This is a genomic window from Devosia oryziradicis, assembly GCF_016698645.1.
In the GTDB taxonomy this organism is placed as follows: domain Bacteria; phylum Pseudomonadota; class Alphaproteobacteria; order Rhizobiales; family Devosiaceae; genus Devosia; species Devosia oryziradicis.
Genome location: NZ_CP068047.1, coordinates 1 through 115,343, shown reverse-complemented (window position 1 = coordinate 115,343; position 115,343 = coordinate 1). Strand labels below are relative to the sequence as shown.

At 63.3% G+C, this 115,343-nt stretch carries 100 protein-coding genes, 1 tRNA gene and 1 pseudogene; 67 read left to right on the top strand and 35 right to left on the bottom strand.

The window, feature by feature from the left end; genetic code table 11:
- Positions 1-29: 29 nt before the first annotated feature.
- From JI749_RS00500 to JI749_RS00475, 6 genes are all read left to right on the top strand, one after another.
- Positions 30-581, top strand: coding sequence for a sigma-70 family RNA polymerase sigma factor (locus JI749_RS00500; protein WP_201657188.1), 552 nt, complete (start codon positions 30-32; stop codon positions 579-581).
- Positions 578-1,294, top strand: a complete 717-nt coding sequence (locus JI749_RS00495; protein ID WP_201657185.1) for an anti-sigma factor — start codon at positions 578-580, stop codon at positions 1,292-1,294. The genes JI749_RS00500 and JI749_RS00495 overlap by 4 nt, the downstream gene beginning before the upstream one ends.
- A gap of 258 nt (positions 1,295-1,552) precedes the next feature.
- The gene (locus tag JI749_RS00490) at positions 1,553-2,116 is read left to right on the top strand and encodes a fasciclin domain-containing protein (RefSeq protein ID WP_233280811.1); all 564 of its coding nucleotides are present in this window, start codon (positions 1,553-1,555) and stop codon (positions 2,114-2,116) included.
- Between the two features lie 252 nt (positions 2,117-2,368).
- Positions 2,369-2,863, top strand: coding sequence for a peptide-methionine (R)-S-oxide reductase MsrB (gene msrB / locus JI749_RS00485; protein WP_201657182.1), 495 nt, complete (start codon positions 2,369-2,371; stop codon positions 2,861-2,863).
- A gap of 131 nt (positions 2,864-2,994) precedes the next feature.
- Positions 2,995-3,702 (top strand): glutamine amidotransferase-related protein, encoded by a 708-nt coding sequence (locus tag JI749_RS00480; protein WP_201657179.1) that lies wholly within the window; start codon positions 2,995-2,997, stop codon positions 3,700-3,702.
- A 1-nt stretch (position 3,703) separates the two neighbouring features.
- Positions 3,704-4,099, top strand: a complete 396-nt coding sequence (locus JI749_RS00475) for a DUF1801 domain-containing protein (RefSeq protein ID WP_201657176.1) — start codon at positions 3,704-3,706, stop codon at positions 4,097-4,099.
- Between the two features lie 2 nt (positions 4,100-4,101).
- On the opposite strand, the gene yihA is transcribed toward JI749_RS00475, so the two are convergent.
- From yihA to rpmH, 4 genes are all read right to left on the bottom strand, one after another.
- Entirely contained in the window at positions 4,102-4,746 is a 645-nt protein-coding gene (gene yihA, locus JI749_RS00470; RefSeq protein ID WP_201657173.1) for a ribosome biogenesis GTP-binding protein YihA/YsxC, read from the bottom strand.
- Positions 4,747-4,819: 73 nt separating this feature from the next.
- Positions 4,820-6,661 (bottom strand): membrane protein insertase YidC, encoded by a 1,842-nt coding sequence (gene yidC / locus JI749_RS00465; RefSeq protein WP_201657170.1) that lies wholly within the window; start codon positions 6,659-6,661, stop codon positions 4,820-4,822.
- The gene (gene rnpA, locus JI749_RS00460) at positions 6,661-7,062 is read right to left on the bottom strand and encodes a ribonuclease P protein component (RefSeq protein ID WP_201657167.1); all 402 of its coding nucleotides are present in this window, start codon (positions 7,060-7,062) and stop codon (positions 6,661-6,663) included. The genes yidC and rnpA overlap by 1 nt, the downstream gene beginning before the upstream one ends.
- 14 nt (positions 7,063-7,076) lie before the next feature.
- The gene (gene rpmH / locus JI749_RS00455) at positions 7,077-7,211 is read right to left on the bottom strand and encodes a 50S ribosomal protein L34 (protein WP_035077916.1); all 135 of its coding nucleotides are present in this window, start codon (positions 7,209-7,211) and stop codon (positions 7,077-7,079) included.
- Positions 7,212-7,441: 230 nt separating this feature from the next.
- Between rpmH and JI749_RS00450 the strand changes: the two genes are divergently transcribed.
- The 3 genes from JI749_RS00450 (at position 7,442) to JI749_RS00440 (ending at position 10,551) form a co-directional block, all read left to right on the top strand.
- Entirely contained in the window at positions 7,442-8,863 is a 1,422-nt protein-coding gene (locus tag JI749_RS00450) for an FAD-dependent oxidoreductase (protein ID WP_201657164.1), read from the top strand.
- A 50-nt stretch (positions 8,864-8,913) separates the two neighbouring features.
- Positions 8,914-10,344, top strand: coding sequence for a sensor histidine kinase (locus tag JI749_RS00445; protein ID WP_201657161.1), 1,431 nt, complete (start codon positions 8,914-8,916; stop codon positions 10,342-10,344).
- A 130-nt stretch (positions 10,345-10,474) separates the two neighbouring features.
- A tRNA-Arg gene (locus JI749_RS00440) sits at positions 10,475-10,551 on the top strand.
- Here JI749_RS00440 and JI749_RS17595 read toward each other — a convergent pair.
- Both JI749_RS17595 and JI749_RS17590 read right to left on the bottom strand, forming a co-directional pair.
- The gene (locus JI749_RS17595) at positions 10,522-11,256 is read right to left on the bottom strand and encodes a zinc ribbon domain-containing protein (protein WP_407644915.1); all 735 of its coding nucleotides are present in this window, start codon (positions 11,254-11,256) and stop codon (positions 10,522-10,524) included. The two genes, JI749_RS00440 and JI749_RS17595, sit on opposite strands and share 30 nt — an antisense overlap.
- A gap of 33 nt (positions 11,257-11,289) precedes the next feature.
- Positions 11,290-11,967 (bottom strand): annotated as a pseudogene (locus JI749_RS17590) (recombinase family protein); the annotation flags it as partial.
- Positions 11,968-12,267: 300 nt separating this feature from the next.
- Here JI749_RS17590 and JI749_RS00430 point away from each other — a divergent pair.
- The 7 genes from JI749_RS00430 (at position 12,268) to JI749_RS00400 (ending at position 27,443) form a co-directional block, all read left to right on the top strand.
- Positions 12,268-15,390, top strand: coding sequence for an SNF2-related protein (locus JI749_RS00430; protein WP_201657155.1), 3,123 nt, complete (start codon positions 12,268-12,270; stop codon positions 15,388-15,390).
- Positions 15,390-16,931 (top strand): acetate and sugar kinases/Hsc70/actin family protein, encoded by a 1,542-nt coding sequence (locus JI749_RS00425; protein ID WP_201657152.1) that lies wholly within the window; start codon positions 15,390-15,392, stop codon positions 16,929-16,931. Before JI749_RS00430 ends, JI749_RS00425 begins: the two co-directional genes overlap by 1 nt.
- A gap of 312 nt (positions 16,932-17,243) precedes the next feature.
- On the top strand, positions 17,244-19,967 hold the full coding sequence (locus tag JI749_RS00420; RefSeq protein ID WP_201657149.1) for a DUF499 domain-containing protein: 2,724 nt from the start codon (positions 17,244-17,246) through the stop codon (positions 19,965-19,967).
- A complete protein-coding gene (locus tag JI749_RS00415) occupies positions 19,967-20,956 on the top strand; it encodes a hypothetical protein (protein ID WP_201657146.1) in 990 nt (329 codons plus the stop codon). The genes JI749_RS00420 and JI749_RS00415 overlap by 1 nt, the downstream gene beginning before the upstream one ends.
- A 12-nt stretch (positions 20,957-20,968) precedes the next feature.
- Positions 20,969-24,181, top strand: coding sequence for a DUF1156 domain-containing protein (locus JI749_RS00410; protein WP_201657142.1), 3,213 nt, complete (start codon positions 20,969-20,971; stop codon positions 24,179-24,181).
- A complete protein-coding gene (locus JI749_RS00405) occupies positions 24,178-24,678 on the top strand; it encodes a hypothetical protein (protein ID WP_201657139.1) in 501 nt (166 codons plus the stop codon). Before JI749_RS00410 ends, JI749_RS00405 begins: the two co-directional genes overlap by 4 nt.
- Before the next feature lie 8 nt (positions 24,679-24,686).
- Complete coding sequence (locus JI749_RS00400; RefSeq protein WP_201657136.1) at positions 24,687-27,443, top strand: DEAD/DEAH box helicase; 2,757 nt, start codon at positions 24,687-24,689, stop codon at positions 27,441-27,443.
- 579 nt (positions 27,444-28,022) lie between these two features.
- Here JI749_RS00400 and JI749_RS00395 read toward each other — a convergent pair.
- The 4 genes from JI749_RS00395 to JI749_RS00380 form a co-directional block, all read right to left on the bottom strand.
- Positions 28,023-31,715, bottom strand: a complete 3,693-nt coding sequence (locus JI749_RS00395; RefSeq protein WP_201657133.1) for an ATP-dependent DNA helicase — start codon at positions 31,713-31,715, stop codon at positions 28,023-28,025.
- Between the two features lie 515 nt (positions 31,716-32,230).
- Positions 32,231-33,970 (bottom strand): methyl-accepting chemotaxis protein, encoded by a 1,740-nt coding sequence (locus JI749_RS00390; protein ID WP_267911669.1) that lies wholly within the window; start codon positions 33,968-33,970, stop codon positions 32,231-32,233.
- A 40-nt stretch (positions 33,971-34,010) separates the two neighbouring features.
- Complete coding sequence (locus tag JI749_RS00385) at positions 34,011-34,868, bottom strand: SMP-30/gluconolactonase/LRE family protein (RefSeq protein ID WP_201657127.1); 858 nt, start codon at positions 34,866-34,868, stop codon at positions 34,011-34,013.
- Entirely contained in the window at positions 34,865-35,593 is a 729-nt protein-coding gene (locus tag JI749_RS00380; protein WP_201657124.1) for a FadR/GntR family transcriptional regulator, read from the bottom strand. The genes JI749_RS00385 and JI749_RS00380 overlap by 4 nt, the downstream gene beginning before the upstream one ends.
- Positions 35,594-35,748: 155 nt before the next feature.
- On the opposite strand from JI749_RS00380, the gene JI749_RS00375 reads away from it, so the two are divergent.
- Positions 35,749-36,756 carry a mannonate dehydratase gene (locus JI749_RS00375; RefSeq protein ID WP_201657121.1) on the top strand — a complete coding sequence of 336 codons (1,008 nt, stop codon included), beginning with the start codon at positions 35,749-35,751 and terminating at the stop codon, positions 36,754-36,756.
- A 68-nt stretch (positions 36,757-36,824) separates the two neighbouring features.
- Here the strand turns inward: JI749_RS00375 and kdgD are convergent, their stop codons facing one another.
- Positions 36,825-37,730 (bottom strand): 5-dehydro-4-deoxyglucarate dehydratase, encoded by a 906-nt coding sequence (gene kdgD / locus JI749_RS00370; RefSeq protein WP_201657118.1) that lies wholly within the window; start codon positions 37,728-37,730, stop codon positions 36,825-36,827.
- Between the two features lie 160 nt (positions 37,731-37,890).
- Between kdgD and JI749_RS00365 the strand changes: the two genes are divergently transcribed.
- Positions 37,891-38,691, top strand: a complete 801-nt coding sequence (locus JI749_RS00365) for an NAD-dependent epimerase/dehydratase family protein (protein ID WP_201657115.1) — start codon at positions 37,891-37,893, stop codon at positions 38,689-38,691.
- A gap of 6 nt (positions 38,692-38,697) precedes the next feature.
- On the opposite strand, the gene JI749_RS00360 is transcribed toward JI749_RS00365, so the two are convergent.
- The 8 genes from JI749_RS00360 to JI749_RS00325 all read right to left on the bottom strand — a co-directional run bounded on the left by JI749_RS00360 (position 38,698) and on the right by JI749_RS00325 (position 47,303).
- On the bottom strand, positions 38,698-40,620 hold the full coding sequence (locus JI749_RS00360) for a hybrid sensor histidine kinase/response regulator (protein WP_201657112.1): 1,923 nt from the start codon (positions 40,618-40,620) through the stop codon (positions 38,698-38,700).
- A gap of 61 nt (positions 40,621-40,681) precedes the next feature.
- Positions 40,682-41,062: a hypothetical protein gene (locus JI749_RS00355; RefSeq protein ID WP_201657109.1), complete on the bottom strand. Its 381-nt coding sequence runs from the start codon at positions 41,060-41,062 to the stop codon at positions 40,682-40,684.
- A 74-nt stretch (positions 41,063-41,136) separates the two neighbouring features.
- On the bottom strand, positions 41,137-42,198 hold the full coding sequence (locus JI749_RS00350) for an ABC transporter ATP-binding protein (RefSeq protein ID WP_201657106.1): 1,062 nt from the start codon (positions 42,196-42,198) through the stop codon (positions 41,137-41,139).
- Entirely contained in the window at positions 42,195-43,022 is an 828-nt protein-coding gene (locus tag JI749_RS00345; protein ID WP_201657103.1) for a carbohydrate ABC transporter permease, read from the bottom strand. Before JI749_RS00345 ends, JI749_RS00350 begins: the two co-directional genes overlap by 4 nt.
- Entirely contained in the window at positions 43,019-43,921 is a 903-nt protein-coding gene (locus JI749_RS00340; protein WP_201657099.1) for a carbohydrate ABC transporter permease, read from the bottom strand. The genes JI749_RS00345 and JI749_RS00340 overlap by 4 nt, the downstream gene beginning before the upstream one ends.
- A 71-nt stretch (positions 43,922-43,992) precedes the next feature.
- Positions 43,993-45,213, bottom strand: a complete 1,221-nt coding sequence (locus JI749_RS00335; RefSeq protein ID WP_201657096.1) for an ABC transporter substrate-binding protein — start codon at positions 45,211-45,213, stop codon at positions 43,993-43,995.
- Positions 45,214-45,318: 105 nt separating this feature from the next.
- Complete coding sequence (locus JI749_RS00330) at positions 45,319-46,257, bottom strand: sugar phosphate isomerase/epimerase family protein (RefSeq protein ID WP_201657093.1); 939 nt, start codon at positions 46,255-46,257, stop codon at positions 45,319-45,321.
- 11 nt (positions 46,258-46,268) lie between these two features.
- Positions 46,269-47,303 carry a Gfo/Idh/MocA family protein gene (locus tag JI749_RS00325; protein ID WP_201657089.1) on the bottom strand — a complete coding sequence of 345 codons (1,035 nt, stop codon included), beginning with the start codon at positions 47,301-47,303 and terminating at the stop codon, positions 46,269-46,271.
- Between the two features lie 232 nt (positions 47,304-47,535).
- Between JI749_RS00325 and JI749_RS00320 the strand changes: the two genes are divergently transcribed.
- Positions 47,536-48,579: a LacI family DNA-binding transcriptional regulator gene (locus JI749_RS00320; RefSeq protein WP_201657086.1), complete on the top strand. Its 1,044-nt coding sequence runs from the start codon at positions 47,536-47,538 to the stop codon at positions 48,577-48,579.
- Between the two features lie 9 nt (positions 48,580-48,588).
- Here JI749_RS00320 and JI749_RS00315 read toward each other — a convergent pair whose 3' ends face one another.
- The 4 genes from JI749_RS00315 to JI749_RS00300 form a co-directional block, all read right to left on the bottom strand.
- Entirely contained in the window at positions 48,589-49,368 is a 780-nt protein-coding gene (locus JI749_RS00315; RefSeq protein WP_201657083.1) for an SDR family oxidoreductase, read from the bottom strand.
- 53 nt (positions 49,369-49,421) lie between these two features.
- Positions 49,422-50,852: a M81 family metallopeptidase gene (locus tag JI749_RS00310; protein ID WP_201657080.1), complete on the bottom strand. Its 1,431-nt coding sequence runs from the start codon at positions 50,850-50,852 to the stop codon at positions 49,422-49,424.
- Positions 50,852-52,039: an MFS transporter gene (locus JI749_RS00305; protein ID WP_233280810.1), complete on the bottom strand. Its 1,188-nt coding sequence runs from the start codon at positions 52,037-52,039 to the stop codon at positions 50,852-50,854. Before JI749_RS00305 ends, JI749_RS00310 begins: the two co-directional genes overlap by 1 nt.
- 155 nt (positions 52,040-52,194) lie before the next feature.
- Positions 52,195-52,674, bottom strand: a complete 480-nt coding sequence (locus JI749_RS00300; RefSeq protein ID WP_201657077.1) for a hypothetical protein — start codon at positions 52,672-52,674, stop codon at positions 52,195-52,197.
- 367 nt (positions 52,675-53,041) lie between these two features.
- Here JI749_RS00300 and JI749_RS00295 point away from each other — a divergent pair, with 367 nt between their 5' ends.
- The 7 genes from JI749_RS00295 (at position 53,042) to JI749_RS00265 (ending at position 61,592) form a co-directional block, all read left to right on the top strand.
- On the top strand, positions 53,042-54,196 hold the full coding sequence (locus JI749_RS00295) for a Gfo/Idh/MocA family protein (protein WP_201657074.1): 1,155 nt from the start codon (positions 53,042-53,044) through the stop codon (positions 54,194-54,196).
- Positions 54,197-54,207: 11 nt separating this feature from the next.
- On the top strand, positions 54,208-55,092 hold the full coding sequence (locus tag JI749_RS00290; protein WP_201657071.1) for a carbohydrate ABC transporter permease: 885 nt from the start codon (positions 54,208-54,210) through the stop codon (positions 55,090-55,092).
- A 104-nt stretch (positions 55,093-55,196) separates the two neighbouring features.
- Positions 55,197-56,039 (top strand): carbohydrate ABC transporter permease, encoded by an 843-nt coding sequence (locus JI749_RS00285; RefSeq protein WP_201662378.1) that lies wholly within the window; start codon positions 55,197-55,199, stop codon positions 56,037-56,039.
- A 121-nt stretch (positions 56,040-56,160) separates the two neighbouring features.
- Positions 56,161-57,375, top strand: a complete 1,215-nt coding sequence (locus JI749_RS00280) for an extracellular solute-binding protein (protein ID WP_201657068.1) — start codon at positions 56,161-56,163, stop codon at positions 57,373-57,375.
- Positions 57,376-57,463: 88 nt separating this feature from the next.
- Entirely contained in the window at positions 57,464-58,540 is a 1,077-nt protein-coding gene (locus tag JI749_RS00275) for an ABC transporter ATP-binding protein (protein WP_201657065.1), read from the top strand.
- 26 nt (positions 58,541-58,566) lie between these two features.
- Entirely contained in the window at positions 58,567-59,433 is an 867-nt protein-coding gene (locus tag JI749_RS00270; RefSeq protein WP_201657062.1) for a MurR/RpiR family transcriptional regulator, read from the top strand.
- Between the two features lie 146 nt (positions 59,434-59,579).
- Entirely contained in the window at positions 59,580-61,592 is a 2,013-nt protein-coding gene (locus JI749_RS00265) for a beta-N-acetylhexosaminidase (RefSeq protein ID WP_201657059.1), read from the top strand.
- 196 nt (positions 61,593-61,788) lie between these two features.
- Here the strand turns inward: JI749_RS00265 and JI749_RS00260 are convergent, their stop codons facing one another.
- Positions 61,789-63,246: a M81 family metallopeptidase gene (locus JI749_RS00260; RefSeq protein WP_201662375.1), complete on the bottom strand. Its 1,458-nt coding sequence runs from the start codon at positions 63,244-63,246 to the stop codon at positions 61,789-61,791.
- Between the two features lie 187 nt (positions 63,247-63,433).
- On the opposite strand from JI749_RS00260, the gene JI749_RS00255 reads away from it, so the two are divergent.
- The 18 genes from JI749_RS00255 (at position 63,434) to JI749_RS00170 (ending at position 80,301) form a co-directional block, all read left to right on the top strand.
- Positions 63,434-63,817, top strand: a complete 384-nt coding sequence (locus tag JI749_RS00255) for a RidA family protein (RefSeq protein ID WP_201657056.1) — start codon at positions 63,434-63,436, stop codon at positions 63,815-63,817.
- Position 63,818: 1 nt separating this feature from the next.
- Positions 63,819-64,592 (top strand): SDR family oxidoreductase, encoded by a 774-nt coding sequence (locus tag JI749_RS00250; RefSeq protein WP_201657052.1) that lies wholly within the window; start codon positions 63,819-63,821, stop codon positions 64,590-64,592.
- Positions 64,589-65,650 (top strand): D-TA family PLP-dependent enzyme, encoded by a 1,062-nt coding sequence (locus tag JI749_RS00245; RefSeq protein ID WP_201657049.1) that lies wholly within the window; start codon positions 64,589-64,591, stop codon positions 65,648-65,650. Before JI749_RS00250 ends, JI749_RS00245 begins: the two co-directional genes overlap by 4 nt.
- Before the next feature lie 179 nt (positions 65,651-65,829).
- The gene (locus JI749_RS00240) at positions 65,830-66,378 is read left to right on the top strand and encodes a DNA-3-methyladenine glycosylase (protein WP_201662371.1); all 549 of its coding nucleotides are present in this window, start codon (positions 65,830-65,832) and stop codon (positions 66,376-66,378) included.
- Positions 66,379-66,574: 196 nt separating this feature from the next.
- The gene (locus JI749_RS00235) at positions 66,575-66,889 is read left to right on the top strand and encodes a plasmid stabilization protein (protein ID WP_201657046.1); all 315 of its coding nucleotides are present in this window, start codon (positions 66,575-66,577) and stop codon (positions 66,887-66,889) included.
- A gap of 10 nt (positions 66,890-66,899) precedes the next feature.
- Positions 66,900-67,763, top strand: a complete 864-nt coding sequence (locus JI749_RS00230) for an SDR family oxidoreductase (RefSeq protein ID WP_201657043.1) — start codon at positions 66,900-66,902, stop codon at positions 67,761-67,763.
- Positions 67,764-67,845: 82 nt separating this feature from the next.
- The gene (locus tag JI749_RS00225) at positions 67,846-68,175 is read left to right on the top strand and encodes a hypothetical protein (protein ID WP_201657040.1); all 330 of its coding nucleotides are present in this window, start codon (positions 67,846-67,848) and stop codon (positions 68,173-68,175) included.
- Between the two features lie 112 nt (positions 68,176-68,287).
- Positions 68,288-70,090, top strand: coding sequence for a DNA helicase RecQ (gene recQ, locus JI749_RS00220; RefSeq protein ID WP_201662368.1), 1,803 nt, complete (start codon positions 68,288-68,290; stop codon positions 70,088-70,090).
- Positions 70,087-71,055 carry a DUF1624 domain-containing protein gene (locus JI749_RS00215; RefSeq protein WP_201657037.1) on the top strand — a complete coding sequence of 323 codons (969 nt, stop codon included), beginning with the start codon at positions 70,087-70,089 and terminating at the stop codon, positions 71,053-71,055. Before recQ ends, JI749_RS00215 begins: the two co-directional genes overlap by 4 nt.
- Before the next feature lie 170 nt (positions 71,056-71,225).
- A complete protein-coding gene (locus JI749_RS00210) occupies positions 71,226-73,082 on the top strand; it encodes an ABC transporter ATP-binding protein (protein WP_233280809.1) in 1,857 nt (618 codons plus the stop codon).
- Positions 73,079-74,977 (top strand): ABC transporter ATP-binding protein, encoded by a 1,899-nt coding sequence (locus JI749_RS00205; protein ID WP_201657034.1) that lies wholly within the window; start codon positions 73,079-73,081, stop codon positions 74,975-74,977. The genes JI749_RS00210 and JI749_RS00205 overlap by 4 nt, the downstream gene beginning before the upstream one ends.
- A gap of 96 nt (positions 74,978-75,073) precedes the next feature.
- A complete protein-coding gene (locus JI749_RS00200) occupies positions 75,074-76,372 on the top strand; it encodes a hypothetical protein (RefSeq protein ID WP_201657031.1) in 1,299 nt (432 codons plus the stop codon).
- A 91-nt stretch (positions 76,373-76,463) separates the two neighbouring features.
- The gene (locus tag JI749_RS00195; protein WP_201657028.1) at positions 76,464-77,201 is read left to right on the top strand and encodes a TSUP family transporter; all 738 of its coding nucleotides are present in this window, start codon (positions 76,464-76,466) and stop codon (positions 77,199-77,201) included.
- A 35-nt stretch (positions 77,202-77,236) separates the two neighbouring features.
- Positions 77,237-78,148, top strand: a complete 912-nt coding sequence (locus JI749_RS00190) for a LysR family transcriptional regulator (protein WP_201657026.1) — start codon at positions 77,237-77,239, stop codon at positions 78,146-78,148.
- Between the two features lie 62 nt (positions 78,149-78,210).
- Entirely contained in the window at positions 78,211-78,591 is a 381-nt protein-coding gene (locus JI749_RS00185; RefSeq protein WP_201657024.1) for a hypothetical protein, read from the top strand.
- A 52-nt stretch (positions 78,592-78,643) separates the two neighbouring features.
- Positions 78,644-79,129, top strand: a complete 486-nt coding sequence (locus JI749_RS00180; RefSeq protein ID WP_201657022.1) for a copper chaperone PCu(A)C — start codon at positions 78,644-78,646, stop codon at positions 79,127-79,129.
- Positions 79,129-79,719 carry an SCO family protein gene (locus JI749_RS00175; RefSeq protein WP_201657019.1) on the top strand — a complete coding sequence of 197 codons (591 nt, stop codon included), beginning with the start codon at positions 79,129-79,131 and terminating at the stop codon, positions 79,717-79,719. The genes JI749_RS00180 and JI749_RS00175 overlap by 1 nt, the downstream gene beginning before the upstream one ends.
- Positions 79,720-79,902: 183 nt before the next feature.
- The gene (locus JI749_RS00170) at positions 79,903-80,301 is read left to right on the top strand and encodes a VOC family protein (RefSeq protein WP_201657017.1); all 399 of its coding nucleotides are present in this window, start codon (positions 79,903-79,905) and stop codon (positions 80,299-80,301) included.
- A gap of 30 nt (positions 80,302-80,331) precedes the next feature.
- Here the strand turns inward: JI749_RS00170 and JI749_RS00165 are convergent, their stop codons facing one another.
- Genes JI749_RS00165 through JI749_RS00155 form a run of 3 tightly spaced genes read right to left on the bottom strand, consistent with a single transcriptional unit; the run spans position 80,332 to position 84,073 of the window.
- Positions 80,332-81,885, bottom strand: coding sequence for a coiled-coil domain-containing protein (locus JI749_RS00165; protein WP_201657014.1), 1,554 nt, complete (start codon positions 81,883-81,885; stop codon positions 80,332-80,334).
- A 4-nt stretch (positions 81,886-81,889) separates the two neighbouring features.
- The gene (locus tag JI749_RS00160; RefSeq protein ID WP_201657011.1) at positions 81,890-82,828 is read right to left on the bottom strand and encodes a DUF6384 family protein; all 939 of its coding nucleotides are present in this window, start codon (positions 82,826-82,828) and stop codon (positions 81,890-81,892) included.
- 18 nt (positions 82,829-82,846) lie between these two features.
- Positions 82,847-84,073 carry a cell surface protein gene (locus JI749_RS00155; RefSeq protein WP_201657007.1) on the bottom strand — a complete coding sequence of 409 codons (1,227 nt, stop codon included), beginning with the start codon at positions 84,071-84,073 and terminating at the stop codon, positions 82,847-82,849.
- Between the two features lie 238 nt (positions 84,074-84,311).
- Here JI749_RS00155 and JI749_RS00150 point away from each other — a divergent pair, with 238 nt between their 5' ends.
- From JI749_RS00150 to upp, 13 genes are all read left to right on the top strand, one after another.
- On the top strand, positions 84,312-84,776 hold the full coding sequence (locus tag JI749_RS00150; protein WP_201657004.1) for a CoxG family protein: 465 nt from the start codon (positions 84,312-84,314) through the stop codon (positions 84,774-84,776).
- 121 nt (positions 84,777-84,897) lie between these two features.
- Positions 84,898-85,020, top strand: a complete 123-nt coding sequence (locus JI749_RS17490) for a hypothetical protein (RefSeq protein ID WP_267911653.1) — start codon at positions 84,898-84,900, stop codon at positions 85,018-85,020.
- Positions 85,021-85,214: 194 nt separating this feature from the next.
- On the top strand, positions 85,215-86,204 hold the full coding sequence (locus JI749_RS00145; RefSeq protein ID WP_407644914.1) for a BMP family lipoprotein: 990 nt from the start codon (positions 85,215-85,217) through the stop codon (positions 86,202-86,204).
- Between the two features lie 28 nt (positions 86,205-86,232).
- Entirely contained in the window at positions 86,233-87,840 is a 1,608-nt protein-coding gene (locus JI749_RS00140) for an ABC transporter ATP-binding protein (protein ID WP_201662362.1), read from the top strand.
- The gene (locus JI749_RS00135; protein WP_201656998.1) at positions 87,837-88,967 is read left to right on the top strand and encodes an ABC transporter permease; all 1,131 of its coding nucleotides are present in this window, start codon (positions 87,837-87,839) and stop codon (positions 88,965-88,967) included. Before JI749_RS00140 ends, JI749_RS00135 begins: the two co-directional genes overlap by 4 nt.
- Position 88,968: 1 nt before the next feature.
- Positions 88,969-89,934: an ABC transporter permease gene (locus JI749_RS00130; protein ID WP_201656995.1), complete on the top strand. Its 966-nt coding sequence runs from the start codon at positions 88,969-88,971 to the stop codon at positions 89,932-89,934.
- A gap of 122 nt (positions 89,935-90,056) precedes the next feature.
- Complete coding sequence (locus JI749_RS00125; RefSeq protein WP_201656992.1) at positions 90,057-90,467, top strand: cytidine deaminase; 411 nt, start codon at positions 90,057-90,059, stop codon at positions 90,465-90,467.
- Positions 90,464-91,258: a purine-nucleoside phosphorylase gene (locus JI749_RS00120; RefSeq protein ID WP_201656989.1), complete on the top strand. Its 795-nt coding sequence runs from the start codon at positions 90,464-90,466 to the stop codon at positions 91,256-91,258. The genes JI749_RS00125 and JI749_RS00120 overlap by 4 nt, the downstream gene beginning before the upstream one ends.
- A complete protein-coding gene (deoC, locus tag JI749_RS00115; protein WP_201656986.1) occupies positions 91,255-92,244 on the top strand; it encodes a deoxyribose-phosphate aldolase in 990 nt (329 codons plus the stop codon). Before JI749_RS00120 ends, deoC begins: the two co-directional genes overlap by 4 nt.
- A gap of 125 nt (positions 92,245-92,369) precedes the next feature.
- Positions 92,370-94,736, top strand: coding sequence for an aldehyde dehydrogenase family protein (locus JI749_RS00110; RefSeq protein ID WP_201656983.1), 2,367 nt, complete (start codon positions 92,370-92,372; stop codon positions 94,734-94,736).
- A 154-nt stretch (positions 94,737-94,890) separates the two neighbouring features.
- A complete protein-coding gene (gene deoA / locus JI749_RS00105) occupies positions 94,891-96,210 on the top strand; it encodes a thymidine phosphorylase (protein ID WP_201656980.1) in 1,320 nt (439 codons plus the stop codon).
- A 39-nt stretch (positions 96,211-96,249) separates the two neighbouring features.
- A complete protein-coding gene (locus JI749_RS00100) occupies positions 96,250-97,467 on the top strand; it encodes a phosphopentomutase (protein ID WP_201656977.1) in 1,218 nt (405 codons plus the stop codon).
- Positions 97,468-97,486: 19 nt separating this feature from the next.
- Positions 97,487-98,116, top strand: a complete 630-nt coding sequence (gene upp, locus JI749_RS00095) for a uracil phosphoribosyltransferase (protein WP_201656974.1) — start codon at positions 97,487-97,489, stop codon at positions 98,114-98,116.
- Between the two features lie 146 nt (positions 98,117-98,262).
- Here the strand turns inward: upp and JI749_RS00090 are convergent, their stop codons facing one another.
- The 4 genes from JI749_RS00090 to JI749_RS00075 all read right to left on the bottom strand — a co-directional run bounded on the left by JI749_RS00090 (position 98,263) and on the right by JI749_RS00075 (position 100,685).
- Positions 98,263-98,883 (bottom strand): HAD family hydrolase, encoded by a 621-nt coding sequence (locus tag JI749_RS00090; RefSeq protein WP_201656971.1) that lies wholly within the window; start codon positions 98,881-98,883, stop codon positions 98,263-98,265.
- A gap of 68 nt (positions 98,884-98,951) precedes the next feature.
- A complete protein-coding gene (locus tag JI749_RS00085; protein WP_201656968.1) occupies positions 98,952-99,512 on the bottom strand; it encodes a TadE/TadG family type IV pilus assembly protein in 561 nt (186 codons plus the stop codon).
- Entirely contained in the window at positions 99,509-100,039 is a 531-nt protein-coding gene (locus JI749_RS00080) for a TadE/TadG family type IV pilus assembly protein (RefSeq protein ID WP_201656965.1), read from the bottom strand. The genes JI749_RS00085 and JI749_RS00080 overlap by 4 nt, the downstream gene beginning before the upstream one ends.
- A 190-nt stretch (positions 100,040-100,229) precedes the next feature.
- Complete coding sequence (locus tag JI749_RS00075; protein ID WP_201656962.1) at positions 100,230-100,685, bottom strand: pilus assembly protein N-terminal domain-containing protein; 456 nt, start codon at positions 100,683-100,685, stop codon at positions 100,230-100,232.
- 386 nt (positions 100,686-101,071) lie between these two features.
- On the opposite strand from JI749_RS00075, the gene JI749_RS00070 reads away from it, so the two are divergent.
- The 8 genes from JI749_RS00070 to JI749_RS00035 all read left to right on the top strand — a co-directional run bounded on the left by JI749_RS00070 (position 101,072) and on the right by JI749_RS00035 (position 109,216).
- Positions 101,072-101,245 carry a Flp family type IVb pilin gene (locus tag JI749_RS00070; RefSeq protein ID WP_201656959.1) on the top strand — a complete coding sequence of 58 codons (174 nt, stop codon included), beginning with the start codon at positions 101,072-101,074 and terminating at the stop codon, positions 101,243-101,245.
- Positions 101,246-101,370: 125 nt separating this feature from the next.
- Positions 101,371-101,871: an A24 family peptidase gene (locus JI749_RS00065; RefSeq protein ID WP_201656956.1), complete on the top strand. Its 501-nt coding sequence runs from the start codon at positions 101,371-101,373 to the stop codon at positions 101,869-101,871.
- A gap of 206 nt (positions 101,872-102,077) precedes the next feature.
- Entirely contained in the window at positions 102,078-102,968 is an 891-nt protein-coding gene (gene cpaB, locus JI749_RS00060; protein WP_201656953.1) for a Flp pilus assembly protein CpaB, read from the top strand.
- 14 nt (positions 102,969-102,982) lie between these two features.
- Complete coding sequence (locus JI749_RS00055) at positions 102,983-104,392, top strand: type II and III secretion system protein family protein (RefSeq protein ID WP_201656950.1); 1,410 nt, start codon at positions 102,983-102,985, stop codon at positions 104,390-104,392.
- Between the two features lie 26 nt (positions 104,393-104,418).
- Complete coding sequence (locus JI749_RS00050) at positions 104,419-105,690, top strand: AAA family ATPase (RefSeq protein ID WP_201656947.1); 1,272 nt, start codon at positions 104,419-104,421, stop codon at positions 105,688-105,690.
- A 32-nt stretch (positions 105,691-105,722) separates the two neighbouring features.
- Positions 105,723-107,219 (top strand): CpaF family protein, encoded by a 1,497-nt coding sequence (locus JI749_RS00045; RefSeq protein ID WP_233280808.1) that lies wholly within the window; start codon positions 105,723-105,725, stop codon positions 107,217-107,219.
- A complete protein-coding gene (locus tag JI749_RS00040) occupies positions 107,219-108,193 on the top strand; it encodes a type II secretion system F family protein (RefSeq protein WP_201656944.1) in 975 nt (324 codons plus the stop codon). The genes JI749_RS00045 and JI749_RS00040 overlap by 1 nt, the downstream gene beginning before the upstream one ends.
- Before the next feature lie 78 nt (positions 108,194-108,271).
- Positions 108,272-109,216 (top strand): type II secretion system F family protein, encoded by a 945-nt coding sequence (locus JI749_RS00035; protein WP_201662356.1) that lies wholly within the window; start codon positions 108,272-108,274, stop codon positions 109,214-109,216.
- A gap of 33 nt (positions 109,217-109,249) precedes the next feature.
- On the opposite strand, the gene JI749_RS00030 is transcribed toward JI749_RS00035, so the two are convergent.
- Positions 109,250-110,020: a tetratricopeptide repeat protein gene (locus JI749_RS00030; RefSeq protein WP_201656941.1), complete on the bottom strand. Its 771-nt coding sequence runs from the start codon at positions 110,018-110,020 to the stop codon at positions 109,250-109,252.
- 142 nt (positions 110,021-110,162) lie between these two features.
- Between JI749_RS00030 and JI749_RS00025 the strand changes: the two genes are divergently transcribed.
- Entirely contained in the window at positions 110,163-111,512 is a 1,350-nt protein-coding gene (locus tag JI749_RS00025) for a leucyl aminopeptidase family protein (protein ID WP_201656937.1), read from the top strand.
- 55 nt (positions 111,513-111,567) lie between these two features.
- Positions 111,568-112,494 carry a bifunctional helix-turn-helix transcriptional regulator/GNAT family N-acetyltransferase gene (locus tag JI749_RS00020; protein WP_201656934.1) on the top strand — a complete coding sequence of 309 codons (927 nt, stop codon included), beginning with the start codon at positions 111,568-111,570 and terminating at the stop codon, positions 112,492-112,494.
- Here the strand turns inward: JI749_RS00020 and JI749_RS00015 are convergent.
- From JI749_RS00015 to JI749_RS00005, 3 genes are all read right to left on the bottom strand, one after another.
- Positions 112,491-113,156 carry a YqaA family protein gene (locus JI749_RS00015; protein ID WP_201656931.1) on the bottom strand — a complete coding sequence of 222 codons (666 nt, stop codon included), beginning with the start codon at positions 113,154-113,156 and terminating at the stop codon, positions 112,491-112,493. The genes JI749_RS00020 and JI749_RS00015 overlap by 4 nt on opposite strands.
- 82 nt (positions 113,157-113,238) lie before the next feature.
- A complete protein-coding gene (locus JI749_RS00010; protein ID WP_201656928.1) occupies positions 113,239-114,177 on the bottom strand; it encodes a 2-hydroxyacid dehydrogenase in 939 nt (312 codons plus the stop codon).
- Between the two features lie 81 nt (positions 114,178-114,258).
- Positions 114,259-115,059, bottom strand: coding sequence for a c-type cytochrome (locus JI749_RS00005; RefSeq protein ID WP_201656925.1), 801 nt, complete (start codon positions 115,057-115,059; stop codon positions 114,259-114,261).
- Between the last annotated feature and the right edge of the window lie 284 nt (positions 115,060-115,343).

Sequence of the window (115,343 nt, the reverse complement as noted above, 5' to 3'; positions counted from 1 at the left end):
AGAAGCGGCGGCGGAGGCAGACAAGTTTCATGACCACGACAACGCCGTCCCAGGAGATCGCCGATCTCATCGCCCGCTGCGCCCTGCGCGACCGGGCCGCGTTCCGCTCGCTTTACGAGCGCACCAGCGCGAAACTGTTTGGCGTGACCCTGCGTATCTTGAAGGACCGTTCGGAAGCCGAGGAGGCCATTCAGGAAGTCTATGTGAAGATCTGGCAGCGCGCCGATCGCTATGTAGCGGGCAATACCAGCCCCATCAGCTGGCTGGTGGCCGTGGCCCGCAACCATTCACTGGACATTTTGAGGGCCCGTCGCCCGGTTTCCGACGATATCGACGTGGCGCTCGAAATCCCCGACGGCGGTCCGACCCCGGAACGCGCCGCCGAGGACAATGACGAACGGGGCCGCATCGATTACTGCCTGGGCACGCTCGAACCCGATCGTGCCGAAGCGGTGCGCGGTGCCTATCTCGATGGCTATAGCTACGAGGAACTGGCAACGCGTTTCGCGGTGCCACTTAACACGATGCGGACCTGGCTGCGCCGGAGCCTCATCAAACTGAAAGACTGTCTGACGGCATGAGCACGAGCGACGACATCGGCGGAGATTTCGAGGGGCGCAATGCCCTGGTGGCCGAATATGTGCTCGGCCTGCTTTCGCCCAGCGAGCACGAACGGGTGGGGCGTCTGATCGAGGCCGACCAGGGCCTGCGCGCCGAGCGCGATTTCTGGGTGTCCCGCTTCGCGGCCCTCAATGCCGAATTCGAGGAAACTCCGGTCCCCGCCCACATCTATGCCGCCATCGAGGCGAGGGCCTTTGGCGATGCGATCCGCACCCGCGCGCCGCTGCCCTGGTGGGAGAGCCTGATGGTATGGCGTTCCATCGCCGCCGGGGCCATCGCCGTGGCGGTGGCCGCTGTCGGCTTCAACCTCATGCAGCCGCGCTTCGATGCCAGCACCATGGCGGTCCAGCTGGTCGCTGCCTTGCAGGCCCAGGAGGGCAGCGGGGTAGAATTCGTTGCGCTCTACGACGAAGGGTCGGGAGAGGTTCGCATCACCTCGCTAAAGGGCTCGGCGATCCCCGACAAGGATTTCGAGCTCTGGTACATCAACGGTGACCAGCCGGCAGTGTCCATGGGCGTCATTCCGGTCAACGAGCGCCGCGAAATCGCGGTCGATCCCACTGTCATTGGCCCGGGCACCGTTTTGGCAGTTACGCTCGAACAAACCGGCGGCTCGCCCACCGGCGTCGCCCAGGGCCCCATCGTCGCTGTCGGCTCGGCCACCCCGATCTAGGCGTCGCTCTGCGGTGCCACCCATTCCACCACGACCTCATTCCCGGATTCGCGGGAATGAGGTTTTGGCGTTTTCCGATACGACACCAGACATCTGAACACTAGCTGCCGCGTCCCGCGCGATACGAAATCACGCGGCAAAAGGTTTCAGCAAAATAGCGAAATTTACGCTGAAACTCCCCGAAACTGGCCCCGGATGCCGTTCGTATCTGCCTGCGTCTCCCGATCAACGGGACCAAGAACACAGGAAGGAACGACCATGAATTTCCGCACTCTGACCCTCGCTGCCATGCTCTCCGTCTCCGCTCTTTCGGGCGCTGCTTTTGCCCAGGACAATCCGGAAGTCGGCGGCGCCCCCATGTATGCCGACAAGAACATTGTCGAAAACGCTGTGAACTCGGCTGACCACACCACGCTGGTTGCCGCGGTCCAGGCTGCTGGCCTCGTCGAGACCTTGTCGGGCCCTGGCCCCTTCACCGTGCTGGCTCCGGTCAACGCTGCCTTCGACGCCCTGCCGGAAGGCACCGTCGAAACCCTGCTGAAGCCCGAGAACAAGGAAATGCTCTCGACCATCCTGGCCTGCCACGTCATTCCGGCCAAGGCCCTGTCGACCGACATCGTCAGCATGGTTGAGGCCGATGGCGGCGAACACGTCGTGGACACCGTGGGCGGCTGCAAGCTGACCCTCAAGGCCGCTGATGGCAAGGTCACCGTGACCGACGAAAATGGCACCACCGCCAATGTCACCATTGCCGACGTGATCCAGTCCAACGGCGTCATCCACGTCATCGACGCCGTCCTGACCCCCAAGTCGGCCATGTAACAGGCGGCTTTTGCCGCTCTGTAAGGCGGCTCATGCCGCTATGCAGACAGGCTTCGCCGGCTCTGTAACCAATCGAGGCGCTGTTCCGAATAGCGCTTCGAGAGAGGTCGGGCCCGCCGGCCTCTCACCATAGTTTGACGTGCCACTGCCGTGCCAAAAGCCTTACAGTGACCCGTCGCACAAGCCCCGCGCTACCGCCCGCATCCCCTCCTGCGGCCCGGGCGCGGGGCAACTTCTGAAGGGAAGAGACCCATGGTTATCGACCGTCGCAACCTGTTGCTGGGCGGCACCGCCCTGGCCGGCCTGGCCGCTTTCGCATACTTCCGGCCCATGGGTGCCGCACGAGCGGCGGAAGGCGATTTTCCCTATAAGCTGACCGAGGCGCAATGGCGGGCCAAGCTCTCGCCCGAGGCCTATGTGGTGCTGCGCGAAGAAGGCACCGAGCGCCCCTTCACTTCTCCGCTGCTCGACGAACACCGCGAGGGCATCTTCGCCTGCGCCGGTTGCGACCAGCCCCTGTTCAAGTCCGAAACCAAATTCGATAGCGGCACCGGCTGGCCCAGCTTCTACGATTTCATTCCGGGCGCTCTGGGGACGCGCGAGGACAATAGCTTCGGCATGACGCGGGTCTCGCTGCACTGCTCTAATTGCGGCGGCCACCAGGGCCACGTTTTCGAGGACGGCCCGCCGCCCACCGGCCTGCGCTACTGCATCGACGGCGTGTCACTGCAGTTCATTCCGGCCTAGGCCCACCACGATGCCATCCCCGCCAAGGCGGGGATCCATTTCTGGTTGGTTTGCGGAAAGGTGGATTCCTGCCTTCGCGGGAACGGCGCAGTGGGATATACGGGCGCAATGCTCCTCCACCCGCGTGCCGAATGAAGCTTACCATCATCCAGACCGGCGAGGTGCCGGCCCCGTTGCGCGACCGGTTCGGCCCCTATCGCAAGATGTTCGAGACCATGTTCGATGGCACCGGGCTGGGTTTTTCCTATGACCTGGTCGCCGTTTCCGACGGCGAACCTTTCCCCGATCCGGGTGCGCTCGAGGGCATCGTCATTACCGGCTCGGCGGCGGGTGTCTATGACGACCTTCCTTGGATGAACCCGCTGCGCGCCTTCATCCGCGACGCCTACGGCAGGCAGACGCCGATGCTGGGTGTGTGCTTCGGCCACCAGATCATGGCGGATGCCCTGGGTGGCGACGTGCGCAAATCCGAGAAAGGCTGGGGTCTGGGGCGGCACAGCTATGGTGTAAGCAAGCGCCCAGATTTCATGGGTGATGCTCCAAGCATGCTTGCCGTTGCCTGCTCGCACCAGGATCAGGTGATCGTCCCACCTGCCGAGGCTGAAGTGATCCTGCGCTCAGATTTCACGCCCAATGCTGGGCTGGTCTATCGCAACGGGGCGGCATTGAGCTTCCAGCCACACCCCGAATTCGCCGACGACTACACGATCGCATTGGCGGAGTTGCGTCGCGGCAAGGCGCCCGATACGGTCGTGGAAACGGCGCTGGCTTCAGTTGCCAAGCCATCCAATAGCGGCGACGTTGCCGGGTATATCGGGCAGTTCTTCAGAGGGCGCTGACATGGCTGTGGCGGAAAAGCTGAGACCGGTCGATACCTACCTCGATAGCCTTGAGCATCGACACAAGCCGGCCATCGAGTCGTTGCGCCGGCTGATCCACGATGCCGTGCCCGGGCTGGTCGAGCGCATCAAGTGGAACGCACCCAGCTTCGGGCCGGGCGAGGATGACCGCATCACCATGCGTCTCCATCCCGGTGATCGCCTGCAGTTGATCCTTCATCGTGGCGCCAAGGCCGGGGCCGATGACCTGTTCCGCTTCGAGGATCCCGACAAGCTCATCAGCTGGGCGGCACCGGACCGCGGCGTGGTGACCTTCAGGGATGAAGCCGACGTCCTGGCCAAGGCCCAACCGCTGTCGGAAATCCTCCGTCGCTGGGTCGCCTGTACGACGCGGTAGCGTCAGCTCTCCAGCAGCATGGCGATTTCGGTCCGCAACTCGCGCAGGCCGTCGCCCTTGAGGGAAGAGGTAAGGATCACGCGCGGATGCGCCGCCGGCCGCTTGACGATTGCGGCCTGGGTGGCCTCTATGACCTTGGCCAGCTCGCCGGCTGATGGCTTGTCCGCCTTGGTCAGAACGATCTGGTAGCTTACGGCCGCCCTGTCGAGCTCGTTCATCACGGTGAGGTCATTATCCTTGGGGCCATGCCGCCCATCGACCAGCACATAGACGCGGCGCAGCGTAGCGCGCCCGGTCAGGTATTGGTGGATGAGCTTGGTCCACTGCCGCACCTTGTCCTCGGGCGCCTTGGCATAACCGTAGCCGGGCATGTCGACGATGCGCAGCGGCTCGCTCTGGCTCTCGAAGATGTTGAGTTCCTGCGTACGGCCCGGCGTATTAGACGTACGGGCCAGGCTCGATGTGCCGCATAGCGCGTTGATCAGGCTCGATTTGCCCACATTGGAGCGGCCCGCAAAGGCGATTTCGATCCGGTCCATGGGCGGCAGGTCGGCAATGCGCACGCAGCCCTTGGTGAACAGGAACGGCCGCGCGAACATCAGGCGGCCGCGTTCAATCATGTCGGGGGCGTAGTCGATTTCGCTCATCTGCGCATCTCTCAAAGAACAAGCCCGCCGGAGGTGTCCGGCGGGCCATAACACGGCTGACCGTTGCTGGCGATCAGGACTTGGTCGGCTCGGCTTCCTTGGGCTTGCGCCGGAAGGTGTCCATGATGTTGCCGAACAGGTTCACCTCGGCGCCGTGGCGCTTCATGATGAAATACTGCTGCGCCACCGACAGCGTGTTGTTCCACGCCCAGTAGATGACGAGGCCCGCCGGGAAGGTGCCCAGCATGAAGGTGAAGATGATGGGCATCCAGTTGAAGATCATCGCCTGGGTCGGATCGGGCGGCGGCGGGTTGAGCTTCATCTGCACCCACATGGTGATGCCCATGATGACCGGCCAGATGCCCAGATGCAGGAAGCTCCCCACGATCGGCAGGACGGTCGGATCCCAGGGGATCAGGCCGAACAGGGTGAAGATATTGGTCGGATCGGGCGCCGCCAGGTCCTGGATCCAGCCGAAGAAGGGCGCATGGCGCATGTCCAGGCTGATGAAGATGACGGTGTAGAGCGAGAAGAAGACCGGGATCTGGATCAGGATCGGCCAGCAGCCGCTGAGCGGATTGATCTTTTCCTTGCGGTAGAGCTCCATCATGGCCTGCTGCTGGGCCGGGCGGTCGTCCTTGAGCCGCTCCTGAATCGCCTTCATTTCCGGCTGCACGCGGCGCATGGCGGCCATCGAGGCATAGGAACGATTGGCCAGCGGGAAGAAGATGGCCTTGACGATAACCGTCACGCAGAGGACGGCGACGCCGAAATTGCCGATGATGCCGTAAAGGAACGTCAGCAGGTAATACATCGGCTTGGTGATGAAGTGCAGCCAGCCCCAGTCGATCAGCAGTTCGAGCCGGTCGAAGCCATATTCGGTCTGGTAGGCGCTGATGACCGATTCTTCCTTGGCGCCGGCAAACAGATAGCTCTCATGGGCAACCGTGGCGCCCGGCGCGACCACCACCGGCGTCGTTTCGACGAAGCTGGTCTGGTAGTCGTCGAAGCTGCCGGTATTCTTCCAGGAGAACAGGGCATTCATGCCCGTGCCGGCCTTCGGCATCACGGCCGTGGCCCAGTATTTGTCCGAGAAGCCGAGCCAGCCCGTGGTGTTGTCGAAGCGCGCCTGCTGGTCCTTCTGCAGGTCGCTGTATTTCTTGGAGACCAGGTTGTTCGAACCCAGCACGCCATGCGGGCCTTCATGCTGAATGAAGAAGTTGGCGACCTTGGGCGTCCCCTGCCGCTCGACGCGGGCATAGGGGAAAAGCGAGACGTCGGTGGTGCCGGTATTCTGGATCGATTGGGTGACGGTGAACAGGTAGTGCTCGTCTACGGCGAAGGTGCGCCGGAAGATGAGGCCAGCGCCATTGTCCCAGACCAGGGTTACCGGAGTGGCCGCGGTCAGCGTGGTGGCGTCGCCTTCGACGGTCCAGACGCTCTTTCCGTCGGGAACCGCAACGGTTGCGCCGGCGGCCGGCACCCAGCCCTGTTCGGCAAAATAGGCATGCGGCGCGCCAGCGGGGGTCAGCAGCGTGATGATCGGCGAAGTTGGGTCGACAGTCTCCCGATACTGCTTGAGCTCGAGGTCATCCAGGCGCGCGCCGGTGAGATTGATCGAGCCGTGCAGGTCTTCGGTGTCGATGACAACGCGCTGGCTGGCGGCAATCGCGGCCGCTCGGTCGGCATAGACAGCGGTGCCATCGGTCGCGACGGCGCCAGGGGTGCCGGCCGTGGTCCCTGCTGCGGTTGTCGCGGGCGTGGCCAGCGCGGCTTCGGCTTCCGCCTGCTGGGCGGCGATCTGCGCCTGCTCCTGCTGGCGCTGCAACTGCGGCCCGGCCACGAAGAACTGCCAGCCGAACAGCACGACCATGCTGAGCACGACGGCCAGGATGATGTTGCGATTGTTTTCCATTATCTCGGTTTCCGTGGCCCGCGGCCGGAAGAAGGTCGCTCGTCGGTCGGCCTGGGGGCATGCACGCGCGTGATCAGCGCGCCCAGGTCGGCGACAAGCTTGGTAAAGGGTTCGCTGAGGGCTTCCCGTCGTCCGACCAGCACATAGTCATGCTGAGCGACAAAGTCACGCGAACATGCTGTCACAGCCGCGCGAAGGCGACGTTTTATGCGATTGCGTTCTGGGGAATTGCCGGTCTTCTTGGTGACCGTGTAGCCGATCCCGGGTTCGGCATCGGCGACGGCGATGACCTGTAGCCCAAACGCAGAGCGCCCGGCGCGATTGCCCCGGGCAGCCCTTTGAAACTGGGAACGCTTGGTCAGCCGGCGCAGGGCGCGTGGGCTTTGCTCGCTGGCCGTCATCCGGCCACGGCGCCTTAGGCCGAGAGCTTCTTGCGGCCGTCGCGACGACGACGGTTGAGGATCGCGCGGCCGTCCTTGGTGGCCATACGGGCACGGAAACCGTGGCGGCGGGCACGCACGAGCTTGGACGGCTGGTAAGTACGCTTCATGACATCAAACCGCGCCTGGCACGGTTCCTCTGGTTTGGCTCTGCACAAGCAGGAATATCAGACACACATCGAGCGCCAGGCGCCCACGGTGCGGGTTGGTGGGGTCTATAGGGAAAACTCGCCCCCAAGTCAACGCGCGCAACGCGACTTCCTTGCCGCTGTTGACCCGTTGTTTTCGGGGCGATATCGCCGCATAAAGCTCACCCCACCTATTCTGGCCGCCCGCGATAATGGCAGACGTAACCAAACCCGATCTGTGTGTCATTGGCGCCGGTGCCCTGGGGATAGACCTTGCCCTGCAGGCCCGGCAACGCGGCCTTGCCGTCGTTCTGGTCAAGCATCCCGGCGCGGAGAAACGCGATCCGGCCAGGGCCGGCCTCCGGCGGGCGGCCTTCATCGCCAGCGCCGAACGGGCCCAGGCCTTTCGTACCGCCGGCCGGGTCGGGCTCGACAATGCCGAGCCCAAGCCCAATTTCCGGGCCATTGCCGAGCATGCCGCGGCCATTGCCGACGCCGCCGCGCCCGATGGCGCCGATGAGCGGCTTGCCGCGCTGGGCATCACCATCTTGACGGGCAAGGCGAGCTTCATCGATCGCCAGACGCTTCGTTGCGGCGACGCCACCATCCGGGCGCGCCAGTTTGCGCTGGCGACCGGCGCCAGGCCGGCGATTCCCCCGCTGTCCGGGTTCGACCAAGTTCCCTATTTCACGCCGGACAGCATTCTCGACAATATCCGCAAGCTGAGCCACCTGGTGGTCATCGGCGGCACGCCTGAGGCTTTCGAGCTTGCCCAGGCCTATCGCCGCCTCGGCTCGATGGTGACACTGGTTCCGCAGGGCGGCCTGCTGCCCGGTTTCGATTCCGAACTGGTCGCCATCCTGCTGCGCGCGCTGCGCGAGGAAGGGATCACCATTCGCGACGATGCCGAGATTACGGCAATCGTGCCGCGCAGCCAGGGAACAGGCATCACGCTTCGCGTGCCCGATGGTGAGGATAGCCTCGACGTCTCCCATATTTTGCTGGCCATGGGTCAGGTGCCCGAGCTCGACGATGACCTGCTCGGCGCCCTCAAGCTGCGGCGGGACCGCCAGCGCGCCGATCACCTCCTGCTCGGTCCCGACGGGCAGACCTCCAACGGTCGCGTCAGCGCTGTCGGCGGCGCAGCCGGGGAGCACGAGCCCCATCTGGCCGCTCGGCAGGTTGGGCTGCTCGTCGAGCGGCTGCTTGGCTCCGGCAATGGCCGCCTTGATCTGCGGCACATGCCCAGGCTGGTCTCGACCCAGCCCGCCCTTGCCCAGGTCGGTCTCGATTCGGCACGAGCCTTGCGCCCGGACCAGGTGGTGCTGCGCGCCAATCTCGCCGAGACCGACGCCGCACAGGCCATCGGTGCTCCGTCCGGCACGGTCCGCCTGGTCGCCAATCGCGCCGGGGCCATCATCGGCGCGGGTGCCGTCGGTCCGGGCGCAGCCGAGATCATGGCGCTGCTGGCCCTGGCCATGGCGCGTGGCCTGCCGCTCGGCGAACTTCGGCAACTGACCTTGCCCGCCGCCAGTCCGGCCGCGGCTCTTGTCGATCTTGCCCTCCAGCACCTGGCGCAGCAGCCGCGCGCCGGCTGGACACGGCGCCTGCCCGGCCTCACTCGCCAGCGCTGACCCCAATCCGGGGCTTACGCCTAGGCGGCGATGGCCTATAATGTCTTGAAATGAAAGCCGAACGCAGCGTTTTGCCCAGCCGGTTCTCCGGTCTCTCGATCAAGCTCATCGCCACCATCATCGGGGTGATACTTTTGGTCGAGATCGTGGTCTATCTGCCCACCCTGGCCGCCTTCCGGGCCAATTGGCTCGACGACCGGCTCCGGGTCGGCGTGGTCGCCGCGCGCGTGCTCGATGCGGTGCCCGACGTCATGGCGCTGCCGCGCGAACTGACCGACCGCCTGCTGACCTCGGCCGGCGCCAATGCCATCGTCTATCGCCGCCAGGGCCAGAGCCAGTTGATCGAACTGGCCAGCCCCATCCGTCCGGATCTCGTGGTCACCGCCGACATGCGCCAGGCGGACCTGATGACGCTGATATCGGGCGCGCTCGATACGCTCTTCGCCGACCCGGACCGCACTTTGCGCATTGTCGGCGAAGGCGATCTCGATGATAGCCTCGTCGAATTGCTGATGTCCGAACGCCCGCTGCGGCAGGACATGCTGGCCTATTCCCGCCAGATCGGCATCGTCTCGCTCTCCATCGCCGCCATCACCGCGGTGGCGCTCTATTTCATGGCCAGCTACCTCTTCATCTATCCGGTGCGCCGGCTGACGCAGAATATGCTGGCTTTCCGCCAGGAGCCGGAAAATGCCAGCCGCATCATCGTCCCGTCCTTCCGGCGCGACGAAATCGGCACCGTCGAGCGCGAACTGGCGGCGATGGAGTCGGACCTCTTCTCCATGCTGCGCCAGCGCCGGCACCTGGCCGATCTCGGCCTCGCCGTCGCCAAGATCAATCATGACCTGCGCAACACCCTGACCTCGGCGCAGTTGCTCTCGGACCAGGTGGCGACGCTTGACGATCCCAAGGTACAACGGCTGGCCCCGCGCCTGGTCACCACCCTCGACAAGGCCATCGGCTTTGCCCAGTCGGTGCTGGACTATGGCCGCGAGACGGCGGCCCCGCCGGTCATGGCCCCCACGGTCATCGCCACCCTGGTCGCCGATGCCGCTTTCGAGGCGCGGCTCGCGGGCCATCCCGACATCGGCTTCACCAACGCTACACCCCAGGAACTGGTGCTCAACGTCGATGCCGGCCAGTTAGGCCGGGTGTTGCTCAACCTGCTCAAGAATGCCCGCGAGGCGCTCGAGGCAGCCGGCAGCGCCATAGCCGCGCCGGAAGTCTCGGTCACCGCGACCCAGGATGGCGACACGGTGACCATTGCGGTCGCCGATAACGGCCCGGGCCTGGCGCCGCGGGCGCGCGCCAACCTGTTCGTGGCATTCGAAGGCTCCGCTCGGGCGGGCGGCACCGGGCTCGGCCTCGCCATCGCCCGCGAAATCACCGAGGCGCATGGGGGGCGGCTAGTCCTGGCCGACCAGCCGCAAGGCACGCGCTTCGAGCTGATTTTCCCCGCCAGCCTGCTTGTCCGGCCCTGAGCCGCAGGCTCCTGCGAAAAACTGTCATCTGCGCGCTTGCCAAGGCGGAACCGCCCATGTATGGGTTGCGCCGCTTCAGGCCGAAGAGCTTACCACCTCCGCCTGGAACCGCCGATTTGGTCGGCAATGCGCGCCCGTAGCTCAGCTGGATAGAGCACCAGACTACGAATCTGGGGGTCAGGAGTTCGAATCTCTTCGGGCGCGCCACTTCAGTCCAGAAAGCTGAACTAATTCTGCAGAAGAATTATTGGCACCGGCGGCGGCATAGAGCGTTTCGCGGCTGCCCATAATGCGGACCTTTTCCGGCCCGACTTCTACATTTAGCAGCGAGCGCAAATAGGCCTTGCGGGTGGGGTTGTCGGAGCTCGCCAACACATCGCGCATCAGCTTGGAAAATGCCGCGATCTTTTCGGGGTCGAGGCCAGCTTCGCCCCCCGTCTCGCGGCGTGCACGGTCGAGAGCGGCCTGCGCCTTTTCGCGGTCGGCCTTAAGGACGGTGATACGCTCACAGAGCAGGTCGTCCATTTCGGCAAGGCCATCTTCGACCAGGGTGTAGAGGCGCTGCAATCGCTCTTTTGCGGTATCGACCTCGACCTGGAGTGCAACGAGCCGGGCGTTATTTGCTTCGGCTTTTTCCGAGCGCCTGGCGGCCACGGCGGTCAGCAAAGCTGCCAGTCGCTCTGGCGCGAACAGTTTTTCATCGAGGGCTTTTCGGACCACCTCGTCCAGATAGGCCATTGGGATGGTATTGCCTTTGCAGGCAGTGGCGCCTTTTTGGGCGCGGGTGGCGCAAGTATAGTACGCATAGACCCGACCGGTGGCGGAAGTGCCGGTGCGCTGGGTCATGCCGCCGCCGCAATGGGAGCAGGTGGCGATGCCGGTGAGCAGGATGGGGCCGCTGATGGCTCGCACCGGGCTAACGCGCGGATTATTGGCCGCAAGCTTGGCCTGGGCTGCATGGAAAACGCCCTCATCGAGAATAGCCGGCACCGGCACTTCAACGACTTCGCCTTCAGGATGCTTGCCGCCAGACCTGGAATTGCGCGAATGATAGTGCCAACTTCCGATATAGGCCTTGTTGGTCAGAATATGGTGCAGCGGGCCGACACCGAACGTGCCGCCCTTCTTGGTGCGATAGCCATGGCCGTTAAGCCATTTGACAACCTCCTTGATGCCCATCGGAGGCTTGCCGGTGGCGGCATCGCCTTCGAGATAGAGGCGAAAAATCAGTCGCACAACCTCGGCTTCCACGGGATCGATGGCGAGCTTTTTCTTGATTTTCTGCCCACGGCGCTCGGCCTCGACGATTGTGTAACCAAGTGGCGGCGAGGCGCCGTTCCAGAAGCCCTGGCGGGCATTCTCGGTCATAGCGCGCGTGACCTGTCTGCCGTTCTCCTTGGAGGTATACTCATCAAAAATTCCAATGATTTGGCGGATCATCGCGGCGGACGGATCATCGCCATTGGGCTGCGTGACCGATGCAACTTCCACACCATGCTTGCGCAGCTTGCGGATCACCAGTTCCATGCCGGCGCCGTCACGGTAAAAGCGCGAAAAGGCATGGAAAACGATGACGTCATAAGGATGGTCGGGATCGCAGGCGCGGTCGGATAGCTCGTCATGTTTTTTCCGTGGCGAAGAAGAAGTTTCGTGTTCAAATTTCTTTTTGTGACCCTATACTTTGACGCGGGGAGCGCGGGAAATATTCAGGCACTCACATTATGTTGCCTTGGGTCCTGGCCGGATCTAGGGCTTGCCGTCACTGGTTGGCGGACGGTGATTCCGTGCCCTTGGCACTAAGGGTTTTGCTGAATGCGCGGACGAGGAACGATATGCGCATGTTGCATTTATGGCGAGACTACAAAAGCGCTCGCATTGACGCTGCATTGACGCTGCATTGGCCTGCGTCAACGTACTGGTTAAATGGAACTGATGGCCGAAGGAGAGCGTGAAGAGTGGAACCCGGCAGTACCGGGTCTGCGGGTATGTCTGCGAGACAACCCTGGGCGGCATGGCACGACGACTGGCCGAACGAAATCGGCTGGCAGCTTTCTCATGGTGGAAGTGGATTTTGGGCCAAATGAGAAGCTCTACAAACGCTTCGATCTTCTCGAACCGGTAAGCGTAGAAACCGACCTGTTCGAGCTGCTCGCCTCCGGTGCCTTTGGTGGTCCGAGTGACCTACGGCGCGTGCTCACCTTCGAAAAAGTCAAGGGCGATCTAACCAACGTTTTCTATTCGATGGAGGCGAGTAATACTGACTTCTATGCGCATCAATTCAAGCCGGTGATGCGCTTCATTGAATCCCCAGTCGGCCGAATGCTGATCGCCGATGAGGTCGGTCTCGGCAAGACCATCGAGGCCACCTACATTTGGAAAGAATTGCAGGCGCGCCACGCGGCACGCAGGCTCCTGATTGTCTGCCCGGCCATGTTGCGCGAGAAGTGGCGGAGCGACCTGCGTCAACGCTTCAACATCACCGGAGAGGTTGTTTCAGCGAGAGAGCTGCTGGAGCGTGTCGCGGATCTTCCGGGCAGAAGCGCGTCCCAATCTTTTGTCTACATTACGAGTCTGGAGGGTATCCGGCCGCCCGCGAATTTCGAGGATGATACGCTGCAAAGCACGCGCGCGAAGTTTGCGCGGCTGCTGGATGAGAATGTAGCGACGGACGAATTTGCCCTGTTCGACCACGTTATCATCGATGAGGCTCACTATCTGCGGAACCCGTCTACAGGCAACAATCGCATCGGTCGACTGCTGCGCGAGGCGTCTCACCACCTTATCCTGCTCACAGCAACCCCGATCCAGATTGGCAGTGACAATCTCTATCAGTTGCTGCGCCTTATCGACCCTGACGAATTCTACGACACCTTCCTCTTTCAGGAGATGCTCAACGCCAATGCCTGCATCGTCCGCGCACAACGCGCGCTTTGGCGCGAGCCGGCCGATATCGAAGGGGCCATGGCCGCGCTGGAGGACGCCGGAAAGTCCGACTACTTCAAGAATGATCTCGTTGTAGACCGCATCAAGACGCACCTGCGCGACCCGATCCCCAGCGCGGACAGGCGCATCGAAACACTCAGACTGCTCGAGGCGCGCTCTCTGCTCTCGCAGTATATGACGAGAAGCCGAAAGCGAGAGGTGCTGGCCAATCGGGTCGAACGCGCTCCGCAGACTCTGAACGTCACCTTTAGTGATGCAGAAGCTGCCATTTACAACCACGTCACTGACCGCATTCGGGAGCAATCGGTTGGCGTGACGGGGGTTTCCTTGTTCTCGCTGATCGCCCGCCAACGACAGATGGCGAGTTCTATCGTCGGCGCTTTGGAAAGCTGGCGCGACAAAGACCTTCTCGAGGAGTTGCTTTGGGACGATCTAGGCCTGTCGAGCGACGCATGGGACGATGGCGAAGACGAGGAAGGGGACACATCCGCCGGCTTCGGATTTTCCTATGACATCGGTGCGCTGGAGCGAGGCGATGCCAAGTATCAAGCGCTGATCGATTTCCTTAAACGCGAGCTCGTAAAGAACCCCGGCGAGAAGTTCGTCGTCTTCGCCTTCTATCGCGGCACCCTGAAATACCTTGCGCGCCGTCTGAAGGCCGACGGCGTCCGGGCCGCTGTCATCATGGGCGCCATGGGCAGCCAGAAGGACGAGATCATTGAACAATTCAGAGACGCTGACGGTCCTTCGATCCTGCTGTCGTCCGAGGTTGGCAGTGAAGGTATCGACCTACAGTTCTGCCGGTTTGTCGTGAACTACGACCTTCCGTGGAACCCTATGCGCATCGAGCAACGAATTGGCCGTCTCGACCGTCTGGGCCAGCAGGCCGAGCGCATTTCCATCATCAATCTGGCTGTCACAAACACCGTCGAGGACCGCATTCTCATGCGCCTCTATGAGCGCATCAACGTCTTCAGGGAGAGTATCGGCGACCTTGAAGAAATCCTCGGCGAAACCACTGAGCAGCTGATGCTGTCTCTGCTCGATCCGAAACTCAGCGACGATGAGCGTGAGCGCCGATCAGCTACCGCCGAGCTCGCAATTCAGAATACCCAGAAGCAGCAACGTGATCTTGAGCAAGAGGCCGTCAACCTCGTCGGCTTCTCTGACTACATTCTCGACCACATCAATGACAGCCGCGACAAAGGCCGCTGGCTCAGTGCCGTAGAGTTGCGCTCCCTGGTCGAGGACTTCTTCGCGCGCAAGTATCCCGGCACAAAGATAGAGGATGCCGATGCCGATCACGCTGCCCGCATATCTCTTTCCGACGAAGCCCGGCGTGACCTTGGATACTTCGTGGCAAAGGCAACGCCTGCCACGCGAACCCGCCTGCACCAGACCTCGAGGCCAATCCTGTGCCTGTTCGATCCGCGTGCCACGCGGAAGGTAACTCAGGACGTTGAATATGTAGAGCCGAGCCACCCGCTCATTCTCTGGATCCGAGGCAATTACGATGCGGACCAAAGCCAGTTGCATCGCGTCAACGCGTTGAAAATGACGGCCCAAGACGCGGGAGTGGCGCCTGGCGACTATGTGTTCTGCGCGCACCGATGGTCTTTCACGGGCTTCCGGTCGGATCACCTTCTGGCTTTTCGTGCAATCCGGTTGGGTGAGGTGGACCCGCTGCCGTCCGCAGAATCCGAGGATCTCGTTACCAGGGCCGCCCGCCATGCAGCGCCCTTCCCGAATGCCGGCAACATGCTGGAAAGCATGGATGCCATCTGCGCCGGCGCCGTGATATGTGAACAGGCGCTGTCAGATGCTTTTGGCGAGCGCCTTTCAGATTTCTACGCGGAGAACACTCTGCGCTGCGATCAACAGGAAACAAGCGCTCGGAAGTTTGCTGAGCGCAGAATCACAGAGCTTCAGCGGCGTATCGATCGCTTCAGAGCGGAGCAGAAGGTCCGTCCGATCGCCCCGACCGAAGGCTTGATCCGCAAGGAAGAAGAACAGCTAAGAGTAAAGCTGGACAGACTTGCGCGGCGGCGAGCCGTTGACCCAACGATGAGCGCGCTGGCCGTCGGCGTGGTGAGGGTGGAGTAGTGGCTGACGACTGGCGCACAAAGCTCAGAACACTCAGACACCGGCTCCTCGGGATTCCTTCTCGTGAGCCTGCCCAACGTTCTCCTGCTGAGGGCAACAACGACGACGCGCCTTCAACCGTCGACAACGCTTCCGTCGCCTCCAATTCTTCCGCGGGGTCGACCCGGTGGATAGATGAGGCGCCCGCCCGTCCCGCCAAGACTGCGCCGCCCGTAGCCATCAATCTTGGCATTGATTTCGGAACGAGCTTCACAAAGGTTTGTTTCCGCGACGTCGGGACGGAGCAATCGGGTATTGCCATGATCGGGCGAGGAGTCGCCAACAATGCGCTCGTACCGACTCTCCTTGCCGTAGATGCGGATGGCAAGTTGCATGTCGCTGACGAAGCCTCGGAAGACCTGAAGGCGATCTACGTGCCTTACCTCAAGATGCGTCTTGCGGGAGAGGCCATCGGCAGCCCGCTTCCCACGGTGGCCGGACTCGATCTCGACGATGAGCAAAGCATTCGCGCGCTCGCTGCCTGGTTCCTCGCCACCATCATTTTAAGAAGCCAACGCTGGATTGAGCGCGCGGAGGCAGATCGGCTACGCAACCGTTCCGTCGTTTGGTCGGCGAACGTCGGCGTGCCGGTTGAGCATTACGACTCCAACGTTTTAGCTGTCTTCGAGGAAGTGCTCGGCGTGTCCTGGTCCTGGGTGCGCCGAGGTGCCGTTCCGGCGACGGTCGAAGCAGCTGTCGAGTCCTACGTCACAGACGTTGGCCGCCCCGATCGCTCGCTTGCCGATTTTCATGCCATCCCTGAGATATCGGCGGCGGTCCAATCCTTTATCACCTCGCGCGAAGCGGCCCCCGGCGTCTACGTCTATTTTGACATTGGTGGGGGCACCGTGGACGGCGTTGCATTCAACTACGTCAACGACAATGGCGAGCGAGGACTTAACTTCTATTCGGGTCGCGTGGCCCCGCTGGGGATGGCGGCACTTCGACCGACTGCGGAAGGGGCCGCATCAGACATCGAGGCCGCCGCCAACTTCGATACAGCGATTGCCGCCGCGCCCAACAACGAGGACTTGGCAAGCGAAGTCCGCAAACTCGTCGGCCATGTCGTGGCCAACGCGAAACGAAAAGATAGTCGAGACTGGCGCTGGGATCCGATCCAGAGCGAAGCACGCCACCGAAAGTTCGTTGGCCAGCGCGATCCCTCAAGTATGAAGCCGTTGATCGTGTTTGTCGGCGGCGGTGGCGCTCATTCCCGATGGTACAAGGAGACAATCAGCTCGACCCACAGCCGCTTCGGACACCACAACGCAGGCATTCCGCCCTACCGCTTGGCAGAGGTCCCCAAGCCCGCGGACCTTTCGATGGCGCAGCTTAACGAACGTGAATTTCGGCGTTTCGCGATCAGCTATGGGTTGTCGATCCCATTTGGGGAAGGTCCAGAGGTGAGGCTGCCGAGCCAGTTCTCCGATGCTGAGCGGCCGCGTCAGCGGGAGCTGCACGGGGTCGTAGACTACGAAAATAGCAAGGACGTTTATGATTGAAACATCAGGCAGATGTTGCGAGAAAGCCCCTATAAACCTCCTTGCCCAAGCCTGCTCCGGGCGGGAGCTACGCAGGCTTGAAGGTGCTTTCGCTTCCATAATGTCCGGAGAGTAATTGCATGGGTTGTCAATTATTAATCCGATACTCAGGCCGCGACGATGGGCCGCTCCGCAGGTTGCTTGGTGCCTTTGGGGCAACGCAATTTTGAACTTTCGGCGGATTTGGCGAATGAAAGCGCCAAACGCGCTCTGACGAGCCATGATTTGCGGACTTACTCTTGCGCGGTAGCGCAAGGAAAAAGGAACTAAAAGATGCTTGGGCTGAACCTACGGCAGGAGTTTAAAGGAAGGCGGCTCAAGGGAACGGCTATCGAGCTGTCCAACGAGGCCAACACCGGAGCCACACAGGTGCCGGCGCAGGACTTCCTTGAGATCACCTATCCGACTCATGATCTCCTCAAAGGGATCGAGGCAGTTGGCCCAAACCAGGGACGTCCTGTTGTCGTCATTGGCGAGCGCGGCCTTGGCAAGTCGCACCTCATGGCCGCGTTGTTTCATGCCGTCCACGATCCTGTCTCGACGGCCTCATGGCTAAAGAACTGGTCGACGACCCTCGGTGATCCGCAAATCGGAAACATCCAACTACGCAGCGGGATGTTGGTCATCGGCGAAAGCCTCCATCGACAGCGCTACAAGCATCTCTGGGATCTGCTCTTTGAGCGCCACCCACATGGCGCTTTCATCAGGGGTAAATGGGAAGGCATGGGGGCGGGGCAGACTGACATCCCATCCGATCAGCTTATCCTGGAACTGCTGCGCCACACGCCTACCATGCTGCTGCTGGACGAATTTCAGACTTGGTATGACGGCCTTACCAACACGAAGCAGTATCCGTGGAAGAACTGGGCGTTTAACTTCATCCAGATCCTCTCCGAAATTGCAAAGGAACATCCTGAGCTGCTAGTGCTCGTCGTGTCCGTTCGCAATGGCGATACCGACGCCTACCAGCAGATTCACCGCGTAAACCCGGTGCAGGTCGACTTCAAGGCGGGGGGGAGCCCGGAAAGAATCCAGAACGACCGGCGGCGTATGCTGCTGCATCGCCTGTTTGAGAACCGGCTGCAGATCGCGCCCGCATCCATCGATGGGCTGATCGCTACTCATGTGTCGGAGTACTTCAGGCTCATAGGCACACCGAATGTCGAGCACGAGCGCAAACGCGGCGAGTTTCGTGAGGCGTGGCCGTACGCGCCCCACTTGTTGCAGCTGCTTGAGGACCAGGTGCTCGTGGCGACAGACGCACAGGAAACGCGCGATCTCATTCGCATCCTGGCCAACCTCTTCAAGAGTCGTGGAGAGGAGACGCCCATCCTCACCTCGGCCGATTTTCGCCTCGACAACGAGGCGTCAGGCATTGGCGCCTTGCTCGACTCGGTTGCAAACGAACATCACCGCACCTTGAGGGACAAGGCGCTGCGCAACCTGACAGCCGTTGTCGAGGCCGTCCCTGATCACGCTTCGAGGGCGCCGCATCTACAGGAGATCGTGGGTGCCTTGTGGTTGCGCTCCATTGCAGTGGGCAACATGGCCGGCGCCGAACCCGCCACGCTCCAGGTCGATATCACGCAAGACAAGCCCGTCGATGACAATGGCTTCCAGGTGGAACTGGCGACCATCATCGAGAACAGTTTTAACATCCACCAGGACGGGGTTCGCCTTGTCTTCAAGGAAGAAGAAAATCCTCAGGCCAAGGTGATGGCCTCGGCACGTAACGACAAGCTGTTCACCGATGGGTCGGATCTCGCACAACTGGCCAAGGAAGTGCGTTACGTCATTGGCGGCACCGAAGAGGTCGCGAAGACCGCCCGGGTTATTGCGCTGTCCCGCGACTGGCTAACTCAACCCTGGGAGGGTCTCGACGAGGGCGAGCATCCAGACCGCTGGGACGACCGACTGCCTATCTTGGTGCTGCCGGAGGACCCCGACCGGTTGAACGAGCGGCTTGGCCGCTGGCTCAAGGACAATCTACAGAAACGACGCAATACCGTGCGTTTCCTTCTACCTCGCAGCGATACCCCGAACGCGTTTTATGACCGCGATCTGCTCATTCTCGCACGTGCCGAGATGAAGGCTCTCGAGTGGAGCGGTCAGAATTCCGACTATCGAAAGCTGCATACTAAGTACCAAGCCGAGCTGCGCGACATCCTGAAAAAGCGTTTTGACCGGTTTGCGGTCTTGCATCGTTGGAACTTCGTCGACCCTTCGAAATGTGAATTTCACGTCGAGGCCCTCCGCGAACAAGGCAGCAAGATTCCCGAGGCGATCGAGCAGGCGCTTATCAACGACCTCTTTGTTCCAGAAGACTTTGAGGCGCTCGTCCTCGACGCCACCGCAGAGAACGCGCCGGTCGGAAAGCTGCTCCGCGAACTGCAGGAACCGCGACCGGTCGGGCAGGACTGCATCCCGTGGTTGGGCGAAACCGCCATGAAGGAACGCGTCTTGCGGCTTTGTGCGCGCGGCAAGATCGCCATCAACCTTCGCGGCATGGAGTATCTACAAGTTCACGCTGGCGAGGACGAGGAGACCGCGTGGAAGCGGCTACGGCCAAAGCTGGGTTTCACGGGAAGGCAGCTCGACGAAGTGTTATTGCTGCCTCCCGCTGCGGTCCCCTCAACAGGGGGATCGACCCCCGTACCGCAGCCCCCGATCCAGCCAGGCGCTGGCAGTCTTTTTGGTGGAGATCAGCAACCTGTACAGCCTGGCGACCAGCCCATTCCACCGGGGCCAGGGTTCTCACAGACAGGAAGCATTTTCGGCGGCGGTACCGGTTCGCCGCGCACGACACTCACAAATCCACCAACCTCGCCGCTAAACCTCATTGGCAAGCTCGAGGGCTGGGGGATCGGCCCCGCTACGCCTGTCAAGGAAATCACCCTTAAACTTTCCGCCGCAACAGGTGCGCAACTGAAAGAGCTTCTCAAGAAGCTTCCTGATGGAATGACGTTCGAGATTTCGCTCGACAAGGAGGATCGCTAGTGGCGCTTCGCAATGACCTCCTCCAGCGGATCACTTCGGCTCCATCAGAGGAGGCGTGGCGTGCGATCATTGAGGATACGATTGAACAATGTGCCGGCGCGTTGACCCTCGCAAACGCGCCGGGCGAAGTCACGAAGCGGGATCGGGCGGTTGGCGCGCTTGACCATTTTCTTTCTGCCTCCGCGTGGGACATGTGGGGGGATTTCGGCAGTGCTGTTGAGCGGAACGCCGATCGACTCGCTGCCTGGTGGGCCCAACCTTTCGGCGCCAAGGCGATCCTCATACTGGATGGCCTGAGCCTGCGAGAGCTGCCGTGGATCCTCGAAGGCGCGAAGGCACGGGGGTTCACAGTTCACGGAGCAACCGCCTATGCTGCTGAAATCCCCAGCGATACCAATGCGTTTGCGCGCGCACTCGGGTTTTCTAGCCGCAGCCAGTTCCAGAACAATAGCGGCGGGAGCGCCCACCGTTTGACCCCGTGTAAGACCGAAACGGTAAATCTGCCTTGGCTCGACTGCGCCGCTCTCATCGACTCGTCGCCGAACTGGCTATTTTGGCACCAGTGGCCCGATGCCAAGCTTCACGATGGTTCCGGCGCTGGTCAGGGCCTCGATACGCTTACACGAGACATCGCCGCGCAACTCACCAGCGATGATTTCTGGTCTTTTGTTGAGAGGCTCGCCCAAGGGCGCCGCCTCATTATTACTTCCGACCACGGTTACGCCGCCACCGGCCTCTTTTTTGACGCACCTCAGCATCAAGCCGATTTCCTCAAATCGGCGCTCAAGAGCGGGCGGCTTGTCCCGGGGACGCTCGATCCCGGCCCGTTCGTACCGCCGGTGGCAATTCAGACAACGGGCCAGCATGGCCCCCATTTGCTCGCTGTGGGCAGGTGGAAGTGGAAAAGCCAGGGTGGCTACCCCACCCTTGCGCATGGCGGGCTGTCTCTGCTGGAAATGCTGTCGCCCTTCGTGGAGCTGACTAAATAGAAAGACGGACGTATGGCCACAAAGAAGGAATATATTGCACAGGAAGTGGCGCGCGCTGTCGGAGCGGGCAAAGCCGTCGCGCTGGAGACGGTTGATTTCAGCGACCCCAACCGGCCAAAGACCTGTCTCGAGGTCGATTTCCCAATCCTCCCCGTCAATCATGTGGCGGTCATCGAGGGCAATGCCGGCAAGCCCATCTACCAGATGTCGAAATGGTGGGCGCGCCGCCGATCGAGCGTCTTCCGCTCCATGTTGATTGCTGCAGCTACAAAGGCGCCTGACGATCCAGGTGCCGCTGCGAAGCTGGTTTGGGACAACTACTATGCCAACCACCAGAAGAAGGGCGCCTTCAAAAATATCAAGGTCGCGGACATCTTCATGGGCGGAGGCACCACACTGGTGGAGGGATCACGCCTTGGCATGCAGATGTCGGGGAACGATCTGAATCCCGTCGCTTGGTTCGTCGTCAAGCAGGAGCTGGCGGATGTTGACCTTGATGAGGTCAAGCGCCTGCTTGCCGACATTGAGGCGGAGGTCAAGCCCCAGATCATGCCGTTCTACTATTGCGACGGTCCGAACGGGGAGAAGGGGACCTGGACGCATAAGCCGACAGGCAAGGTGATGGGAGAGGATTTCGATCCGCTGTCCCTGAAGCCTGAGGAGCGAACGGACTACAGCTACGAAGGTCCTGAGATCATCTACACCTTTTGGGCCAAGCATGGGCCCTGCCAGGTGACGGGCTGCGGCCACCGCACGCCGATCATGACCGACCCGGTCATGGCGGTAAAGGAGCTGACAGTGAAGCATTGGCCGCACAAGTGCCGGTCGTGCAGCGAACGCTTCGACATTGAAGATGCCGAAGCGCGTATGGCGCCCGGCGTCCCGCTCTATGTGGCGCCGGACGAGAGACCCTATTCGATCCTCGACCCCAAAAGGCGTGTCATCTGCCCCCATTGCGGTCATGCCGAAATGGTGAAGCTGGACAAGGGCAAGAACAAGAAGGTCGAACTTTCGGTCCTGGTTCATCCTGAGTGGCTGGCAGGCAGCCCGAGGGCAGCGCCGGATGGTACCGATTTCGGCGGTGCACCGCAGGACGATGCGATATCGACGCGTGCCTGGAACACTGAGCGGGCGCGCCATATTCGCCTTCTGGAGGTGCGTGGCAAGCTTCCTGAGACCGTTACCTGCCCAGAGACCAAGGTGACCTTCGCGACCGGAAAGGAAGGCGGCACCGTTCCGAAGCGGTCCACCTTCACCTGCGCCTCCTGCGGATCGCAGCAGGACGTGATGAATGCAACTCGCGACTCCAAGAAGGGGGGACAGGTCGCGGGCTACGGCATCCAAGGGCTAGCGCCCAGGCGCGGTAATGCTGGCTTACCCTATAGAGGGAGGTTCTTTGCGCCATTCAACGGGCAGCTGGCTGACCAATACAGCGCGTCGATTGAGGAGTGGGAGCAGCGCAAGGATGGCGATCTTGCGGAGTATTGGCCTCGCTCAGAGGTTCCCTATGGCTTCATGACGGCCATCGCCAACAGCGACATTCGCACGAACTATGGGTTCACGCATTGGTGGACCATGTTTAATCCACGGCAACTACTCGTGCTGTCCCAAATCCTGAAGAGCATCGTCGAGACTGGCGAATACAGTTGGGCAACCCGTGAATACGTTTTGGGTGCTTTCCAACAGTATGTCCGAAATCAGAATATGTTCTGCTTCTGGGATATTAGTCGCGATTGCCTAGCCCCGCACATGAGCAACAACAACTACCACCCGAAATCGAACATAGTTGAAAACTGTGTATTCAGCTCGTTGGGCCGGGGAAACTGGATGTCATGTGCTGAAACGATAGAGGCGGGCGAAGAGTGGTCTAAGAGGCCATGGGAGCCAGTCAGCGCTGAAACGCTTGCTGTGACTCACCCCATGATCGCAGCTGAGATTTCAGGCAAGAGTGAAAAGGTTTATCCTGGCGACCCTGTCCAGGAAACCGAGATCTTCCAGGGATCCTCGACAGAACTGCGCCAATTCTCGGACCGATCGATAGACTTGGTAATCACCGATCCACCCTTCGGTGGCCTTCTCCATTATTCGGAACTCGCGGATTTCTTCCATGCCTGGCTGCGCCTGCCCCTGAAGGAAAAGTACCCGGAATACTTCGGTCCCGAATACACTCCAAAGTCGATGGAAGCCGTGTCGAACAAGGCTCGTGAGCCTGAGGATCCGGATGGCTTTTATCAGCGTCTCCTGACCGCATGCTGGCGCGAGGCATACCGCATCCTGAAGCCAGGCGGCGTCTTGGCGTTCACCTTCCACCATAGCGAGGATGCACCTTGGGTATCGGTGCTCGAGTCGCTGTTCGACGCCGGCTTCTACCTTGAGGCGACCTACCCCATCCGCTCAGACGAAACCAAGGGGGAAGGTGAGTTCGGTTCAAAGACCATTGAGTACGACATAGTGCATGTGTGCAGAAAACGCATCCACGAGCCTAAGGCGGTCAGTTGGGCGCGAATGCGCCGCGAGGTTCTAGCGGATGTCCGACAGCTTCAGGGGTTGCTGGAAAACCACGCCCGCCGGGGCCTGCCGGAAGCTGATATCCAAGTCATCCGGCGCGGCAAGGCTCTCGAGTACTTTTCGCAGCACTACGGCAAGGTGTTCGTCGATGAAGGCCGGCCGATCTCAGTCAAGGATGCATTGGTTGGTATCAACCAACTGATCGACGAAGATGCAAACAAGGGGGCCGTGCCGCCGCCAGTCACCGCCGAGCCGATCACCCGCCAATTCCTGCGGATCTTTGACGGAAAAACCGAGCTTGCTCGGGACCAAATGCAGAAAACGCTGCGAGGATCAGGCATAGCTCCCGACGAATTCGTGAACCGTGGATGGGCGCGGGAAGAGCGGAAGGTTTTCCACCTCAACGACCCTCTGGAGATAGCGCGAGACTGGCAAGGGCGTCACCGCCGGCGTCTGACAGTGGATCTGGACCAGGCCCTCGTCCTCATGGGCGCATGCTTCGATGGCAGCGGCATCAACGCCGCTGATACGCTTAAGAACGACAACTTCCGCCCGCATCCGGCGCTTAAAGGACTCCTTGAATGGTTCTCTAAGCACGGTGCCTCCCAATCGAGTCGCAATGCATCGTCACGGGCGTTGACCATCTACAACGATTGGGCAGCCAGTAACAAAGAAGCAGCCGCGCAGCTGTCGCTGTTCCTGGAGGATGGATTATGAAACGTCTCATCGACAGCGTTTGGCAACGGCGTGGCGTCAGCTGGATCTGGAATGACGATGCCTTAGTTTCTATCGCAAAGCCTTCCGAGGTATTCAGCCTGCGCAGTCTGATCCGCGCCTCGAAAAATTGGCCGGACGACCTCCCCAGTAATGGCGGGGACACCCTTGTGGTTGCTGGCCTGGATGCTTGCCTGGATCTATTGACTCCCGAGGATGCCGACCACTGGCTCGGGAACGACCTCAAGTCGGCAATCCTGTCGTTCCAGGACGCCTATTCCGGAGAAGCAGCGCTCATCTTCTGGCTGCCTAAGGGTGAGCGTCGTATCCAGACCGACTTGGCGACCGATTCTGTCCGTTGGCGCTGCGCGGCGCCCCATTCCGACCAGCAAATCGAGTTCGGTCGCATCCTGTGGGGTGAGGCACGCGAGTATCCGCAAGAAATCGTCACCGCAGAGAATGGCACGCCAGTTGGGCTGTTCCACCTCCGAATTACTTGAGGGTGGCGATGGGCGACGCTAATTTTGCTCCCGGCGAACGCATAACTCACTCCGAATTCGGTTCGGGCGTGGTGCTGGAGCTCGCTCGCGAAGGCTACCTGCGTGCCTTCTTCAGCGGCGGCGAACGCCGCGTGCCAGTACAGAGTGTTCGGCAAGAGCTTTCGCGCACCGAGCGCATCTTGCGCTCGGTTGAGGGAACGCCTGATCGTGCCCGTGCAGTGTGGCTCTCCTATGAGGCGCACGCGCTGCCTGTCATGGAAAGCGCATCAGCCCTCACGTCGGCGCGTATCGATTTGCTGCCACATCAAGTGGTGTTGACGCATCGCGTCGCAACCGCGTCACCTCGGCGATTCCTGATCGCCGACGAAGTTGGGCTTGGGAAAACCATCGAGACTGCGCTGATCCTCAGGGAGCTCGCGAGTCGCGGTGAGCTCAACCGGGCGCTCATGGTCGTCCCCGCCGGGCTTGTCAACAACTGGCACCGCGAACTGAACGACGTCTTCAATCTCGATTTTGAGGTCTTCGGCTCGGAAGGTGACATCACTGATCGTAAGACCAATGCCTTTGCCAAACATGACCGCTTAATTGCCAGTATTGACACGCTCAAGCGGCCAGCTCGGATCAAGCGCCTCCTTGAAGCGGGGCGCTGGGACCTCGTGGTTTTCGACGAGGCTCACCACCTAGCGGCCTACCGCGTTGCTGGGAAGGTACGGAAGACGGAGAACTACAAACTTGCCGAGGCACTCAAGGGGCACACTCGCGACCTCTTGCTCCTGTCTGCGACGCCGCACCAGGGCAACCACTTCCAGTTTTGGATGCTTGTCCAGCTGCTCAATCCCACCCTCTTCAACAGCCCCGAAGAGATGTTGGAGAACCGCCATCGGCTGAACACAGTGATGTTCCGCCGCACAAAGGCAGACGCCTGCACACCCGATGGTAGCGCTCTCTTCGCTCGTCGCTGGGTTCACACTGAATCGTTCCTTATGCGGGATGACGAGCGGCTATTTTACGAGAAGCTGCGCGAGTATCTGGAGGACGGTTTTGACCTTGCACGTCGGCAAGGAAACCAGGGGCGTGCCCTTGGCTTCCTAATGGCTATCTTCCAGAAGATAGCCGCCTCCAGCTTTTCTGCTGTACGGCGCACGCTTAAGCGCCGAATGCTCATGCTAACGCTGCATGAAGCTCTGCTCAGAGATCGTAACCTGGACATCGAGGGCAGGAATACCCTTAACGACCAGGCTCGCGCGATCATTCGGGAGGAATGGGGGCTCAGCCAGGACGCCGTCGGAAGGGCGCAGGTCGATCGAGTCATGGCCGATTTGAAGCATCGACTTGCGCGCAAGCTCGACGACGAAGACTTGGAAATGGGTTCCGATCCTTACGGAAGCGAGTCGGCGTCGATGCATGTCGAAGATGCTGTATCCGCCGCCGTGGATATCCACCTTCCGGAAGAGCGGTTGCGCATCGCCGATCTCCTTGCCGTGTTTCCCGACCAGCGCGAAACGAAGGCGCAGAAGCTTCTTGATGGGCTTGGCACGCTATGGCAGCAGAATCCAAACGAGAAGATCGTAATTTTCGCCACGTACCTCGGCACGGTTGAACTGCTTGCCCGAGAGATCGAGCGAGTCTATCCCGGTCAAGGCGTCGAAGTGCTCCGCGGCGGCGATCACGGTGCCAAAGTCGCGGCCGAGCGTCGTTTTAGAACGAAAGACGGTCCTCGGGTGCTCGTTTGCACAGCAGCCGGCCGGGAAGGGATCAATCTTCAGTTCGCGCGCATATTGTTCAACTTTGATCTGCCTTGGAATCCGATGGATATGGAGCAGCGCATCGGACGCATTCACCGCTACGGACAGGCATCCACAGCTCAGGTCTATAATCTCGTTCTTTCCGACACGATCGAGGGCCGGATATTCCTGCTCCTCGACGACAAGCTCACCGAGATAGCCCGTACCCTCGGCAAGGTCGATGAACGGGGTAATGTCGCCGAAGACCTTCGCTCACAGATTCTTGGGCAGCTCTCAGAACGTCTCAACTATGACCGCCTCTATCAGGAAGCGCTCTCGGATCCCGAATTGAAGCGGACGGCCGTCGAGCTGGAGGCTGCGCTCTCCAATGCGCGCGAGGCTCGCGAGGTGGTCTTTGATCTCTTCCAGGACCTCGATCGCTTCAGCCTTGATGACTACAAACCCCTCTCTGACATTTCGTCTGGAATGGGTCGACTCGTGGATTTCCTTCACGCTGCTCTGTCCGATCGGGACGTCAGACTCAGGGAAGTCGATCGTCACACGTACGATCTGGTTGGTGCCAACGGCGTACGCAAAAAGCGCTTCACACTCGACCGAGACCTTGCCACATCCAGCGACGACATCGATCTGATGGGTATCGATCACCCGCTGCTTCAGCAGGAGCTCGCCCGCTGGCGAGATCTTCCGGCAGAACAGCTGGGTGTTGCCGTAAAGGGGGCGGATGCTCGGCCGGCACTGTTGTCGCTTTGGCTCGTTGAGTCATCTTCGGGCAGCGGTGAAAGACTCGTTTCCGTTCAATCCATCGCGGTCAAGCCTGACGGCGCACGCATTCCTGGCATAGAACGCCATGCTGCTCAGTTGCTCAGGGGCGAACCGACCGCGCCTGTGCTGACCCCAGAGCAGAGGCTCGCCTTGTTTTCTGGTGCCGTCGAACCGACGCTGCAACGCGAGCTCCGTCATCGTGGCGCAGGTGACGGAAGCTATTCGGCCGAGTTGATCGGCTACGTTGAGCTTGTTTGAGGAACATCGGTCGTCTCAGGGCCGGCCAACTACAACCGCTCATTGAAGCTCGGATGACCCCATAGAACTGGGCGACGACTGGATTTGCTTGTCGGTGACAGGCAAGGACCCTCGCAGTATGGAAAGCATGCGAGCAGTGTTGCTGCCTGCTTCGGCGTTCTCTGGCCGCTCCTCCTCAATTTCGCGGTCGAGGGTTCGAGCATCGACAAAAAATTCCGTTTGCTCGCGCGATCGGGAACTGGCGACATACGCGTTGTGCCTGTCGAACCGGGATGGGAGAAGGACCAAACTATGGTCGACGGTTCGTCCCTGTGCCTGCCATAATGTCGTTCCACAGGAGTGAGTGAAGGCATTTCAAGCAAGACAGAGGCTGGGTGCGGCTTGGGTTTCCGCCCCATCTTCGTGAGTCTTGCAAATATCAGCCGGTTAGTCCGGTGATTACGCCCGGACCCTCGCAAGCCAGGACGACGGCACCCTTCCCGCCACGACCGTACAGCGCGCATGGCTGGGTGGGTTGTTTTGCTCAGTCGCGGTGGATGCCTGTGAGCCAGCGAGGCACCTGGTAGGCAATCTGACTAGCTAATCGAGGAGCTCGCGTATCGAATTGACAACTTGCTGCAGCCGAGCGGAGTCAAGCCCGCCGCGTTCATCATCTTCCGACGAGAACAGCGTCTGCCCCAAGATGAACCCGTTCGCTTCATACCACGCCCGCTTCCACTCCCACCCCTTCCGGTAGTCCTCACGACCCATCATGCCGAGGTGTTCCCAGAGGATCAGGTCGCCGTCTGTAGTGACGAATGAAAAGTCTGGACGGAGGTGGCCGGGTTGGACCTCCCCATCAAGTACGCGTTCGTACTCGTATTCCACACCTGACCGGTGTAGCATGTTCGCGATCACCAGCTCCGATTTGCTGCGGACCAAGTGACCCTTCTCCGTACGATGGATCAGATTTTCGGCATACGGAACCTCGGTCTCGACTCGCCGGAGTGCGCCTAGGAAGAGGTTGGTGTTCCGCCGCGCGGTCTCTGACCGCTCGGGCCGGGTGTAGTCGAACAACACCGACGGGTTGTCTCCCTCAATTAGTAGCACGAGCTGGCGGCGCGACCGGGTCAGGGCCGTGTAGAGTAGCTCGCGTGAAAGAGGCCGGCAGTTCTTGGGCAGGACGACAAACACCTTCTGGAACTCGCTGCCCTGCGACTTATGCACGGTGATCGCATACGCGAGCTCGAGCGGCCCAGATCCGCCTGGAAAGTCGCGGCCGCTGTAACCAAAACGCAGGTTGGGACGGCCGGCGAAGACCACGTTCAACCATGGGGCTTTTCCATTACCGACGAGCCCGACCTCGCCGTTGGCTACGTAGTGGTCACCCGACTCGTGCCCGTCATAGGCATCGCGCCACTGGTTTGAGACCTGGATGACCTTGTCCCGAATGACGATGCTTTCGTCGCCTAGACTGACCACCCACGGCTCGGCAGCTGCGTTGAGCTCCCGTGCGCGATAGCGACGCTGCGCCCAGCGGTTCAGGTCGTGCACGCCGTGGGCGTGCATGCGAACCGGTGACAGGATCTGCCACTGCTCGGAGCCGCCGGGCTCGTCGAAGGGAACCCAGCCTCGCTCGTCAATGCCGAGTGAGGCGTTGAAGCTGGTGACGTCGCCAGCCTGCGCAAGGCCGAGATGCTTCTGGAAGGCCTCACTCAAGCGGCTACGCAGCTCGTCGGGCGTCGTCCAGAAGAACAGGTCCAGGTCATTGAAGGGCCGCCCCGTTTCTAAATCGCTGAGAACACGGTCGGCGTCCACGGGCTGCGTCTCTCTCGTGAACCAGGAGGCGAGCCGGAGCGTATCCGATGCTTGGTCCGCGCCCGCGACGGCGCGGACCTCGACCGTCAATCGAGCCAATGCCTCGCCGAGCGCCAGGCCGGTGTCGCTCTTTGCATCCGTAGTCTCCAGATAGGACGTCAGGTCGGCGAACGGACGTCCGACCCCGATTGGCGGCAGCTGGTTGGGATCGCCCACGAGAATGAGCCGCTGGACATGGGCAAGGTCGAGCGCGTCCAGCACGGCAGCAAGATCGTCCATGGTGAGCATCGAGCACTCGTCAATGACAACCGTCCTTTCCTTTCGGTACTTCTCCTTGCCATGGAAGCGCGGCCTCTGACGGACACGGTCGTACCGTCCAAGCTCGTTCAAGAACTGGGCGACGGTCATCGCCTCGGCGTTGGCCGCCTTTCCGAGCCTGACGCGTGCCTTGCCGGTTGGGGCGAGCAGCAGAATGCCATCGCGGGCGAGCGCGTCGTTGAGCAAGAGCGCCCCCATGACGGACGTCTTGCCGGTGCCAGCCCGCCCGACGAGCGCGGTCAGGCGACGTGAGGTCACGCGGGCGAGTGCAGTCGCTTGCTCGTCGATGGCGAGAACGTGCCGTGCGTTCTTGGGATCGAACGCGCCGCCGGCCGCCTTAACCGCTTCCATCAGGAGCTTCTTCCAATCGGCCATCACCACAGGGGCGGCCTTCCCCGCGCGTTTCGAGAGGACGGAGCGCAGTTTATCCTCGCGCGTCTTCAGCTCAGTAAGTTGAACCGCAGAAATCCCAGTCTGCTGACCCTCAGGCGCCGGCATGTCAATGAGCTCAACAACACCAGCCAGCGCCGCCGAGTTGGTGCTGGGCCAATCCACACCGATCAAGCAGGGGTGGGCCAGCTCGAGCGCGGCAACCTTTTCGACGGCCTCCGTGACGCTCAGCAGTGCGTCACCGGTATCCGACGCGCGTCGCAGCACGGCGACGAGCGCCGCTCGCAGGCGACGTGGATCGGCCGCGGACTCTACGCGCGACGGGTGGGGGACCGGGTGATTGGCGGCGATCGTTGCTTCAGGAAGCAGGCCGCGGTCGATCGTTCCAACCGAGACTGGCGACTCCTTCGCGTCCCCTAGGTCAACCTCGCTGATCCGGTAGGGGTTCGCGATGGTCTCGGCGTCACTCGTGGAAGCCGTGCTCGCCGCCGCCCGCTTTGAGGGATCGAACCAGCGGCTCGCTTGTGCCGGCGTGAGAGCGAAGCGTGAGAGCAGCTTCAAGAGCAGCCGCCGTTCATCCGCTAGATTGAGCCAGGTGTCGCGCACGGCCTTGAGATCGGCGTCGTAGGCGGGTTGCGGCGGTTTCATTTTACCACGGAGCAGCGCATCGACGTGGGGCCAAGGATCCGCATCGGTCGCTACCGCACCCGAGGCAAGCAGCTCAAGTGTCAGCGCCGTCCCCAGCCGCATGCCCAAAGCTTCCAGGGCGGAGCCCAGGCCTGGGAAAGCCCCCCGGTCTTTCCAGGCGAGCCCGATCTGCGTGTTGAGCCATTCCTCACGCCTTTCCCACGGTCCTTGTGCGATCCCATGGGCGCGGATCTTCCGGACCGCCTCGAGGCAACGGATCAGCGTCGAGAGCGCGATGTCTGCAGGCGCGAGTTCCGCGGCGTAGGAGAACGCCCTCATGTGAGCTGGGTCGGCTGGGACGGCGATTTCGGCCAGGAGCCTCGCCCGGCGCGCATCCTCGACGTCGTCGCCCGTCGGTTCGAGATAGTCGTGATACGGCAACAGAAACCCGTCGAAGCCGTCCGGGCGGATCGAATGCCGGAGCAGACGATCCCACATCGGATAGGCGTCCTTGCCGGCGGGCGCGTCATATTGCTTTACTGGGGCAATGGACTGAATACGACCGACACCGACCACTAGGCGCGAGATAGTATCGCCCAGCGGTTGGCCCTCTTTGCAGTAGAAGAAGACCAGCGAACGCTCCGGCGTAAGGCGGTCGAACACATGGTCGACGATCGCCGTCTGACGGGCCCGGCCGAAGACCCATGGACTAGAGAACGGCGATTGTTCGTCAGGCGGCAAAGGCTTTGGCAGCTTCGCATCAATCGCGGCTTGCTCGCTGCGCAACATCCAACCGAACGGGACCGCAAAAGCCGCAAAAGGCGGAACCTTCACGACAGTTGGCTTCAGATGACCATGAGTCGCCGTTGCTTTCTTGATGGACGCGTAAGGGTGCTCGAAGCGGCGGGTCCATTCCGTGTCGTTCATGAAGGCGCCCGATTCCGCCTTGCAAGGTGGCAGCTCTTCCGGCGTCAGCTCATGCCATGGCCGGCCCGCCAGCGCGTCCTGAGCGGCGTCGTCCTTCTCCTCGCGGATTCGGTCGAGAGCGACGCAAAACGCATTCGAAGACGGAGCCGGGCAAACCCGCCCGTTCCAACGCGCACCATGCCATGCCACACGCATCGTAAGATGAAACACCATTATTCCTCAATTGAATCATGCCAAAATGCCGTAGCTTGCACTGCGTTATAGTAGTGCCTCAGACCCTCACACAATGGAAGCGTAACCGCTGGACAGCAGTGCGCGGCGCGACCCTGGCTGCGTTGTGCGTGCCTTCTTGGAGGAAAGTACCAAGCCCAGCCCGCCTGAGGCTGGAAAAAAGCAGTGCAATTGGCTGTGTTCGGATTACGCCTTCAGGACGGTTTGCAGAGGTATTTTTCTGCCGGTCAGCGATGGTGACGCCGTGAGCTCGTCCCGAGCGTTTGTACTTGCATGTTTGCGGTACTCCTGTGACAGCCTCACGAGCCGAACAAGACGCTGACCCAAGTCGCAGATCAATGCTCCATCGTCCCCCACGAGAGCGATTATCTTGCAATTTCAATGGTGTAAGTGTTCGTTGTTTTATTCTGACCGGCGCGCCAATTCTTCAATGACATCGCTGCTGCGCCGCTCCCCATGGTCATGGGCGGCCGTAACCCGCTCGGGGTAGTTGCCGCTCAGAACTCGTCCCAGTCCGCCTTGATGGCTGCGTTGCCCTGGCTGAGATAGGTCGCTGCGGCCGATTTGACTCGCGATTGTGCCTTGGCGCCCGGACGAGCGCTGGCGCCGGCAGGCACTGGAGCGGCCATGCCCTCGACCACGAACACCTCGACGATCTGGTCGAGCTCGCGGGCCTGCGTCTCGGTCTGTTCGATGGCGGCGTTGGTTTCTTCGACCAGCGCCGAATTGTGCTGGGTCATTTCGTCCATCTGGCGGATCGCGCTGGTGACTTCCGAGATCGCCCCCGATTGCGAGCGCGTCGCCTGGGTGATGCCGTCGGTGAGCTGGGTGCTTTCCCTTATGCCGTCGAGCATCGCGGCCAGCTTGCTGGTCGCTTCGGCCACCAGGCGGCTGCCGCCGGACACTTCGGTGGCTGATTGTTCGATCAAAGCCTTGACCTCGGACGAGGCGCTGGCCGCCGATTGCGCCAGCCGCCGCACCTCGACTGCCACCACGGCAAAGCCCTTGCCGGCGTCGCCGGCGCGCGCAGCTTCCACCGAGGCGTTAAGGGCCAGGAGGTTGGTCTGGAAGGCAATGTCGTCGATCAGGCCGATAATGTTGGAAATCTTGCCAGACGAGGTGGAAATCCGCTCCATGGCCTCGTTGGAGCGCTTCATCACCGCGCCGGTCTCCTCGGCGGTATGGGAAACCTCCTGGGCCTTGCTGTTGGCCTGCTCGGCGCGAGCCGCGTTTTCCGTCACCGTCAGGGCCAGTTGCTCCATGGCAGCCGATGTTTCTTCGATCGCCGCGGCCTGCTTGGTCGTCCGGTCGCTGAGGTCATTGGCGCCGTGCAGGATTTCCTGCGTCGCCGTGCGCAGCGCCCGCGACATGTCGCGCAGCCGGCCCACAATGCCGGAGAACTTGGAGACGGTCTGGTTGAAGGCGGTACGAACTTCCTCCAGCTCGGCAATGAACGGAGTGTCTATCCGCGCCGTCAGGTCACCCGCCGCGAGCTTTTCGAGGCCCGTGCCCAGCAGGTTCACCGCCGACTTCCGACCGGTGACGTCGGTGGCATATTTCACCACCTTGTAGGGCTTGCCGTTGAGGTCCAGGATCGGGTTATACGACGCCTGGATCCAGACCTCCTTGCCGCCCTTGCCAAGGCGCAGATATTCGGCCGCCTGGTATTCGCCGCGTGCCAAGCGTGCCCAGAACTGGCGGTAGTCCTCGCTATTGGCATAGCTCGGCGTCACGAACATCTTGTGGTGCCGGCCCTGGATTTCGCTCAGGTGGTAGCCCATGGCCGCGCAGAAATTGGCATTGGCCGTCAGCACTTCGCCGTCCATGTTGAACTCGATGACGGCCTGCGATTTCTCGATGGCAGCGAGCTGGCCCTCGCCATCGGCCGTGGCAAGTTTGTGAGCGGTTACGTCGCTGGCGATCTTGACCACCTTGACGGGCTTGCCGCTCGCATCGAAGACGGGACTATAGGAGGCCTGGATCCAGACTTCCTTCCCACCCTTGCCCAGGCGCTTGTATTCGGCGGAGGCGAACTCGCCTTTGCGTAGCCGCTCCCAGAACTGCTGGTAGTCGGCGCTGGCAGCATAGCTGGGCTCGAGGAATAGCCGGTGATGCTGCCCCACCACCTCGGCAAGCTCGTAACCCATGACCTTGCCACGGCCTCTGCGCCGCCAATAAAGCCAAAAGCCATTCTCAAATCCCCTGGAGTCAACGAACTCTAAATGCCAGGGAAGAATTTATCGTTAACGGATTGCAACTGCTGCGCAATTGGCGCGACTAGGCCGCAAATAGGCCGACCGGCACGCCCGCCGTGTCGCTTCGGAAACGGAGGATGCCATCGTGGCCCGTCTCGGCACGCCCTGAATCGAGGCTGGTCACGAATACCATGCGCATGTCGGCGCCACCAAAACAGGGCATGGTGGGGCGCAGCAGCGGCACATCCACCCAGCCCAGCAATGCCCCGTCGGCCGAGAAACGATTGATGCGGCTCGCCGACGGTCCCGCCGACCAATAGGTGCCCTCGACGTCGCATGCGCCGCCATCGGGTCGTCCGTTGGCCTCGTCGCGGTCGCGCAGCCGCCGCCGATTGCTGGCGACGCCGGTTTGTGCGTCGAAATCCCAGCAATCAAGCCAGATGCCGCCGCGCGAATCCGAATGGTAGAGCCGGGTCCCATCCGCATTCCAGGCCAGGCCGTTCGAGATGGAGATGCCGTCGGCAATGATCCGCACCGAACCGTCCGGCCCGACGCGATAGAGTTTTGCCGCATCGCCATCGGCGTCCATGCTGCCGACCCAGAAGGCGCCGTCGGGTCCGACCTTGCCATCGTTGAGCCGCATGTCCGGCTTGGCGTGGGTCACCGAGGCGACCAGCTGGCGCCTGCCGCTTGCGGGATCAAACAGCACGATGTCGTTGCGCAGGGCCACGACGAGCCGGCCATTGCGGGCCAGTCCGAAGCTGGGCACCGGCTCGCCGAAGCTCCAGCGCTCGCGTTCGCCCCGCGCCGGGTCGAGCGCGTGGATCACGCCGGCTGGTATGTCGCACCACAGCAGCCGCTGCCGGTCGGCATCCCAAACCGGGCTTTCACCGACCCCGAAACGCTCCTGCACCACGAAGGTGATCTCTGGCTGGCTCATGTCGCCTTGTCCACGTCATGGGTCAGGCTCCACTCGCGATAGCGCCGCCGGCCGCCCTCCAGATGCTGGCGCATCGCCGCCCGGGCATCGTCGGCGCGCCGCGCGCTGATGGCCTCGAAGATGCGTCGATGCTCACCCTGGATCATGTCGAGAAACTCGGACTTGTCCTTTTCATCGGTGAAGCTGGCGCGCAGGGCGCGACGGGGGATCAGCCGCTCCCCCATCTCGTCGACAAACAGGCGGAACCGCACATTGTTGGTGGCGTCGGCAATGGCGCGGTGAAAGCTGCGATCGGCATCTGTGGCCAGCGTATTGTCCGCCAGGTGGCGGGCGAACTGGCTCATTGCCTGTTCCATGCGCAGGAGGTTGGTCTCGGTGCGCCGCTCGGCCGCCAGCCCGGCTGCCTCGATCTCGACGCTCATGCGGAATTCCATGAAGTCGAGCACCGCGCCGATATCCTGCGGTGCTTCCATCAGCATCGAGCCGAGCGTGGGCGTGGGCGGTTCGCTGACATAGACGCCGCTGCCGCGCAGCGAGCGCAAGCGCCCCTCGGCCTTGAGGCTGGCAATGGCCTCGCGCACCACCGTCCTGCTCACCGAAAACCGCGTGCAGAGCTGGTCGGAGGGAGGCAGCTTGTCCCCGGGCTGCAGACCGTCATCCGCGATCAGCTGGATGAGGCCGGTCTTGACCCGATCGGTCAGGCGGGGAGCTTGGGCGTCGGCCATGTTCATCCGTCGTTTGAATTCGTCATCCGGGCTGGACGCTAGATGACCCACATGCAGCGCGATAGCGAAATATGCCTGCATCGCGGGCACGTCTTGTCGCGATGGAAAATCTATCATACTACTTCGGAGAAGTCATAAAACATATGAGGCCGGACATGTATGTGGGCACCCAATTGAGCGGCAGTGACGTCGAGCGCTTGGGCGACCGCTACCTGCGGCAACTGGCCCAACTTGGCCTGGTCCATGTCTGCATCGATCCTCCCGGCATCGGCTACGGCTGGACGCGGGACGTACTGCGCCGCCACATCGATCGGGTGGAGGCGGCTGGACTGGTGCTCGACATGGTGCAATTGCCCATGCCGTCATCAGGCATCGACAAGCCGCATGGCGCGCCCGGCATCGTACTGGGACTGGCGGAGCGGGATCGCGAGATCGAGGGCATATGCCGGCTGATCGAGGATCTGAGCGCCATGGGCGTGCGCGCGGCCAAGTACAATTTCAACCTGCTGGGCATTCCGCGCACCGAGTCCGAGCGGGGCAGGGGCGGCGCTGTCATGTCCACCTTCCGCGCCGACAGGATCGTGGATGGCCACGTGCCGACGCGGGCCGGGCAGGTCAGCGCCGACCAGATGTGGGAGCGCATCACCTATTTTCTCGAGCGCGTCGTGCCGGTGGCCGAAGCCAACAAGCTCAGGCTCGCCTGCCACCCCCATGACCCGATGACCCCGCCCGGCTACAAGGGCATGGAACACCGCGTGCTGAGCACGGCCGAGGGCCTCAAGAAGTTTGTCTCCATCGCGGAGAGCCCCTATCACGGTCTCAATTTCTGCCAGGGCACCATCGGCGAAAGCCTCGAAAATCCGCGCGAGGAAATCGGGGACATCATCCGCTGGTTCGGCGAGCGCAAAAAGATCTTCAACGTCCATTTCCGCAACATCAAGGGCGGCCGCTACTCGTTTACCGAGGAGTTCGCCGATGCCGGCGACATGGACATGCCCGCCGCGCTGCGTCTCTACAAGGAGCTGGGCGTCGACTGCATGATCATGCCTGACCATGTGCCCGAGATCGACGGCGAAGCGCCCTTCGAAACCGCCTTCGCCTTCAGCTTTGGCTACATCATCGCCCTGTTCCAGGCCAATGGCTGGGATCCCTATGGGCGGTAAGACATTGATCTGAAAAGCGGAAGGCCCGGATCGAACAATCCGGGCCTTCTTGTTTCCGGCGCGATGGCTCAGCTATGCGCAGCGATCAATCCCGCCAGCGTTTCTCGCTCCTCGGCGGTGAGGTCGGTCAGCGGCGTCCGCACCTTGCCCGCCGGCCGCCCGACGATCTCCGCCCCGGCCTTGATCATCGCTACCGCATAGCCCCGCTTGCGGTCCCGCAGCGCGATCAGCGGCAGGTAGAAGCTCTTGAGCAGCGCCTGGACAGTGGCATTGTCGCGCTGGCGCACGGCGGCGTAGAAACGCAGCGCCAGCTCCGGCATGAAGTTGAACACGGCCGAGGAATAGGTGGTGACGCCCATTTCGAGATACGGCTGGGCGAACACTTCGGCGGTCGGCAAGCCGCCGATATGCACCAGGCGATCGCCGATCCGGCTGGCGATCTGCACCATCAGCTGCAGGTCGCCGATGCCGTCCTTGTAGCCGATCAGGTTGGGGCACATCTCGGCCAGTCGCGCCAGTGACTCGGGCGTCAGCCTGGTATTGTCGCGCGCATAGTAGATGACACCGATCCCCACGACATCGCAGATCGCCTTCATATGGGCGATGATGCCGTCCTGCTCGGCAAACATCAGGTAGTGCGGCAGCACCAGGATTCCGGCGGCACCGGCCTTCTCGGCGCGGCGGGCGAGATCGACCGCCATGCGGGTGCCATAGCCCACGCCGGCCAGCACCGGCACGTCGGCGGAACTGTGACGGACTGCTGTACCGATGACGGCATCATACTCGTCATATCCGATGGAAAAGAACTCGCCCGTGCCGCCTGCGGCGAATAATCCCGATGCGGGATATGACGAGAGCCATTCCAGCCGCGCGGCATAGGAGTCCGTATCGAACTCGTCCGCCGCGTCGAAATCCGTCACCGGAAACGACAGCAGGCCCGAGCCGATCCTGGCCTTGATTTCATCCAGCGTCACAGGGCGCTCCCACAACCATAATTAGTATGACTGCATGGACTTTGCCCCCGCCGAACAATCCTGTCAACGGCGGCAAAATGGCGCCTATGCGCAAAGAAGTATGATTGATAATTGATGCGCCTGCCGCCATCCTGAGAGCACGAATGCAAGAGGAGCGCCCATGCCCAAGATCCTGTTGACCGGCGCATCGGGCCAGCTCGGCACCCGGCTGCGCCAGTGGTTTGCCGTGCGCGGCCGGCCGTTCCTGGCCACCGACATCGTCGCGCCCGCCGACGGTGCGGCCGTGGAACTTGTCGATCTTGCCAACGGTGCGGAGGTCGACCGGCTGATGATCCGAGATATCTCGGCGGTCGTCCACTTCGGCGGCATGGCCAGCGAGGCCGGGTGGCAAACCCTGCTCGAAGCCAACATCATGGGCACCTACAACGTCTTCGAAGCCGCCCGAAAAGCTGCCGTCACACGGGTGATCTTCGCCTCGTCCTATCATGTGCAGGGCATGTATCCGACCAGCGGGGAACCCGTTGCGCCGGAGGATCCCTATCGCCCGGATTCGCTCTATGGCGTCTCCAAGGCCTTCGGCGAAACCCTGAGCCGGTTGTACTTCGACAAGTTCGGTATCGAGTGCCTGGCGATCCGCATCTGCGCCGCCAGCCACCCCAGCAGCCCCCGCGATGCCCGGCTCTGGTTCAGCCAGGACGATATGACCAGCCTGGTGGATCATGCCCTCGACGTCCCGGTGCTGGGGCACCGGACCATGTTCGGCATCTCGGACAACCCCCATGCCTTTTTCCGCAATTCGCCGCATGCTGATTTCGGTTGGTCGCCGGGGCACGGTGCGCTCGAACTGGGCACGCCCGATCCGCGTGCGCCGCTCGATACGGCAGACCCACGCCAGCGTCTGATTGGCGGCGCCTTCACCCAATGGGGCCACCCAGACGATGAAGCCTCCGCCCGGTCCTAGCGACGCTCAGGAAAAGGTGCGTTCGATCGCCGCCTTGAGGTCGTGCGACCAGAACGGCTTGCCCAGCCGCTCGAACTTGCCGCGCAGCTCTTCAGGCATTTCCGAATAGCCGGTCGCGACAATGACCTTGATATGGGGCCATTCGGTCTCGATGGCGGATGCCAGCTGCCCGCCATTCATCTGCGGCATCGCATAGTCGGTAATGACCAGGTCGACCGGATGGCTGCGCAGCTTGGCCAGTGCCTCCTTGCCCGACGTGGCCTCGAGCACCTGGTGTCCCAGATCTTCGGCCATCGTAGCCGTGTTGAGCAGCACCAGGGCGTCGTCATCGACAACCAGGATGCGCTTGGGTTCGAAAGCCGGCGGGCCGGCCTCCTCGGTGACGGGCGCAGGGGCCGCGTCATCGCCGGCAACGGGTAACCACAGCTCCGCCGTCGTGCCTTCGCCCGGCTTGCTGTCGAGTACGAACCGGCCTCCGGTCTGCTCTGCCAGCCCATGCACCATGGACAGGCCCAGCCCGGTGCCCTTGCCGACGCCCTTGGTGGTGAAGAAGGGCTCGGTGGCCCGGGCAAGCGTCTGCTCGTCCATGCCCTCGCCTTCATCCCGGATGGACAGCACGATATAGCGTCCGGGCTTGAGGCCGCCGGCATCGGTCGGGACGGCGCGCTCCTCGGCGCTGACGGTAATCGACCCGCCCGCCGGCATGGCATCTCGCGCATTGACCGCCAGGTTGAGCAAGGCCGATTCCAGTTGCGCCCGGTCCGTGAGCGCCGCCGGCAACCCGGATGGAATCTGCGACCTGACCAGGACACTCGGGCCCAGCACCCGGTCGAAAATCCCGCGCATGCTGGATACCGTCTCGGCGATGTCCACCGGGCCGCTCTCGAGTTCCTGCCGCCGCGCGAAGGCCAGCATGCGCTGGGTCAGGGCAGCGCCGCGCTGGGCGCCCTTGACCGCATTCTCGAGAAACGGGCTGATGCGTGGATCGTGCGGCATGCGCTGCGACACGATCTCGAGGCTGCCCAGAATGGCCATCAGCAGATTGTTGAAGTCATGCGCGACCCCGCCGGTGAGCTGGCCGATCGCTTCCATTTTCTGGGATTGAAACAGCGCATTGCGCGCCTGGTCGAGCTGCAGTTGTGCCTCGCGCCGCTCGGTGATGTCGCGGGTCACCTTGGCAAAGCCGAGCAGCTCGCCGTGCTCGTCCCTGATGGCGTCGATCACCACATGCGCCCAGAACTGGCTGCCATCCTTGCGCACGCGCCAGCCCTCGCGCTCGACGCTGCCCTTTTGCCGGACGATGTCGAGGTTATATTCTGCCTCGCCCGCGCGGCGTTCCTCTTCGGTATAAAAGCAGGAGAAGTGCTGGCCGATGATCTCGGCTTCCTCGTAACCCTTGATGCGCTGCGCCCCGGCATTCCAGCTGGCCACGTTCCCCTGCGGGTCGAGCATATAGAGGGCGTAGTCGGTGACGCCCTTGACCAGCAGGCGGAATTGCTGCTCGCTGGTGCGCAGGGCGTCCTCGAGCTGCTTGCGCTCGGTGATGTCGCGCGTGATCTTGGCAAAGCCGATCACCCTGCCGCTTGCATCCACGATCCGGTCGATGACGACATGGGCCCAGAACTGCGAGCCGTCCTTGCGAACGCGCCACCCCGCGTCCTCGAACCTGCCCTCCGCCGCCGCGACCCGCAGGTTGCGGCGGGGAATGTCCGCGTGCTGGTCTTCCGGGCGATAGAAGCGGGCAAAGTTCTGGCCGACGATCTCGTCGGCGCTATAGCCCTTGAACCGCTGCGCCCCGGCATTCCAGGTCATCACGGTGCCGGCGCTGTCCATCATGTAAATAGCGTAGTCGCTGATCGATTCGACCAGCAGGCGATACCGCTCCTCAGACGCATCTATCGTCTGGAAGTGATCCGATGGATCAAGCATGCACGCACCTTCATTCGCCCCGAACTAGGCACAATGCGGTTCGGTGCGGATGGTTGCATTCTCAGGCGTCGCGTTCTTCCTCGAGGCCGGCAGCCAGCTCATAGGTCTCTCGCGACGTAAGGTCGGTGTGCCTTATGTCGCCGATGGGCTCTCTTGCCACGTCGGGGACCCGGAGCGCCCCCCAGCTATTGTCCCACAGGTCGGGCCGCGACAGCACCACCACCACCTCGTCGAAGCCGTGCAGCGCCCGCGCTGCCTCCGCCGCGACCAGGGCGGCTTTCACGTCGTCATATTCGGCTTCGTCGGCGTCGACATCGCCCTTGGCTTCCCACCAGACGGCCGCCTTGAGCCTGCCGTCACCGGCCAGTTCAATCCCGACCGTCACGGCATCGGGCGAGCGCTGGCCGACCGGCACGAGCCGGTATTGTCCGGGCATATCCATCGAACGAACCTCCATTGGCTGAGGTGCAACCGCACCCGACGCCAACTGGTTCCCGTCGCCGCCATAGAGCCTTGCTAGAGTGCCCGCTCGGTGGTGACGTCGAACAGGTGAATGTGCTCGGGCGCGATGCCCACGCTGATCGTGTCGCCGGCCTTGACCCCGGTGCGCCGGGTTTCCACCACCGTCATTTCGGGCGTGGTGGCGGTCGTCACATAGGTCATGGACCCCGTCGATTCCACCACGGCCACCGGCAGCTGCAACTGCGCATTGCCACCCATCAGCAGATGTTCCGGCCGCAGCCCGGCCAGCACCTTGCGGCCCGCTTCCACCGTTCGCCCCAGCGGCAATGGCTGGCTGCCGGCAATATCGAGCTGCACGCTCTGCCCGTCCGCTGTCACCGTGCCCGGCACGAAGTTCATTGCCGGCGAGCCGATAAAGCCGGCCACGAACTTGCTGACCGGGCGATCATAGAGCTCAAGCGGGCTGCCCTGCTGCTCGATCACGCCATCGCGCATCACCACGACATGGTCGGCCATGGTCATGGCTTCGATCTGGTCATGCGTCACATAGACCGAGGTCGCCCCCAGCCGGTCATGCAGCGCGCGGATTTCCTTGCGCATATGGACGCGCAGGGCGGCATCTAGGTTGCTCAGCGGCTCGTCGAACAGGAAGGCCTTGGGGTTGCGGATAATGGCGCGTCCCATCGCGACGCGCTGCCGCTGCCCGCCGGACAATTCGCGGGGATAGCGCCCGAGCAGTGCCGATAGGCCGGTAGTGGCGGCCACTTCGGCGGCCTTGGCCCTGGCTTCGGCCTTGCCCACCCCATGCAGGCGGAGCGAATAGGTGAGGTTCTCTTCCACCGTCATATGCGGATAGAGCGCGTAGCTCTGGAACACCATCGCGACGTCGCGCTTGCGCGGCGGCACGCCCGTCATGGTCTCGCCCGCGATCTTGAGCGTACCCGAGGTGATGCTTTCGAGCCCGGCTATCGACCGCAGCAAGGTGGATTTGCCGCAGCCGGAAGGCCCGACCAGGGCGACGAAGCTGCCCTTCTCGATGCTGAGACTCACCCCCTTGAGGGCGTGAAAGTGGCCATAGTGCTTGTCGATATTGCTGAGCTCGATCTGTGCGCTCATTTGAGGGCTCCCGAGGTAAGGCCGGAGACGATGCGGCGCTGCAGAAGGACGAAGATGGCCAGGATCGGGGTCACATAGATCGCCGAATAGGCCATGATGGAGTTCCAGTCCGAGGAGTTCGGCCCCAAGAAGCTGGAGAGGCCCACGCTGGCCGGCTGCAGGCCGGTGTCCTGGATGATCGACTTGGAATAGATGTACTCGCCGAACGCGCTCATGAAGGTCAGGATGGCGCAGACCAGGATGCCGTTACGCGCGAGCGGCAGAACGATCGAGAAGAAGGCGCCGATCCGCGAATTGCCATCCACCAGGGCCGCCTCCTCGAGTTCGCGCGGCACGCTCATGAAGGTGGCGCGCACCAGCACGACAAAGAATGGCATCGACTTGGCGGCGGCCGCCAGCACCACCGCGGTGCGCGGATAGTGCAGCAGGCCCAGCTGGTTGAAGCCGACAAACAGCGGCGTGACCATCACCGAGGCCGGCAGCACCTGCAGCATCAGGATCAGGAACAGGCCGATATCGACCCAGACGCTGCGATACCGCGCCAGCACATAGGCGCAGCCCGTACCCAGCACCACCGTGATCGCCGTGACGCCCGAAGCGATGACCACCGAGTTTATCAGGAACTTCGGCATCCCCCTGCCGGACCACACATAGGGGTAGACGCTTGTATCGGGGTTTAGCGGCCAGAAGGTCGGCGGGTTGAAGTAGATTTCCGTCGCCGACTTGAGGCTCGTCACATACATCCAGTAGAGCGGAAAGAGGTAGAGCGCCGCCAGCGCCAGCGCCACCACCAGAAGCAGCCATGGAACATAGGGCCGGGTCATCCGCGCACCTCGTGACGGGTGGAGCGCACATAGATCACCGAGGCGAACAGCACGAGCAGGAACATCATCACCGAAATCGTCGCGCCCTTGGCGAAATCATACAACTGGAAACTCATCTGCCAGGACCAGTAGCCGGCCACGGTCGATGTACTGGCCGGGCCACCTTCGGTAATGGCAGGGAAAAGGTCGAACTGCTGCAGGGTGCCGATCAGGCCCAGCGACAGCACCGCGCCGATCGTCGAGCGCATCATGGGCAGGGTAATCGTCCAGAAGCGCTGGAAGGCATTGGCGCCGTCAAGCTCGGCCGCCTCGTAGAGGTCGCGCGGAATAGCGGCCAGACCCACGGCCAGCAGCAGCATGTTGAAGGCGGTACCCAGCCAGATATTGGCGATGACCACGGCCCAGATGGAATAATTGGGGTCCGACTTCCAGAACACGATCCCATCGATCAACCCCAGGGCGCGCAGGATGGTGTTGAGGACGCCGAAATCGCCCGAGAGGATCCAGCTCCAGATGGCGCCGACCACCAGGCCCGGCATGACCCAGGAGACGAGAAACAGCCCGCGAATGGTCGCGGCGCCGGGAAACTTCTGTGCGAAGAACAGTGCCAGGCTGAAGCCGATCACGAACTGGCCGGCCATGGAGGCAAAGACGAAGATCAGCGTGTTGCGCGTCACCAGCCAGAAGGCGGGCTCCCGCACGACCGCGACATAGTTGTCGAAACCGGCCCATGGCCGGATCAGCGTCCCCAGGGTGAACATGTCCACCTGCTGGAAACTCATCAGCACGTTATAGACCAGCGGCAGACCTGCCAGCGCAAACAGGAACAGCAGGGCGGCGCCGACCAGGATCAGGTCGAACCCGACGCCGTCGCGCATGCTGTTGAATATTCGGGACATCCAGGTCCTCCGCGGGAAAATCGAAAAGAACCGGCCAGATTGCTCCGGCCGGCCCAGGTCAGGGAGGAAATTTAGCCGACAATGCCCGAAATGGTAGCCTGCGCCTGGTCAAGCGCATCCTTGGGCGACATCTGGCCGGTCAGTGCTGCCTGGAAGGCATCATAGATGGCCTTGGAGATCTTCTGCCATTCCGGGTGCGGACCACGCGGCTGGGCATACTGCAGCTGCTCCTGGAACACCTTGAGCGCCGCATCGGTACGGGCGTCGCCGGTGGACGGCAGCGGGATGTCGCTGCGCGGCGGAATGTTGGAGAATTCCGGGAACAGGCGATCGCTCTGCGAGGCGAAGTACTCGATGACCTTGAAGGCTTCGTCCGGGTGCTGCGAGGTGGCGAAGATGCCAAGGTTGAAGTCACCCATTGCCGAAGAGCGTGGGCCGCCCTCGGTTTCGGTCGGCAGCAGGGCAACGCCCCAGTCGAACTTGGCATCGGTGGCCATGCGGCCCAGTTCCCACGGACCCGAAATGGCCATGGCGGCGTTGCCGGCGTTGAACGTGCCGGTGGAGTCCCACTGGCCCAGGCTCAGCACGTCCTGCGAAGCCAGCTTTTCGTCCAGCAGCGTCTTCCAGATTTCGAGTGCCTTCACGGCGCCGGGCGTGTTGACTTCCTTGAACGAGCCGCCGCCCATCTGCACCCATGGCAGGAACTGGAACGTGCCTTCTTCGCCGGCGCGGGCCGACCAGGTGATGCCATAGACATTGTTGGCCGGGTCGTTGAGCTTGCGCGCGTCTTCGAGCAGTTCGTCCCAGGTCTTGGGGGGCTCGGCAATGCCGGCCTTGGCGAACAGGTCCTTGTTGTAGAACAGGGCGATCGTGTTGGTCGCCTTGGGCAGGCCATAGAGCTTGCCGTCCCACGAGGCGGAAGCCAGCGGGCCTTCGTAGTAGACGCTGGTGTCGATGACGTCCGAATTGGCCACGCGATCGGTGATATCAAGCATGGCGCCGCGCGACGAGAACAGCGCGAAGTCGGGGTTGTCGAGCGAGATGATGTCGGGCGCCTGGCCGGTGGCGAAGGCCTTGAGGGCCTCGTTCACCAGGTCGTCGAACGGCAGCAGGCGGCTTTCCACCACGATGTCGCTCTGGGACGCGTTGAAGTCTTCGACAAGCTTGGTGTAGAGCCCGTTATCGCCATCGATGGACCACATCTTGAGAGTGACCTGGGCGAAGGCGGGCGTGGCGATCGAAACGCTGGAAAGCGCCAGCGTTGCGAGGAAGGCAAGTCTCGATAGTCTCATTTAGGTTTCCTCCCAACAGTGCGGACCATCCGCAAAACCATCGGCCAGCTCTCCCGGCAGGCCGTGGAATTAAGTTGCAGCCGCGGGGCAACCCGCGGCCCTTTTTCAGTTGCGCGCCAGCGACGGGTCGCCGCCGGAATAGAGTGAATTGAGGTCGACGAAATCGCCGCCGCGCGCGGCCTTCAGGTAGTTGAGGGCGCGCACCTGGCCGGTCATTTCGAGGTCGTCGCGATAGACCGGGTCATGCCAGCCCTCGATATCGATCGAGCCCTGGTAACCGGCCAACCGCAATTCGGAGATCACGTCGGTCCAGTTGCTGTCCCCGAACCCCGGCGTCCGCATGAACACGAACTTCTCCTTGCCGAAGATGCCGTGTTCCTTGATCACGTCCCAGCGGATGGTGGCGTCCTTGCCGTGGACATGGAAGAACTTGTGCGCCCACTTGCGGATCTGGGGCAGGGGGTCGATCAGGTAGACCATCTGGTGGCAGGGCTCCCATTCGAGCCCGATATTGTCGTCCGGCGTCTCGTTGAACATCAGCTCCCAGGCGTCCGGGTTATGCGCGATGTTCCAGTCGCCGGTGGCCCAATTGCCGTCCATGGCGCAGTTTTCGAAGGCGATCTTGACGCCCTTGTCGGCGGCGCGCTTGGCCAGGTCCGACCACACCTCCTTGTAGCGGGGCAGGCTGTCGGTCAGCGGCTTGTTGCGCACGCGGCCGGTAAAGCCGGCGACCGTGGTGGCGCCGAAGTGGTGGGCATTGTCGATGCAGTCCTTCCAGCCCTGCAGGGTCTGGCGGTCCATCTCCTGGTCTTCCAGCGGATTGCCGAACATGCCGATGGTGTTGATCGTGATATCCCGATTGCCGATGGCCTCGAGCGAACGCTTGCCCAGCTCGGCCAGGTCCTGGCCATTGGTTGTCTGCCAGAAGAAGGGCTCGAAGCTTTCAAAGCCCAGATCGGCAATGGCGGCGATATTCTCGGGCGCCTTGCCGGCTGACGCCTGGATCATGGTGCCGATACGGATGGTCTTGGCCGGGTTAGTCACGAATGAAATCCTCAGACTGCAATGGTCACGCGCTGGCGGGTCTTGGCGCTCTCGATCGCCGCGAACACCATGGCCAGGCTCTTGATATTGTCGTTGCTGGCCGTCTCGGGCGGCCGGCCCTCCTCGATGGCATCGAGGAATTCCGCCAGCACGCTGGCATGGCCATGCGTCTGGTCGATGTCTTCCGGATCGGGCACCTCGATCTCGGCCAGCTCGCGGAAGAAACCGCTATCGCTGGCCACGACCTTGGCATTGAACGCCGCTTCTCCGTCCCAGATCAGCGTGCCCTTGGTGCCGATGATGCGCCAGGCGCTTTCCCAGCTCGTATTGGCACCTTCCGCACACCACGACCCGCGATAGTTGAACACCACGCCCTGGTCGAATTCGAAGATGGCATTGGCCGCCGCGCCATGCGCGTACCACGAGCCGCGCGGATTGGTTTCGAGGCAATAAACCGCCTTGGGCGATACCCCGGCCATGAAGCGGGCGGCATCGAGCGTATGAATCGCCATGTCCAGCAGCAGCACGTTTTCCATTTCGTCGCGGAAGCCGCCGAAATGGGCACCGATGAAGAAGTCGCAATGGAGCGCGGTGACATCGCCCAGCGCGCCGCTTTCGATCATCCGGCGGATGCGCCGCACCCCGGAAATGAAACGCCGGTTCTGCACGATGGCATGCACGCGCCCTGCCGCCTGGGCCTGGGCGACCAGCGCTTTGCCGGCCTCGAGCGTCGCCGCCATCGGCTTTTCGCTCAGCACATGGCAGCCGTGGCGCAGGCCGGTCTCGACCACGCCCTGGCGCGCTGCCGGGATCACCACGTCGAACAGCAGGTCGGGCTTGGTGGCCGCGAGCACCGCGTCGAGGTCCGACCCGATGGTTGCGTTGGTCAGGCCGAATTCCGCCGCACGCGCCTCGGCGGTCGGCTGGTGCAGATCGACCAGGCCGACAATCTCCACCCGGCCCTGGAGCAAAGGATGTTCGGCCACCGCCGACAACCACCCTTTGGACATGGCTCCGCAACCCGCAAGAACGGCCCTGAATACCAAGGAAATTTCCTCCCTGAGCCAGATAAACGCTTCTCATCTTTGTGAGAAACCGTTTTCTCATCGCCCGTAAACGTTTACGAATAAAGTATGATAATCTCGAAGTGTCAATAGCGATTCCGAGGGGGAGGACGACTGTGGACAAGCCTGCTTGCAACGATGGCCATCCGGGTTCATTGAGAGCCCCGTACCGCGCCGGCTGGGGGCGCGCGGCCAAGGGCGGACTGTCGGGATCATGAAGGGCATACGGCGACTAGCCCAGGAACTGGACATTTCCATCGGCACGGTCTCGCGTGCCCTCAACGGCAAGCCCGATGTCAACGAGCAGACCCGCAAGCGCGTGCTCGAAGCCGCCGCTGCCATGGGCTACGTGCCCAACCAGGCCGGCCGCGCCCTGCGCAAGGGGTCGACCGGGGTGATCGGCTTCATGATGCAGTCGGGCAGCCAGATCACCGGCGAAGGCGACGTCTTCTTCATGAGCGTCTTCGACGGCGTGCAGACCGTCTGCGCCCGCCACCAGCTCGACTTGGTGGTCCTGCTCTGCGCCTCCGAAGACGATCCGGACGCCTATCTGCAGCGCGTCGTCGACCGCGGCTTCGTCGATGGCCTGATCATCTCGGCCACCAAGCGGCACGATCACCGCATCGACTTCCTGTCGCAGCGCGGCGTGCCCTTCATCGCCCTGGGGCGCAGCCTCACCGATGCCGGCCACCCCTGGTTCGACCTCGATTTCGAGGGCATGGCCGAAACCGGCGTCGACCGCCTGGTCGCCAAGGGCCATCGGCGCATCGGCATCTTCGCGCCCATGGACGACACCAATCTGGGCTACATCTTCATAGAGCACTACCGCGCGGCGCTGGAGCGGCACGGCATTGCTTTCAATCCCGATTTCATCTTCCGCGCCCACCCCAATGATCGCGGCGGCCACCAGATCGGCGAACGCATCGCCGCCATGCCGCCCGACCAGCGCCCGACGGGCTTCATTCTCACCAACGAAATGATGACGGTCGGCCTCTATCGCGGCCTTTACGATTCCGGCCTCCAGCCAGGCAAGGACTTTGCCGTCATGGGCCGCGACAGCCCGCAGGCGCATTATCTGACGCCCAAGCTCACCTGCTTCCACCTCTCGCTGCGCGACCTCGGCATCGCCCTGGCGGAATCGCTGCTCGCCACCATGCCCGATTTTTCCGGCGACTATCCCCTGGGCGTCGTGCGCAAGGTGCTGCCACTGCAGCTGATCGAAGGCGACAGCGACTGCCCGGCGCCGCCCGAAGGCTGAGAAGCGATGCTAGCGCAGCAGCGACTGGCCACCATCGACATAGATGGGCACGCCGGTCACGTGTCGCGCCGCGTCTGAAGCGAGGAAAGCGATGACGTCGGCGACATCCCGGCTGTCGCCCGGCTTGCCGCCGGTGAGCGGAATGTCGCCTTCGGGGAATTGGACGGGCACTTCGGCCTCTTCGGAGTTGCGCCGCTGCGAATTGTCGTCGATCTCGGTATCGATGGCGCCGGGACATACCGCGTTGACGCGGATGCCGTCATCGCCCAGCTCGAGCGCCAGTTGCTGGGCCATTGCCACCTGAGCCGCCTTGGTCGCCGAATAGGCCGTCGCTCCGGGGGAGGTGAACGTGCGGTTGCCGTTGATCGAGCTGACGATGATGATCGAGCCGCCCTGCTTCTTGAGCGCAGGTACGGTGTGATGCAGCGTGAGGTAGGTCCCGCGCAGGTTGACCTTCATGGTCTTGTCCCATTCGTCCACCGTGAGGTCGTCGATCGGCGCCCACATGCCGTTGATGCCGGCATTGGCCACCACGATATCGATCCGGCCATAGGCATCGAGCGTCTGCCGCACCACGTTGGCGACGTCATCGGGCTCGGAGACATCGGCTACGATCGACAGGGCCTTGCCCCCCTTGGCGATGATCGTGTCCCTTACGGCGTCGATTTCGTCTTGGGTGCGGCTGATCACCACGACGCTGGCGCCACCCGCTGCCAGGCGCAGCGCCGCGGCCTCGCCAATGCCGGACCCGGCGCCGGTTACCAGCGCCACCTTGCCTGAAAATTCCATCTGCTGCTCCGATCGTTGGCATGTCCTGCGCAACGCATCCAAGCGCGTTTAGGTTACGCCCGCGCCGACCATTTGACCTGCGGCACAAAGGCAAAGTCCTTGTCGAACGGATATTGCGGAGCACTTTTGTGGCGTCGCTGAAGCCGCTCGACGAACTGATCCACCACCCCTGGCGACAGCGCCATCAGGCTCGGATTGGCAATGGGTCCGAGATCGGGGGAGAGATACCCCGATTTCACCACGACGATTTTGGCGCTGCGCGGATCGAGCCCGAGCCGGGTGAAGTCCGGGATATTGTGAAAGGGCCGCCGCCGCGCCGTCAGCACCAGGTCGATGCCGCCGATCCGCACGACGGCTTCGCGCAACCGCGCTTCCTCCGTTTCGAGCAGGAACAGCACCTCCGCCTGCGCCTCTACCGGCTTGCTCGACGTGTCGAGCGTCGCCCCGATGCTGAGGTCCACCATGCCACCAACACCCGCCGCATAGGCCGCATCCGTAGCCGGCTTGTCGGCAATGCCGGCAAACACCACGCCCTGCGCGCCACGCGCGATCAGCTCGGCCAGCACTTCCGCGCGGTCGCCCACGCCGCCGCCGGTGGGATTGTCGCCCGACTCCGCCAGCGCGGCCGGGCCGGTCTCGGCGGCCATTGCCCAGTCGACGCATTCGGCAATGCTCCCCACCTTGGTTCCGAACACGAACTGCTCGCGAATGTCCCAGTAGTCCTGCGCCAGGTACCGCGCCGCTTCCGTCATCGCCGCCCGATCGGTGCCGGTGACGACAGCGCAGGCGGTAGCCCGCGGTTCGTCGGCCCAGACGTAGCCGACCTGGAACGAGGCATCCCAGATTCCCGTCGGGTCTTCGACGGCCTGCAACTGCGTGTAGAACGACCGCGCCGGCTCATCCTGCGTCGAGGTTCGCTCGCCCGGCAGCAGCACCGGCACCGGGGCCCATGCCACGACCGGCCGCTGCCCGCTCCGCAGCGCCCGCACCAGCATGGTCACGGCGCGCCGCATCGTATCGGGCACGTCGATATGCGGCGCCGTGCGGTAGGTCGAAAAGATATCGAGCGCGTCGACGATTTGCTGGCTCACATTGCCATGGAGGTCATAGCTGGCGGCGATCAGCACATCGGCCCCGACCACCGCGCGCACCGCGCTGATGAAGTCGCCCTCCGCATCCAGCAGGCCCTCGACAAACATGGCGCCATGCATGGCGAGGTAGACGCCATCGAGCGGCAGCGCCGCCTTGATCCCATCGAGAATTTCCGCCTTCCAGCGATCGTAGATGCCGCGCTCCACCGGCCCGCCCGCAATGGCCCGCGCATGGAGCACGGTGATGAACTCGGCCGGGAAATGCGTCAGGAAATCGAAATAGGCGTCCTTGAGCATGGCGGGACCACGCAGCACGCGGAAATCGGCCTCGCGTGCGAGGACGGGGTTATAGGTGCTGCACTCGGTATGTAGTCCGGCAACGGCGATCCGCATCAGAGCACTCCGGGAATTTCGGCTTCAGGATTGGTGGATGATCTGGGTCGCCGGGTGGCCAGCCGTCCGGTCAGCAACAGGCTGACCAGCAGCACCGGCACCAGGCAGGCTATGCCCAGGCGCATGTTGAAATGCTCGGCGACGAAACCGATTACCGGCGGCCCAACGAGAAAGCCCAGCAGCGCCACGAAGCTCAGCACCGCCACATTGGCCGAGGCAGGGCGGTCCGTCAGGCTGGCCGCTGCCGTCACCGCCAGGGGAAAGCCGACCGAAACGCCCAGCCCGATAATGGCGAAGCCCAACAGGGCAACTGGCGTATTGGGTGCAACCAGCAGGATCGCTGCGCCGGCCACCGCCAGCGCGCCGCAGATGCGCGCCGTGCTCACCGCGCCGAACCGCCGCTTGAGCGTGTCGCCGCCAAAGCGCCCGGCCGCCACCATCATGGCAAAGACGGAGTAGCCGAGGCCGACAATGCCGCTCTCGGCGCCCAGTGCGTCGCGCAGGAAAATCGCCGACCAGTCGGCCATGGCGCCCTCTGTCATGGTGATGCCGAAGACGAAGGCGCAGATGCCCAGCAGCGCCCAGCTCGGCAGCGCCCAGGCCGAGCGCTGCGTGTCGCCAGGTGCCGTTGCCCCGGGCGCCAGGACGGGCAGGGCGGTCGATGCCAGCAACGCGACCGGCAGCACGACGGCGGCCACCAGCATGATCGCCCATTGTGCGGGCAACCCCAGGCCGGCCAGGGCGGAACCAATCAGGCTCCCCACCATGATGCCGACCGACCAGAAGCCGTGCGAGGTGGTCATGATCACCGAACCGGTGGCTTTCTCCACCGCATCGGCCTGGACGTTGAGGCCCAGTTCCACAAAGGAGATCGTCGATCCGGCCAGCATGAGCGCCACGAACAGCAGGATCGGGTTGCCGGCAAAGGCCGGCAGGCTCACGGCCAGCGAATAGAGCGCGAAGCCGGAAAGGATCGCCATCCGCGGGCCGATCTTGCCCACCAGCGGTCCCGCAAACGGCAGCGTCAGCAGCGTGCCCACCGGCAGGCCGAGCAGGGCGATCGCCAACCCCTGTGGCCCCAGCCCCAGGGCCTGCTGCACATCCGGAATCCGCGGCAGCCACGATCCGAAGGCGATGGGCTGGAGGAAGAAAACCAGCATCGTCAGGCGCTGCGGGGAGAGGAGCATTGTTGGCTCTGCACTATATCTATTGAAACCACCGGGTCATTCCGGCGAAGGCCGGAATCTAAGTCCGCATTTCGCCCGGACCGAAGGCGCCAAGGGAGGTATGCGGATATGGAACCCGGCCTGCGCCGGGATGACATCGCGCAAGTAAAGCGTCGCTACCGCCCCATCGGATAGGGCAGGTACCCGGCAAAACCGGTCAGCTTCCACACGCCTCCCACCTTCCGGCAGAAGTACAGCGTCTGCCAGTTCAGCACGTCCTTGCCGCCGTCGCTGAGCCTGATCTCGCCGTCGAACTTCTTGTGCGCGATGGCGATATCGCCGTTGATCTCGATCTCGGTGAGGCTGGTGGCGCGATGGATGCCATCAAGCACGTCCTCGGCATAGTCGAGCTTCTGGCTCTCCTTGGCCTGGCGGATCCAGTCGTCGCGATAGGCTTCGAGCGTGGGGAAGCTGATACGCCAGTCATCGGGATTGCCGGACTTCTTGCCGTTGATGCCCAGGAACCCCTCCTTGATGAAATCGCCGTCGACCATGCTCCAGTCGGCGGCGACGAAGGCGGCGATGTCGCGCTCCACCAGCATGGTCCAGATGGCACTGCGATCGGGGTCGTTGGGAAATGGGTTGATGCTGCTCATGAAGCTCTCGCGAGGGGTTTGGGCGGCGACCGAAGATCGCACGCGATACATGTTCAGCAATTGTGTTCCAAATTTTCATGGACCCCACAAGGGTGAAAGTGACCACTAGAGCCCAGATGAATACCAATTTGGCAGGGTTGCCGCCTTGGCCGGAGCTTGTCCACATCCCGCCAATGCGTGGAACGCCCAGAAAATCGGCGAAATGCCGCCTCTTTGGGCAAAATTCGGGGGTGGCTTAAATTGGTATTGAACCTGTGACGGATTCGTGTTGACATGGCTTTCGAAACGATCCTAATCTTGAAAATCGTTTACAGAATACCACACCAATCCGGCAGAGATTGGCGGTCTAAGAACAGGGACGGCAAGTATGCGGGTAGGCATTATCGGCCTCGGATATCGTCTGGGCTATCTGGCGCGGGTCTTCTCCGCCGCCCGGCCGGACTTTTCCATTGCCGGTTATGTCGATCCGGCCCCGGCCGGCCTGCCCTATGCCACCGAGCACGGCGTTTCGCTCGGCACCCAGTTCGCTTCGCTCGAGCAGATGCTCGATAGCGAAAAGCTCGATCTGCTGATGGTGGGTTCGCCCAACCACCTCCATCTCGACCATATCCGCACCGGCCTCGAGCGCGGCATGAAGATCTTCACCGAAAAACCGGTGGTGACATCGGTCGAAGACACCATGGAGCTGGCCCGGCTCATCGCGCAATACGGCTCCGACAACCTCATGGTCGGCCTCGTGCTGCGCTACGCGCCGCTCTATGTCGACCTGCGCAAGGCCCAGGCCGAGGGCCTGCTGGGTGACATAACCTCCATAGAGGCCTCCGAGCATATTCCGCCCTATCACGGCGCCTTCTTCATGCGCGACTGGCGCCGGTACGAGCGCTATTCGGGCAGCTTCATGCTCGAGAAGTGCTGTCACGACCTCGATCTCTATAACGGCGTCATGGGCTGCCGACCGCAATATGTGTCCAGCTTCGGCGGCCGTCGCACCTTCGTTCCATCAAACGCACCGGCCAATGTCGGCATCAACGACATGGAAGTCTATCACCGCAAGCCCAGCGGCTGGCAGGGCAGCGACAAGGTGTTCGACAGCGACGGAGACATCATCGATTTCCAGACCGCCATCGTGCAGTACGAGAATGGCGCCGCGCTGACCTTCCACACCAACCTCAACGTGCCCGACGATTTCCGGCGCTTCGCGGTGATGGGTGCCCAGGGCATGGCCGAGGGTGACTTCATCCGCAATTTCCTGCGCGTCACCGACTCGCGCACCTCGGACAGGCTGATCGATACCACCTACAAGATGAGCGAGCTCAGCCAGCACTACGGTGCCGACGAGCAGATGGCCGAGGACATCCTCAAGCACATGCAGGACGGCGCGCCCTTGCCGGTTTCGGTCACCGACGCACTTGAGGCGGGGCTCCTGGCCCTCTCCATGGACCAGGCGATGCGAACCCGCTCCGTCATCGACATGAGCCCGATCTGGCAGCAATTCGACGCGGCCCTTGGGCGGGCGAGCTGAGGAGAAGGCACATGACCGGTACCCGTAGCGCTTCGATTTTCGCTTTTGCCCTGCTGGCTCCGGCTCTGGTCTACATCATCGCCATCGTCGCCTATCCGCTGGTCGACACGGTCAATCTCAGCTTCACCAACGCGGCGCTCAAGCCCGCCTATAGCTGGGTCGGCTGGGCCAACTACCAGAAGATCTTCGGCGCCAATTTCGGCGAGGTGATCGTGCGCACCTTCATCTGGACCTTCTTTTCGGTCTCCATAAAGATGATCATCGGCACCTGTGGCGCCGTGCTGCTCAACGCGGCCGTGCCTGGTCGTGCCCTGTTCCGCATCCTCACCATGCCGCCCTGGGTCGTGCCCATGGCTATCGGCATCTTCATGTGGGGCTGGATGTATAACGGCCAGTTCGGCATGATTTCGGGCCTGCTGCAGAATTTCGGCATCGTCGATGGGCCGGTCGCCTGGCTTGCCTATGGCAACACCGCCTTCTGGGCCACCATCGTCACCGACGTATGGATCGGCGTGCCGCTGGTCACCATCTACCTCTTGGCCGCCATGCAATCGATCCCCCGCGACCTCTACGAGGCCGCCTGGACCGATGGCGCCGGCCGCTTCTACCGCTTCCGCCGCATCACCCTGCCCATGATCATCCCGGCCATGGTGACCATGAGCCTGCTCTCGCTGATCGCGACCTTCAATTCGTTCGACATCATCTGGATCCTGACCCGCGGCGGCCCGTCCGGCTCCACCACGACCATGATCATCGACACCTACAAGACCGCCATCGGCTCCTACAAATATGGCGAAGGTGCCGCCCGTGCCGTGATGATCTGCATCTTCCTGTCGCTGTTCTGCCTCGCCTACTTCCGCGTCGTGGGCAAGATCAACACCGGAGAACGCGCATGACCAGCGAACCGATGACCGCAGCGCAGAAAGTCGCCCATCCGGCCGATGACGCCGCCGTTGCGCCGAACCTGGCCAAGGCCAAGCCGGCCAAGGCCGTCCGCGCCATGATCGACCGCTACACCTGGTACGAATATGCCGCCATCTATGCCGGCATCGCGGTGTTCCTGTTCTTCGTGCTGGCGCCCTTCATCGAAGGCTTCATGGTTTCGCTGAAGCCCCTGTCGCGCCTGTTCTCCTCGCCCTACAGCTTCTGGCCGCAGGAAGGTTCGCTCACCGCCTATTTCACCATGTGGGAATCGGTGCCCGGCTTCTGGCGCTATATCGTCAATTCGCTGTTCATCTCGACCACCGCCACGGCGCTCGTGCTGATCATGGTCGTGCCGGCGGCCTATGCTTTCGCCCGCTTCCCGTTCCCCGGCCGCGGCCCGCTGCTGGCGGCGTTCCTCGCCGTCAACATGTTCTCGGGCGCGGTGCTGCTCATCCCGCTCTTCCGCCTGATGCGTCAGATGGGGCTGCTCAACACCTACTGGGCCATGATCGTGCCCGGCGCCGCCTTCCTCATCCCGTCGGCCATCTGGCTTTTGCGCACCTACATGATGCGCATTCCGCGCGAGCTCGACGAGGCCGCCTGGGTCGATGGCGCATCCCGCCTCTATACCCTGCGCCGCGTCATCCTGCCGATCGCCATGCCCGGCATCGCGGTCGTCGCCATCACCACCTTCATCGGAGCCTATGCGCAGCAGTTCATCTTTGCGCTGACCTTCAACTCCAAAACCGAGTTCATGCCCCTTGCGATCGGCCTGTTCGCCTATTTCGGCCGCCAGGAAGTGGTGTGGAACGAGCTCATGGCCGCCAGCTTCGTCGGCATCGCGCCAGTGCTCATTCTGATCGTCTTTCTACAACGATATCTCGTCGCCGGCCTCACCGCTGGCGCCGTGAAAACTTAGGCCGTGGCCGGAAACAAAGGGACTTAGGTTTCCGGGCAGCACCATGGCCCAAGCGTCTTGCCCCTCGGGGCGAACAAGCAACTCGCCCCCAGGGGCAGTGAAGCAAGGGAAGGTAACAACAATGACGAAATCCAAGATTCTGGGTGGTGCGATTGTCGCGCTGCTTGCTTCGACGGCTTATGCCGCCGCGCAGGACCAGGTCATCCAGTTCGTGGAATGCGGCGATACGCCCAGCCCCGTCCACGTCGCCACCATCGAGGCCTGGGAAGCCGCCAATCCCGGTTTCGACGTTCAGGTCGAAGTCGTGGGCTGGGGCCAGTGCCAGGACAAGGTGACCACGCTCGCCGTCGCCGGCACCCCCGTGGGCCTGGCCTATATCGGCTCGCGCGCCCTCAAGCAGCTCGCCTCCAACGACCTCATCATCGACATGCCGATGACCGACGAGGAAAAGGCCACCTACTACCCCTATGTCGCCGACACCGTGACCTTTGACGGCACCCAGTGGGGCCGCCCGGTCGCCTTCTCGACCAAGGCGCTGTACTGGAACAAGGACCTCTTCGAGGCCGCCGGTCTCGATCCCGAGAAGCCGCCGACCACGTTCGCCGAGAAGATCGAGTTCGCCAAGGCCATCACCGAAAAGACCGACGCGGCCGGCTACGGCGTTGTCGCCAAGACCTTCGACAACACCATGCACCAGTTCCTCCATTGGGTTTATTCCAATGACGGCCTGGTCATCGATGCCGACAACAACATCGTGCTCGACAGCCCGCAGAACCTGGAAGCCCTGACCGCCCTGCGCGACATCGTTCCCTATGCCGAAGAAGGCCCGACCGCCTACGAGCAGAACGAAGTCCGTGCCATCTTCCTCGATGGCAAGCTGGGCATGATCGAGGCCGCTTCGGGCGCCCTGAACCTGCTGGCCGACGCGCCCTTCAAGTGGGGTGTCACCACCCTGCCGCAGGGTCCGTCCGCCAAGGGTCCGGGCACGCTGCTGATCACCGACTCGATGGCCGTGTTCAAGGGCTCGGGCGTTGAAGAACAGGCCAAGGATCTGGCCATCTTCCTCACCAACCCCGAAAACCAGACCGCCTATGAAGCCGAGCAGGGCCTGACCCCACTCCGTCCCGGCCCGGCCGCCGACGCCATCGTCGCTGCCGATCCGAACTGGAAACCCTTCTTCGACGGTATCGCCTTTGGTGGTCCCGAGCCGCTGCTGACCGACTATCTCGGCCTGCAGAACGTCATGATCGAAATGGTCCAGTCGGTCGTCACCGGCGCTGCCGAGCCTGCCGCTGCCCTCACCAAGGCTGCCGGCGAACTCGAGCAGTACAAGTAATCCTCCCGCCGCCGCCGTCCTCCGGGATGGCGGCGGCACCCCCTATTGCCAGCCCGCGGGACCAGCCCCGCCGACCGGAGCCACAACGATGTCCCAGCTCAGCCTCAAGCGCGTGGAAAAGTCCTTCAACGAAGCCCACATCATCAAGGGCATCGACCTGGAGGTTTCCGAAGGCGAGTTCGTGGTCTTCGTCGGCCCCTCCGGCTGCGGCAAGTCCACCCTCCTGCGCATGATTGCCGGCCTCGAAGAGGTGAGCTCGGGCGAGATCGTCATCGGCGGCCGCACCGTCAACGACCTGCCGCCGGTGCAGCGCGGCATTGCCATGGTGTTCCAGAGCTACGCGCTCTACCCCCATATGTCGGTTTACGAAAACATCGCCTTTCCGCTGCGCGTCGAGCGCCTGCCGCAGGCCGAGGTCGACAAGCGCGTCGGCGCCGCCGCCCGCGTGCTGCAGCTCGAATCCCGCCTGCAGCAGCGTCCTGGCACCCTTTCCGGCGGCCAGCGCCAACGCGTCGCCATCGGCCGCGCCATCGTGCGCCAGCCCAAGATTTTCCTGTTCGACGAGCCGCTCTCCAACCTCGACGCCGCGCTGCGCTCCGAAATGCGCATCGAACTGATGGAGCTGCACAAGCGCCTGGGCTCCACCATGATCTACGTCACCCACGACCAGGTCGAAGCCATGACCATGGCCGACAAGATCGTGGTGCTCGATGCCGGTACCATTTCCCAGGTCGGTTCGCCCCTCCAGCTCTACCACAAGCCCGACAATCTCTTCGTGGCCGGCTTCATCGGCTCGCCCAAGATGAACTTCATCAATGGCACGGTGACATCAGCCGACGGCACGACCGCCACTATCGACCTGGGCGCCCTGGGCACCATGAACCTGCCGCGCCAATCCAGGGCCGTTGCCGGCCAGTCCGTGACCGTGGGCATCCGCCCCGAGCATCTGCGCCTGGGGCAGGGGGAGTTCACCCTCGCCGTCACGCCCAAGATCGTCGAGCATCTGGGCATCCACACCGTGACTTATGCCGATCTTCCCGGCGGCGAGAACTTCGTCGGCCTCTTCGAAGGCGACCCCGAAGTGCCCGAAGGGCGCCCGCTCCAGGTCGGCTTCTCGCTGGGCCAGGTGCATCTCTTCGACTCCGCGGGCCTGGCCGTGTACTGACGGTGGCCACTGCCGCGGAGGGGACCATGCTGGACATTGTCGGCCTGCTTCAGACCGAGAAGAACGAGTTCACCCGCTCCGAGCGCGCCCTGACCGAAATCGTCCTCGCCGATGTCGACAGCGTGCTCAAGATGTCCATCGTCGACCTCGCGGCCCAAGCCGCCGTGTCGCCGCCGACCGTCACCCGCTTCTGCCGGCGTCTGGGCTGCGACAGCTATGCCGATTTCAAGGTGCGGCTGGCCCAGTCCCGCTTTGTCGGGCAGCGCTATTTCGCCCCGTCGGCCGGCCCCTCCAGCGTGCACGAGATCGCCCAGGGCGTCGTCAACGGCATCCAGTCCATCATCTACGAAACCTTCGACCATCTCGATTTCGCCGCCGTCGAGCGCGCCGCCGAAAGCATCGTCAAGTCAAGCTTCGTGCTGTCCTTCGGCTCGGGTGGCGCCTCTTCGATGATGGCCGGCGAGATCGAGACGCGGCTGTTCCGCCTCGGCCTCAAGGTCGCCTCGACCGATGACCATCAGCTCCAGATGATGCGTGCTGCCGCCGCGCCTCCGGGTACGGTGATCGTCGCCTTTTCGCTCTCCGGCAACAATGCGCAACTGGCCAAGACCCTCACCGTGGCGGGCGAATACGGGCTGACCCGCATCGTCATCACCCGCTCGGCCTCCATGGTTTCGGCCCAGTCCGACATCCTGCTGCCGGTCAACTGGCACGAAAATACCGATATCCTGCGCCCCACGCCCGGCCGCTACGCCTTCCTTGCCACGGTCGACGTGCTGGCCCAGACCGTCGCCACCCGCCTCGGCCCCTCCGCCGTTGCCAGCATGCGCCGCATCAAGCACCAGCTCGTCGTCAACCGCGATGGCGACGACGCCCAGCCGCTGGGGGATTAGGCCCCGCAGCATCAGTCATCCTTCCCTCCCCCTTGAGGGGAGGGATCGAGGGAGGGGGTCGTTCAGTTGATCACCGCCGGACCCCCACCCCCACCCCTCCCCTCAAGGGGGAGGGGAGCCACACATCCGACCAAGAGTGTTTCCCAATGACCACCTCATTCTCCCTCGTCACCACCTGGACCCCCGCCACGGACGATGCGCCCCTCGGCTATGGCATCGAGCTGACCAATACCGGCGATGTGCCCGTCAGCAATTTCAGGCTTGGCTTCTCGGGACCGGCACGGATCGATCCGCATGCGACGCTGGAAAACGGCAAGCTGCTCAAGCGCCTGTCCAACCACACGCTGATCGCGCCGCCCGACGGCTTTGTGCTGCAGCCGGGCGAGACCTGGATTTCGACTGCCCGCGGCCTCTCCTATGGCCTGCGTCACTGGAGCGATGGCGCCAATTCCGGCTATGTCGAACTCAACGATGGCACGATCGTCACCCTGGCGACCGCACCCACGAGGGCCAAGGGTCACAATTCGCCCCTGCTCAAGGGGGCGGCCAGGTTCCCGGTGCCCGCAAAGGCGCCGGTGCCGGTGTCAATAATCCCCTGGCCGAAGTCGGTGGACACAACGGGCGCCCGCACCGCCCCTCCGGGCCTCGACCTCAAGCCGGTTGGCCACGACGCGCGCCGCGCCGCTTCCGCCTTTGCCAATCTTGTCGCCGACCTCTTTCCCGTGGAAGGCCTCGTCCGGCCGGCCTCCGAGGCCGGCCTCCAGGTAACCATCCGCCATAGGGACGGAATGGCCGCCGAGGCCTACGAGATCCAGTTTGCCAGCGACGCTCTGGTGGTCGAGGCCACGACGCGGCAGGGCATGTTCTATGGCCTGGTGACGCTGGGCCACATCCTGCGCGGCGCCAAACAATATCCGCAGACCTTCATCTTTCCATCAGGCGGCACCATCACCGACGAACCCGGCTTGCGCTATCGCGGCTGCCACCTCGACGTGGCGCGGCAGTTCTATTCGGGCGCCGAAGTCAGCCGCCTTCTCAAGCTCATGTCCTGGAACAAGCTCAACAAGTTCCACTGGCATCTGAGCGAGGACGAGGCCTGGCGCGTGGAGATCGATGCCTATCCTGCGTTGACCGAGATCGGCGCCTGGCGCGGCCATGGCAAGGCGCTGCCGCCATTGCTGGGCTCGGGGCCGCATCCGACGGGCGGCTATTATTCCAAGGCAGTGATCCGCGAAATCGTCGCCCTGGCCGACGATCTCGCCATCGCAGTCATCCCCGAAATCGACATGCCGGGTCATTTCTACGCTGCCCTCCAGTCCGTGCCGGAACTGCGCGACCCCAACGAAACCGGCGAATACCAGTCGGTGCAGGGCTTCCCCAATAACAGCCTCAACCCGGCCCATGAGCCGGTCTACAAGTTCGTCGAAACCGTTATCGACGAAATGCTCGAGCTGTTCCCGGCTGGCGTCTTTCACCTCGGCGCCGACGAGGTGCCGCTGGCGGCCTGGTCCGGCTCGCCGCTGGCCCTCGACATGATCGAGCGGCTGGCCGGCCCCGAAATGCGCCGGAAGCATGAGGCGCAGTACAACCAGCTCGGCAACCATCATGGCGCCGACGAGATCGAGGGCTCGCCCACGGCGGTCATCCAGGCCGAGTTCATCCGCCGCGTCCACAAATACATTGCCAGCAAGGGCGCCATCACCGGCGGCTGGGAAGAGGCAGCCCATGGCGATGCCGTCGACAAGGACAAGAGCTTCGTCATCGGCTGGCGCAATGTCGAGATCAACGCTGCCCTGGCCGAGCGCGGCTACGACATCGTCGTCTCCCCCGGCCAGCGCTACTATCTCGACATGGCCAATGGCGTGGCCTGGGCCGAGCCCGGCGCCGGCTGGGCCGGCTGGTCGGGCCCGCAGGAAACCTATGAGTTCGAGAGCCGCGAGGGCATGTCCGAGAATGGCCTCAAGCACCTGCTTGGCATCCAGGCCTGCATCTGGTCCGAGTCCATGACCGACCGTGCCATCTTCGACCGCCTGGTCTTCCCCAGGCTATCGGCCATCGCCGAATCCGCCTGGACTTTGCCCGAACGCAAGAGCTGGGAGCGGTTTAGGGCGCTCGTGGGCACCATGCCGATCATGTATGGCAACTGGGCGGCGGACTGACACGATATGTGGCCGGCGTTTCCTCTCCCGCCTGCGGGAGAGGGGGACCACGCGTAGCGTGGTGGAGAGGGGAGCCCCACGCACCGGACAATGGCTGGGGCATGCGCAGCGCAAGCGGCACCCCCCTCCACCGCCTATCGGCGGTCCCCCTCCCCCGCAAGCGGGGGAGGAACGGGCGGCACCGCCCTGCGCCCCACTACCCCCACGGATTCTCCACCATCGGCCAGATATCCCGCCGCGCCTTCTTGTACTCCGTCTCGGCCGGCCGGTTCGGATACGGCCTGCCCGCCGAGCAATAGACGATCTCCGACGCGATCTTGCTGAAACTGTCGTAGAAGTGGTTCGTCGACTTGATCAGCAGGATCTTCCGCGATCTCGGCTCGATCCCCAGCGCCGAAAACAGGCTCGGATCAAAACTCTGCGCCCGCGTGGAATTGAGGATCACGTCGATCCCGTCGAAGCTGATCCAGGCCGCGTCGCCAAACGGGGCGAAGCTCTCGCCGAACCGCATTTCGGCGTTTTGCACCAAGCGCCGCACCGTCACCAATTTGTCGATCGGGTTGCCCGTATGCGGCGCCGATTTGGCACCGAAACGCAGTGGGATGACGGCGCCCTCGCCGGCAGCAAAGCAGATCTGCACCGCGATCGGATCCCAGATGGTACCAACCGCCACATCGGTCACCCCCCGGGCGATCAGTTCGGCCAGGATCACCGTCGCGTCCCCCGCCGTGCCGCCACCGGGATTGTCCCACACATCGGCAATCACCACCGGCCCCCGTGGTGCGGCGATGGCGGCGTCGACCGCAACCGTCTCGTCCACCTGGGTCACCATGAAGGTACCGCGCATGGCAAACAGTTCGCGCCCCAGCGCCTCAGCCAGCGCCGCGCCCTGCGCCGCGTCGCCATCGGTCACCGCGATGACCTTGGTGCCCAATTCCGGCACGTCGCCGGCCATGAAGCCATGGATGACCGACAGGGACAGCAGACCGGGCTGGGACTTTTCGAGCGCATACAGCTTGTCGACAAAGCCCCGCATCGGCTGCTTGGACGTCGGGAACACGTCAATCATCCGGCAGTCGAAGACCGACATGACCGGCTTGATCTCGCCCTTGAGCGTCCGCACCGCGATCGACCACAGGTCGCGCGCCCGGTCGACGAAGTCGGTATGGGGAAATTCCTTGAACACCACGAAGAAGTTGGCCGCCGCCACGCGCTTGGCCGTCAGGTGGCTATGCGGATCGAGCTCGGCACAGACCAGCACGTCCGGTCCCACGATCTCGCGCACCCGGCTCAGCAGGTCGCCCTCGGGGTCGTCATATCCCTGCGTAACCATGGCGCCATGCAGCCCCAGCACCACGCCATCGACCGGCATGGCGGCCCGCAACTGCTCAAGAATCTCGTCGCGCAGCTCTTCGTAAGTCGCTCGCGCCACCAGGCCGGCCGGGTCGGCCCAGCTGGCGCTGCCCTCGATCAGCTCCCAGCCCTCCCGCGCGCAGACTTCGCGGCCCACCGTGATCGGCGCGGTGCACAATGTCGGCGTCGCCGGATGCTCGCCGGGTCGCGCATAGAGCGATGCCTCGAAGGCGCGCCGGTCGATGGCGATCGGCGAAAACGTGTTGGTCTCGGTGGCCAGGGCTGCGGTGAAGACGCGCACGAGAAAACCTGCAGAAAAGGGCAAGAAAGCTGGCAGCATGCTGGTCACGCCGCCGGATCAAGCTAGCATAGGGTAATGACGCCAATCACGTAAGAAATTTACATTTCTGGCCAGAATTGTCGATGAAATGGCGATTTTTGCGCGCTAATGTGCAGACAAACGAAATTCACTTTCAGAAGGACCGAAAATGCCGATCAAGCGCTATGGAGCCGAGAAGTCCGGTGCTGGTGGCCAGAACCTCCCCTTCGCCCGCGCCGTCGAAGCCGGTGGCTTCCTCTTCGTTTCCGGCCAGGTGGCGATGAAAGACGGGGAAATTCAAGGGGTTGGCATTGTCGAGCAGACCCACCTGACTATCAAGAATCTCGTCGCCATCCTCGAAGAAGCCGGCTACGGCCTCGAACACGTCGTCCGCTGCGGCGTCTGGCTCGACGACCCCCGCGACTTCTGGAGCTTCAACGCTGTTTATAAAAGCTATTTCGGCGACAACCCGCCGGCCCGCGCCTGCGTACAGAGCCACATGATGGTCGACTGCAAGGTCGAGATCGAGTGCGTGGCGTATAAGGGACCCTGACATGACCTCGCCCTTCCGCCTCGACGGCAAGACGGTGCTGATCTCCGGCGCCGGCGGCGGCATCGGCCGGTCGCTGATCAACGCGTTCCGCGAAGCGGGCGCCAGCGTCGTCGGCGCCGATCGGGAAGCCAGCATGCTGGAGGGCCTGGACCTTGCCGGGCAGGTCCTGTTCGACCAGGCCGATCCAAAGGCGACCCGCGCGGCCGTCGAACGCTATCTCAGCGAGCACGGCGCTCCGGACGCCGTCGTCTCCAATGCCGGCTTCACCCGGGCCGAGCACCTCGGCCAGGTCGATGACGATATCTGGGCCTCAGAGCTATCAATCAACCTCAATGGCGCCTATGCCATGACCGACCCAATCGTGTCCGCCATGGCCGAGCGGGGCCGGGGGACTCTGGTCTTCATCTCATCGGTCAATGCGCTGGCCCATTTCGGCAACCCGGCCTATTCGGCAGCCAAGGCGGGCCTGGTCGCCTATGCCAAGGCTATCGCCGTCGAGCGGGGCGGTCAGGGCGTGCGCGCTAACGTGATCTGCCCCGGCTCGGTCCGTACCCCAGCCTGGGACCATCGCCTTGCCGCCGATCCTAGCCTGCTCGACAATGTGCTGCCGCACTACCCGTTGGGCCGCATGGTCCTGCCGGAGGAGGTCGCCAACGCGGCGGTGTTCTACTGTTCCGACGCGGCATCCGGCATTACCGGCACGGTGCTTCCGGTCGACGCTGGGCTTACCGCTGGCAACCTGCGTTTCGTCGACGAAGTCCTGAGGGGCAAATGACTGTCATTACCGAGCTCGATACGCCTGCCGTCCTGATCGACCTCGATCGCGCCGAGGCCAATCTGCGCAAAGCCCAGGCCTTTGCCGACGGGGCCGGCCTCAAGTTGCGACCGCATATCAAGACCCACAAGCTGCCGCGCTTTGCCCAGGCGGCGATCGACCTGGGCGCCGTCGGTATCACCGTACAGAAGCTGGGCGAGGCCGAGGTGATGGCCGATGCCGGGATCACCGACATGCTGCTGACCTTCAACATCATCGGCGCGGCCAAGCTCCAGCGGCTCAGGGCGCTCAACGAGCGCGTGACCATCCGCGTGGTGGCCGACAGTGCCGAATGCGTGGCCGGGCTTTCGGCGACTTTTGCCGGTGGCAAGCCGCTCGGCGTTTTGGTCGAATGCGACACCGGCATGGGCCGCTGCGGCGTGCAGTCGCCTGGGGCCGCCTTGGCTTTGGCGCAAACTATCATCGCTTCCCCCGGCCTCGAATTTTTCGGGCTGATGACCTATCCGGCGGCCGGAAAATACAAGGCCGCCGCCCAATGGCTGGCCGAGGCCAAGGCGCTGTTTGAGGCCTCGGGCATTGCTGTGCCGATCATCACCACCGGCGGCACGCCCGATATCTGGCATGCCGACGAGGCGGGCGTGGCCACCGAGTATCGCCCGGGCACCTATATCTACATGGACCGCTCCCAGGTGGCGGCCGGGGCGGCAAGCTACGACGATTGCGCGCTCACCGTGCTCGCCACGGTGGTGAGCCATCCGACCCCCGGCCGAGCCATCATCGATGCCGGCAGCAAGGCACTGACCAGCGACCTGCTGGGCCTTGTCGGCCATGGCTACATTCCCGCCTATCCTGACGCCAAGATCGTGGGCCTGAGCGAGGAGCATGGCACGCTCGACGTTTCGGGCTGTGCCGATGGCGGGCCAGTCATCGGCGAGCAGATCGCCATCATCCCCAACCACTGCTGCCCGGTGACCAACCTGTTTGATCACGTGCACCTGGTGCGTGGTGGGCAACTGGTCGAGACCGTGGCGGTGGCGGCGCGGGGCAGGGTGGACTGAAGGCAAAGTGCTTAGCACTGCGGCCTTGCAAAACTCGGTCGTCACCCCCGGGCTTGACCCGAGGGCCCTGTACTTCCTACCACGGGCAGTAAGTGAAGAGCCCTCGGGTCAGGCCCGAGGGTGACGGCCGGTGGGTGGGGCGGCACCAGACCCCGCCAAGAGGTCCGCTGTTGGCATCGATGCTCTCCCCCACCTTCTTCGACCGTCCCGCCCCGGATGTCGCACGCGATCTCATCGGCGTCACCCTGTTGGTCGATGGCGTCGGTGGTCCGCTGGTCGAGGTGGAAGCCTATGACCAGACCGATCCGGCTTCTCACAGCTTCCGGGGCCCGACGCCGCGCAATGCGGCCATGTTCGGTCCACCCGGCCACGCCTATGTCTACAAGATCTACGGCATCCACTGGTGCCTCAACTTTGTCTGCCAGCCCGGCAGCGCCGTGCTGATCCGGGCCCTGGAGCCGCTGCATGGCCTGGCCGAGATGCAGGAGCGGCGTGGCGGCATGCCCGAGCACCAGCTCTGTTCTGGCCCTGGCAAGCTGTGTCAGGCGCTTGGTGTGACGATCCAGCACAATGGCCTGTCGCTCGACGCGACCCCGTTCACCTTGCTGCCATCGGATAGCAGCCACGACATCGCCACCGGACCCCGCATCGGCATCACCAAGGGCGTCGACACTCCCTGGCGCTTCGTCCGCCGCGGCTCGCCCTTCCTGAGCAAGCCGCTGCGCTAGCGACTGGCGGCCCGCCGACTGTGAAGGAACCATCCCCCGCCTGAACGATTGCCTCCAAGAGGTCCGGCGCGCGTCAACCGGACACGGTGGTATAGGGAACGGACTGGTTTTTCCGGTTTCCCGGTCCGGCCAACGAAGCGGCAGCCGAGCCCTTGTCCCACCCGCGCGGACCTCATCTGTTCAAAGGAGAGGTCCGATGCCCCAGGGCGATAAATCCGCTTACACCGACAAGCAGAAGCGCAAGGCCGAACATATCGAAGAAGGCTATGAGGCCAAGGGTGTGTCTCACAAGGAGGCCGAGGCTCGCGCCTGGGCCACGGTCAACAAGGACGACGGCGGCGGCAAGAAGTCCGGCTCCGGTCGCGGCAAGGATACCGGCCATCCCGCCTCCCACAAGGGCGGCGAAAAGGGCGGCAAGGCCAGCGCCAGCCGTTCGGCAGCCGAACGCTCGGCCTCGGCTAAGAAGGCCGCTGCCACCCGCAAGCGCAACGCCGAACATCACGCACATTAGGAGCAAATCCATGGCCGGTTCAGCAGCCAAGAAGATCAACCCGCCCCAAGAGCAGGATCACCAGCCCGGGCGCGAAACCGAGATGCATCCCAAGCCCGACTATATGCCCAAATTTCAGGGCAATGGCCGGCTGGCCGGCAAGGTGGCCATCATCACCGGCGGCGACAGCGGGATCGGCCGGGCCTGTGCGGTGCTGTTCGCCCGCGAAGGCGCCGAGGTCGCATTGGTCTACCTCGAGGAAACCGAGGACGCCAAGATCACCGCCGCCGCCGTCAAGGCCGAGGGCAAGCAGGCACTGCTGCTGCGCGGTGATGTCGGCGACAAGACGTTCTGTGACAATGTCGTCGGCAAGACCATCGAGGAGTGCGGCAAGCTGGACGTCCTGGTCAACAATGCCGCTGAGCAGCATCCGCAGGACGACATTACCGACATCTCGCCCGAGCAACTGCAGAAGACGTTTCAGACCAACCTCTTTGGCTATTTCTACCTGACTCAGGCCGCCATGCCGCATCTCAAGTCCGGCGCCTCGATCGTCAACACAACCTCGGTCACCGCCTATCGCGGTTCGCCGCAGCTGCTCGACTATTCCTCGACCAAGGGCGCCATAGTCGCCTTCACGCGCTCGCTTGCCGGCAGTCTCGCTGAAAAGGGCATCCGCGTGAACGCGGTGGCGCCCGGACCGATCTGGACCCCGCTTATCCCGGCAACCTTCCCGGCCGACAAGGTTGCAGAATTCGGCTCGACCCAGCCGATGAAGCGGGCCGGCCAGCCCAATGAAGTGGCCACCTGCCACCTGTTCCTGGCCTGCGAGGAAAGTTCCTACCTGTCCGGCCAGGTGCTGCATCCCAATGGCGGCGAAATCGTCGGTGGATAGCGCCGACGACTGATTTGTGCCGTCTTGCGGCTCACCCCGCCCCATGCTCCATGGCGGGGTGAGCACGCTTTGGGGGAGCGGAATGGCACAAGACATTAAGCTGCGGCTGGCCGGTATTGCCTTCATGGTCGGGGGCGCGGCGCTGGGTTGGTTCTTCGTCCTGGGGCCGCTGCGCGATGCGCAGGCCGGGGCCGCCGAAATTTCATATTCGACCAAGATCTTCATCCTGGTGCCGTTCTGCCTGGTCTTTGGCCTGGCTTTTCTGCTGTTTGGCGAGCGGTTCGAATACCGCAATGCAGAGCGCAAGAATTTCACCATGGCCGGCTGGATCGCCTTTGCCATCGCGGCGGCGCTGTCGGCGGGCGGCTGGTGGTGGTTCGAACAGCAGTTTACCGCCCTCGGCTACGTCTGAGCGGTTCACAAGCCTGCGCCCGTCCTTGCGGCTCACCCCGCGCCTGTGATTCAAGGGCGGAGTGAGCACGCTAGAATCGGCATGGGATCTTTTCACCAGCGGCGCGACGGCCATGCCGCGCGATGCGCTGACGGTGCTGCGCGACGTTTTCGGCCATCAGAGCTTTCGCGGCCAGCAGGCCGACGTGGTCGAGCACGTCGTGGGTGGCGGCGATGCCGTGGTGCTGTTCCCCACGGGCGCCGGCAAGTCCATGTGCTACCAAATCCCAGCCATCTGCCGACCCGGGGTCGGCATCGTCATTTCGCCGCTGATCGCCCTGATGCGGGACCAGGTCGAAGCGCTCAGGCAAGCCGGCGTCGAGGCCGCGGCGCTCAATTCCTCGCTGAGTTCGGAGGAATCGGCCGATGTCCGCCGGAAGCTGCGCAACGGACAGCTGGACCTGCTCTATGTGGCGCCCGAACGCGTCGCGACCCCCGGCTTTGCCAATATGCTCTCGGGCATCGACATTGCGCTCTTTGCCATCGACGAGGCCCATTGCGTGAGCCAGTGGGGGCATGACTTCCGCCCCGAATATCGCGAACTGATCCATCTGGTGGAACTGTTCCCCGGCGTGCCGCGCATTGCGCTGACCGCCACGGCCGATCCCACCACGCGCGCCGACATCATCGAGCGATTGGGGCTCGAACAGGCGCAGGTCTTCACCACCAGTTTCGACCGCCCCAACATCTCCTATTCCATCGTCGAGCGCGACAAGCCGCGCGAGCAATTGCTGGCTTTCCTCGCCGCTCATAAGGGCAGTTCGGGCATCGTCTATTGCCTCAGCCGCGCCAAGGTCGAGGACACCGCCGACTGGCTCTCGAGCAAGGGCATACCGGCTCTGCCCTATCACGCCGGCCTGTCGCCCGAGATACGCAGCCGCAACCAGGATGCTTTCCTCAAGGAGGAAAATATCTGCGTGGTGGCGACGGTCGCCTTCGGCATGGGCATCGACAAGCCCGATGTGCGCTATGTCGCGCATATGGACCTGCCGGCCTCCATCGAAGCCTATTACCAGGAGACCGGCCGCGGCGGCCGCGATGGCCAGCCCGCCGATGCCTGGATGAGCTATGGCATGGCCGACGTGGTGCAGCGCCGCCGCATGATCGATGAGGGCAATGCCCCCGATGAGGTGAAGCGCCTCGAACACGGCAAGCTCAACGCGCTGCTCGGCGTCTGCGAAACCGCCGAGTGCCGGCGCAAGGCTATCCTGAGCCATTTTGGCGAGTCCCATCCGGGTAATTGCGGCAATTGCGATACCTGCCGCTCGCCGGTGGAAAGTTGGGATGGCACCGAAGCAGCCATCAAGGCGCTGGCCGCCATTTACCGCACCGGCATGCGCTTCGGCGCCGCCCATGTCATCGACGTGCTCATGGGCAAGGAAACCGAAAAGGTCACCCGTTTCGGCCACCAGCACCAGAAGGTGTTCGGCCAGGGCAGCGATCTCGACGCCAAGGTGTGGCAATCGGTGATCCGGCAGTTGACGGCCTCGGGACTGATCGTGGTCGACCACGCCAATCATGGTGCCCTGACGCTGGGCGAAGGGGCCCATGCCGTGTTCAAGCACGAACGGTCGGTCATCCTGCGCAAGGACCGGCCGAAGAAGTCGATCGAGGTGCGCCGCTCGCTCGAACGCGCCGCCACCGTCCCGCCGCATGCGCTGCCGCTGTTCGAGGCTTTGCGCGAGGAACGCACCCGTATCGCCAAGGCCCAGGGCGTGCCGCCCTATGTGATCTTCCACGACGCCACGCTACGCGCCATGGCGCTGGCCGTACCGCGCCATCCGCATGACATGCTCAACCTGCCTGGGGTCGGCCAAGCCAAGCTCGACCGCTATGGCGAGGCGTTCCTCGCCGTGGTGAAGGGGCATGCAGCGTGAGCAGCCGGCCGCGCTTCGCCATCGTCGATATTGCCCGTGGCGTCGCCATCATCGCCATGGCGGTCTACCATTTCTGCTGGGACCTGAGTTACTTCCGCTTCATTTCCGCCGATGTCGGCTATGATCCGGCATGGGTGCTGTTTGCTCGCAGCATTCTCGCAGTTTTCTTGTTTCTTGCTGGCGTCAGCCTGGTGCTCGGCCATGGCGACGGCATCCGCTGGCGCAGCTTCTGGCGGCGGTGGCTCTTCGTGGTCGCCGGCGCTCTCGCCATCACGCTGGCGACATACTTCGCCTTCCCCCAAAGCTTCGTCTATTTCGGCGTGCTGCATGCCATTGCGCTGTTCAGCTTGCTGGGTCTGGCCTTCGTGCACACGCCGCTGTGGCTGGGGGCGGTGGTGGCAGCCGGGGTCATCGCGCTGCCGTTCTTCTATTCGGATCCGCTGTTCAACGAGAAGGTCTGGTCCTGGCTCGGCTTCTGGCAGGTGCCGCCGCCGGCCAATGACCTGGTGCCGGTCTTTCCCTGGTTTGGTGCGATGCTGCTGGGCATCATTGCGGCGCGGCTGGTGCTGGCTTCAGGGTGGTCGGCTCGCCTCGCGGCCATCGCGCCATCGGGCCGGCTGCCGCGCCTGCTCGCCTTCCTCGGGCGCTGGAGCCTCCTGATCTATCTGCTGCACCAGCCCATCCTGCTCGGCCTGGTCTATCCGGCGGCGGCCCTGTTGCAACCGCAGATTGCGATGCGCGACGTCACCTTCCTCCAATCATGCCAATCCACCTGCGAGGCGGGAGGCACGTCTGCACAGTTGTGCGTCACCTACTGCCAGTGCGGGCTCGAGGGCGTAAAGACCAACGACCTGTGGAATGCCGTCGAGACCGGCATGGTGACGGCAGCAGAGCAGGCGCTGCTCGATGCGCAGAACCGGCAATGTTCCGCCGTGATCTACCCCGAGCTCAACGCGACGCCATAACGGCAACACTCGTTGGTACAACGTTAATATTTGCGCTTCTTTGCGCAGATTCGATCTTGAATGGCAGCGCGAACGGGCGTTGATTATTCGGGCGAGTTGATTTGTCCGGGCTTCGGCCAAGGTTCCTCCGCCCCCGCCCGGCCCACCTATATTGAAGTCTGGATACTTCCTTGACCACCGACAAGGCTGGCCGCGTCCATTCACGCGGCGATGCACGGGCTCATGTGGCCGCCGCCCACGCGGGCAAGGGCCGCGGGCCACTGATGCGGATTGCGCTCTATTCCCTCCGCCACCCCTGGCAGGCCGCCGCCGCGATCGGCGCGACCATCATCGCATCGGTTCTGCAACTGCTGATCCCGCGCCTGCTCGGCCATGCGGTCGACCAGGCACAGGGCATTTTGGGCACCGGTGCCGAGGCGGCCCAGCAGGCCCTGTTCTGGAGCGCCATGACGCTGCTGGGTGTCTCGGTGGCGCGTGGGTTTTTTACGCTGCTGCAGAATTACTATTCGGAATCGGTTGGCCACCATGTCGGCTACGAGCTGCGCCTGGCTTTCTACGACAAGGTGCAGCGCCTCAGCTATTCCTACCATGACAAGGTTCATACCGGCGACCTGATCACCGTGGGCCTGCTCGATCTGGATGGCGTACGCATGTTCTTCGCCACCGGCATGGTGCGCGTGGTGCTGCTGAGCGTGCTGATCGGCGTCGGCGCCTTCATGTTATTCAGCACCGACGTGCTGCTGGCCTTCCTGGCCCTCAGTTTCGTACCTTTCGTCGCCTGGCGTTCTTCGGTCGCCCAGCTCACCCTGCGCGCCACCTGGATTACGCTGCAGGAAAAGCTCTCGGCCCTGTCGCGGGTGATGGAGGAGAACCTGGGCGGCATCCGCGTCGTCCGGGCCTTTTCGGCCCAGGTTTTCGAACTGGCCAAGTTCGATGCGGCTTCCCGCGACGCATTGGCTCTGGCGCATGATCGCGTCCTTATCCGCGTGCGCAATACCAGCTTCATGACCTTCTCGTTCTTCGTCGCCATGGGCCTGGTGCTCTGGGTTGGCGGCAACAAGGTGATTGCGGGCGAGATGAGCGTGGGCACGCTGGCGAGCTTTCTCACCTTCATGACCATTCTGCAGATGCCGGTTCGCCAGCTCGGCCTCATGGTCAATTCCTTTGCCCGTGCCTCCACCTGCGGCCAGCGCTTCTATGGCTTTCTCGACCAGCCGCTGGCCATAGAGGACGCACCCGGTGTGCCCGATCTCAAGGTGACCGACGGGACGCTTCGCTTCGAGGACGTCCGCTTCACCTATGAGGGCGCCACCCACCCGACGCTCAACGGCATCACCTTCGAGGCGCGGGCCGGCCAGACCATCGGCATTGTCGGGGCGCCAGGCAGTGGCAAGTCGACCCTCGCGCACCTCATTCCGCGCTTCTACGATGTCAGCGGCGGCAGGATCACCATCGACGGGCAGGATGTGAGCCAGGTGTCGCTGCAATCTCTGCGGCGCGCCGTCGCCGTGGTGCAGCAGGACTCGTTCCTCTTCACCACGACCATCGAGAACAACATCGCCTACGGCAATCCCTGGGCCAAGGAAACCAAGATCGAGAAGGCCGCCGAGAGCGCGCAACTGCACAACTACATCATGGGCCTGCCGGCGACCTACGGCACGGTGGTGGGCGAGCGTGGCGTGTCGCTGTCCGGCGGCCAGCGCCAGCGCCTGTCGATCGCCCGCAGCCTAGTGCTGCGACCGGCCGTGATGGTGTTCGACGACTCCACCGCCGCCATCGACGCGGGCACCGAACACCGCATCCGCAGCGCCATCAAGCGCTATGCCAGCGACCGGGTAACCCTGGTCATCAGCCATCGGCTGAGCTCGCTGCTGCATGCCGACACGATCCTGTTCCTCGAAGACGGCCGGATCGTCGAGCAGGGAAGCCACGAGGCGCTGCTGGCTCTGGGTGGACGCTACCGCGCGCTCTATGACCTGCAGACCCGTCCTGCCGAAGACTTCGAAATCGGGAGCGCCGCCCAATGAGCGCCATCGAAGAAGACGAACGCGACACGGCCAGCTACCCCGGCCAACGGCCGCCGCGCGCCAGCGTCGGCAGCCATCGCATCGAAGAGGAAATCTTCGGCAAGGCCTATGACCCCAAGACGGTACGCCGCATCTGGGCCTTCGTGCGACCCTATCGCCTCAAGATCTACCTGTCGGTAGCAGCCGTGCTGGTCTTCACCGCCACACAGCTCGCCATTCCCTTGATCATCGGGCGGGCCATCGACAGCGGCATGACAGCGGGCGGCAACGCCACCAACCTGACCTGGTCGGTGATCGCCTTTGCCCTGGTGGTCACGGTCAACTACGCCGCCTCCTGGATCCAGGAAAGCCAGGTCGGCCAGGTCGCCGAAAATGTGCTGTTCGACATGCGGCGAGCCATGTTCGCCCAGCTGCAGCGCGTGTCGCTGAGCTTCATGGACAAGACCGAAGTGGGCCGGCTGATGAGCCGCCTGCAAGGTGACGTCAATTCCATGCAGGAATTCCTCGAAACCTCGGTGATTTCGGTGGGCGACATGGTGCTGCTGATCGGCATCGTCGTGGTGCTGCTGTCGCTCGACTTCCGGCTGGGCCTTTTGACTCTGTCTACAATGCCGATCCTGTTCATCGTGCGCATCTTCTGGCTGCCACCGGCCAAGCGTGCCTTCTGGGCGGCGCATGAAACCAATTCGATCACGGCAGGCGCCATGGCCGAGGGCATCAACGGCGTCCGCACCGTGCAGAACCTTGATCGCCAGAAGGTCAATTTCGACCTCTATGACGACAAGGCCTACAACAATCTGCTGACCCAGCTCACCGGCTCGCGCTATGCCCAGGTCATGGTGCCCATCGTCGACAGCCTCACGGGCATCGCCATGGCCATCGTCGTGGTGGTGGGCGGTTCGCTGGTGCTCAACGGCGGGCTCGAGATCGGCGTCATCGTCGCCTTCCTGTTTTATATCCAGCGCTTCTTTGATCCGATCCGCTCGCTGACCATGCAGTATTCCATCATGCAGCGCGCCATGACCTCGGGCCGCCGCATCACCGAGGTGCTCGATATCCCGGCCTCCATTACCGACAAGCCCGGTGCCATCGAACTGACGCGCGACATGGATGGCTCGGTCGAGTTTCGCAATGTGGTCTTTGGCTACAGCGCCGACAGGCCAGTGCTCAAGAATGTCAGCTTCAAGGTCAATCCGGGCGAAACCGTCGCGCTGGTTGGGCCTACCGGTTCGGGCAAGACCTCGGCCATGTCGCTGGTCCACCGCTTCTACGAAGTGCAGTCCGGCGCCGTACTGGTGGGCGGCCATGATGTGCGCGACGTCACCCAGCAGTCGCTGGGCGAGCAGGTCGCCATGGTGCTGCAGGAGCCGTTCCTGTTCACCGGGTCGGTGTTTGACAACATCCGCTACAACAAGGCTTCGGCGACGCGTGAGGATGTCATCGCCGCCGCCAAGGCCGTGGGTGCGCATGATTTCATCACGCGCCTGCCCGGCGGCTATGACGGCATGCTGGAACAACGCGGCTCCAACCTGTCGCTGGGCCAAAGGCAGCTCTTGAGCTTTGCCCGGGCGCTGGTCGCCGACGCCAAGATCCTGGTGCTCGACGAAGCCACCGCCAACATCGACTCCTACACCGAACGCCAGATCCAGAAGGCGCTGCTGACGCTGCTCGAGGGGCGCACCGGCATGGTCATTGCCCATCGCCTCGCCACCATCCGCGGTGCCGACCGCATCATCGTGCTGCAGAATGGCGAACTGATCGAGACCGGCAACCATGACCAGCTCATGGAAAAGCACGGCCTCTATGCCAAGCTCTACAACATGAACTATGCCAGCTTCGACGACATCCCCGACGAGCTGGTGGCACAGGCCAATGCCAAGGCGGCGAGCACCTGAGGGGCGAAGGCGGCTCCTTGGTTGGTCCTCGCCGGCCATCGTTCAGAACGCGTTCAGCTGGGCATGCTAGAGGAGGCGCAAGAGCGGAGAAACTCCATGCGCCTGACCATTTTAGCTGCCGTCCTGCTATCCACCACGCCCGTCCTCGCCTTCGACGCCGTCACCTATAGGGGTACCCTGGGGCGCAGCGACATCCTGGTCGAGCTGACCGATCCCGCGGTTGGCATGGTGCAGGGACGCTATAGCTACATGGCCGTGGGCGGCGATATCCCGCTGCATAATCTCGATGGCATCGAGAGCTTCGAATTTGCCGAGGAGGCGCCCTGCAGCGAAGCGACCTGCATCATCGGTGACGATGGCATGATCACCGACCCGCCCATTGGTGGGCACTGGACGCTGAACTTTTCCGCCGATGGCAAGACGCTCAGCGGCACCTGGGCGCCCGAGGGCAAGCCGGGCAAGACGCTCGACGTGAACCTGGTAGAGATCGGTCGCCGGTCGCTTCCTGAGGGGACCGAGATCACGCCCATGGGCCTGGCCGACAGTGTCTTCATGCAGATCTGGGCCAATTACGGCGGCTTGTCCGCGGCGACCGCACCCTATGAATTCGCCAAGATGGACGTCGCCCTCACCGAAGGCGATATCCAGGAACTCGACGGGTCGAGCTTCCGCTTCGTCAGCGACCCGCGGACGATCTTCGAGTTTCCCCGCATCGTCGCCCTGGCCGATGGCAGCTCGCCCGACGCGGCCAATCGGGCCCTCGCCGAGCGTCACGGCATCATCAATGTCGCCGCGCTCTCCTGCCTCAACAATGCCTATGCCGGCCTCACCTATTCCGGCTACGACGTCAGCATGGAAGGCGGCTCGCTGGGCGATTATGACGGCGAGAATATTGCAGTCGGCTATCTGTCGCCCACGGTCATGGGTTGGATGGAAAGCGGCAGCACCTGGTGCGGCGGTGCCCACCCCAACAACCACTCCGACAGCTATATCATCGATGTGAAGACCGGCGAGGACCTGCCGCTGGTCCGCATATTCAAGGACTGGACCGCCACCAGCAAGATCGACGACTACCATGCGACCGTCGATCCCGTCGCGGCACTGGCGGCGCCGGAACAATACTATTGGACGCCGGGCCAGCCCCTTATCGATTACGTGTTGGCCAACTACCAGCCGCAGGACCCAGACTATGCGGCCGACTGCGGTGTCGAGGAGCTCATCACCACCAATCTGGGCGTGCGCTTTGGCCCCGGCGATACCGCCATCTTCAGCCTGGTTGGCCTGCCCCATGTCAACTTCGCCTGCACGGACGACCTCGTGACGGTGCCGCTGGCTGACATTCCCGAGCTGCTGGCGCCGACCGCCAAGGATTACTTCCCCAGCCTGGCCCGGTAGCCGCGGGCGCGTTCGGCACCCCGCCTTGCCCAATCCGTCCTAGCCCAAACAGGTGCGCGCGCGCACAAGTGGGCCAACGACGGAGCAAGCCATGAGCCTTCCAATTGCCGCTGCCCTGCTGGTGGCGGTGTTCTTTACCTCCACGCTATCAGGCGTGTTCGGCATGGCCGGCGGGCTGGTGCTGCTGGGTATCCTGCTCGCCATCCTGCCGGTAGGGACGGCCATCGCCGTGCAGGGCGCCATCCAGATCATCGCCAACGGCTCGCGGGCATTCTTTTCCCGCGCCTTCATCGACTGGAGGATCCTGGGCACGATTTGCCTTGGCCTGCTGGTTGCAGGCGTCGCCTTGTTCATCATCCGTTATACGCCGGACCTGGCGACCGTATGCATCGCCATTGGCCTCTTACCCATCCTGGTCTGGATCCCGCAATCCTGGCTGGCCCTCGATGCCAGCAAGCCGCACCATGCCTTTATCTGTGGCGTGCTCGGCGGCGGGCTCAACCTGGCGGTTGGGGTTTCCGGGCCAACGGTCGATATCTTCTTCATCCGCACCACTATGGACCGGCGCAAGGTCATTGCCACCAAGGCCGCCACGCAGGTGATCTCGCACGCGGCCAAGGTGGTGTTCTATTGGAACGCCGCCACGGTGCTCGCGCCATTCGAATGGGCCGCCATCGCCGTGGCCGCCCCCTTTGCCATCGCCGGCACCAGCGCGGGACACTGGATCCTGCAGCGGCTGACTGACGCCAATTTCCGCGCCTGGACGCGCTGGATCGTCACCGCGATCGGGATTTTCTATCTCGTCCGCGGCCTGACCTTGCTGATCTGACGCCGATGGGTATGGTGCCAATCCAGGGAGACGACATGGCACCATTCGACAGCGTTACGGCGCGGCTCATTCTTTTGCTGGCCGAAACCGGCGCCATCGGCCGCGCTGCCGAGCGCGAAGGCATCGCCTCCTCGGCCGTCAGCCGCCGTGTTTCCGATCTGGAAAGCCGGCTCGGCGTGGTGCTGTTCGACCGCTCCGCCCATGGCGTCAAGCTGACGACAGCCGGTGAAGCCTATGCCCAAGGCTGCCGCACGGTGCTGCGCGCCATCGCCGACCTCGATGCCGTGATGGCCGATTTCGGCAGCGGCCTGCGTGGCAGTTTGCGGCTGGCCTGTACCAGCTCGGCACTGACCGGCCGCCTGCCGGAGCTGCTGGCCCGCTATGCCGCCAAGCATGCCGGCATCGCGCTCGACATCCAGGAAATGGGCGCCGCCAAGGCGCTGCTGGCCATCGACGAGGGCCGGGCCGACATCGCCATCGTTTCGGACCATTACGACTTCACCCGCTTCGAGATCAAACCCTTCGAGGACGATCGCGTCTGGGTGCTGGCGCCACCCGACCATCCGCTCGCCGGGCAGATCGAGCCACGCAAGGGCATCGCCTTCGATACCGTGCTCAATCACGCCATCGTCGGCATCCACCAGGCCGGCTCGCTCGACCGCCTGCTCGGCGAGGCGGCACGCAAGGCGGGCAAGCCGCTGGTCGAGAACCTGCGTGTCGAGAGCTTTCCGGCGCTGGTCCGCATGGTGGAAGCCGGCTTCGGCATCGGCTTCCTGCGCTCGACGAGCCTGCATCTGCTGGCCGGCACCGACCTCGTCTGCGCCCCGGTGGATGAGCCATGGGCGCTGCGCCAGTTGCTGGTTGCCCGCCGCAAGACCTCGCCCCTGTCGGCGGCGATGAAGAGCTTCATTGCGCTTTGCAACGAAACCTACATGCCCTCGACCTGACGGAGGGGTGTTGCGACACTTCATCCCTTCCGCGACGGAGCGCGGCGGCCTATGACTAGCCTATGAGCACCACGCGACGCATTGGCAGGGAGATCGGTACGGCCTTGGCCGTGCTCGCCATCTATCTGCTGACCGTGCTGTCGCCATTGCACCAGGCCCGCGCCAGCCAGCTGGCGTTCGAGGAGCTTGGCTACACCACGACCCAGGCCAGCTGGGTGCTGTGCACGGCTGACGGCGTGGACAAACCGGATAGCGACGCCGCTATCGCCAAATGTCCGGCGACCGGCGTCGGCAAGGCCGAATTCGCGCTGCCCGTACTCGATATCCAGCCGGTTCGCCACGATGTCGCCCTTGCCGCGCCGCGCCCGGCGGCCCTGGCCATGTCCGGGCCGCGAGCCACTGCGCCGCCCGCCGGTCCCCGTGCCCCTCCGGTTTCGGTCTGAGTTGCATGGCCTTCGGGCCGACCAGACCTTTTCACCGAACCGGAATATCCTCATGATCCGCCTGCTTCGCGCCGCCATCGCGGCCACCCTTCTTGTCGTCACCCCCGCCTTCGCCCATGACGGCGTTACCCACCTGGGTGCCATCAACATCTCGCTGCCGTTTACCCGCGCCACCCTGCCCAATGCTCCGGTGGGCGGCGGCTTCCTCACCATCGAAAACGAAGGCCCGGAGGCCGATCGCCTCGTCTCGGCCACCTCCGCCGTTGCCGGCGATACGCAGATTCATGAAATGGCCATGGAGGGCGAGGTCATGAAGATGCGCGAGCTGCCCGATGGCCTGGAAATTCCGGCCGGCGAAACCGTGGTGCTGGCGCCCGGCGGCTTCCACATCATGTTCATAGGCCTCAAGCAGCCCTTTGTCGAAGGCGAGACAGTGCCCGTCACGCTGACCTTCGAAAAGGCCGGCTCGGTGGAAGTGCTGCTGCCCGTCGAGGCGGCCGCCGCCGATGCACCGACCGCCATGGGGCATGCGCACTGATGGCCCTCCGTACCATCAGGACCTGGCTCTGGGTGGCGGTGGCGGCCCTGGCGCTGACGGCTGGCGCCGGTGCCCTGCTGCTGCGCCAGCAGCCGGCGGCCGGCAGCTTTGGGGTGGCCGACTTCGACCTCGTCGATCACCACGGCAATCCGGTCGACGAGACCGTATTCGCCGGCCACCCATCGGCGCTGTTCTTCGGCTTCACCCATTGCCCCGAGGTCTGCCCGACCACCATGGCCGAGATGGCAGCCTGGTTCGAGGCCCTCGGCGACGAGGGCAAGGAACTCCGCGCCTATTTCGTCAGCATCGACCCCGAGCGCGATACGCCGGCCATGCTGGGCGACTATGTGAGCTGGGTCAGCGACCGCATCACCGGCATTACCGGCACGTCCGAGGAGATCGACAAGATCGCCAAGGCCTGGGGCGTCTATTACAAGCGCGTTCCGCTCGAGGGCGGCGACTATACCATGGACCACACCGCATCGGTATTCCTGCTCGATGCCTCGGGCGCGTTCCAGGGCACCATCGCCTATCGCGAAGACCAGGCCAGCGCCCTGGGCAAACTACGCAACCTGCTCGGGAAGTGGTGATAGCGGCTATCGGCGCTTGTGAAGCACCCCCTCCTACCTCCCCCATCAAGGGGAGGTTTCCCGCCACTCGTGGGCATGACTGAGCCTGATCCGCAGGGCGGCACCTCCCCTTGATGGGGGAGGCTGGGAGGGGGTGACGGCATCGCACTTCGTGCTAGGCTGCGCAAAAAAAGGAGCCACGCCGTGAAGCCGTCGATATCCATCATCACCATTGGCGTGGACGACCTGGAGCGCGCTTTTGCCTTCTATCGCACGCTGTTCGAGATCGAGGACGAACAGATCGGGGCAGGGGAGGACCACGTGGCCTTCTTCTTTCCCAACGATTTCTCCTTCGTGCTCTTTCCGCGCGACCAGATCGCCCAGACGGCGGGCAAGGATGTCGCGGTAGCCGGCACGCCCGGATTCGTCCTGAGCCACCAGGCGTCGAGCCCGGCCGAGGTCGACGACATCCTGCACCGGGTTCTTGCCGCCGGCGGCGCCGTCATCACTGAAGGAACCCAGTCCGAATGGGGCTATTCGGCCTATTTCGAGGACAGCGAAGGCAATGTCTGGGAACTGATGGCCCAGCCAGCGGCGAACTGATCGGCCGCCTAGATGCGCGGTAGTGTAGGGCTAAAACCCGCCGCCGGTCTTGAAGCCGGAATGTTTGCGCGTGCCCTGGCTGCCGGTGCGCGGGCGGGAGAAGCCGCCGCCGCTGCTTGAGCCGCCGCCCCACCCGCCGCCGAAGCCGCCGGAATTGCCCCGCGGCTTGGACTTGCCGCTGCCGCCGCCGAAGCTGGAATCGGGCCAGTTGAAGGTGCTGCCGCCATTGTCGGGCCAGGGCGAACTGGAACGACGGCCATTGTTTGGCAGGCCAACGCCGCCACCCCAGTCGCTGGTGCCGGCGCTCCAGTTCTGGCTGCGCTGCCACTGATCCCAGTATGATGCTGCCGATATGCCGCCGCGCAGGAAATCGTTGAGCAGGTCGCCCACCAGCTTGTCCTCGCGGAAGGTCGAGCGCGGATCATCGAACCGCTGCTTCTTGAATTCCCATTGGATGTCTTCGAGCTCGCGCCGTCGCGCGGCCAGCGTCTTGAGGCGCTCGTTGAGCTCGCGCGTCTCGCCTTCCTCTTCCTTGGCGCGGGCGCGCGCATCGTCGATCTGCGCCACGATCGTATCGTCCTGGCCGGTGCGGGTCCGCCGGGCCTCGGCCAGCAGGGTCTGGATATCCTCGCGTCCCAACGCTGTGGCCAGCTCGGTCAGCGCGCCCTCGAAGGCCGGGTTGCCACCCTGCGACAGGGTGGTCAGCGCCTTGGCCGTCTCATCGCGCCTGTCCTCGATGGCGACGATCTCGGCGTCGAAGGCGTCGATCTTTTGCTGCGCAGCTTCCATGGCGTCGCGCATCGGCTTGCCGCCGGCATTGTCGATCGCTGCCGTTTCGAGCGCATCGAGCTCGGCTTCCGCCGCCTTGGCATTCTCGATCTGCCGCTCGGCATGTTCGCGCAGCCGCAGCGGAATCTCGTTCAGCATGGCAAAGTTGGGCCGTGCCTTTTGGAAACCGACCAGGTTGGCGACCAGGCCATCCAGATAGCGGATGAAGTTGTTGGCGCGATAGCTCGCGGTACCGTAACCGGCTTCCCATAGATACATAAACAGCGGATCGTCGCGATAAGGCTTGCCCTTCTCTTCGCGATCCGCTTCGGCCTGCTCGGTCTTGCGCATGGACTGCGCCGCGACCGCGGCCAGCTCGCTGGCCTGGCTGCGCTTGGCGGCAAAGCCCGGTTCCTTGGCGATGGTGGCACCCAGGCGGGCAGCCAGGGCCTTGAGCTCGGTCTGGTGACCTTCGAAGACGCGCAGTGCCTCGGTACGCTCGGCCGTGAGCCGGGCCAAAGCCGCATCGAGCTCGGCAATATCCTGTTCGGCCTTGCCGAGATCCTTGGCATGCATCTTGAGCATGTCGCGGGCTTTGGCTTCCGCAGCCGAAATGCGCCCATCCAGTTCGCCCTGCACCGCCGGATCGAGCCGCAATTGCGCCAGCTGCCGGAACAGCTCGGCCTCGGTCTCCTTGATCTTGCCGACCTTTTCGGCCGAACGGGCGAGTCGCTTGGTGATGTCTTCTTCTTCGCGACGGATATCGCGCATGGCCTCGTCGAGGCTGGCCAGGGCTTCGGGCCCGCGGATGCTCATGACTTTACCACCGGGTCACCGCGCCGCCGAGCACGGGCATGTTGTATTCGACCTCGAGGAAACCGTCCGACTTGCGGCCGACTTCGTTGGCCTGGATGATGCCATCGTCACGCTTGTCGGCGGCAACGCGGTCATAGACGGCTTCGGGCACGCGGACGCCCCAGATATTGACGGTTTCGGTTTCGCCATTCTCTTCATTGAGAATCGGCAGGCTCAGCACACTGCCGTCTGCATCAAGCGCCTCGACGACGATATAGTAGTTCGTGGCGTCGGTATTCACTTCAGGAATGGTCCAGAAGCCCGACTTCACATCGGACCGGTTGACGACGCGTAGCGTATATTCCTGCCGCAACTGGTCGCGCAGCGCCGTCAGCTCCGCCACGGCCTTCTCGGCCCCGGCGCGATTGCCCTCGGCGGCAAAGGTCTTGCCGCGCGTGCGCAGTGCTTCGGCATTGACCACGGCCTGCTGCACCTTGGTCTCTTCGAAAATGGTCTGGTAAAGCGCATCCATCTGCGCCGGCAGACCCTGGCTGAGTTCAATCCGCGCCGCTTCTGCCACGCCGTTCTGATAGGGCTGCCAGGCCCCGAAATAGCCGACCCCCAACACCACGAGCGCCAGCAGGGCGGCACCGACCGGCTTGCCCCAGCTCTTGCGGCCCACATAGAGCCGCGCCAGCGTCGTGCCCAGGCCCGGTGCGGGCGGGTCATAGACGAAACGGCTTTCCTCCAGCGCCGCCACACCCTCCTTGAGGATATGGTCGGGCACTTCGATGCCCTGCTGATGATAGATGTCGCGCAGCTTGTCGATCAGCTGGCGTTCCTTGGCCTCGGTGCCCAGTTCACGGACGGCCAGATCCTGCCGGTGACGGAGGGTGTCGACCACGTCCATCGCCAGCATGACTTCATCCAGGGGTGTAGCGGGTTTCGCCGTCACATCACTCATTGGTGGCGTGATATTCCCTTATTTCCGGGTTTCGAGCAGCAGCGCATTGCCATCGGCAGCCAGGGCTGCAAGGCGGCGCTTGCCGTCTTCGACGGCATCGCGGATTTCGGCCGAGTTCTTGGTCGAGGCGATGCGCATCTCGTTGATGATGGTGCGGCTCTTCTCCTGGAAGTTGACCACCGAATCGACCAGCTTCTTGACCGCATCGGCCCGAACGGTCGGGCCATAGCCGGCCTTGACGGCCTCTTCCTGCACCTTGTCGCCGATCTCACTGAGGGTCTCGAGGCTCTTGCTCATCCCCTCCTTCATGGCGTTCAGCGTCTCGGTCGATTCATGCAGGCCAAACATGCCCGTGAACGAGGCCGACAGCGCCGTCAGCACCGTTTCATTGGTCGAAAAGAACGAGATCGACTGCTGGTAGACACGTTCCTTGGCATTGGTCGTCTGCATCAGGCGCGCCATCACCACTTCGGACGTGTTGTAGGAGATGGTCAGATTGTCCGAGAGGTCCTTGGCGATCTGGTAGCGCTTCTCCTCGTTCTGCATTTCGCGCAGCTTTTCGTCGCGATCCATTTCGAGGCGCGCCCGGTCCGCCGGAACGCTGCCGGCATAACCGGCTACGGCGGTGGATGCGGCCTGGAGGATGTTCTTCTTTTCCTCGAGGCGCTTTTCGGCGGTGGCGAGCACTTCGAGCGCCATCACCTCGGCCTGCTTTAGCGCACCGCGGAAATCGCGATAGGCTTCCAGGATCGTGTGTTCGCGATCGATCTGGTCCTTGGTGTCCTGGGTGACGGACAGATAGGTGTCGCGAATCTTGTTGAAGCGGGTGGCGATATCGCCGCGCGACACCTTCATCCACACATTGGAGGCGCGCTCCATCAGGTCGAGCTTGTTGTCGGCCAACTGGTCGACCATGCCCTTGGCATCGTCGCGGATGGAATCGAAGCCCTTGGTGATTTCCTCGTAGCGCTCGCCGATCTTCATGGCGGCGATCTGCTCACGCACCACCTCGTTGAAGGCGCTGGCCTGGCTGAGGGTGCGGCCGATCAGGATGACCCGGGTTTCGTCCAATTCGGTGATCTGGCTGAGGAGGCCCGTAATCGGTTGCTCGCCCTGCTGTTCGGGCCACACGCCAAGATCGCGGATCGCATTGACGGCCTTGTCCAGGTACTGCAGCGGCTTTTCGGCAATAACCGCCACCGGCGCTACCTGGCTTTCCGTTGTAGTGGTGACTTGATCGGCCATGTTTCGCTCCCCGTACTCCGACGCCCATCCGATGGGACAGCGCTTTGCGCGCTATAGATTGCCGCTGGCTGCCCCCCTGACAATTGCAAGGCCGGGCCGACGCGACTATTTAGACCATATTGGTGCGAAAAAGCCGCACGTAAAGAGCGGGAGCAGCACCCATGGCCAGCCCTTATTTCACGGCGCATCAAGGCGGCATTGCGGCGACCACGACCGCTGGCAACGGGGGGTGCTGCTGATGGATTTTGGTGGCCGCTACCGCGTCGCCGCGCCCCGCACTGCGGTTTGGGCGGCGCTCAACGACACCTCCGTGCTCAAGGCCGCCATTCCGGGTTGCCATCGCATCGAATGGTCCGGCCCCGCTGCGCTTGACCTCGAGATCAAGGTGAACCTGGGCGTGGTCCATCCGGTGTTCAAGGGTGACCTTGCGCTGTCCGACATGGTGCCGGCGGAGAGATATACCCTGTCCGGCAAGGGCAGGGGCGGCCTGCTCGGTCTCGCCGAGGGATCGGCCGATATCGTGCTGTCGGATCTCGATGACGATACCTTGCTGGTTTTCACCGCCAAGGGCGGCGCTTCGGGCCAGATCATGAAGCTGGGCAAGGCCATCATCGGCAATTCCGCGCACAAGGTGATCGACGGCTTCTTCGAGCGCTTCGGCGACGCCATGGGTGCCCAAGTCACGCCGCTGCCGGTGGCATAGGGCGCTGCCCCAAGCCTTAACCTTTCCCTAACCATGCCCGCTTTTGCCCTCAAAGCATCACAATCGGGGCCCGCCTGGTGCGTTATGAACGGGCATCCGTCAACTTTGAAGCAAATGCCAGATGTCCGCTCGCACCCGAGATACCATTGCCCTGTTCGCCATTGCCTCCGGTGCTATTCTGGCCGTGCTCTATGCCGATGCCGATCTCGGCGCGCTCTTTGCCGCCCTGGTCTCCAGCTGGTAAGCCGCGCGGCCTGATTGCCTCGTAGGCAGTGCCGCCCAAAATTTGACCAACCGGAAAAATTTCCGCGATTCCCTCTTGCAGGCGGCACGTTTGCACGATTGTATCGACCGCTAGCGCACGGAGATTGTCCGCTGGAGCCCGACGCCAGCGCTCATGTGCGAGACAGGGAGACGAACTCAATGAAATTCTCAACCATCACCAAGGCCATTGCTGGCGGCGTCGCGCTGAGCGCGATCCTCACCGGTGCGGCCTTCGCCGACCCGGCCATCATCTATGACCTGGGTGGCAAGTTCGACAAGTCGTTCAACGAAGCCGCCTATAACGGCGCCGAAGCCTGGAAGGCCGCCAGCGGCGGCACCTATATCGACCTCGAATTGCAGAACGACGCGCAGCGCGAGCAGGCCCTGCGCCGCTTCGCTGGCCAAGGTGCCAACCCGATCGTGATGGCCGGCTTCTCCTGGACCGCCGCGCTCACTGCCGTCGCGCCCGAATTTCCCGATACCAACTTCGTCGTGATCGATACCGTCGTCGATGCACCCAATGTTCAATCGATCCTGTTCGACGAGCATACCGGCTCGTTCCTCGTTGGCGCTCTGGCCGCGATGAAGTCTGAAACCGGCACCGTCGGCTTCGTGGGCGGCATGGACGTGCCGATCATCCACAAGTTCTATTGCGGCTACGCCCAGGGCGCCAAGGCCGTCAACCCTGACGTCAAGCTGATCGAAAACTACACCGGCACCACCCCGGCCGCCTGGAACGACCCGGTCACCGCTGGCGAACTGGCCAAGGCGGCCGTCGATGCCGGCGCCGACGTGATCTTCGCCGCCGCCGGCGGCTCGGGCCTGGGCGTGCTGCAGGCCATGAAGGATGCCGGCAAGTACTCGATCGGCGTGGACAGCAACCAGAACTACCTGCAGCCCGGTTCGGTGCTGACCTCGATGCTGAAGCGCGTCGACGTTGCCGTGCAGACCGCGCTGACCGAAGCTGGCGACGACGCCACCTTCAAGCCCGGCATCACCATCCTTGGCCTTGATAATGACGGCGTCGGCTATGCCGTCGACGACAACAACAAGGACCTGGTTACGGCCGAAGATATCGCTGCCCTCGACGACCTGAAGGCCAAGATCATCGCCGGCGAAATCGAAGTTCACGACTACACCACCGACTCGACCTGCCCCCTCTAAGCAGCGCTTGATGAGGGATCGTGATCACATGAACCCGCAGCGGCCGGACACGGCCGCTGCTTCCGCACCAGCCTTCGGCTGGGCGATCGAGCTTGAAAAGATCAACAAGCGGTTTGGCGCGGTTCACGCCAACAAGGACATCGACCTCAAGATCGCGCGCGGCACCATCCACGGCATCGTGGGGGAGAACGGCGCGGGCAAATCGACCCTGATGTCCATCCTCTATGGGTTCTACACCGCCGATAGCGGCATTATCCGCGTCAACGGCACCCAGCATGCCATTACCGACAGCCGCCACGCCCTGGCGCTCGGCATCGGCATGGTGCACCAGCATTTCATGCTGGTCGATAATTTCAGCGTCCTCGAAAACGTCGTGCTCGGCGCCGAGGATTCCGGCCTGCTCAAGCCGAGCCTCACCCGCGCCCGCCAGGAGCTCGACCGGCTCGAGCAGGAATACGACCTCGAGGTCGATCCGGATGCCATCATCGAGGATATCTCGGTCGGCCAGCAGCAGCGCGTGGAAATCCTCAAGGCGCTCTATCGCGGCGCCGAAACGCTGATCCTGGATGAACCGACGGGCGTGCTGACGCCGAAGGAAGCCGACGATCTGTTCCGCGTGCTCGAAACCTTGCGCGCGCAGGGCAAGACGGTGATCCTGATCACCCACAAGCTGCGCGAGATCATGGCCATTACCGACAGCGTCTCGGTGATGCGCCAGGGCGAGATGGTAGCGACACTCAAGACGTCCGAAACCAATCCCGAAGCCATTGCCGAACTGATGGTCGGCCGCCGTGTCCTGCTTCGCGTGGAAAAGGGTCCGGCCAATCCGGGCAAGACGCTGCTCGAAGTGCAGGACCTCGTCGTCAAGGACGACATGGGCGTGCCGCGCGTCAAGAATGTGAGTTTTTCCGTCCGCGCCGGTGAGATCGTCGGTATTGCCGGTGTGTCCGGCAACGGCCAGACCGAGCTGCTCGAATGTATATCGGGCATGCGCGACCAGCTGCTGGGCACCGTGGCGCTCAACGGCAACCCATTGTCGCTGCGCGGCGATGATGGCGCGGCCCGGGCCCGCGCCGCCGGCCTTGCCCACGTGCCGGAAGACCGCCAGCGCATGGGGTTGGTGACCACCTTCCAGGAATGGGAAAACGCCATTCTGGGCTATCACGACCGCCCCGCCTATGGCTCCGGCTTCATGCTCGATATTGGCGCGGCCAAGAAGGCCGCCGCCGACCAGATCAAGCTGTTCGACGTGCGTCCAGCCAATATCAATCTCAAGTCCTCGCTGTTCTCGGGCGGCAACCAGCAGAAGATCGTGCTGGCGCGCGAGATGGAGCAGGACCCCGACGTGCTGCTCGTCGGCCAGCCGACCCGCGGCGTCGATATCGGCGCCATCGAATTCATCCATAACGAAATCATCAAGATGCGCGACGAGGGCAAGGCCATCCTGCTCGTTTCCGTCGAACTGGACGAAATCCGTTCGCTGGCCGATCGCATCCTCGTCATGTTCGACGGCGTCATCGTGGGCGAGGCCGATCCCGCCACCGCCACCGAGGGTGAACTCGGCCTGATGATGGCCGGCATTGGCAAGACCGCGCCGCGCGGCCTGGGCATTGCCGAACAGGGACCCCTTCCATGAGCGCCCGCAGACCTATACCGCGCTGGGCCGATGTCGCCCTGCTGCCCGCCATCAACCTGTTGATGGCCTTCCTGGTTTCGGGCCTCGTCGTGCTGATGATCGGCGAGAATCCGTTCCAGGCCGTGCAGGTCATCATCTACGGCGCCTTCGGCTATGGCGATGGCCTCGGCTACACGCTATATTACGCCACCAATTTCATCTTCACCGGCCTTGCCGTGGCCGTCGCGGCCCATGCGGGGCTGTTCAATATCGGTGGCGATGGCCAGGCCTATGTGGCCGGCCTGGGCGCCATCGTGGTGGCCTTGGCGCTCGACCAGACGCACTGGCTGCTGGCCATGCCGCTGGCCGTGCTCGCCTCGGCTGCCGTCGGTGGCTTCTGGGCCTTCATTCCCGGTTACCTGCAGGCCAAGCGCGGCAGCCACGTGGTGATCACCACCATCATGTTCAACTTCATCGCCTCGGCGCTGATGGTCTACATGGTCAATCGCGTCCTCAAGCCTGCCTCGACCATGGCGCCGGAATCGGAAACGCTCGACGTGGCCGGCCGCGTGCCGCAGTTGCGCCAGTTCCTCTCCTTCTTCGGCTATTCGCCGGTCAACCTCTCCATCGTACTCGCCGTCGCAGCGCTGATCGGTTGCTACATCCTGATCTGGCACACCAAGTTCGGCTATGCCATGCGCGTGCTGGGCGCCAATCCGACCGCCTCGCGCTATGCCGGCATTTCCAACTCCAAGATGATCATGATCACCATGACCATTTCGGGTGCATTGGCCGGCATGGTGGCGATCAACGAAGTCATGGGCACGCAGAACCGCCTGGTGCTCGATTTCGTCGCCGGCGCCGGCTTCGTGGGTATCGCCGTGGCCCTGATGGGCCGCAACCATCCCATCGGCATCCTGCTGGCGGCCTTGTTGTTCGGCGCGCTCTACCAGGGCGGCCAGGAGCTGCAATTCGTCATGCCGGCGGTGACCAAGGAAATGATCGTGGTCATCCAGGCGCTGGTGATCCTGTTCACCGGCGCCATGGAGGGTCTGTTCCGTCCTTCGCTGGAGCGCGCCTTCATGCTGCTTTCGCCCGAACAGAAGGCCGAAGCCATCGCCGTCTCCACCGCAAAGCCGGAGAGCTGACATGGATCTTGCCAGCGTCCTCTCCATTCTCGATGCCACCATCCGCCTGTCGACGCCGCTGCTGCTGGCCTGCCTGGCGGGGCTTTATTCCGAGCGGGCGGGCCTGTTCGACATCGGCCTTGAAGGCAAGATGCTAGCCGCAGCCTTTGCGGCCGGCGCTGTCGCCGCCATTACCGGTTCGGCCTGGCTGGGCCTGCTGGCCGGCATGGCCGTGTCGCTGAGCACGGCCTTGCTGCAGGGCGTCGCGGCCATCACCCTCAAGGGCAACCAGCTGATCGCCGGCGTCGCCATCAACATGCTCGCCGCCGGCATGACCACCTTCCTGGGCCAGACCTGGTTCTCCCAGGGTGGAAGGACGCCGGCTTTGGGCGAGGGCGGCCGTTTCTCGCCGATCACCCTGCCATTCGCGTCTGAACTGGCCGGCGTGCCGATCCTGGGCCCGATCTATTCGGACCTGATCTCGGGCCATTATCTATTGGTCTATATCGCCTTCATCATGGTGGCGGTGACCGCCTATGTGCTGTACCGCACCCGCTTCGGCCTGCGCCTGCGCGCCGTGGGCGAAAATCCCAAGGCGGTGGATACGGCCGGCATTTCGGTGGTCAAGCTCCGCTATCAGGCGGTCATCATCACTGGCCTGCTTTGCGGTCTCGCCGGGGCTTATTTCTCCATCGCCCAGGGCTCCGGCTTCGGCAACAACATGACGGCGGGCAAGGGCTATATCGCTCTCGCCGCGCTGATCTTTGCCAAGTGGAAGCCGGTGCCGGCCATGTTCACCTGCCTGCTCTTCGGGTTCCTCGATGCCCTGCAGATCCGCCTGCAGAGCGCGCAGCTGTTTGGCATCGAAGTGCCGGTGCAGGCCATCCAGGCGCTGCCCTACATACTGACCGTCATTCTGCTCGCCGGCTTCATCGGCAAGGCCGTTGGCCCCAAGGCCGGCGGCGTGCCCTATACCAAGGAGCGCTAGCGCTCGACGACCCATCTGAGACCTCATGGTGAGCTTGTCGAACCACAGGGTCGGGTGCACCGATCTCGCCACGACCTCGTCCTTCGACAGGCTCAGGATGAGGTCTACTGATAGGACTTCGCATGCCCAAAACCCCGACCGACCAGGCCTTGTTCAAGGCCGCCGAAGCCATTCGCGCCAAGGCCTATGCGCCCTATTCGCGCTTCACCGTTGGGGCTGCGATCCTCGCCGATGACGGCAAGATCTATTCGGGCTGCAATATCGAGAACGCCGCCTATCCCGTCGGCAACTGCGCCGAAGCTTCCGCCATCGCGGCCATGATTGCCGGTGGCGGCAAGCGCATCACCCGCATCTATGTCACCGGCCCCGGCTCGTCCCCTGTCACGCCTTGTGGCGGATGCAGACAACGCATCCGCGAATTCGCCGATTTGACCGTGCCGGTCATTTCGCACGGCGTGGAAGGCGAACCGCTGGTCTGCACGCTCGAACAATTGCTGCCGCATTCTTTCGGACCGGAATACCTGCCCAAATGACCAAAGCATCCAAGACCATCCAGAAGATCGCAGGCAAGGAGCCCATCGCGGCTGCCATCGTTCTCGGCTCGGGCCTGTCTGGTATTGGCGACCTGCTTGGCGACAAGGTCGCCATCCCCTATTCCGAGCTCAAGGGCTTCCCCGGCGGCGGCGTCTCCGGCCATGGCCGGGACCTCCTGATCGGCAGCATGGGCGGCAAGCGCGTCGCCATTCTTACCGGCCGCGAGCATTATTACGAACATGGCAATGCCGCGGCCATGCGCCCGGCGCTGGAGGCCATGGCCGAACTGGGGGCGCAGACGCTGCTGCTGACCAATTCGGCGGGCTCGCTCGACGAACGCTTCCGCCCGGGAGACCTGATGCTGATCTCCGATCACATCAACTATGCCGGCATGAACCCATTGATCGGCGAACCGACCGACCGCCGCTTTGTGAACATGGTCGGCTGCTATGCCCCCGACCTGCGCGCCAAGGCGCAGGGCCTGGCCGAGAAACTCGATATCCGCCTCGGCGAGGGCATCTACCTCTGGTATTCCGGCCCGAGCTTCGAAACGGTCGCCGAAATCCAGATGGCCATTCGCCTGGGTGCCAACGCCGTGGGCATGTCGACGGCACCCGAAGTGATCCTGGGACGTTTCCTTGGCATGAAGGTCTGGGCCTGCTCGTCCATCACCAATATGGGCGCGGGCCTGTCGACCGAGAACATCAGCCATGAGCACACCAAGACCATGGCAGTGCAGGGCGCGGACAAGCTGAAAAAGCTGATACCCGCGCTAGTGGAGGAGCTATGAGCCTGAGGGTCGTCGATACCAAGCACACCGAAACGCCGCACAAGCGCAATCCGGGCTATCCGCTCGATCTAGACTGGGTCGAACGTGTGCGCATGAACCGATCGGCGCTGGAACGCCGCGCCGGCAGCATCGGCGCGCGCCGCACCGTCAAGAAGGACTATCAGCTCGCCTGGCTGCTCAAGGCCATTACGTTGATCGACCTCACCACGCTCAATTCCGACGATACGGATGGCCGGGTCGAGCGCCTCTGCGCCAAGGCGCGGCATCCTTTGCGCTCCGACATTCTCGACAACCTCGGCGTCGGCAACCTGCGCATCCTGCCCGGCGCCGTCTGCGTCTACCATACCTTCGTCAAGACAGCGGTGAACGCGCTCGAGGGTACCGGCATTCCGGTCGCGGCGGTCTCCACCGCCTTCCCGCATGGCCTGGCGCCCGTGGAAACCAAGATCAAGGAAATCGAGATGTCGGTGGCCGACGGGGCCAAGGAGATCGACATCGTCATCGAGCGCGGCATGGTTTTGCGCGGCGACTGGCAGGCGCTCTACGACCAGGTCAAAGCCTTCCGCAAAGCCTGCGGCGACGCCCATATCAAGACCATCCTGGGCACCGGTGAACTCGCCACCCAGACCAATATCGCCAAGGCGAGCCTGGTGTGCATGCTGGCCGGTGCGGACTTCATCAAGACCTCGACCGGCAAGGAAAAGGTCAACGCCAACCTCGTGACCTCGCTGACCATGATCCGCATGATCCGCTGGTTCGCCGAGGAAACCGGCATCGAGATCGGCTACAAGCCCGCCGGCGGCATTGCCCACACCAAGGACGCGCTCAACTACATGGCGCTGATGAAGGAAGAACTGGGCACCCACTGGCTGCAGCCGCATCTGTTCCGGTTTGGGGCATCGAGCCTGCTGACCGATATCGAACGGCAGCTCGAACACGGGCTGACCGGGCATTACTCGGCCGACTATCGCCAGCCGATGGTCTAAGGCGCCTATCGCCCTCGTGGTTCGACAAGCTCACCATGAGGGCTCCCTGAGGCACCGAACCCGTTCGGACCTCATGGTGAGCTTGTCGAACCACGAGGTCCGCTGCACGGACCCGGAGGAAACGAATGAACAAGATCGCGCAAATCTTCCAGTCGCTCGATTACGGCCCGGCCCCCGAGGCGCCGGAGCAAGCCATTGCCTGGCTCGATAGCCATGGCCGCAAGTTCGGCCATTTCATCGATGGAAAATGGACCAAGCCGGGCAAGACCTTTGCCAGCGACAACCCGGCGAGCGGTGACAAGCTTGCGGACATCACCGATGGCACGGCGGAAGACGTCGACGCCGCGGTCAAGGCGGCTCGATCGGCCTTCGAGACCTGGTCGGCCCTGTCCGGCTACGAGCGCGGAAAATACCTCTACGCCATCGCCCGCGCCATCCAGAAGCACAGCCGGCTGTTCTCGGTGCTCGAGAGCCTCGACAATGGCAAGCCGATCCGCGAAAGCCGCGACATCGATATTCCCTTGGTTGCCCGCCACTTCTACCACCATGCCGGCTGGGCCCAGCATCTGAGCCGCGAATTTCCCGACGCCGTGCCCTATGGCGTTTGCGGTCAGATCATCCCGTGGAACTTCCCGCTGCTGATGCTGGCCTGGAAGATCGCCCCGGCGCTGGCCGCGGGCAACACGGTGGTGCTCAAGCCAGCCGAATTCACCTCGCTGACCGCCTTGCTGTTCGCCGAAATCTGCGACCGCGTCGGCCTGCCCAAGGGTGTTGTGAACATCGTGACGGGTGAGGGCGATACCGGCGCCGCCATCGTCACCCACCCTGATATCGATAAGATCGCCTTCACCGGCTCGACCGAAGTCGGCAAGATTATCCGGGCCGCCACGGCCGGCTCCGGCAAGGGATTGAGCCTCGAGCTAGGCGGCAAGTCGCCCTACATCGTCTTCGAGGACGCCGATATCGACAGCGCCATCGAGGGCCTGGTCGATGCCATCTGGTTCAATCAGGGCCAGGTCTGCTGCGCCGGCTCCCGCCTGCTGGTGCAGGAGAGCATCGAGGAACGCTTCATCGCCAAGCTCAAGACGCGCATGAAGAGCCTGCGCGTCGGCGATCCGCTCGACAAGTCGGTGGACATTGGCGCGCTGGTTGCCCCGGTGCAGGTCGAGCGCATCAAGGACCTGATGAAGCGCGGCGCCGCCGAAGGCGCTGTCATCTATGAGGCCGATGGGTCGGTGCCGGCAAAGGGTTGCTTCCTCAAGCCGGCTTTGGTCACCAATGTCTCGCCCGCCAATACGCTCGTTGCCGAGGAAATCTTCGGACCGGTGTTGGTCGCCATGAGCTTTCGCACGCCAGAGGAAGCCGTGGCTTTGGCCAACAACACCAAGTATGGGCTGGCCGCGACCATCTGGAGCGAGAACATCAATCTCGCCCTCGATATCGCGCCCAAGATCAAGGCCGGCGTGGTCTGGATTAACGGCACCAACAATTTTGACGCGGCCGTCGGCTTCGGCGGCTATAAGGAAAGCGGCTTCGGCCGCGAGGGTGGCCGCGAAGGTATGGCCAGCTATCTCAAGCCCGCGTGGGAAAAGGAGCTAAAGCCCGCTCCCGCCGCTAAGGTCGTCGCCGCCAAGGCGGCCAATCCGCTCGACGACAGCCATCTCGACCAGACCGCCAAGATGTATATCGGCGGCAAGCAGGCCCGCCCGGATAGCGGCTATTCCCGCGCCGTGCTCGACCCCTCGGGCAAGCTGATCGGCGAAGTCGGCGACGGCAATCGCAAGGACATCCGCAACGCCGTCGAAGCCGCCCGTGCGGCGCTCGGCTGGTCGACCACGGCAGCCCATTCGCGTGCGCAAATCCTCTACTTCCTTGCCGAAAACCTCGACTATCGCCGCGACGAATTCGCCGCCCGCATCAAGGCGCAGACCGGCGAGGACGGGGCCGACGAAGTGGCCCTGTCGGTCGAACGTCTCTTCGCCTTTGCCGGCTGGGCCGACAAGTATGACGGAGCCGTGCACAATCCGCCGCTCCGCGCTGTCGCCGCCGCCATGGTCGAGCCGCTCGGCGTCATGGGCATCGTCGCCCCATCGGCGCGGCCGCTGCTCGGCTCCATTGCGCTCATCGCCCCGGCTTTGGCCATGGGCAATCCGGTGGTTCTGGTGCCATCCAGCCAGTCGCCGCTGAGCGTAACCGACCTCTATCAGGTCATCGAAACGTCAGACGTACCCTCGGGCGTGATCAACATCGTCACCGGTGACAGCGTGGCCCTGGCCAAGACGCTGGCCGAACACGACGGCGTCGACGCCCTGTGGTTTGCCGGTTCGGCCGAGGCCTCGACGATGGTCGAAAAGGCCTCGGTCACCAACCTCAAGCAGACCTGGACCACGCGTGGACTGAACTACGATCTGGCCGATCGCCGCTTCGAGGGCGACTACTTCCTGGCTCGCGCCACGCAGGTCAAGAACGTCTGGATTCCGTACGGGGCTTAAGCCCATCACCCCCTCCCAACCTCCCCCATCAAGGGGGAGGTGCCGCCCGGTGGGTGGACTGGATCGAGCCCAACGAGTGGAGAGATACCTCCCCCTCGATGGGGGAGGCTAGGAGGGGGTGCAGCAACAAACACCGGCCGCAGAAAGCCCACCCATGGTCTTCCTCCCCCAAGAAATCATCCTCAAGAAGCGCAACGGCGAAGCCCTTGCCCCTGCCGAAATCGCCGACTTCATCGCCGGCTTCGCCCAGGGCGCAGTCTCCCACGCTCAGGCCGCGGCCTTTGCCATGGCGGTCTACTTCCAGGACATGACCATGCCCGAGCGCGTGGCGCTGACCGTGGCCATGCGCGACAGTGGGACGGTGCTCGATTGGTCCGACCTCGACGGCCCCGTCGCCGACAAGCATTCCACCGGTGGTGTCGGCGACAACGTCTCGCTGATGCTGGCGCCGATCCTGGCCGCTATCGGCATCTACGTGCCGATGATATCAGGCCGGGGCCTCGGCCATACCGGCGGCACCCTCGACAAGTTCGACGCTATCCCCGGCTATACGACCTGCCCCGATAATGCGCTGTTCCGCAAAGTGGTGAAGGAAGCCGGCTGCGCCATTATCGGCCAGACCGCTGACCTCGCTCCGGCCGACAAGACGCTCTACGCCATCCGCGACGTCACCGGCACGGTCGAATCCATACCGCTGATAACAGCTTCGATCCTCTCCAAGAAACTCGCGGCCGGTCTCGGCGCGCTGATCCTCGACGTCAAGACCGGCTCTGGTGCCTTCATGCCGACGCTGGACAAGTCGCGCGACCTGGCCCGGAGCCTGGTCGAGGTCGCCAACGGCGCCGGCCTCAAGACCGGCGCTGTTATTACCGACATGAACGAGCCGCTGGCCAGTGCCGCTGGAAACGGCCTCGAAGTCCGCAACGCCGTCGACTTCCTCACCGGCAGACACCAGGATGCGCGCCTGCGCGAGGTGACGCTGGCCCTTTGCGCCGAGGTTGCTGCAATGACCGGCGTCGCGGCCGACGTCACCCAGGCCCGGCGCATGGTCGACCATGCCCTCGACAATGGAAGCGCGACCGAACGTTTCAGCCGCATGGTCGCGGCCCTCGGCGGTCCCGCCGATTTCGTCGAGAACATGGATCGCCATCTGGCGCCCGCCCCTGTTATTCGCGACGTCTTCGCCATGGGGCAGGGGACTATTGCCGAGATCGACACCCGCGGCGTCGGCATGGCCGTCGTCGCCCTGGGCGGCGGCCGCGCCATGCCCACCGATACCATCGACCACACGGTAGGCTTCGACCGCCTGCTGGGTCTCGGGGCCACGGTCGACGCCCAAACGCCGATCGCCCGCATCCATGCGCGCGACGAGGCCACTGCCGCCGACGCCGAAGCCCGCCTCAAATCCGCTTATCGCCTCGGCCACAGCGTGCCCGATTTTCCGCTGATCGCCGACACCATTTCGCCGAGCTAACAAAACCAACCGGTGGTAGACCTGAATCAGGAGTCTCTCATGCCACGCGCCATTCTCTGCATTCTCGACAGCGTCGGCATCGGCGGCGCACCTGACGCCGACAAATATGGCGATACGGGCTCCAACACCTTCGGCCATATTGCTGAATGGGCAGCCGCCGGCCGGGCCGATCGCGATGGCCTGCGCTCCGGTCCGCTCAACGTACCCAATATGGACGCCCTAGGCATTGGCGCCGCCATCAAGCTATCGACCGGCACCCTGCCGCCGGGTCTTTCTGCCACCGCGAAAGGCGGCCGCTTCGGTGTTGGCCGTGAAGTGTCGCGCGGCAAGGACACGCCGTCGGGCCATTGGGAGATTGCCGGCGTGCCGGTTCCCTTCGACTGGGGCTACTTTCCGCAATCCGAGCCGACCTTTCCGCCCGACCTGATCGCCGAATTCGTCAGCAGGGCCAAGCTCCCCGGCATCCTCGGCGACAAGCATGCCTCGGGCACCGACATCATCGCGGCGCTGGGCGAAGAGAGCATCCGCACGGGCAAGCCCATCTGCTACACCTCGATCGACAGCGTGTTCCAGATCGCGGCGCACGAGGGCGCCTTCGGCCTCGAACGCCTCTATGAAATCTGCCAGATTGCCTTCGAGCTGACTGCGCCGCTGATGATTGGTCGCGTCATCGCGCGTCCCTTCGTCGGCGACGATGCGACCAGCTTCAAGCGCACCGGCAATCGTCGCGACTTCGCCATCGCGCCGCCCGAGCCGACCCTGCTGGACCGCAACCAGGCGGCCGGCAATCAGGTCTATGCCATCGGCAAGATTTCCGACATCTATGCCGGCCATGGCGTAACCCACAAGATCAAGGGCACCGGTCTCCCGCAGCTCTTCGACAAAACGCTCGATGCCATGGAAATGGCCGCCGACAACGCTTTCATCATGACCAACTTCGTCGATTTCGACAGTGAGTATGGCCACCGCCGCGACGTGCCGGGCTATGCCGCGGCCCTCGAATATTTCGATACGAGGTTGCCCGAAGCCATTGCCAAGATGCGCCATGACGACCTGCTGGTGCTGACCGCCGACCATGGCAACGATCCGACCTGGCCGGGCACCGATCACACGCGTGAACAGGTGCCGATCCTGGTCTTTTCCCCAAGCCTGTCACAAGGCGAGATTGGCATTCGCACGACGTTCGCTGATATAGGTGAAAGTATTGCCCACTGGCTCGGCCTCGCGCCCGGCCGCCACGGCAAGTCCTTCCTGTAGCGGAACAAGGGTGGTTTCCATGAGCAACGTCACCGTCATCGATCACCCGCTGATCCAGCACAAGCTCACCATCATGCGCAACAAGGAGACCTCGATCGCCGGTTTCCGGCGCCTGCTGCGCGAGATTGCCCACCTGATGTGCTACGAGGTGACGCGCGATCTCGAACTCGAAATGATCCCGATCGAGACGCCAATGGCGCAGATGGACAGCCCTGCCATCAAGGGCAAGAAGCTGGTCTTTGCCTCGATTCTGCGCGCCGGCAACGGCCTGCTCGACGGCATGCTCGATCTGGTCCCCGCCGCCCGCGTCGCCCATATCGGCATCTATCGCGATCACGAGACGCTGGAGCCGGTGGAGTATTACTTCAAGGCGCCGTCGAACCTGGAAGATCGCCTGATCATCGTCGTCGACCCGATGCTGGCCACCGGCAATTCGGCGACGGCGGCGATCGAAAAGCTCAAGGAACGCGGCGCCAACAATATCCGCTTCCTGTGCCTGCTCGCGGCCCCAGAAGGCGTGGCGAACTTCACCAAGGCCCACCCCGACGTGCCGGTGTTTACCGCATCGATCGACAGCCATCTCAACGACAAGGGCTATATCGTCCCGGGTCTGGGCGATGCGGGCGACCGCATGTACGGCACGAAGTAGGGTCCAGTTCTTACCTCGCCCCTCCGGGGAGAGGTCGACCCGCAGGGTCGGGTGAGGGGTCTCTCCGCGCACACCTCACCCAGTAAAGTCCCCTCACCCGGCGGCTGCGCCGCCGACCTCTCCCCGGAGGGGCGAGGTAAAGTCGCCTACTTCGCCTTGAGCGGTAGCCCCAGACCGATCAGCTCTTGCCGCAGCGCCGCAGGATCCTTGAAGTGGATGCCCTTCATGCCGTATTTGCGCGCCGCGACGATGTTCTGTTCGCTGTCGTCGATGAACACGCAATTGTCGGGCGCCAGCGAATAGCGCTCGCAGAAGACGCGGTAGAGGCGCGGGTCGGGCTTCACCAGGCCCTCGAGACCCGAAACGATCACGCCGTCGAACTTTTCGAGGAACGGCCATTCACCCAGGCAGCTGATCCACTTCTCCCAGGAGAAGTTGGTGATGGCAAAGGTCGGGATATCCTGCTCGATCAGCTCGTTGTGGATATCGATCGTACCCTGGATGAATTCGCCCAGCGTTTCCTTCCAGCGCAGGTCATAGGCCTGGATTTCGCGCCAATATCTGGGAAAGCGGGTGATGAGCTTGGCCACGCCTTCCGAATAGATCTCGCCGGCGTCGAATTCGAGGTTCCAGGCCAGGGTGCAGATATTGTCCTGAAACCACTGCGCATCCTCCTCGGTGTCGAAGAGCTTGCGGAACAGGTACATCGGATTCCAGTCGACGAACACGCCGCCAAGGTCGAACACGGGGACAAGCGTATCGTTCATGAGCACACCGCCGGGGAGGGAGAGAATGGGCGGCTTTTGGCATGGGCGCCAGGTCGGCGCAAGTCGGGCTAGTTGAGCGTGATGCTGCCGCCGAAGCGCGGCATGAAGTAGTTTTCGCGGTAGAGGTTGACCGTCTGGTTGAAGGCAAAGCCGGACAGCGGGGTGTAGTCGTAATAGCCCTCGGCCACGATGACATATTTGCCCTTGGCGATGTTCACCATGGCGACAGGAAGAGGGAAGGCGGCATTAACGGCATGCGGGCCAGTACTATAGGTGCCGTTCAGAGATTGGCGGGACCAGACCACCTTGGTCGTGCCATCGGCCAGCACCTGCACCTGGGTGACGACCTGGCGCAGGCCCGCGACGGGATTGGGCGTCATGATGCCGCCAGCGGCCTTGAAATAATCCTTGAGCGTCGCGGCCGTAATCGTCGTGTCGGACCGCGCAACCAGGTCGCCCAGCGAACCGGCCGCCGATTGCAGCTTGCGGTCGACCGAAATCAGTCCCGTGACTTCCACTGAGCCGATATAGAGCATCAGCATGACGGGCAGCACCAGCGCGAATTCGACCGCTGCCGTACCCGCTTCGCCCAGCCGCAGCAGGCGCATCTTGGCCAGTACGCCCTTCACGATATGAACGGCTCGTTGCGGAACACGGCGGCCGCACCCAATACGCGGCGCCCATCCGGCAGGTTGGACAGTCCCAGGCCGCCAAAGGGCACGATAACCGGCCACTTGTAGTAGACCTGTACGGTGACGATGCTCGAGCCCACGCCGGGTGAATAACCCTCGGGCCGGGTCCAAGTCGCGCAGGCCGCATCCGCCTGAGCCTGGGTTTGCCCGGGACCCGGCGCGGCGCAGGTCCAGTTGACCGGCGCCGAGACGTTCACGTCATTGAACGTGTTGACGACCCTGACCTCGACATGCAGGCCATTGCAGTCGCGGATGAGCCCGAATGTGCCGTCGCAGACCAGGTCCTTGAACGCGGCGGCGTTCATGCCCGCGCTCTGCGCCTGGCCGGTACGGATCAGCCGGCTGGCGTCCTGCACGGCGCTTTCGAGCACCTGGCCGGAGAGAAACACCAGCGAGGTCTCCAGAATTGCGCCCAGGATGGAAAAGAAAGGAACGGCCAGCAGCCCGAACTCGATCGCCGTCACGCCGCTTTCGTCACGCGCAAAACCGCGCCACCGCCGAAGCGGAGATCGAGCCGTTGGCAATGCAGCAGTGCCAGTCATGTGTCGGCGCCCGGTTGTCACGCCGCGACACTAGCTTTGCATGGATAACCGAAGGTTATGACCGGCCCTGCGCGGACGGGTCACTGCCGTAACGGTTAACTTGGGGTGAATGTCAGTTGGCCAGTTGCTGGACCAGTTGCGTCGAAGCCACCACCTGGGACGAGAAGGTCGCGTCATCGCCCATCATCACGACCTGCTGGCAAACCGGCGCGCAGGCCAGGCTCGTGCGGGCCTGCCCCTGGTAAACCGTGACGATGCCGGCCTGCATCTGGACCACCTCGATCAGCGTATCCGCGATCGGATTGCCGGCGCTGTCGAGCACGATCAGGTTGGTCTGGCCGTAGCTCTTGCCGGTCAGGATCAGCGTCTGCGGGTCCTGGATGGTGACATCGGCCACGCCCGGATTTCCCACGATGACGGTGGCTGCAGCGGTATTGATGCGCAGGATGCGCGCCATATTGACGTTGACGTTGATCGGCGCGCCTTCCTGGGCGCTGACCGGTGCTGGGGCCAAACCCGTTGCCAGCGAGAGGCAAAGTGCGAAGGCGGCAACTAGCGTGTGGCGCATGGGCGGTTCCGGCGTACTGATACTCGATCCCCACACTTTCCGGCAGAATGGTTTATTTTTGGCAAATGCTCGAGGCACAACAACCACGGGCGTGCGCGATGAAAAGAACCAAAGCAATGGCAATAAATGCAAATGTGTTCTTGAGCCAATTCGCATTGTGCCAATATCAGCTCAAATTTGAATAATATACCGCGGTGCCGCATGGATATGTAAAATGCAAGGTGTCTCGTTAACTCGCTGAAAACGATAGCAAATCACCGACGAGACGTTGTTCGATCCGCATATCAATTAACGCAATTTCAAGACCTGCACCCTAGGTTGGCGATGTTCGATGTTTGACGTGTCGAACGATGACGTCCTTGATGACGTAAAAATGGAGCCTGGGAATGAACATCTTCGCACGTTTCGCGCAGGACGAGTCTGGCGCGACCGCAATTGAATACGGCCTTATCGCCGCTCTGATCTCTGTCGGCATCATTCTTGCCGCCACCACGCTGGGTACCAATCTGGGTGATCTGTTCAACGGTATCGCCGGCCAGCTCGACGTCGACGTGCCGTAAGCGGCATTCGATAGATCGAATGATCCAGGGAGGAGCGCATGTGCTCCTCCCTTTCTATTTGAGCTTTCTTAACGGCGCGCTGGCACTGTGACGGACGAGGTTTCGTTTCCGAGAGGGAGGAAGAAATGTCCATGGTTGCATTGCTGCTCTTTCCGGCCGCGATGGCTCTCGCGGCATCCTCCGATTTGCTGACCATGCGCATCTCCAACAAGCTGGTCCTGTTCCTCGTCGCCTGCTTCTTCGTGGTCGCTATCGCCATCAATCTGCCGCTGCAGCAGTTTGCCATGCACGTGGCCTGCGCCCTGGTCGTGCTGGCTGCCGGCTTTGCGCTGTTCGCGGTCAGGGTGATCGGTGGCGGAGACGCCAAGCTTGCTGCGGCCACGACCCTGTGGCTCGGCTTTGGCCTAACCGTGCCCTATCTGGTCTACGCTGCACTGCTTGGCGGCGTGCTGACCCTCGCCATCCTGGCATTGCGGCGCATGCCGCTGACGCCCTTCCTGGCCCGCTATCGCTGGCTGGAACGCCTGCATGACCGCAAAAGCGGTGTGCCCTATGGCATCGCGCTGGCCCTCGCCGGCCTGCTGACCTACTCCAATTCAGTCATTTTCGAACGTCTCGTCGCCTGATCACGCTGTCCGAAGTAAACGGGTGCGATTGAGACAGTAAACCGCAACAGGCGGTCGTCTTTTGCTGGCCAAAAGGCAAAAAGCTAAAATTTACATATTGTTAACCGCATCCGCAAAGCTCCGGTTAACCAAACTTTGACCCTTTGCGTTCAGACTTCATCCGGTGGAACTGGGCTTTTGCGCCCGCGTATAACCGGAGTGAGGCTATGAAGCCGGCGCGTATCATCCTGTTGCTTGTGGCGCTTGTCGCCGGCGGCCTGGCGGCATTCCTGGTCACCCGTGGCAGCCGTCCGGCGCCGCAACAGGTCGTGCAGACCGAGGTGGTCCAGGAGGCCAAGACCCAGATTCTGGTCGCCAAGAGCCCGATCGGCATGGGCGAGCGGCTGAGCGAGGCTTCGGTCGAGTGGCAGGATTGGCCCGAGGGCGCTGTTCGCCCCGAATACGTGACCATCTCTGCCATGCCCGATGCGCCCGTTGACCTCAAGGGCGCCGTTGCCCGTTTCGAATTCTTCCCGGGCGAGCCCATCCGTGAGGCCAAGCTGGTCCGGGCCGATCAGGGTTACCTCTCAGCCGTTCTTGCCGAGGGTATGCGTGGCGTTTCGGTCGGCGTTTCGGCCGAAACCAGCGCCGGTGGGTTCATCGTCCCCAACGACCATGTCGACGTGGTGCTGACGACCCAGACCGATACCGGGCAGCAGTCTCGGGTCATCCTCTCCAATGTCCGCGTGTTGGCCATCGGCGCCCGCCTTGGCGAAATGGGCACCAGCGGCGGCCAGGAAGATCCCAACGCGCCGGCGCCGACGCCCGTTACCTTTGACAGTTCGACAATTGCCACGCTCGAACTCAGCCCCGGCCAGGCCGAAACGCTGATCAACGCCTCCAGCCTGGGCCAGCTGTCGCTGGCGCTGCGGTCGGTCGTCGACTTCAACAAGACCACCGTCGCCGAGGCTGGGAACTCCAATCAGACCGTCCGGCTGATCCGCTTCGGCAAGGAGCAGTCGGTGCTTGCCGGCAACCAGGTCGACCCAGCGACGACCAACCAGTCCATGACGCCGCAGTCCGGCACGTCCGTCGAACCACAGGTGGTGCCCCAGTAGGGGCGGAGATGATCATGACCAATCCGTTCACCATGTTCCGCCGCCGCGCCGCCGGTCTGATCGTCGTGCCGCTGCTGGCCCTCGGCCTGCTGGGCTCCGCAGGCGCAACTGCCACGATCGCTCAGGAAACCCAGGTTACCATCAGCCCGGCCGCCTATGGTGCCACGCGCAAGTTCCAGGTCGAGATCAACAAGACCGCCCTGGTCGACCTGCCCGCAGGCGCTGCCGAGGTCATCGTTTCGCAGCCATCGGTGGCCGCCGCCATCATGCGCACCCGCACGCGGGCCATCATTCAGGGCATTACCGGGGGCGACACCAATATCTTCTTCCTCGATGACCGGGGGCAGACGATTGCGGTCCTCGACGTCAAGGTGATCGAAGAGCCGTCCCAGGTGGGCAACGCGCTGCAGGCGGCGCTCGCGCGCATCATTCCCGGATCCAATATCCATGTTGAATCGGTCACCCTGGGCGGCGGTACCAATCGCGTGGTGCTGACGGGCAACGTGCTCTCGGGAGAGGACCGCGAACGGGCGACCCAGGTGGCGGTGCAATTTGCCGGTGGCCCGGACAACGTCGCCAATATTCTGGACGTCGCGGGTGCCCAGCAGGTCATGCTCCAGGTCACCGTGTCGGAAGTGAAGCGCGACGTCGCCAAGCAGTTCGGCATCAACCTGGGCGCCGCCTTCAGCATTGGCACGGCCAACTTCGGCTTCAACAACGTGCCGATGAACAACACGTTCACCCCGAGCGGAATCGATGCCGGCTTCAATATCGGGGGCGTCCAGATCGAGGCCGCCATCCGGGCCCTCGAGGGACGTGGCGCACTGCGCGTCCTGGCCCAGCCGACACTGACGGCCATTTCCGGTCAGCCGGCCAAGTTCCTGGCGGGTGGCGAATTGCCCTATTCGACCTACGATATCACCAACCAGACCCAAACCGTCATCTTCAAGCCATATGGCGTGGAACTCGCGTTCACCCCAACCGTCAAGTCGAACGGCGTCATCGCCCTGACTGTCGATACCTCGGTATCCGAGCCGCAGGCCGATTTCTCGATCACCAAGCGCCAGGCCAATACCTCGGTCGAACTGCAGACCGGCACGACACTGGCGATTGGCGGCTTGCTCCAGGAGACCGCTCGCCAGCAGATCAATCAGTTCCCTGGCCTGGGCGATATTCCGATCCTGGGTGCGCTGTTCCGCTCGCGCGACTTCCAGACCGAGCAGACCGAACTGGTAATCCTGGTCACGCCCTACCTCGTAACCTCAAGCCCGGCCAATTCAATCCCGGTGCCCACCGACCGCAGCACCGTCGCCAGCGATGCCGAAGCCATCTTCCTGGGCAAGCTGGAGACCATGTACGGGGTCGCCGGAAGCGGCGAGATGCGCGGCACGTTCAGCGGTTCGGTCGGTTTCGTCCTCGACTGAGGCCGGCCCCAAGGAGTTATGGTTTAATGAGTTTCCTGTCATCTGAGCCCAAGCGGACCGAAGAGCCCGCAGCCGACATTTCACCGGGCGCCCGGCTCATTCCCCGCATCACCATCCAGGCCTTCTGCGAGCATTCCCAGACTGCCCAACTGGTCGAAAGCGCCATCCATGACCGGCGCATGTCCAAGGTGGCGCTGACGACGCACAATGGCGGCATCGACGGCGCGGTGGAGACCTATAAATCCAACCCCACGCCCAACCTGATTATCGTCGAGACCCTGTTGGCGCCGGACGAAGTTCCGGTGGCGCTGGAACGGCTGGCCGAGGTTTGCGACGCCTCCACGCGTGTCGTGGTGCTCGGTCATGTCAATGACGTGCTGCTCTATCGCGAGCTGATCCGCTCGGGCATTTCGGAGTATATCGTGCTGCCGGCAACGGCCCAGCAGATCGTCAGCGCCATCACCGAACTGTTCGCGTCCGAGAATGCCGCTCCCATCGGCCGCACCGTGGCCTTTGTTTCGGCCAAGGGCGGTGCCGGCAGCTCGACCGTGGCGCACAACGTCGCCTGGGCCATTGCTACAGCCCTGCGGCAGGACAGCCTCATCCTGGACATGGACCTGGCCTTCGGCACTGCCGGCCTCAACTTCAACCAGGATCCACCCCATGGCTTGGCCGACGCCCTGATGGCCAACCAGAAGGTCGACCAGACCATGCTCGATCGCTTGATGAGCAAGGCGGCCAACCATATCAGCCTCTTGACCGCGCCGGTCACCCTGGACCGCACCTACGACTTCGAAGAGCGCGAATTCGAGCAGGTTCTCGAACTGTGCCAGAACACCATGCCCATGGTCGTGCTCGACATTCCCCATGCCTGGAATGCCTGGGTGCGCCAGACCTTGGCCACCGTGGACGAGGTGGTCATCGTCGCCGAGCCGGACCTGGCCAACCTGCGCAATGCCAAGAACCTTGCTGACACGGTCAGGGCCCTTCGCCCCACCGAGAATGCGCCATGCCTGGTGCTCAACAAGGTGGCCATGCCGCGCCGGCCCGAGATCAATGCAGGCGAATTCGCCAGCTCGGTGGAATGCCAGCTCATCGGCCAGCTGCCCTTTGATGCGGCGCTGTTCGGCACCGCTGCCAATAACGGCCAGATGATCGCCGAGGTGGCGGCCAACAACAAGATCAACGACGTCTACCGCGCCATCGGCATGCATGTGACCGGGCGGCAGGCAACCCATGCCGGGGGCAAGTCATCGAGCCTGATGAAGCTGCCCTCGTTCCTCAAGAAGCGGGCCTGAGGCGGCTCGGGCTCTCGAACGGTAGGACGACCATGTTTGGCAAGCGCACATCCTTTGGCGGCAACACCCCGGGCGTCGGCGAAATGCCGCGTCCGGTCCCCAGTGCGCCCCCACCGCGGGTCGAGGCGCCAGCGCCGGCGCGCCGCAGCTCCGACAGCGACGCCATGGGCTCCCGCATGCGGGCCGGCGATGAGGTGCTCGATGTCCGCGCGCCCGCCGATGCGGCGCGCGACAAGGAATATTTCCACACCAAGTCCGCCATTTTCAACGCGCTGATCGATTCCATCGACCTCAGCCAGCTCGCGACCATGGACCAGGACGCGGCGCGCGAGGAAATCCGCGACATCGTCGCCGAGATCATCGCGCTCAAGTCCATCATCATGTCCATTTCCGAGCAGGAAGACCTGCTCGAGGACATCTGCAACGACGTGCTGGGCTATGGTCCGCTCGAGCCGCTGCTGGCCCGCGACGACATCGCCGACATCATGGTGAACGGCTCGCAGAAGTGCTACATCGAAGTCGCCGGCAAGGTGCGTCTCACCAACGTGCGCTTCCGCGACGACGCCCACCTGATGAATGTTTGCCAGCGCATCGTGTCCCAGGTTGGCCGCCGCGTCGATGAAAGCTCGCCGATCTGCGACGCCCGCTTGCCAGACGGCTCGCGCGTCAACGTCATCGCGCCCCCGCTGGCCATCGACGGTGCCGCACTCACCATCCGTAAGTTCAAGAAGGACAAGCTGACCCTCCAGCAGCTGGTCAAGTACAACTCCATCTCGCCAGAAGGCGCCGAAGTGCTGCGCATCCTGGGCCGCGTCCGCGCCAATGTGCTGATCTCGGGCGGTACCGGCTCGGGCAAGACCACCTTGCTCAACTGCCTCACCGCCTTCATCGAGAAGGACGAGCGCGTCATCACCTGCGAAGATTCGGCCGAACTGCAGCTGCAGCAGCCGCATGTGGTTCGTCTCGAAACCCGTCCGCCGAACCTGGAAGGCGAAGGCGAGATCACCATGCGCGATCTCATCAAGAACTGCCTGCGTATGCGCCCCGAACGCATCATCGTCGGCGAAGTCCGCGGCCCTGAATCATTCGACCTGCTCCAGGCGATGAATACGGGCCACGACGGATCGATGGGCACGCTGCACGCCAACAGCCCGCGCGAAGCGCTCAGCCGTCTTGAATCGATGATCACCATGGGCGGCTACAGCCTCCCCAGCCGCACCATTCGCGAAATGATCACCTCGTCCATCGACGTCGTGGTCCAGGCCGCCCGCCTGCGCGACGGTTCGCGCCGCATTACCCACATCACCGAGATCCTCGGCATGGAAGGCGACGTGATCGTCACCCAGGACATCTTCCTCTACGACATCCTGGGCGAGGATAGTAACGGCATGCTGGTGGGCAAGCACCGCTCGACCGGCATAACCAAGCCGCAATTCGCCGAACGGGCCCGCTACTTCAATGAGGAAGCCAATCTCGTCGAGGCCCTCGAAAAGTCCAACAGCGAGCAGCACCAGCTGCTGGATTCCTGATGACCACGATCCTGCTTGTCATCCTGGCCATGGTCACCGTTGCGGCGGCGGGTTTTGCCCTCGTGCCCTCCGCGCTGGGTGGCGGCCGTGCCGAGAAGCGGCGCAAGGCGCTGCAGGGTGACCTCCGCGCCAACCGCCTGGAGGCCAGCGCCGCGCGCAGCCGCGACGAGCGGCGCAAGAGCGTGCAGCAGGCGCTCAAATCCCAGACCGACGCGCTCAACGCCAAGAAGCGCCTGAAGCTGCCGCAACTGCTGTTCCAGGCGGGCATGACGATCGCGCCGTCGACCTTTATCCGCAACAGCATCATCTTCGGCGGCGTGGTGCTGGTGATCCTCGTGCTCGTGCAGGTGCCGATCTACCTCGCGCCGGTCTTCGCTCTGGCCGCTGGCTACCTGCTGCCGCGCTGGTGGGTTGGCCGCAAGCGCAAGAAATACCAGAACCAGTTCCTCGACGAACTGCCCAATGCCGTCGAGGCCATCGTGCGCGGCGTCAAGACCGGCCTGCCGCTCAATGACTCCATCCGCGTGGTGGCCAAGGACGCCAAGGAACCGGTCAAGTCAGAGTTCGGGCGCGTACTCGACCAACAGGCCTTCGGCATGTCCATGACCGAGGCCGTGACGGTGCTGCTCGACCGGGTGCCACTGCCCGAGGTCAACTTCTTCGTGGTGGTTATCACCGTGCAGCAGCAGGCGGGCGGCAACCTCAGCGAGGCGCTGGGGAACTTGGCCAAGGTCCTGCGCAACCGCAAGAAGATGAAGCAGAAGATCAAGGCCATGTCGTCCGAAGCCAAGGCCTCGGCCGGCATCATTGGCTCTCTGCCCTTCGTCGTGGGCATGCTGGTGAGCGTGGTGTCGCCGTCCTACCTGGCGCCGCTGTTCTTCACCGATCTGGGCCATATCTGGCTGGGCGTCGGCGTGGTCATGCTGGCCCTGGGCATCTTCATCATGAACCGCATGATCCAGTTCGACTACTGAGTTGGGAGTGTTGCCGTGAACATCGTCGAGCTCCTCACCCAGCGCGATTCCCTGATTGCCATCCTGGCCGCCATTTCCATGGCCGCCGTCGTCTTCACCTTCGGCTCGAGCTTCATCGTCAAATCCGAGATGCGCGACCGCATCAAGCGGGTCGCGCTCGAACGCGAGAAGATGCGCGCCGAGGAAATGGCGCGCCTGCGCGGCGGTGCGGTGGCCGAGGGGCGCGGGATTCGCCGCAACGCCGAAACCAAGACCTACATGAAGAATGTGGTGGAGCGCTTCGACCTCAAGAAGGCGTTCCAGGACGATGCGACGGTCGACAAGCTGGCCATGGCCGGTTATCGCGGCCAGGGGCACCTGACCACCTTCCTGTTCATGCGCTTCGTGACGCCGCTGGTGATCTTCGTCCTGGTGGCGATCTATGTCGTCTTCGTCTCTCCCGGCGAGCGGCCGCTCTATCTCAACCTGGTCTATGCCATCGGCGCTGGCCTGGTCGGCGTCTACCTGCCCAGCCTCTTGCTCAAGAACACCACCTCCAAGCGTCAAGCCTCGATCAAAAAGGCCTGGCCCGATTGTCTTGACCTGCTGCTGCTTTGCGTCGAGGCGGGCATGTCGATGGAGCACGCCTTCAAGCGCGTCGCCAAGGAAATCGGCGCACAGAGTGTCGAGCTGGCCGAAGAGCTGACCCTGACCACCGCGGAGCTGGCTTTCCTCGAAGACCGCGGGCGTGCCTACGACAATCTGGGCCGCCGTACTGGGCTTGATGGGGTCAAGTCGGTGATGACCGCGCTGATCCAGGCCGATCGCTACGGCACCTCGGTTGGCCAGGCCTTGCGCGTCATGGCCGAAGAGGGCCGTGAGGGCCGCATGATGGAGGCCGAGAAGAAGGCCGCGTCGCTGCCGCCCAAGCTGACCGTCCCGCTGATCCTGTTCTTCCTGCCGGTGCTGTTTATCGTCATCATGGCCCCAGCCATGATCAAGGTCTTCGGCGGTCCGGTGGCGAGCACGGTGGGTGGCGGCTGAGGCCAACGCGCGGCTTGCAGGCTTGGGCGCCCGTCAGCCCTTGTCGATTAGGTCCCAGCGGTTTTGCTGGGTGAGCAAGGCTCGCACATAGGCCATGTTGCTCTCCACCTGCTCCGGCGGCAGCTCGGCGGCATAGATCGCCCGGCACTCCTCGAAGCGCCCCTGCAGCCCCACGATCAGCGCCAGGTTCTGCCGGATCCGGCTGGTCGCGCCCCGCATCTGCACGGCCCGCCGCAAATGCTGTTCGGCGGCCGGCAATTCGTTGGTCATGGCATAGCTCAGGCCCATATTGGCTTCGATCGAAGCCTCGCCCGGGGCGAAGATCAGCGCCTGTCCGTAGATCGCGCGCGCTTCCTGGTTTCGGCCCAGCTGGTCGAGCGTCGCGCCCTTGACCAGCAGGGCATTCCAGTCCGGCGCTTCGGGGCGGATGATATTGTCCAATACCTGCAGCGACTGGTCGAACCGCCCCTCGGCGGTGAGGGCCTTGGCATAGGCTACCGTCACATCGGCGTCGCCCGGATACTGGTTCATGCTGATTTCCAGCACCGCGACGGCCTGCTGGCTTTGTCCAACCGCGCGCAACGCGGCGGCATAGGCAATGGCTATACCCTTGTCCTTGGGATTGGACTTGTAGCGGGCGGTAAGCTCGGCCAGGCTTTGCTGGCTCTGAGCAGCCGGCATGCCGGAATAGTCCGGCGACGGCATCGAGCCCCGGTTGGAGGCGCAGGCGCTGATCGCCACGGCCGCGACACCGGCCAGCAGCAGGTTGCGCAGCGGTTTGCGAAGGCGGTTCAGCGGCGTCACGAGCAACTCCTCGGCCAGGGCGGCACGACAGCGTTCAATAAATCATTAACCCTAACACCCGGTTAAAACGGCCCGTCTGCCCGCGTTGCCGCCACGGACCTGGCCCGGTACAAGAAGGGGTTCCACCCCTGCCGGAGTCGCCATGCCCAGGACCAAAATCACGCCGCTGATCTGCGTCGAGGACGGCGAACTGGCGGCGGCCGAATTACCCGAAGCGCACAGGTCTTGGGCCGAAGCCAACAGCTTTGCCGGCCAGCGCGGGCGCCTGCTGGCGCTCCCCGCTGGTGATGGCGGTCTTGCCGGCTACCTGTTTGGCCTCGGTGATGCAGCAGAGAGGCCCTCTTTGGTCACTGGCCTGGCGGGTGCGGCCCTGGGGTCTGGCACCTACCGGCTCGAGGGTGCCTATGGCGATCCCACGCTGGCCGCGATCGGCTTCCAGCTGGGTGCCTACCGCTTCGACCGCTATCGCAGCGGGCGCGCTGCCCCCAAGCTGGCCATTCCCGGCCGTGCCGATGCCGACGAAGTCGCCCGCCTTGTCGAAGCGGCAGTTCTGGCGCGCGATCTGATCAACACGCCGGCCAACGACCTTGGCCCGGATGCCTTCGAACGCGAGATCCGCGCCTTTGCCGCAGCCCGCAAGATGAAGATCAAGGTCATCGCGGGCGACGACCTCTTGCGCGCCAACTTTCCGATGATCCACGCCGTTGGCCGCGCCAGCGTGCAGGCGCCGCGTCTCGTTGATCTCAGCTGGGGCGATGCGCGCCATCCCAAGGTCACCCTGGTCGGGAAGGGCGTGACCTTCGACACCGGTGGCCTCGACATCAAGGCGGCTTCCGGCATGCTGTTGATGAAGAAGGATATGGGCGGAGCGGCCAATGTGCTGGGCCTCGCCCATGCCATTGTTTCGGCCAAACTCCGCCTGCGCCTGCGCGTGCTGATCCCGATCGTCGAGAACTCGATTGCCGGCGCCGCCTTCCGCCCAGGAGACGTGCTCACTTCGCGCCAGGGCATGACGGTCGAAATCGGCAATACGGATGCCGAGGGCCGGCTGATCCTGGCTGATGCCTTGGCCCTGGCCGACGAGGAAAGCCCCGAATTGCTGCTCGACATGGCTACCCTGACCGGTGCTGCCCGGGTTGCGCTTGGTCCCGATCTGCCGCCGCTCTACAGTACCGATGACGCCCTGGCGCGGGCGCTCATGGAGGCCGGAGCTGCTGCCGACGACCCGTTATGGCAGATGCCGTTGTGGTCACCCTATGATGGGATGATGAGCTCCAAGATCGCCGACGTGAACAATGCGGGGAGTGGCGGCTTTGCCGGTTCGGTCACCGCGGCCCTGTTCCTCCGCCGCTTCGTCGCTAACGCGGCGGCCTGGGTGCATCTGGATATCTTCGGCTGGGCCCCTGAGGCGCGCCCGTCGCGCCCCGTCGGCGGTACAGACCAGGGCATTCGCGCCGTCTATGGCGTCCTGAGACAACGCTACCCACAATAGTTGACTCCGACAACGACATAGTTGACTGTGTCAATAGTTGTTTTGGAGTCGGGCCATGTCCGTCCGTGCCGCCGACGTTGCGCGAGTGCGCGCCTTCAACCGCTTCTACACCCGGATCATTGGTCTGCTCGAAGAGGGCATGCACAAGAGCCCGCACAGCCTGAGCGAGGCGCGGGTCATCTATGAGCTGGGGCGGCGCGGCCACGCCACGTCTTCGGCAATTGCCGAGGAACTGGACATGGATCGTGGCCAGATGAGCCGGTTGGTCCTGCGCTTGGTCGATCAGGGCATCGTCGCCGTTCTGCCCCGCAGCGGCGACCGCCGCGCCACCCCCTTGGCCCTCACGCCGGAGGGAGACGCCATGTTTCGCCACCTCAATGCAATGAGCGACGCCGCCGCCGCCAGCAGCCTGCTCGAACCGCTCGAAGAATTCGGCCGCCGCGACCTGATCGGCGCCATGCGGCGCATCGAGTCCGTACTGGGCGAGCCCGGCGACGCGCCGCTGATCCTTCGCCCCCCTCGTGTTGGCGAAATCGGCTGGCTTATTCACCGCCAGGCCCTGCTGTATCACTTGGAGCAGGGGTGGAACGCCGAGTTCGAGACCCTCATCACCCGCATCTATGCCGAATACGAAGCCGCGCCCGCCGAGCCGTCCAAGGCCCTGTGGATAGCGGAGCAGGACGGTGAGGTTGCCGGGTCGGTCTTCATCATTCCGGCGAGCGAGGAACCCGGCACCGCGCAGCTGCGGATGCTCTATACCGAGCCGGCCTTCCGTGGCCGCGGTATAGGCAAGCGACTGGTCGAAGAAGCGGTTCGCTTCTCGCGTGCCTCAGGCTATCGGCGCGTCATGCTCTGGACCCAGGACTGTCTGGTCTCCGCTCGACGCATCTATCAGGCCGCCGGTTTCACGCTGCAGCGCGAGGATCGCCATCAGTCCTTCGGTGCAAGTCTCAATGGCCAGTATTGGGTTCTTGAATTCTAGGGTGTCGCGTGGTCGATGATTTCGACCGTTTCCTGCACCTGCTCGGTCTCCGCCTTGGGGAAGAGGAGCGGCGCCATCGCGAAGCCAACGATGACCAGCACCAGCATGCCCCATCCGGCCACCGCCTTGTGCTTTTCGATGAACGCGTTGGCCGCCTTGCCGAAGAAGTAGAATAGCCCGCAGGGCACGAAATAGCGCAGGCCGCGGCCCAGCAACCCGTAGAGCACAAAGGTCCACAGATCGAGCCCGGCCACGCCACTGGTGATGGTGATGACCTTGTAGGGAATGGGCGAGATGGCGCCGATGATGATCATCAGGGGCCCATTCTCATTGAAGCTCTGCCGCAGCGAGGTGAAGCCGTCGCCGGCGCCGTAGAAGTCGATGATGGCGCGGCCGATGCTGTCGAACAGGTAGAAGCCGATGGCGTAGCCGGCCAGGCCGCCTGCGACTGACGACACTGTGCAGATGCCCGCCAGACGCCAGGCCCGGCTGCGATCGGCCACGATCATCGGCGCCAGCATGATCTCCGGAAAGATGGGCAGGATCATTGCTTCGAGAAAGCACAGCAGGGCCAGTATGGGCTCTGCCAGTCGGTGCTTGGTGGCAATCTTCAGTCGGTCATAGAGCTTGAGCTTCTGTGGCTGGCTGGTCGTTTCGGTCATCCGGGCCTTGCTGTTTGGCTGTGGTCGGCTCCTTATCGCCCACAAGGGTGAATTTCGCGCCTTGACCGCGATAACAATCGCGTCAGTAGCCCCGGTCGCGGTCCACAACATTGATCAGGGGCTCGCCTGCCTCATGCGCGCGGATGATCCTGCTGAAATAGGCGACGCCGCTCTTCTCGTTGCTGATCGCCGCGATATGGGGCGTGATGTAGCAGTTCTCGATAGCCCATAACGGGCTGCTCTCTGGCAGCGGCTCGGTCTCGAACACATCAAGGCTCGCGGCGCCCAGCGTGCCGTCACCCAAGGCCCGGACGATGTCGGCCTCGCGCTGGTGCCCGCCGCGCGCAGCGTTGACGATGGCCGGTCCCCCATCGAGCTTGTCGCGCCGCAGCTTGCTGAAGGTCTCGTAGTTGAGGATGCCCGAGGTTTCCGGCGTCAGGGGCAGCAGGTTGACCAGAATGTCGGTGCCGGCAAGAAACCTGTCGAAGCTCTCTGTCCCTGCAAAGCCCTCGACCCCGCCGATGGTCTTCGGGGTGCGGCTCCAGCTGCGCAGGGTAAAGCCAAGGGGCAGCAGGCGCTTGGCTGCATCCTGTCCCAAAACGCCCATACCCATTATGCCCACGGTGGTTTCGGAGGCCGCCGGCGGATAGAGCTGGCTCCAGCGCTTGGCCTTCTGGTCGGCACGGAAGCGCGTATAGAGCCGATGGTGCATGGTGACATGGGCAACGACATAGTCGCTCATGCGCTGGCTGAGATCGTCATCGACGAACCGCACGATAGGTGCGTCGGGCAGCTTGGGGTGCCTGAGCAGCGCATCCACCCCCGCGCCTAGCGACAGGACGGCCTTGAGGCCATTAAGTCCATCGAACGCGTCCGGCTTTGGCTTCCACACGAAGATGTAGCGCACATCGCTGGGGTCGAACGCGTCGCCGCGCCGCACCACGGGGTAGGGGGCGAGTTCAGCCCGCAGCTTGTCGGCCCAGCTGGCCTCATCGACATCGGACAGGTGTAGCAGCAACATGCTTTGGTCCCTCCAAAAATGCCAGGAGCCGCAACCCTTCCGGGCGCGGCTCCCTTGAACAATACGGTATTGCGATAAAGCCTAGTTGGTGGCGGGCGCTGCCGGGGCAGGCTCGGTGCCGCTGGTGGTCGGCGTACCTTCAACCGGGGTTTCGCTCTGCGTGGTGGTCGGCGTATCGGTGACCGCGGCCGGTGCAGCCGGTTCAGCCGCGTTTTCGGGCTGCGCTGCGGCCGGATCGGTCGGGGCAGTCGCGTCGGGCTGCTGCGTGCCGGCGGCCTCGGCGGCTGGCGCTGCGGGGTCAGCGGCTTCGCCACCCTCGGCCGGCGCGACATCGGCGGCCGGGAACGGCACCGGGTCGGCAGACAATGTCTGCAGGTAAGCCAGGATGTCGGCGCGCTCTTCGGCAGTGCGGACACCGGCAAAGTTCATCTTGGTGCCGGGCACGTAGTCGCTCGGTTTGGTCAGGAAGTGGTTGAGGTTCTCGTAGGTCCAGGTGTCGCCGGCAGCGTTGTGGGCCATCATGCCGTCCGAATAGGCGAAGCCTTCATGGCTGCCTTCGAGTCGGCCGACCACGCCATAAAGCAGCGGCCCCTGCTTGTTGCCTTCGCCCTCGCCGAAGTTGTGGCAGCCGGCGCACTTCTTGACGGCGGTAGCACCGCGCTCGGCGCTCGCGCTGGCCAGCAGCACGCCAAGGGGAACTTCGGGCTCCGCAGCGGCGACTTCGCCACCGCCTTCGGTTGCTTCCGGCTCCGGCAGGGCATAGCCCGGGCCGCGACCTTCGATAGGATGGTAGATGGCCTCTGCGACAAAGCCGGCGCCCATGACGAACAACAGCGTGCCCAGCACGGCGCCCATGATCTTGTTAAGCTCGAACGAATCCATTTGGTCTCTCTGCCGGTCCATCCCCGTGGACGATAGTCGAACCCGGCCCAACTTTCGATATCCCAATGGAAAATCGACCTCAACGGAGGGGTCCGACGCGCGCGGAAGATAGTCGCAAGGCCGAAATGGCGCAACAGTGCAAAGCATACTGCGACACTTCGAGCCGAGCCGCAGGCAAAATCGCTCCAGTGGAGCGATTTTAGGCGAGAAGGCCATAAGGGCTATGCCCGAATGGCACGAAGCCGAGCCGCAGGCAAAATCGCTCCAGTGGAGCGATTTTAGGC

Bases quoted from the DNA above. Each gene is read 5' to 3' on its own strand.
- JI749_RS00075 (WP_201656962.1), bottom strand. From the start codon at position 100,685: ATGCGCCACACGCTAGTTGCCGCCTTCGCACTTTGCCTCTCGCTGGCA.
- JI749_RS00020 (WP_201656934.1), top strand. From the start codon at position 111,568: ATGTCCGTCCGTGCCGCCGACGTTGCGCGAGTGCGCGCCTTCAACCGC.
- JI749_RS00230 (WP_201657043.1), top strand. From the start codon at position 66,900: ATGGCCGGTTCAGCAGCCAAGAAGATCAACCCGCCCCAAGAGCAGGAT.
- JI749_RS00045 (WP_233280808.1), top strand. From the start codon at position 105,723: ATGTTTGGCAAGCGCACATCCTTTGGCGGCAACACCCCGGGCGTCGGC.
- JI749_RS00280 (WP_201657068.1), top strand. From the start codon at position 56,161: ATGACGAAATCCAAGATTCTGGGTGGTGCGATTGTCGCGCTGCTTGCT.
- JI749_RS00070 (WP_201656959.1), top strand. From the start codon at position 101,072: ATGAACATCTTCGCACGTTTCGCGCAGGACGAGTCTGGCGCGACCGCA.
- JI749_RS00255 (WP_201657056.1), top strand. From the start codon at position 63,434: ATGCCGATCAAGCGCTATGGAGCCGAGAAGTCCGGTGCTGGTGGCCAG.
- upp (WP_201656974.1), top strand. From the start codon at position 97,487: ATGAGCAACGTCACCGTCATCGATCACCCGCTGATCCAGCACAAGCTC.
- JI749_RS00365 (WP_201657115.1), top strand. From the start codon at position 37,891: ATGCCCAAGATCCTGTTGACCGGCGCATCGGGCCAGCTCGGCACCCGG.
- JI749_RS00335 (WP_201657096.1), bottom strand. From the start codon at position 45,213: ATGAGACTATCGAGACTTGCCTTCCTCGCAACGCTGGCGCTTTCCAGC.
- msrB (WP_201657182.1), top strand. From the start codon at position 2,369: ATGGTTATCGACCGTCGCAACCTGTTGCTGGGCGGCACCGCCCTGGCC.
- JI749_RS00400 (WP_201657136.1), top strand. From the start codon at position 24,687: ATGGGCGACGCTAATTTTGCTCCCGGCGAACGCATAACTCACTCCGAA.
- JI749_RS00445 (WP_201657161.1), top strand. From the start codon at position 8,914: ATGAAAGCCGAACGCAGCGTTTTGCCCAGCCGGTTCTCCGGTCTCTCG.
- JI749_RS00065 (WP_201656956.1), top strand. From the start codon at position 101,371: ATGTCCATGGTTGCATTGCTGCTCTTTCCGGCCGCGATGGCTCTCGCG.
- JI749_RS17490 (WP_267911653.1), top strand. From the start codon at position 84,898: ATGTCCGCTCGCACCCGAGATACCATTGCCCTGTTCGCCATTGCCTCC.
- JI749_RS00495 (WP_201657185.1), top strand. From the start codon at position 578: ATGAGCACGAGCGACGACATCGGCGGAGATTTCGAGGGGCGCAATGCC.
- JI749_RS00290 (WP_201657071.1), top strand. From the start codon at position 54,208: ATGACCGGTACCCGTAGCGCTTCGATTTTCGCTTTTGCCCTGCTGGCT.
- JI749_RS00340 (WP_201657099.1), bottom strand. From the start codon at position 43,921: ATGTCCCGAATATTCAACAGCATGCGCGACGGCGTCGGGTTCGACCTG.
- JI749_RS00185 (WP_201657024.1), top strand. From the start codon at position 78,211: ATGAGCACCACGCGACGCATTGGCAGGGAGATCGGTACGGCCTTGGCC.
- JI749_RS00320 (WP_201657086.1), top strand. From the start codon at position 47,536: ATGAAGGGCATACGGCGACTAGCCCAGGAACTGGACATTTCCATCGGC.
- JI749_RS00050 (WP_201656947.1), top strand. From the start codon at position 104,419: ATGAGTTTCCTGTCATCTGAGCCCAAGCGGACCGAAGAGCCCGCAGCC.
- JI749_RS00025 (WP_201656937.1), top strand. From the start codon at position 110,163: ATGCCCAGGACCAAAATCACGCCGCTGATCTGCGTCGAGGACGGCGAA.
- JI749_RS00500 (WP_201657188.1), top strand. From the start codon at position 30: ATGACCACGACAACGCCGTCCCAGGAGATCGCCGATCTCATCGCCCGC.
- JI749_RS00355 (WP_201657109.1), bottom strand. From the start codon at position 41,062: ATGGATATGCCCGGACAATACCGGCTCGTGCCGGTCGGCCAGCGCTCG.
- JI749_RS00305 (WP_233280810.1), bottom strand. From the start codon at position 52,039: ATGCTCCTCTCCCCGCAGCGCCTGACGATGCTGGTTTTCTTCCTCCAG.
- JI749_RS00430 (WP_201657155.1), top strand. From the start codon at position 12,268: ATGGAACTGATGGCCGAAGGAGAGCGTGAAGAGTGGAACCCGGCAGTA.
- JI749_RS00120 (WP_201656989.1), top strand. From the start codon at position 90,464: ATGACCAAAGCATCCAAGACCATCCAGAAGATCGCAGGCAAGGAGCCC.
- JI749_RS00205 (WP_201657034.1), top strand. From the start codon at position 73,079: ATGAGCGCCATCGAAGAAGACGAACGCGACACGGCCAGCTACCCCGGC.
- JI749_RS00285 (WP_201662378.1), top strand. From the start codon at position 55,197: ATGATCGACCGCTACACCTGGTACGAATATGCCGCCATCTATGCCGGC.
- JI749_RS00350 (WP_201657106.1), bottom strand. From the start codon at position 42,198: ATGAGCGCACAGATCGAGCTCAGCAATATCGACAAGCACTATGGCCAC.
- JI749_RS00135 (WP_201656998.1), top strand. From the start codon at position 87,837: ATGAGCGCCCGCAGACCTATACCGCGCTGGGCCGATGTCGCCCTGCTG.
- JI749_RS00125 (WP_201656992.1), top strand. From the start codon at position 90,057: ATGCCCAAAACCCCGACCGACCAGGCCTTGTTCAAGGCCGCCGAAGCC.
- cpaB (WP_201656953.1), top strand. From the start codon at position 102,078: ATGAAGCCGGCGCGTATCATCCTGTTGCTTGTGGCGCTTGTCGCCGGC.
- JI749_RS00150 (WP_201657004.1), top strand. From the start codon at position 84,312: ATGGATTTTGGTGGCCGCTACCGCGTCGCCGCGCCCCGCACTGCGGTT.
- JI749_RS00395 (WP_201657133.1), bottom strand. From the start codon at position 31,715: ATGGTGTTTCATCTTACGATGCGTGTGGCATGGCATGGTGCGCGTTGG.
- deoC (WP_201656986.1), top strand. From the start codon at position 91,255: ATGAGCCTGAGGGTCGTCGATACCAAGCACACCGAAACGCCGCACAAG.
- JI749_RS00040 (WP_201656944.1), top strand. From the start codon at position 107,219: ATGACCACGATCCTGCTTGTCATCCTGGCCATGGTCACCGTTGCGGCG.
- recQ (WP_201662368.1), top strand. From the start codon at position 68,288: ATGCCGCGCGATGCGCTGACGGTGCTGCGCGACGTTTTCGGCCATCAG.
- JI749_RS00405 (WP_201657139.1), top strand. From the start codon at position 24,178: ATGAAACGTCTCATCGACAGCGTTTGGCAACGGCGTGGCGTCAGCTGG.
- JI749_RS00315 (WP_201657083.1), bottom strand. From the start codon at position 49,368: ATGGAATTTTCAGGCAAGGTGGCGCTGGTAACCGGCGCCGGGTCCGGC.
- JI749_RS00100 (WP_201656977.1), top strand. From the start codon at position 96,250: ATGCCACGCGCCATTCTCTGCATTCTCGACAGCGTCGGCATCGGCGGC.
- JI749_RS00180 (WP_201657022.1), top strand. From the start codon at position 78,644: ATGATCCGCCTGCTTCGCGCCGCCATCGCGGCCACCCTTCTTGTCGTC.
- JI749_RS00295 (WP_201657074.1), top strand. From the start codon at position 53,042: ATGCGGGTAGGCATTATCGGCCTCGGATATCGTCTGGGCTATCTGGCG.
- JI749_RS00375 (WP_201657121.1), top strand. From the start codon at position 35,749: ATGTATGTGGGCACCCAATTGAGCGGCAGTGACGTCGAGCGCTTGGGC.
- JI749_RS00245 (WP_201657049.1), top strand. From the start codon at position 64,589: ATGACTGTCATTACCGAGCTCGATACGCCTGCCGTCCTGATCGACCTC.
- JI749_RS00475 (WP_201657176.1), top strand. From the start codon at position 3,704: ATGGCTGTGGCGGAAAAGCTGAGACCGGTCGATACCTACCTCGATAGC.
- JI749_RS00275 (WP_201657065.1), top strand. From the start codon at position 57,464: ATGTCCCAGCTCAGCCTCAAGCGCGTGGAAAAGTCCTTCAACGAAGCC.
- JI749_RS00225 (WP_201657040.1), top strand. From the start codon at position 67,846: ATGGCACAAGACATTAAGCTGCGGCTGGCCGGTATTGCCTTCATGGTC.
- JI749_RS00190 (WP_201657026.1), top strand. From the start codon at position 77,237: ATGGCACCATTCGACAGCGTTACGGCGCGGCTCATTCTTTTGCTGGCC.
- JI749_RS00140 (WP_201662362.1), top strand. From the start codon at position 86,233: ATGAACCCGCAGCGGCCGGACACGGCCGCTGCTTCCGCACCAGCCTTC.
- JI749_RS00450 (WP_201657164.1), top strand. From the start codon at position 7,442: ATGGCAGACGTAACCAAACCCGATCTGTGTGTCATTGGCGCCGGTGCC.
- JI749_RS00360 (WP_201657112.1), bottom strand. From the start codon at position 40,620: ATGCTTGATCCATCGGATCACTTCCAGACGATAGATGCGTCTGAGGAG.
- rnpA (WP_201657167.1), bottom strand. From the start codon at position 7,062: ATGACGGCCAGCGAGCAAAGCCCACGCGCCCTGCGCCGGCTGACCAAG.
- JI749_RS00035 (WP_201662356.1), top strand. From the start codon at position 108,272: ATGGCCGCCGTCGTCTTCACCTTCGGCTCGAGCTTCATCGTCAAATCC.
- JI749_RS00270 (WP_201657062.1), top strand. From the start codon at position 58,567: ATGCTGGACATTGTCGGCCTGCTTCAGACCGAGAAGAACGAGTTCACC.
- JI749_RS00300 (WP_201657077.1), bottom strand. From the start codon at position 52,674: ATGAGCAGCATCAACCCATTTCCCAACGACCCCGATCGCAGTGCCATC.
- JI749_RS00195 (WP_201657028.1), top strand. From the start codon at position 76,464: ATGAGCCTTCCAATTGCCGCTGCCCTGCTGGTGGCGGTGTTCTTTACC.
- yidC (WP_201657170.1), bottom strand. From the start codon at position 6,661: ATGGAAAACAATCGCAACATCATCCTGGCCGTCGTGCTCAGCATGGTC.
- JI749_RS00110 (WP_201656983.1), top strand. From the start codon at position 92,370: ATGAACAAGATCGCGCAAATCTTCCAGTCGCTCGATTACGGCCCGGCC.
- JI749_RS00005 (WP_201656925.1), bottom strand. From the start codon at position 115,059: ATGGATTCGTTCGAGCTTAACAAGATCATGGGCGCCGTGCTGGGCACG.
- JI749_RS00480 (WP_201657179.1), top strand. From the start codon at position 2,995: ATGAAGCTTACCATCATCCAGACCGGCGAGGTGCCGGCCCCGTTGCGC.
- JI749_RS00250 (WP_201657052.1), top strand. From the start codon at position 63,819: ATGACCTCGCCCTTCCGCCTCGACGGCAAGACGGTGCTGATCTCCGGC.
- JI749_RS00385 (WP_201657127.1), bottom strand. From the start codon at position 34,868: ATGAGCCAGCCAGAGATCACCTTCGTGGTGCAGGAGCGTTTCGGGGTC.
- JI749_RS00240 (WP_201662371.1), top strand. From the start codon at position 65,830: ATGCTCTCCCCCACCTTCTTCGACCGTCCCGCCCCGGATGTCGCACGC.
- JI749_RS00410 (WP_201657142.1), top strand. From the start codon at position 20,969: ATGGCCACAAAGAAGGAATATATTGCACAGGAAGTGGCGCGCGCTGTC.
- JI749_RS00175 (WP_201657019.1), top strand. From the start codon at position 79,129: ATGGCCCTCCGTACCATCAGGACCTGGCTCTGGGTGGCGGTGGCGGCC.
- JI749_RS00090 (WP_201656971.1), bottom strand. From the start codon at position 98,883: ATGAACGATACGCTTGTCCCCGTGTTCGACCTTGGCGGCGTGTTCGTC.
- JI749_RS00200 (WP_201657031.1), top strand. From the start codon at position 75,074: ATGCGCCTGACCATTTTAGCTGCCGTCCTGCTATCCACCACGCCCGTC.
- JI749_RS00490 (WP_233280811.1), top strand. From the start codon at position 1,553: ATGAATTTCCGCACTCTGACCCTCGCTGCCATGCTCTCCGTCTCCGCT.
- rpmH (WP_035077916.1), bottom strand. From the start codon at position 7,211: ATGAAGCGTACTTACCAGCCGTCCAAGCTCGTGCGTGCCCGCCGCCAC.
- JI749_RS00055 (WP_201656950.1), top strand. From the start codon at position 102,983: ATGACCAATCCGTTCACCATGTTCCGCCGCCGCGCCGCCGGTCTGATC.
- JI749_RS00010 (WP_201656928.1), bottom strand. From the start codon at position 114,177: ATGTTGCTGCTACACCTGTCCGATGTCGATGAGGCCAGCTGGGCCGAC.
- JI749_RS00235 (WP_201657046.1), top strand. From the start codon at position 66,575: ATGCCCCAGGGCGATAAATCCGCTTACACCGACAAGCAGAAGCGCAAG.
- deoA (WP_201656980.1), top strand. From the start codon at position 94,891: ATGGTCTTCCTCCCCCAAGAAATCATCCTCAAGAAGCGCAACGGCGAA.
- JI749_RS00160 (WP_201657011.1), bottom strand. From the start codon at position 82,828: ATGAGTGATGTGACGGCGAAACCCGCTACACCCCTGGATGAAGTCATG.
- JI749_RS00165 (WP_201657014.1), bottom strand. From the start codon at position 81,885: ATGAGCATCCGCGGGCCCGAAGCCCTGGCCAGCCTCGACGAGGCCATG.
- JI749_RS00015 (WP_201656931.1), bottom strand. From the start codon at position 113,156: ATGACCGAAACGACCAGCCAGCCACAGAAGCTCAAGCTCTATGACCGA.
- JI749_RS00265 (WP_201657059.1), top strand. From the start codon at position 59,580: ATGACCACCTCATTCTCCCTCGTCACCACCTGGACCCCCGCCACGGAC.
- JI749_RS00130 (WP_201656995.1), top strand. From the start codon at position 88,969: ATGGATCTTGCCAGCGTCCTCTCCATTCTCGATGCCACCATCCGCCTG.
- JI749_RS00155 (WP_201657007.1), bottom strand. From the start codon at position 84,073: ATGGCCGATCAAGTCACCACTACAACGGAAAGCCAGGTAGCGCCGGTG.
- JI749_RS00345 (WP_201657103.1), bottom strand. From the start codon at position 43,022: ATGACCCGGCCCTATGTTCCATGGCTGCTTCTGGTGGTGGCGCTGGCG.
- JI749_RS00310 (WP_201657080.1), bottom strand. From the start codon at position 50,852: ATGCGGATCGCCGTTGCCGGACTACATACCGAGTGCAGCACCTATAAC.
- yihA (WP_201657173.1), bottom strand. From the start codon at position 4,746: ATGAGCGAAATCGACTACGCCCCCGACATGATTGAACGCGGCCGCCTG.
- JI749_RS00380 (WP_201657124.1), bottom strand. From the start codon at position 35,593: ATGGCCGACGCCCAAGCTCCCCGCCTGACCGATCGGGTCAAGACCGGC.
- JI749_RS00420 (WP_201657149.1), top strand. From the start codon at position 17,244: ATGCTTGGGCTGAACCTACGGCAGGAGTTTAAAGGAAGGCGGCTCAAG.